112 protein-coding genes, 1 tRNA gene and 5 pseudogenes (2 of these 118 only partly in view) are annotated in these 115003 nt (G+C 63.4%); 83 read left to right on the top strand and 35 right to left on the bottom strand.

The genetic code is table 11. The features are described from left to right. Both M3G19_RS00575 and M3G19_RS00580 read left to right on the top strand, forming a co-directional pair. On the top strand, positions 1-570 hold the 3' portion of the coding sequence (locus M3G19_RS00575) for an ABC transporter permease (protein ID WP_259899841.1). Its footprint begins 510 nt before the window's first position; only the last 570 of its 1080 coding nucleotides appear in the window; the start codon falls outside the window, past its left edge; it ends in the stop codon at positions 568-570. A 3-nt stretch (positions 571-573) separates the two neighbouring features. Further along, on the top strand, positions 574-1332 hold the full coding sequence (locus M3G19_RS00580) for an ATP-binding cassette domain-containing protein (RefSeq protein WP_259899844.1): 759 nt from the start codon (positions 574-576) through the stop codon (positions 1330-1332). 5 nt (positions 1333-1337) lie between these two features. Here M3G19_RS00580 and M3G19_RS00585 read toward each other — a convergent pair whose 3' ends face one another. The 4 genes from M3G19_RS00585 to M3G19_RS00600 form a co-directional block, all read right to left on the bottom strand. After that, on the bottom strand, positions 1338-1760 hold the full coding sequence (locus M3G19_RS00585) for a hypothetical protein (RefSeq protein WP_259899845.1): 423 nt from the start codon (positions 1758-1760) through the stop codon (positions 1338-1340). Positions 1761-1846: 86 nt separating this feature from the next. Next, a complete protein-coding gene (locus M3G19_RS00590) occupies positions 1847-2317 on the bottom strand; it encodes a hypothetical protein (protein ID WP_259899848.1) in 471 nt (156 codons plus the stop codon). A 1-nt stretch (position 2318) separates the two neighbouring features. After that, positions 2319-2816: a YbjN domain-containing protein gene (locus M3G19_RS00595; protein ID WP_259899849.1), complete on the bottom strand. Its 498-nt coding sequence runs from the start codon at positions 2814-2816 to the stop codon at positions 2319-2321. Between the two features lie 37 nt (positions 2817-2853). Then, entirely contained in the window at positions 2854-4254 is a 1401-nt protein-coding gene (locus M3G19_RS00600; protein ID WP_259900220.1) for a TIGR01777 family oxidoreductase, read from the bottom strand. A gap of 130 nt (positions 4255-4384) precedes the next feature. On the opposite strand from M3G19_RS00600, the gene pyrR reads away from it, so the two are divergent. The 13 genes from pyrR (at position 4385) to metK (ending at position 19585) form a co-directional block, all read left to right on the top strand. Continuing rightward, complete coding sequence (gene pyrR / locus M3G19_RS00605) at positions 4385-4939, top strand: bifunctional pyr operon transcriptional regulator/uracil phosphoribosyltransferase PyrR (protein ID WP_259899856.1); 555 nt, start codon at positions 4385-4387, stop codon at positions 4937-4939. Then, positions 4936-5898, top strand: a complete 963-nt coding sequence (locus M3G19_RS00610) for an aspartate carbamoyltransferase catalytic subunit (RefSeq protein ID WP_259899857.1) — start codon at positions 4936-4938, stop codon at positions 5896-5898. The genes pyrR and M3G19_RS00610 overlap by 4 nt, the downstream gene beginning before the upstream one ends. Further along, positions 5876-7231: a dihydroorotase gene (locus tag M3G19_RS00615; protein ID WP_396121719.1), complete on the top strand. Its 1356-nt coding sequence runs from the start codon at positions 5876-5878 to the stop codon at positions 7229-7231. The genes M3G19_RS00610 and M3G19_RS00615 overlap by 23 nt, the downstream gene beginning before the upstream one ends. 78 nt (positions 7232-7309) lie before the next feature. Continuing rightward, a complete protein-coding gene (carA, locus tag M3G19_RS00620) occupies positions 7310-8530 on the top strand; it encodes a glutamine-hydrolyzing carbamoyl-phosphate synthase small subunit (protein ID WP_259899865.1) in 1221 nt (406 codons plus the stop codon). A 15-nt stretch (positions 8531-8545) separates the two neighbouring features. Continuing rightward, the gene (carB, locus tag M3G19_RS00625; RefSeq protein ID WP_259899868.1) at positions 8546-11908 is read left to right on the top strand and encodes a carbamoyl-phosphate synthase large subunit; all 3363 of its coding nucleotides are present in this window, start codon (positions 8546-8548) and stop codon (positions 11906-11908) included. 3 nt (positions 11909-11911) lie between these two features. Next, complete coding sequence (pyrF, locus tag M3G19_RS00630; RefSeq protein WP_259899869.1) at positions 11912-12790, top strand: orotidine-5'-phosphate decarboxylase; 879 nt, start codon at positions 11912-11914, stop codon at positions 12788-12790. Between the two features lie 223 nt (positions 12791-13013). Next, positions 13014-13334: an integration host factor, actinobacterial type gene (gene mihF / locus M3G19_RS00635; protein ID WP_210573428.1), complete on the top strand. Its 321-nt coding sequence runs from the start codon at positions 13014-13016 to the stop codon at positions 13332-13334. A gap of 3 nt (positions 13335-13337) precedes the next feature. After that, the gene (gene gmk / locus M3G19_RS00640) at positions 13338-13928 is read left to right on the top strand and encodes a guanylate kinase (RefSeq protein WP_210573426.1); all 591 of its coding nucleotides are present in this window, start codon (positions 13338-13340) and stop codon (positions 13926-13928) included. Positions 13929-13934: 6 nt separating this feature from the next. Continuing rightward, the gene (rpoZ, locus tag M3G19_RS00645) at positions 13935-14246 is read left to right on the top strand and encodes a DNA-directed RNA polymerase subunit omega (protein ID WP_076599411.1); all 312 of its coding nucleotides are present in this window, start codon (positions 13935-13937) and stop codon (positions 14244-14246) included. A 259-nt stretch (positions 14247-14505) separates the two neighbouring features. Further along, complete coding sequence (locus M3G19_RS00650) at positions 14506-15207, top strand: DUF3558 domain-containing protein (protein ID WP_259899872.1); 702 nt, start codon at positions 14506-14508, stop codon at positions 15205-15207. Between the two features lie 163 nt (positions 15208-15370). Further along, on the top strand, positions 15371-16993 hold the full coding sequence (locus tag M3G19_RS00655; protein WP_259899873.1) for a hypothetical protein: 1623 nt from the start codon (positions 15371-15373) through the stop codon (positions 16991-16993). A 24-nt stretch (positions 16994-17017) separates the two neighbouring features. Continuing rightward, positions 17018-18268: a bifunctional phosphopantothenoylcysteine decarboxylase/phosphopantothenate--cysteine ligase CoaBC gene (coaBC, locus tag M3G19_RS00660; protein ID WP_259899874.1), complete on the top strand. Its 1251-nt coding sequence runs from the start codon at positions 17018-17020 to the stop codon at positions 18266-18268. A gap of 102 nt (positions 18269-18370) precedes the next feature. Then, the gene (gene metK, locus M3G19_RS00665; RefSeq protein WP_259899876.1) at positions 18371-19585 is read left to right on the top strand and encodes a methionine adenosyltransferase; all 1215 of its coding nucleotides are present in this window, start codon (positions 18371-18373) and stop codon (positions 19583-19585) included. Here metK and M3G19_RS00670 read toward each other — a convergent pair. The 3 genes from M3G19_RS00670 to M3G19_RS00680 all read right to left on the bottom strand — a co-directional run bounded on the left by M3G19_RS00670 (position 19582) and on the right by M3G19_RS00680 (position 21979). After that, on the bottom strand, positions 19582-20550 hold the full coding sequence (locus tag M3G19_RS00670) for a hypothetical protein (RefSeq protein WP_259899877.1): 969 nt from the start codon (positions 20548-20550) through the stop codon (positions 19582-19584). The genes metK and M3G19_RS00670 overlap by 4 nt on opposite strands. Further along, positions 20551-20937, bottom strand: coding sequence for a hypothetical protein (locus M3G19_RS00675; RefSeq protein ID WP_259899878.1), 387 nt, complete (start codon positions 20935-20937; stop codon positions 20551-20553). It abuts the gene before it with no gap. A gap of 103 nt (positions 20938-21040) precedes the next feature. Next, positions 21041-21979 carry a polysaccharide deacetylase family protein gene (locus M3G19_RS00680; protein WP_259899880.1) on the bottom strand — a complete coding sequence of 313 codons (939 nt, stop codon included), beginning with the start codon at positions 21977-21979 and terminating at the stop codon, positions 21041-21043. 160 nt (positions 21980-22139) lie between these two features. Here M3G19_RS00680 and M3G19_RS00685 point away from each other — a divergent pair, with 160 nt between their 5' ends. The 18 genes from M3G19_RS00685 (at position 22140) to secG (ending at position 40665) form a co-directional block, all read left to right on the top strand. Continuing rightward, complete coding sequence (locus M3G19_RS00685) at positions 22140-24167, top strand: primosomal protein N' (RefSeq protein WP_259899881.1); 2028 nt, start codon at positions 22140-22142, stop codon at positions 24165-24167. Between the two features lie 29 nt (positions 24168-24196). Beyond that, a complete protein-coding gene (def, locus tag M3G19_RS00690) occupies positions 24197-24697 on the top strand; it encodes a peptide deformylase (protein ID WP_259899883.1) in 501 nt (166 codons plus the stop codon). Between the two features lie 26 nt (positions 24698-24723). Continuing rightward, on the top strand, positions 24724-25650 hold the full coding sequence (fmt, locus tag M3G19_RS00695; RefSeq protein ID WP_259899884.1) for a methionyl-tRNA formyltransferase: 927 nt from the start codon (positions 24724-24726) through the stop codon (positions 25648-25650). Beyond that, complete coding sequence (locus tag M3G19_RS00700; protein ID WP_396121720.1) at positions 25647-27146, top strand: RsmB/NOP family class I SAM-dependent RNA methyltransferase; 1500 nt, start codon at positions 25647-25649, stop codon at positions 27144-27146. The genes fmt and M3G19_RS00700 overlap by 4 nt, the downstream gene beginning before the upstream one ends. 9 nt (positions 27147-27155) lie before the next feature. Then, positions 27156-27818, top strand: coding sequence for a ribulose-phosphate 3-epimerase (gene rpe, locus M3G19_RS00705; protein WP_259899892.1), 663 nt, complete (start codon positions 27156-27158; stop codon positions 27816-27818). 1 nt (position 27819) lies between these two features. Continuing rightward, on the top strand, positions 27820-28863 hold the full coding sequence (gene ribD, locus M3G19_RS00710) for a bifunctional diaminohydroxyphosphoribosylaminopyrimidine deaminase/5-amino-6-(5-phosphoribosylamino)uracil reductase RibD (RefSeq protein ID WP_259899894.1): 1044 nt from the start codon (positions 27820-27822) through the stop codon (positions 28861-28863). Beyond that, complete coding sequence (locus M3G19_RS00715; RefSeq protein WP_259899896.1) at positions 28863-29456, top strand: riboflavin synthase; 594 nt, start codon at positions 28863-28865, stop codon at positions 29454-29456. The genes ribD and M3G19_RS00715 overlap by 1 nt, the downstream gene beginning before the upstream one ends. A gap of 5 nt (positions 29457-29461) precedes the next feature. Further along, positions 29462-30709 (top strand): bifunctional 3,4-dihydroxy-2-butanone-4-phosphate synthase/GTP cyclohydrolase II, encoded by a 1248-nt coding sequence (locus tag M3G19_RS00720; RefSeq protein WP_259899897.1) that lies wholly within the window; start codon positions 29462-29464, stop codon positions 30707-30709. Between the two features lie 55 nt (positions 30710-30764). Further along, positions 30765-31283, top strand: a complete 519-nt coding sequence (ribH, locus tag M3G19_RS00725) for a 6,7-dimethyl-8-ribityllumazine synthase (protein ID WP_259899898.1) — start codon at positions 30765-30767, stop codon at positions 31281-31283. A 119-nt stretch (positions 31284-31402) separates the two neighbouring features. Next, positions 31403-31957 (top strand): PH domain-containing protein, encoded by a 555-nt coding sequence (locus M3G19_RS00730; RefSeq protein WP_259899899.1) that lies wholly within the window; start codon positions 31403-31405, stop codon positions 31955-31957. An 11-nt stretch (positions 31958-31968) separates the two neighbouring features. Continuing rightward, positions 31969-34050, top strand: a complete 2082-nt coding sequence (gene uvrC, locus M3G19_RS00735) for an excinuclease ABC subunit UvrC (RefSeq protein WP_259899901.1) — start codon at positions 31969-31971, stop codon at positions 34048-34050. Between the two features lie 26 nt (positions 34051-34076). Further along, entirely contained in the window at positions 34077-34961 is an 885-nt protein-coding gene (rapZ, locus tag M3G19_RS00740) for an RNase adapter RapZ (protein WP_396121721.1), read from the top strand. A gap of 19 nt (positions 34962-34980) precedes the next feature. Beyond that, complete coding sequence (yvcK, locus tag M3G19_RS00745) at positions 34981-35979, top strand: uridine diphosphate-N-acetylglucosamine-binding protein YvcK (protein WP_259899905.1); 999 nt, start codon at positions 34981-34983, stop codon at positions 35977-35979. Between the two features lie 66 nt (positions 35980-36045). Beyond that, positions 36046-37017, top strand: a complete 972-nt coding sequence (gene whiA / locus M3G19_RS00750; protein WP_259899907.1) for a DNA-binding protein WhiA — start codon at positions 36046-36048, stop codon at positions 37015-37017. Between the two features lie 171 nt (positions 37018-37188). Next, positions 37189-38199: a type I glyceraldehyde-3-phosphate dehydrogenase gene (gene gap / locus M3G19_RS00755; RefSeq protein ID WP_259899909.1), complete on the top strand. Its 1011-nt coding sequence runs from the start codon at positions 37189-37191 to the stop codon at positions 38197-38199. A 94-nt stretch (positions 38200-38293) separates the two neighbouring features. Further along, positions 38294-39514 (top strand): phosphoglycerate kinase, encoded by a 1221-nt coding sequence (locus M3G19_RS00760; RefSeq protein ID WP_210573382.1) that lies wholly within the window; start codon positions 38294-38296, stop codon positions 39512-39514. 20 nt (positions 39515-39534) lie between these two features. Further along, positions 39535-40320, top strand: a complete 786-nt coding sequence (tpiA, locus tag M3G19_RS00765) for a triose-phosphate isomerase (protein ID WP_259899910.1) — start codon at positions 39535-39537, stop codon at positions 40318-40320. 108 nt (positions 40321-40428) lie between these two features. Then, positions 40429-40665 (top strand): preprotein translocase subunit SecG, encoded by a 237-nt coding sequence (gene secG / locus M3G19_RS00770; protein ID WP_076599434.1) that lies wholly within the window; start codon positions 40429-40431, stop codon positions 40663-40665. 12 nt (positions 40666-40677) lie between these two features. Here secG and M3G19_RS00775 read toward each other — a convergent pair whose 3' ends face one another. After that, positions 40678-41532: a tol-pal system YbgF family protein gene (locus M3G19_RS00775; RefSeq protein ID WP_259899914.1), complete on the bottom strand. Its 855-nt coding sequence runs from the start codon at positions 41530-41532 to the stop codon at positions 40678-40680. 309 nt (positions 41533-41841) lie between these two features. Between M3G19_RS00775 and M3G19_RS00780 the strand changes: the two genes are divergently transcribed. Then, positions 41842-42909 carry an HNH endonuclease signature motif containing protein gene (locus tag M3G19_RS00780; protein WP_259899917.1) on the top strand — a complete coding sequence of 356 codons (1068 nt, stop codon included), beginning with the start codon at positions 41842-41844 and terminating at the stop codon, positions 42907-42909. A 117-nt stretch (positions 42910-43026) separates the two neighbouring features. On the opposite strand, the gene pgl is transcribed toward M3G19_RS00780, so the two are convergent. From pgl to M3G19_RS00810, 6 genes are all read right to left on the bottom strand, one after another. Continuing rightward, positions 43027-43755, bottom strand: coding sequence for a 6-phosphogluconolactonase (gene pgl, locus M3G19_RS00785; RefSeq protein ID WP_259899920.1), 729 nt, complete (start codon positions 43753-43755; stop codon positions 43027-43029). Between the two features lie 37 nt (positions 43756-43792). Beyond that, positions 43793-44728, bottom strand: a complete 936-nt coding sequence (locus tag M3G19_RS00790; protein WP_259899922.1) for a glucose-6-phosphate dehydrogenase assembly protein OpcA — start codon at positions 44726-44728, stop codon at positions 43793-43795. A gap of 26 nt (positions 44729-44754) precedes the next feature. Continuing rightward, positions 44755-46296 (bottom strand): glucose-6-phosphate dehydrogenase, encoded by a 1542-nt coding sequence (gene zwf, locus M3G19_RS00795; protein WP_210573373.1) that lies wholly within the window; start codon positions 46294-46296, stop codon positions 44755-44757. A 118-nt stretch (positions 46297-46414) separates the two neighbouring features. After that, positions 46415-47491 carry a transaldolase gene (gene tal, locus M3G19_RS00800; protein ID WP_259899924.1) on the bottom strand — a complete coding sequence of 359 codons (1077 nt, stop codon included), beginning with the start codon at positions 47489-47491 and terminating at the stop codon, positions 46415-46417. 41 nt (positions 47492-47532) lie between these two features. After that, positions 47533-49665, bottom strand: coding sequence for a transketolase (gene tkt, locus M3G19_RS00805; RefSeq protein WP_259900222.1), 2133 nt, complete (start codon positions 49663-49665; stop codon positions 47533-47535). 136 nt (positions 49666-49801) lie between these two features. After that, the gene (locus M3G19_RS00810; RefSeq protein ID WP_259899925.1) at positions 49802-51010 is read right to left on the bottom strand and encodes a CapA family protein; all 1209 of its coding nucleotides are present in this window, start codon (positions 51008-51010) and stop codon (positions 49802-49804) included. 178 nt (positions 51011-51188) lie between these two features. Here M3G19_RS00810 and M3G19_RS00815 point away from each other — a divergent pair, with 178 nt between their 5' ends. After that, positions 51189-52124, top strand: a complete 936-nt coding sequence (locus M3G19_RS00815) for a heme o synthase (RefSeq protein WP_259900223.1) — start codon at positions 51189-51191, stop codon at positions 52122-52124. Between the two features lie 5 nt (positions 52125-52129). Here M3G19_RS00815 and M3G19_RS00820 read toward each other — a convergent pair whose 3' ends face one another. From M3G19_RS00820 to mptB, 5 genes are read right to left on the bottom strand one after another with little or no spacing between them, the layout of a single operon-like run. Then, entirely contained in the window at positions 52130-53095 is a 966-nt protein-coding gene (locus tag M3G19_RS00820; protein WP_259899926.1) for a quinone oxidoreductase, read from the bottom strand. Positions 53096-53140: 45 nt separating this feature from the next. Beyond that, positions 53141-54112: a heme A synthase gene (locus M3G19_RS00825; RefSeq protein ID WP_259899927.1), complete on the bottom strand. Its 972-nt coding sequence runs from the start codon at positions 54110-54112 to the stop codon at positions 53141-53143. Positions 54113-54155: 43 nt separating this feature from the next. Continuing rightward, positions 54156-54947: an ABC transporter permease gene (locus M3G19_RS00830; RefSeq protein ID WP_259899929.1), complete on the bottom strand. Its 792-nt coding sequence runs from the start codon at positions 54945-54947 to the stop codon at positions 54156-54158. A 4-nt stretch (positions 54948-54951) separates the two neighbouring features. After that, positions 54952-55926, bottom strand: a complete 975-nt coding sequence (locus M3G19_RS00835) for an ABC transporter ATP-binding protein (RefSeq protein ID WP_259899932.1) — start codon at positions 55924-55926, stop codon at positions 54952-54954. 5 nt (positions 55927-55931) lie between these two features. Further along, a complete protein-coding gene (gene mptB, locus M3G19_RS00840) occupies positions 55932-57638 on the bottom strand; it encodes a polyprenol phosphomannose-dependent alpha 1,6 mannosyltransferase MptB (protein ID WP_396121722.1) in 1707 nt (568 codons plus the stop codon). 219 nt (positions 57639-57857) lie between these two features. On the opposite strand from mptB, the gene M3G19_RS00845 reads away from it, so the two are divergent. The 9 genes from M3G19_RS00845 to M3G19_RS00885 all read left to right on the top strand — a co-directional run bounded on the left by M3G19_RS00845 (position 57858) and on the right by M3G19_RS00885 (position 66189). Continuing rightward, the gene (locus tag M3G19_RS00845; RefSeq protein ID WP_259899933.1) at positions 57858-58541 is read left to right on the top strand and encodes a metalloregulator ArsR/SmtB family transcription factor; all 684 of its coding nucleotides are present in this window, start codon (positions 57858-57860) and stop codon (positions 58539-58541) included. Then, entirely contained in the window at positions 58534-59979 is a 1446-nt protein-coding gene (gene sufB / locus M3G19_RS00850; protein WP_210573362.1) for a Fe-S cluster assembly protein SufB, read from the top strand. Before M3G19_RS00845 ends, sufB begins: the two co-directional genes overlap by 8 nt. Beyond that, the gene (gene sufD / locus M3G19_RS00855; protein WP_259899936.1) at positions 59980-61161 is read left to right on the top strand and encodes a Fe-S cluster assembly protein SufD; all 1182 of its coding nucleotides are present in this window, start codon (positions 59980-59982) and stop codon (positions 61159-61161) included. A gap of 49 nt (positions 61162-61210) precedes the next feature. Then, positions 61211-61966 (top strand): Fe-S cluster assembly ATPase SufC, encoded by a 756-nt coding sequence (gene sufC / locus M3G19_RS00860; RefSeq protein WP_259899937.1) that lies wholly within the window; start codon positions 61211-61213, stop codon positions 61964-61966. 81 nt (positions 61967-62047) lie between these two features. Continuing rightward, entirely contained in the window at positions 62048-63310 is a 1263-nt protein-coding gene (locus M3G19_RS00865; RefSeq protein WP_259899939.1) for a cysteine desulfurase, read from the top strand. Between the two features lie 64 nt (positions 63311-63374). Further along, positions 63375-63842, top strand: a complete 468-nt coding sequence (gene sufU, locus M3G19_RS00870) for a Fe-S cluster assembly sulfur transfer protein SufU (protein WP_259899940.1) — start codon at positions 63375-63377, stop codon at positions 63840-63842. A 7-nt stretch (positions 63843-63849) separates the two neighbouring features. Then, positions 63850-64254 (top strand): metal-sulfur cluster assembly factor, encoded by a 405-nt coding sequence (locus M3G19_RS00875; RefSeq protein ID WP_210573357.1) that lies wholly within the window; start codon positions 63850-63852, stop codon positions 64252-64254. A gap of 37 nt (positions 64255-64291) precedes the next feature. Further along, entirely contained in the window at positions 64292-65920 is a 1629-nt protein-coding gene (locus tag M3G19_RS00880; RefSeq protein WP_259899942.1) for an ABC-F family ATP-binding cassette domain-containing protein, read from the top strand. A 20-nt stretch (positions 65921-65940) separates the two neighbouring features. Further along, positions 65941-66189 carry a hypothetical protein gene (locus tag M3G19_RS00885; protein WP_259899943.1) on the top strand — a complete coding sequence of 83 codons (249 nt, stop codon included), beginning with the start codon at positions 65941-65943 and terminating at the stop codon, positions 66187-66189. Positions 66190-66210: 21 nt separating this feature from the next. Here the strand turns inward: M3G19_RS00885 and M3G19_RS00890 are convergent, their stop codons facing one another. Beyond that, a complete protein-coding gene (locus tag M3G19_RS00890; protein ID WP_259899944.1) occupies positions 66211-67581 on the bottom strand; it encodes a PFL family protein in 1371 nt (456 codons plus the stop codon). A 6-nt stretch (positions 67582-67587) separates the two neighbouring features. Further along, complete coding sequence (locus M3G19_RS00895) at positions 67588-67857, bottom strand: ACT domain-containing protein (RefSeq protein ID WP_210573352.1); 270 nt, start codon at positions 67855-67857, stop codon at positions 67588-67590. 65 nt (positions 67858-67922) lie between these two features. Here M3G19_RS00895 and M3G19_RS00900 point away from each other — a divergent pair, with 65 nt between their 5' ends. Continuing rightward, entirely contained in the window at positions 67923-68600 is a 678-nt protein-coding gene (locus M3G19_RS00900) for an SDR family oxidoreductase (RefSeq protein ID WP_259899945.1), read from the top strand. Here the strand turns inward: M3G19_RS00900 and M3G19_RS00905 are convergent. Further along, positions 68597-69322: a glutamine amidotransferase-related protein gene (locus M3G19_RS00905; protein WP_259899946.1), complete on the bottom strand. Its 726-nt coding sequence runs from the start codon at positions 69320-69322 to the stop codon at positions 68597-68599. The genes M3G19_RS00900 and M3G19_RS00905 overlap by 4 nt on opposite strands. 130 nt (positions 69323-69452) lie before the next feature. Continuing rightward, positions 69453-72233: an aconitate hydratase AcnA gene (acnA, locus tag M3G19_RS00910; protein WP_210573348.1), complete on the bottom strand. Its 2781-nt coding sequence runs from the start codon at positions 72231-72233 to the stop codon at positions 69453-69455. A 201-nt stretch (positions 72234-72434) separates the two neighbouring features. Here acnA and M3G19_RS00915 point away from each other — a divergent pair, with 201 nt between their 5' ends. From M3G19_RS00915 to M3G19_RS00925, 3 genes are all read left to right on the top strand, one after another. Then, positions 72435-72935 (top strand): DUF6676 family protein, encoded by a 501-nt coding sequence (locus M3G19_RS00915; RefSeq protein ID WP_259899948.1) that lies wholly within the window; start codon positions 72435-72437, stop codon positions 72933-72935. Positions 72936-73436: 501 nt separating this feature from the next. Continuing rightward, positions 73437-75296, top strand: coding sequence for a DIP1281 family NlpC/P60 protein (locus tag M3G19_RS00920; RefSeq protein WP_259899949.1), 1860 nt, complete (start codon positions 73437-73439; stop codon positions 75294-75296). Positions 75297-75331: 35 nt separating this feature from the next. Further along, positions 75332-76384, top strand: a complete 1053-nt coding sequence (locus tag M3G19_RS00925; RefSeq protein WP_259899956.1) for a ferrochelatase — start codon at positions 75332-75334, stop codon at positions 76382-76384. Positions 76385-76387: 3 nt separating this feature from the next. On the opposite strand, the gene M3G19_RS00930 is transcribed toward M3G19_RS00925, so the two are convergent. Then, a complete protein-coding gene (locus M3G19_RS00930; RefSeq protein ID WP_259899957.1) occupies positions 76388-77164 on the bottom strand; it encodes a hypothetical protein in 777 nt (258 codons plus the stop codon). Between the two features lie 35 nt (positions 77165-77199). On the opposite strand from M3G19_RS00930, the gene M3G19_RS00935 reads away from it, so the two are divergent. Genes M3G19_RS00935 through M3G19_RS00945 form a run of 3 tightly spaced genes read left to right on the top strand, consistent with a single transcriptional unit; the run spans position 77200 to position 79853 of the window. After that, the gene (locus M3G19_RS00935; protein ID WP_259899958.1) at positions 77200-78051 is read left to right on the top strand and encodes a DUF3097 domain-containing protein; all 852 of its coding nucleotides are present in this window, start codon (positions 77200-77202) and stop codon (positions 78049-78051) included. Positions 78052-78090: 39 nt separating this feature from the next. After that, the gene (locus tag M3G19_RS00940) at positions 78091-78516 is read left to right on the top strand and encodes an NfeD family protein (RefSeq protein ID WP_259899960.1); all 426 of its coding nucleotides are present in this window, start codon (positions 78091-78093) and stop codon (positions 78514-78516) included. 2 nt (positions 78517-78518) lie between these two features. Beyond that, positions 78519-79853 carry an SPFH domain-containing protein gene (locus tag M3G19_RS00945; protein ID WP_259899961.1) on the top strand — a complete coding sequence of 445 codons (1335 nt, stop codon included), beginning with the start codon at positions 78519-78521 and terminating at the stop codon, positions 79851-79853. Here M3G19_RS00945 and M3G19_RS00950 read toward each other — a convergent pair. Both M3G19_RS00950 and M3G19_RS00955 read right to left on the bottom strand, forming a co-directional pair. Then, positions 79828-80385 (bottom strand): MarR family transcriptional regulator, encoded by a 558-nt coding sequence (locus M3G19_RS00950; RefSeq protein WP_259899962.1) that lies wholly within the window; start codon positions 80383-80385, stop codon positions 79828-79830. The genes M3G19_RS00945 and M3G19_RS00950 overlap by 26 nt on opposite strands. Before the next feature lie 19 nt (positions 80386-80404). Further along, positions 80405-80998 carry a TVP38/TMEM64 family protein gene (locus M3G19_RS00955; protein ID WP_259900225.1) on the bottom strand — a complete coding sequence of 198 codons (594 nt, stop codon included), beginning with the start codon at positions 80996-80998 and terminating at the stop codon, positions 80405-80407. A gap of 110 nt (positions 80999-81108) precedes the next feature. Here M3G19_RS00955 and M3G19_RS00960 point away from each other — a divergent pair, with 110 nt between their 5' ends. From M3G19_RS00960 to M3G19_RS00970, 3 genes and pseudogenes are all read left to right on the top strand, one after another. Then, entirely contained in the window at positions 81109-81735 is a 627-nt protein-coding gene (locus tag M3G19_RS00960) for a hypothetical protein (RefSeq protein WP_259899963.1), read from the top strand. 219 nt (positions 81736-81954) lie between these two features. Beyond that, a pseudogene (locus M3G19_RS11920) lies at positions 81955-82125 on the top strand (helix-turn-helix domain-containing protein); the annotation flags it as partial. A 1-nt stretch (position 82126) separates the two neighbouring features. Beyond that, positions 82127-82324: pseudogene (locus tag M3G19_RS00970) on the top strand (IS481 family transposase); the annotation flags it as partial. Positions 82325-82353: 29 nt separating this feature from the next. Here the strand turns inward: M3G19_RS00970 and M3G19_RS00975 are convergent. Next, positions 82354-82439 (bottom strand) — tRNA-Leu (locus M3G19_RS00975). A gap of 106 nt (positions 82440-82545) precedes the next feature. On the opposite strand from M3G19_RS00975, the gene M3G19_RS00980 reads away from it, so the two are divergent. Further along, positions 82546-83076 (top strand): YbhB/YbcL family Raf kinase inhibitor-like protein, encoded by a 531-nt coding sequence (locus M3G19_RS00980; RefSeq protein WP_259899964.1) that lies wholly within the window; start codon positions 82546-82548, stop codon positions 83074-83076. Positions 83077-83080: 4 nt separating this feature from the next. Next, a complete protein-coding gene (locus M3G19_RS00985; protein WP_259899966.1) occupies positions 83081-83620 on the top strand; it encodes a hypothetical protein in 540 nt (179 codons plus the stop codon). On the opposite strand, the gene M3G19_RS00990 is transcribed toward M3G19_RS00985, so the two are convergent. Further along, on the bottom strand, positions 83617-84693 hold the full coding sequence (locus M3G19_RS00990; protein ID WP_259899967.1) for a quinone-dependent dihydroorotate dehydrogenase: 1077 nt from the start codon (positions 84691-84693) through the stop codon (positions 83617-83619). The genes M3G19_RS00985 and M3G19_RS00990 overlap by 4 nt on opposite strands. Before the next feature lie 20 nt (positions 84694-84713). Next, complete coding sequence (locus tag M3G19_RS00995; RefSeq protein WP_259899970.1) at positions 84714-85715, bottom strand: hypothetical protein; 1002 nt, start codon at positions 85713-85715, stop codon at positions 84714-84716. A 104-nt stretch (positions 85716-85819) separates the two neighbouring features. Here M3G19_RS00995 and M3G19_RS01000 point away from each other — a divergent pair, with 104 nt between their 5' ends. From M3G19_RS01000 to M3G19_RS01045, 10 genes are all read left to right on the top strand, one after another. Next, positions 85820-86644, top strand: a complete 825-nt coding sequence (locus tag M3G19_RS01000; protein ID WP_210573533.1) for an undecaprenyl-diphosphate phosphatase — start codon at positions 85820-85822, stop codon at positions 86642-86644. A gap of 193 nt (positions 86645-86837) precedes the next feature. Further along, positions 86838-87908, top strand: coding sequence for an HNH endonuclease signature motif containing protein (locus M3G19_RS01005; protein WP_259899971.1), 1071 nt, complete (start codon positions 86838-86840; stop codon positions 87906-87908). Positions 87909-88023: 115 nt separating this feature from the next. Then, complete coding sequence (mshC, locus tag M3G19_RS01010; RefSeq protein ID WP_259899972.1) at positions 88024-89247, top strand: cysteine--1-D-myo-inosityl 2-amino-2-deoxy-alpha-D-glucopyranoside ligase; 1224 nt, start codon at positions 88024-88026, stop codon at positions 89245-89247. A 21-nt stretch (positions 89248-89268) separates the two neighbouring features. Then, positions 89269-89649 carry a hypothetical protein gene (locus tag M3G19_RS01015; RefSeq protein WP_210573321.1) on the top strand — a complete coding sequence of 127 codons (381 nt, stop codon included), beginning with the start codon at positions 89269-89271 and terminating at the stop codon, positions 89647-89649. Continuing rightward, entirely contained in the window at positions 89642-90334 is a 693-nt protein-coding gene (locus tag M3G19_RS01020; protein WP_396121723.1) for an HAD family hydrolase, read from the top strand. The genes M3G19_RS01015 and M3G19_RS01020 overlap by 8 nt, the downstream gene beginning before the upstream one ends. Positions 90335-90482: 148 nt before the next feature. Further along, positions 90483-90746, top strand: a complete 264-nt coding sequence (locus M3G19_RS01025; RefSeq protein WP_259899973.1) for a phosphoribosyl-ATP diphosphatase — start codon at positions 90483-90485, stop codon at positions 90744-90746. Between the two features lie 32 nt (positions 90747-90778). Beyond that, positions 90779-91624, top strand: a complete 846-nt coding sequence (gene hisG, locus M3G19_RS01030; RefSeq protein ID WP_259899974.1) for an ATP phosphoribosyltransferase — start codon at positions 90779-90781, stop codon at positions 91622-91624. Between the two features lie 21 nt (positions 91625-91645). Then, complete coding sequence (gene aspA, locus M3G19_RS01035) at positions 91646-93064, top strand: aspartate ammonia-lyase (protein WP_210573316.1); 1419 nt, start codon at positions 91646-91648, stop codon at positions 93062-93064. Between the two features lie 201 nt (positions 93065-93265). Further along, positions 93266-94576 (top strand): anaerobic C4-dicarboxylate transporter, encoded by a 1311-nt coding sequence (locus M3G19_RS01040; protein WP_296148272.1) that lies wholly within the window; start codon positions 93266-93268, stop codon positions 94574-94576. Positions 94577-94613: 37 nt separating this feature from the next. Next, complete coding sequence (locus M3G19_RS01045; RefSeq protein WP_259899975.1) at positions 94614-96278, top strand: formate--tetrahydrofolate ligase; 1665 nt, start codon at positions 94614-94616, stop codon at positions 96276-96278. A gap of 2 nt (positions 96279-96280) precedes the next feature. Here the strand turns inward: M3G19_RS01045 and M3G19_RS01050 are convergent, their stop codons facing one another. Further along, a complete protein-coding gene (locus tag M3G19_RS01050; RefSeq protein ID WP_259899976.1) occupies positions 96281-97174 on the bottom strand; it encodes a RecB family exonuclease in 894 nt (297 codons plus the stop codon). 27 nt (positions 97175-97201) lie between these two features. Between M3G19_RS01050 and M3G19_RS01055 the strand changes: the two genes are divergently transcribed. From M3G19_RS01055 to M3G19_RS01070, 4 genes are all read left to right on the top strand, one after another. After that, positions 97202-98434, top strand: coding sequence for a M18 family aminopeptidase (locus M3G19_RS01055; protein ID WP_259899977.1), 1233 nt, complete (start codon positions 97202-97204; stop codon positions 98432-98434). 58 nt (positions 98435-98492) lie between these two features. Then, positions 98493-99326, top strand: coding sequence for a tRNA (adenine-N1)-methyltransferase (locus tag M3G19_RS01060; RefSeq protein WP_259899978.1), 834 nt, complete (start codon positions 98493-98495; stop codon positions 99324-99326). Positions 99327-99337: 11 nt separating this feature from the next. Next, positions 99338-100831: a proteasome ATPase gene (gene arc, locus M3G19_RS01065; protein WP_259899980.1), complete on the top strand. Its 1494-nt coding sequence runs from the start codon at positions 99338-99340 to the stop codon at positions 100829-100831. 165 nt (positions 100832-100996) lie between these two features. After that, a complete protein-coding gene (locus M3G19_RS01070) occupies positions 100997-101371 on the top strand; it encodes a hypothetical protein (RefSeq protein WP_259899982.1) in 375 nt (124 codons plus the stop codon). Here the strand turns inward: M3G19_RS01070 and M3G19_RS01075 are convergent. Further along, positions 101368-102762: a PLP-dependent aminotransferase family protein gene (locus tag M3G19_RS01075; protein WP_259899984.1), complete on the bottom strand. Its 1395-nt coding sequence runs from the start codon at positions 102760-102762 to the stop codon at positions 101368-101370. The genes M3G19_RS01070 and M3G19_RS01075 overlap by 4 nt on opposite strands. Before the next feature lie 63 nt (positions 102763-102825). Between M3G19_RS01075 and pdxS the strand changes: the two genes are divergently transcribed. The 4 genes and pseudogenes from pdxS to M3G19_RS01095 form a co-directional block, all read left to right on the top strand. Further along, positions 102826-103725: a pyridoxal 5'-phosphate synthase lyase subunit PdxS gene (gene pdxS / locus M3G19_RS01080; RefSeq protein WP_396121728.1), complete on the top strand. Its 900-nt coding sequence runs from the start codon at positions 102826-102828 to the stop codon at positions 103723-103725. A gap of 153 nt (positions 103726-103878) precedes the next feature. Next, complete coding sequence (locus M3G19_RS01085) at positions 103879-105138, top strand: TrkH family potassium uptake protein (protein WP_396121729.1); 1260 nt, start codon at positions 103879-103881, stop codon at positions 105136-105138. 34 nt (positions 105139-105172) lie between these two features. Continuing rightward, entirely contained in the window at positions 105173-105820 is a 648-nt protein-coding gene (locus tag M3G19_RS01090; RefSeq protein ID WP_259899987.1) for a TrkA family potassium uptake protein, read from the top strand. A gap of 23 nt (positions 105821-105843) precedes the next feature. Further along, positions 105844-106446, top strand: a pseudogene (locus M3G19_RS01095) (proteasome accessory factor PafA2 family protein); the annotation flags it as partial. A gap of 176 nt (positions 106447-106622) precedes the next feature. Here the strand turns inward: M3G19_RS01095 and M3G19_RS01100 are convergent. Both M3G19_RS01100 and M3G19_RS01105 read right to left on the bottom strand, forming a co-directional pair. Next, positions 106623-106748 (bottom strand): annotated as a pseudogene (locus M3G19_RS01100) (aminoacyl-tRNA hydrolase); the annotation flags it as partial. Positions 106749-106772: 24 nt separating this feature from the next. Continuing rightward, positions 106773-107165: a nuclear transport factor 2 family protein gene (locus tag M3G19_RS01105; RefSeq protein ID WP_259899989.1), complete on the bottom strand. Its 393-nt coding sequence runs from the start codon at positions 107163-107165 to the stop codon at positions 106773-106775. 106 nt (positions 107166-107271) lie between these two features. Between M3G19_RS01105 and M3G19_RS01110 the strand changes: the two genes are divergently transcribed. Together M3G19_RS01110 and M3G19_RS01120 are read left to right on the top strand one after the other, a co-directional pair. Then, positions 107272-107652, top strand: coding sequence for a winged helix-turn-helix transcriptional regulator (locus M3G19_RS01110; protein ID WP_396121724.1), 381 nt, complete (start codon positions 107272-107274; stop codon positions 107650-107652). Positions 107653-107918: 266 nt separating this feature from the next. Next, a pseudogene (locus tag M3G19_RS01120) lies at positions 107919-108467 on the top strand (pyridoxal 5'-phosphate synthase lyase subunit PdxS); the annotation flags it as partial. Between the two features lie 17 nt (positions 108468-108484). On the opposite strand, the gene M3G19_RS01125 reads toward M3G19_RS01120, so the two are convergent. Together M3G19_RS01125 and M3G19_RS01130 are read right to left on the bottom strand one after the other, a co-directional pair. Next, a complete protein-coding gene (locus tag M3G19_RS01125; RefSeq protein ID WP_259899991.1) occupies positions 108485-108832 on the bottom strand; it encodes a type II toxin-antitoxin system PemK/MazF family toxin in 348 nt (115 codons plus the stop codon). Next, positions 108822-109061 carry a ribbon-helix-helix domain-containing protein gene (locus M3G19_RS01130; RefSeq protein ID WP_259899993.1) on the bottom strand — a complete coding sequence of 80 codons (240 nt, stop codon included), beginning with the start codon at positions 109059-109061 and terminating at the stop codon, positions 108822-108824. The genes M3G19_RS01125 and M3G19_RS01130 overlap by 11 nt, the downstream gene beginning before the upstream one ends. 172 nt (positions 109062-109233) lie before the next feature. Between M3G19_RS01130 and dop the strand changes: the two genes are divergently transcribed. From dop to tatC, 7 genes are all read left to right on the top strand, one after another. Next, on the top strand, positions 109234-110745 hold the full coding sequence (gene dop, locus M3G19_RS01135; RefSeq protein WP_259899996.1) for a depupylase/deamidase Dop: 1512 nt from the start codon (positions 109234-109236) through the stop codon (positions 110743-110745). Between the two features lie 9 nt (positions 110746-110754). Further along, on the top strand, positions 110755-110946 hold the full coding sequence (locus tag M3G19_RS01140; RefSeq protein ID WP_259899999.1) for a ubiquitin-like protein Pup: 192 nt from the start codon (positions 110755-110757) through the stop codon (positions 110944-110946). Between the two features lie 23 nt (positions 110947-110969). Continuing rightward, positions 110970-112364 (top strand): Pup--protein ligase, encoded by a 1395-nt coding sequence (pafA, locus tag M3G19_RS01145; protein ID WP_259900230.1) that lies wholly within the window; start codon positions 110970-110972, stop codon positions 112362-112364. Further along, positions 112357-113304 carry a YafY family protein gene (locus M3G19_RS01150; protein WP_259900000.1) on the top strand — a complete coding sequence of 316 codons (948 nt, stop codon included), beginning with the start codon at positions 112357-112359 and terminating at the stop codon, positions 113302-113304. The genes pafA and M3G19_RS01150 overlap by 8 nt, the downstream gene beginning before the upstream one ends. Continuing rightward, positions 113297-114235: a YafY family protein gene (locus M3G19_RS01155; protein ID WP_259900001.1), complete on the top strand. Its 939-nt coding sequence runs from the start codon at positions 113297-113299 to the stop codon at positions 114233-114235. The genes M3G19_RS01150 and M3G19_RS01155 overlap by 8 nt, the downstream gene beginning before the upstream one ends. Positions 114236-114297: 62 nt before the next feature. Further along, a complete protein-coding gene (tatA, locus tag M3G19_RS01160) occupies positions 114298-114621 on the top strand; it encodes a Sec-independent protein translocase subunit TatA (protein ID WP_259900002.1) in 324 nt (107 codons plus the stop codon). A gap of 93 nt (positions 114622-114714) precedes the next feature. Further along, positions 114715-115003, top strand: the beginning of a protein-coding gene (gene tatC, locus M3G19_RS01165; RefSeq protein ID WP_259900004.1) for a twin-arginine translocase subunit TatC. 683 nt of this gene lie beyond the right edge of the window; 289 of the gene's 972 nt are visible here — the first part of the coding sequence; the start codon lies at positions 114715-114717; the stop codon falls past the right edge of the window.

Raw genomic sequence — 115003 nt, forward strand, 5'->3', positions numbered from 1 at the left:
GTCACCGGTCAGGTGGCTACCCCTACGATCGCCGACATGGAGGGCTTCCCGTCGGCGCGCACATTCTTCGCCGGCAGTTTTCACATCGGGGATGTGCGCATTAGCGTCACGGTCGTCTGGTGGTTGCTGTTTGTCGCCATTGCCTCGTTCATTCTCTTCCGCACGAAATTCGGCAACTGGATCACAGCGGTCGGCGGCGATGAGGAAGCCGCGCGCGCCGTGGGCGTCCCTGTGCGCCGCGTCAAGGTCGCACTATTTATGACCGTCGGTTTCGCTGCCTGGTTCGTGGGTATGCACACGCTGTTCGCGTTCGATTCCATCCAGGCCGGCCAGGGCGTGGGCAACGAGTTCCTGTACATTATCGCGGCCGTCATCGGCGGTTGCGCGATGAAGGGCGGCCGCGGCACCGCCATCGGCACGATGATCGGCGCGCTCATCTTCGGAATGACGAACCAGGGCATCGTCTACGCCGGGTGGAATCCCGATTGGTTCAAATTCTTCCTCGGCGCGATGCTGCTTTTCGCAGTGTTCACCAACACGTCGTTCGCCAACATCACGAAGCGGAGGTAGCCCATGGCCATCATCGAATTGCGGGACATCACCAAGTCCTACGGCAGCTTTGATGCCCTCCGCGGAGTCGACCTCGACATCGAAGAAGGCGAGGTCACGTGCGTGCTCGGCGACAACGGAGCCGGAAAATCCACGCTCATCAAGATTCTTGCGGGTTTGCATGAACAGACGAGCGGAGAATTGCTTATCGACGGCTCACCCGCCAACTTTTCTTCACCCCGCGACGCGATTGATGCCGGTATCGCCACGGTCTACCAGACCCTCGCAGTCGTAGACGAGCTGAGCGTGTGGCGCAATTTCTTCTTGGGCCAGGAGCTCACCGGTGCTTTCGGAACGCTGAAGCAAGCTGAGATGCAGCGTATCTGTTCTGAGCAGCTACATGAGATGGGGATTGATATTCCCGACGTCGACGTGGAGATCGGCAATCTCTCCGGCGGTCAGCGCCAGGTGGTGGCCATCGCGCGCGCTGTCTACTTCGGTGCGCGCGTGGTGGTGCTCGACGAGCCGACCGCAGCATTGGGCGTGAAGCAATCGGGAGTGGTGCTCAAATTCATCGCCTCGGCACGCGACCGTGGTGTCGCCGTCGTCTTTGTCACCCACAACCCGCACCATGCGTACATGGTGGGCGACCATTTCGCGATCTTGAAGCTCGGCCGCCAAGAACTCAACGCCTCACGCGACGAGGTGACACTGGACGAGCTCACACGGGAAATGTCGGGCGGTGCTGAGCTAGAAGCTCTGAACCACGAACTGCGGAAATAATTCGGTTAGCGGATATAGCCCGGGCTTCCCGAGGGCTCGGGCGGTTCGAAGCTTGAATCCCCGCCCGGCGCGGTGGGCGTCGCCGCTGTCGACGTGGCCGTGACAGAAGACGACGTGGTGGTGCTTGACGTTTCTCCGCTTTCGGAGACCATGATGGCGAAAAAGACCCCGCCGACGATGACCAAGATGCTGATGATGCCGAGAACGATCGGGAGAAGCGCAGTGAAAATCACAAGGAACCCGGCGAGGCAACCGGTTTTCGACCTGTCGTTCTGTGGCATGGAGTGGTACGGCGACGGTTGAGCGAAGGGCTGGCCTGGTTGCGGCCCCTGCTGCGGTCCGCCGTGCTGATAGCCGTGCGGACCAGACCCGTAGTGCGAATAGCCGCCCGACTGCTGCGGGTACTGATGGCCGTGTGGGTTCGTCATCGCGGTGCTCCGTTGCTGGGTGTCTCTCCGGTGGGTGTCCTTTTGTGCCCCTATTATTCACCACAGTGGGGTGGGAGCGTTGTGAGTTAATCCTGGCTGTTTTCCGCAGCCAGGCTTGCCTGCGCCTCAGCAATCTGCTCGTGGAGAGCGGACATAGCGTTGTGTGCGCTGACTACACCGTTGACAGCGGTCTGAACGGCGGAGCGCAGCTGCGCATCAGTCATGCCAGCTGCGACGGACTGCTCGGCCTCGGTGCGCACGACGATATGCTCGGCGTGGTTGCCCACGATCGCACGTGCGCCGATCAGCGTCGAGTTCACCTCGTTGGCGGCCAAGTAGTAGGACGCGTCGGGGGAGTCGGCTGCGGTATCGGTCTCCGAGTCAGCGCGGACAATGAACACCGAGTCGAGCAGAACCGCCATGAGTTCGAGCTCCTCATGCGTGCCGTGGGCGGCGCGGCCGCTGGCGTCGGCGGAAAGCCCGATGCCGGACTGGGAGGCGGCGTCGACGATGCGGTCGATCGTGACTTGGCTGGGGGTCGTGTTCTGGTCGGTCATATTAGTTCTCCTCCCACGTCACAGCAGTCGGGAAAGATTGCGCGAGGTAGTCAAATGCCTGCATCGTCGAGTGGATCGACGTGACAACGAAGGCGCCAAGCTGGTTCGGAGACAGACCCTTGCTCACATCGAGGGTGCGCACACCGGTGATGGCGAGGGTGTTCTCTTCGCTCTGGAAGAAGCGCAACGTTGGGGTGAAGTGCGTCTGGTTGTACTCGTTGGTGGCGTGCAGCAGGGAAGGGACATCCTCGGGTGCGAATTCGCCGCGCCAGACGGACTCGAATACGAGCGTGCCGTCGTCGATGGTGAAGACCATGGCGGCGTTGATGAAACCGGTGCGCACGACCGGCTCTTCCAAGCGGTATTCGAGTTCTTCACCCTCGAGGACGGTGGCGATATCGGCCAGCGTGACGTCACGGACAACGTCGGCGTCGACGGCGGCGGAGTTGTCGCCAACAGCGTCTGGGTCCGTGACGGGATTGTCGTTCGGTGTTGTCATGGCACCCTAGGCTACATCTCTCATTCGCCCGCTGCGCCTAGCGCTTGGTGCTTAAGAAGTCTTCTTTAGCGCCTAAGAAGTCTTCCTTGCCGAGCTCGTGACGCAATGCGTCGATGAGGTGCGGGTAGCGGAAGTGGTGGTCGAGGCTTTTTAGCTTTGCTGGCTCGACGCGCTGGTCGGCCAACGCTAGTTCGCGCGCACCCTCGTCGCCGAGCAGGAGCTTCGGGCCGAATTCGGGAATGCCGATGAGCTCCGGTCGGTGGAGCAACGACGTCAGGGTCTTCGACAATTCCGCATTGGTCACCGGGTTCGGCGCCGTCGCGTTGACGGGGCCGGCGAGGGAATCGTCGATAAGCGCGCGGAAATAGATGTCCGTGAGGTCGTCGAGCGCGACCCACGACATCCAGAAATCGCCGTTGCCGAAGCGCGCGCTCAGCGCCGTTTGCGCGGAGAGCTTCAGCAGGGGCAGCAGCCCGCCCGCGCCGGACAGCGCGAGCCCGGTGCGGATATTCACGGTGCGGACGCCTGCGTTCTTCGCGTAAATGGTGGCGCGTTCCCATTCGTCCACGACATCAGCTAAGAATCCGTCACCGCGCGAATCGGATTCGGTGTGGACGCGGTCGCCGGCGTCAGTGCCGTAAAAGCCGATCGCCGAGGCACTGATGAATGTCCGCACTCCCGATTCAGCGGCCAGCTGAGCGAGCCGGCGCGTGGGGCCAATGCGTGAGGAGTAGATCTCCGCCTTGTGCTCATCGGTGAACCTGCCCATGATCGACTCGCCGGCCAGGTGCACGACGGCATCGACGCCGTCGAAAAGCATCGCGTCCGGGTCCTCCATGTCCCAGTGGCGCTGTTCGTGCGCGCCGTTGTGTCGCGGTGTGCCACGTACGAGCTGAATGACTTTGTGACCCGCGGTGGTCAGCTGCGCGGTAAGCGCCGTGCCGACCAGCCCGCGGGAACCAGTCATGGCAACGGTGAGTGTGCGGGGCTGGTTCGCATGGTCGGTCGTGCCCAGCTGGTTCATGCGTTTGAGGAACGCGATGTCTTCGGCGAGTTGGTGCTGGCGGTAGGCGAATGCGGGGGCGAGCACCATTTCCGGTGCTGTTGCGTGCACGGTGTCGGTGATGCGGGTTGTTCCGCCTACTTCTTCAAAACGGTGCTCATGGCGCCACTTGGTCAGCTGTTTGATCGGAGTGTTGGCGGCCTCGTCGACGAATTGTTCATGGTCGACGAAGCCCTGCGGCTGGTGGCGGGCGACCCATTTCTGGCCGGCGGGCAGGGAGAACACTGTGGTGCCATCTTTCAGGGAATCGGCCCCAGAGACGACTGTCATCGGCAAAAACGGCGGGGTCAAGCGGTGCACGGCGCCGGGCATGGTGTGCCAACGCCAGACGTCGGCAAGCGGTGCATCGATGGTGTGTGTTGCGGCGAGTGACAAAGCTGGTGACCTGTTCATTCGAAAAATGCGGGCGGTGGAGTGCTACTCTTGCAAACGTCTACCAAGCATAGGCAGGCTCTACTAGAAACATCCTTTAAATTCCGCACAGAGAGGCGGGGAAGGAGGTTCGATGAGTGCCACAGAGTTGCTTGACGCTAGTGACGTCTCGCGCACGATTGCACGCATCGCGCACCAGATTATCGAGAGAACTGCACTCGATTCCGACGGTGCTCCACCACTGATCATGTTGGGCATTCCCTCCGGCGGAGTGCCCTTGGCCCAGCGCATCGCAGCAGCGATCGAGGAATTTTCAGGGGTGAGCGTTCCCGTCGGCAGCCTCGATGTGACGCTCTACCGCGATGACCTCCGCGGCCGCCCGCACCGCGCCTTGGCCCCGACCGATATCCCGGGCAACATCAACGGAGCGACGATCGTTCTCGTCGACGACGTGCTGTTTTCCGGGCGAACCATCCGCGCCGCGCTCGATTCGCTCAGCGATATCGGCCGCCCGGAAGCGATCCAGCTCGCGGTCTTAGTCGACCGCGGCCACCGTGCGCTTCCGATCCGCGCGGATTATGTGGGCAAGAATATTCCGACGGCGATCACGGAGGACGTCCGCGTGACGCTCACTCCGCTCGATGACGCCGATGCCGTCCTCCTGGTCAAAGAGGAGGTCGAAGAATGAGGCACCTCATCAGCATCGCGGATCTGAGCCGGGAGGAGATCGTCGGCTTGATGGACGAAGCCGACCGTTTCCGCGAGGCGCTCGACGGCCGCGAGATGAAGAAGCTGCCCACTCTGCGCGGCAGGACCGTCTTCACGCTGTTCTACGAGAACTCCACCCGCACGCGCTCCTCTTTCGAGACCGCGGGCAAGTGGATGAGCGCGGACGTGATCAACGTGTCGGCATCGAACTCATCCGTGAAGAAGGGCGAGTCGCTCAAGGACACAGCGAATACGCTGCGCTCCGTGGGCGCGGACGCGATCATCATGCGACACCCGTCCTCCGGCGCGCCGAACTTGCTGCGTGAGTGGGTGCCCGGCGCTTCCATCATCAACGCGGGCGACGGTTCGCACCAGCACCCAACGCAAGCGCTTCTCGACGCTGTGACGATGCGCCAGCACATCGGCGATGTTGCCGGAAAGAAGGTGCTCATCGTCGGCGATATCCTGCACTCCCGCGTGGCCCGCTCCAACGTGGATTTGCTCCACGCACTCGGTGCGGACGTCGTGCTCGTCGCTCCGCCGACACTGCTGCCGACTGGTGCCGAGCACTGGCCGTGCTCGGTCGAATACGACTTCGATGCGGCTTTGGCAGACGCGCGTAGTGAAAAATCCGCGCCGATAGCAGCAGTGATGATGCTGCGTGTGCAGGCCGAGCGCATGAACGGCGGGTTCTTCCCGTCGCACCGCGAGTACGCGACGCTCTACGGGCTGAGCAGGGACCGAGCGGACATGCTCGGCGACGACACGTTGATCATGCACCCGGGCCCGATGTTGCGCGGCATGGAAATCAACTTCGATGTCGCTGACCGCGATAACACCGTGGTGCTCGACCAGGTCACCAACGGTGTGTACACGCGCATGGCGGTCTTGTTTACCCTGCTGGCGAGCGGCGAAGATGCGCTGGAAGGAAAGGAGTAGGGAAGTGACGACACTCGCATTGAATAATGTCCGCCCCTACGGCGAAGACGAAACCAACATTCTCATCGACGTCGCCGACGGCGTGATCGACTCGATCGGCGAGAACCCCTTCGACGATGCCGACGAAGTCATGGATTGCGGCGGCAAGGTGTTGCTCCCCGGCCTCGTTGACATGCATGTCCACCTGCGCGAGCCCGGACGCGAAGACACCGAGACCATCGCCACCGGTTCCAATGCCGCGGCCAAGGGCGGGTTCACCGCAGTATTCACAATGGCGAATACCCAGCCGGTGATCGACCAGCCTTTCCTCGCCGACGCTGTGTGGGATAAAGGCCAGACCTACGGCAAGTGCGATGTCTACCCGGTCGGCTCCATCACCAAGGGGCTAAAAGGCGAATCGCTCACCGAGATCGGCCTGATGTCCCGCGGGCACGTCACAATGTTCTCCGACGACGGCAAGTGCGTGAACGATCCACAGCTGATGCGCCGCGCCATCGAGTACGCGAAGGCCTACGACGTGGTGCTGGCACAGCATGCTGAAGACCACCGCATGACCGACGGCTCCGTCGCCCACGAGGGCGAGAACGCCGCACGACTCGGCCTGCGCGGCTGGCCCCGTGTCGCCGAAGAATCCGTCGTGGCGCGCGACCTCATCATGACCCGTGATTATGGCGGGCGCTACCACCTCTGCCACGCATCCACCGAGGGCACCGTCTCCCTATTGCGCTGGGCGAAAGAGCAGGGCATCGACGTCTCCGCCGAAGTGACCCCGCATCATCTTCTGCTCACCGACGCGAAGCTGGAGAGCTACGACGGTGTCTACCGCGTCAACCCGCCGTTGCGTGAGGACCGCGACACGATCGCTCTGCGCGACGCGCTGCTCGACGGCACCATCGACGTCGTCGCCACCGACCACGCCCCGCACGGCTCCGAAGACAAGTGCGTGGAATTCGAAAACGCCAAGCCCGGCATGATCGGCCTGGAAACCTCACTCGCGATCATCGCCAAGGTCTTCGTCGAGTCCGGCTTGGCCGACTGGCGCTTCGTGGCCAAAGTCATGAGCGAGCGCCCAGCGGAGATTCTCCGTCTCGCGGACCAAGGCCGTCCGATCGAGGTGGGTGAGCCCGCCAACCTCACCCTTGTCGACCCAGACGCCGGGTGGACCGCGCTCGGCGACGAGATGGCGTCGAAGTCCCGCAACACCCCCTACGAGGGCGCGGAATTCGCGGCGCGCGTGGTGGGCACCTGGCTCCGCGGTGAACAGACCTTCCACCTCGCCGAGGCTGGAAGCGGAGCCGACAGCAACACCGACAAAAACACAGACACAGACTGACCAGCACGAGCGCCGCTCCCGCATGGGGGAGGGGCGCAGAAGCAGCGTGAATAGAGCGAAACGAAGAAGGAAACACACATGAGCACTGAACGCATCCCCGCCGTGCTGGTACTGGCCGACGGCACCACGTTCTCCGGCTTCGCCTTCGGCGCAGCCGGCGCCGACACCGAGCCTGTGTTCGGCGAGGCCGTTTTCACCACTGCCATGACCGGCTACCAGGAGACGATGACGGACCCGTCCTACCACCGCCAAATCGTGGTTGCTACGGCCCCGCAGATCGGGAACACCGGGTGGAACGACGAGGACAACGAGTCCCATGACAACCGCATCTGGGTTGCCGGACTGGTGATCCGCGACTTGTCCAAGCGGGTCAGCAACTGGCGCGCTGAGCGCAGTCTCGAGGACGAGATGAGCAGCCAGGGCATCGTGGGCATCCACGGTGTGGACACCCGCTCGCTCGTGCGCCACCTGCGCAACTACGGCTCCATCGCAGCCGGCATCTTCACAGGCGAGCAGGCGCGCGGCGACGTCGACAAGCTTGTTGTCCTCGTCAAGGAGCAGCCCGCGATGTCGGGCGCGGACCTCTCCGCGGACGTGTCCACCGACGAGCCCTACGTGATCGAGGCGAAGGGGGACAAGCGCTACACCGTCGTCGCTTACGACATGGGCATTAAAACGGCCACGCCGGGGCATTTCTCCCAACGGGGTATCGAGACAATCGTTGTCCCGGCCGGCACGCCGTACGCGGAGGTCAAGAAGCACAACCCCGACGGCGTGTTCATCTCTAACGGTCCCGGCGACCCGGCGACCGCCGACGACATGGTGGCGATCACCCGCGATATCATCGCCGACGGCACGCCGCTGTTCGGTATCTGCTTCGGCAACCAGATCTTGGGCCGCGCGCTCGGACTGGACACCTACAAGCTGAAGTTCGGCCACCGCGGTGTGAATGTCCCAGTGAAGAACCACACCAGCGGGAAAATCGACATCACCTCCCAGAACCACGGCTTCGCAGTGAAGGCACCGGAAGGCTTCACCTCCGAGAAGATCGCGGCAGGAACGACATTCGACACCGATTTCGGTCCGGCGGTGATCACGCACACCTGCCTCAACGACGGTGTCGTCGAGGGCGTGGCACTCGAGTCCGGCATGGCGTACTCCGTGCAGTACCACCCGGAATCCGCCGCCGGCCCGCACGACGCGAACCCGCTCTTCGACCAGTTTGTGGAGCTCATGGACGGCTACAAGGTGAAGAAGAACGGGACCGGCGCCCCAACCACGGCCACCGAGCAGAACTAACCAGGAAGGGAACTAATGAAACGCGACGACATCAACCACGTCCTGGTCATCGGCTCTGGTCCGATCGTGATCGGCCAGGCCTGCGAGTTCGACTACTCGGGCACCCAGGCGTGCCGTGTGCTCAAGGAGGAAGGCCTCCGCGTCACTTTGATCAACTCCAACCCGGCGACGATTATGACCGACCCGGAATTCGCCGACCACACCTACGTCGAGCCGATCCAGCCGGAATACATCGACCGCATTCTCGCCCGTGAGGCAGAACAGGGCCACAGGGTCGACGCCATTCTGGCCACCCTCGGCGGGCAGACCGCTCTGAACGCCGCGATCCAGCTCGACCGGCAAGGCATTCTGGCCAAGCACGGTGTCGAGCTCATCGGCGCGAATATCGACGCGATCGAGCGCGGCGAGGACCGCCAGAAATTCAAGGACATCGTGGCTAAGATCGGCGGCGATTCCGCGCGCTCTCGCGTGTGCTTCAACATGGACGAAGTGAAGGAGACCGTAGCAGAGCTCGGACTGCCTGTCGTGGTCCGACCGTCCTTCACCATGGGCGGCCTCGGCTCCGGCCTCGCCTTCACCATGGAGGATTTGGAGCGCATCGCCGGCGACGGCTTGGACGCTAGCCCGGAGGCGAACGTCCTCATCGAGGAGTCCATCCTCGGCTGGAAAGAATTCGAGCTCGAGCTCATGCGCGACGGCGACGACAACGTTGTCGTGATCGCCTCTATCGAGAACGTCGACGCTCTCGGCGTCCATACGGGCGACTCCGTCACGGTGGCCCCCGCGTTGACGCTGACTGACCGCGAGTTTCAAACCATGCGCGACCAGGGCATCGCGATTATCCGCGAGGTGGGCGTGGACACCGGCGGCTGCAATATCCAGTTTGCGGTGAACCCCGTCGACGGCCGCATTATCACTATCGAGATGAACCCGCGCGTGTCGCGCTCTTCTGCGCTCGCTTCTAAGGCCACCGGCTTCCCGATCGCAAAGATCGCCTCGAAACTCGCCATCGGATACACCCTCGACGAGATCACCAACGACATCACCGGCGTGACGCCGGCCGCGTTCGAGCCGACGCTCGACTACGTGATCGTGAAAATGCCGCGCTTCGCCTTCGAGAAATTCCCGGGTGCGGACGAGACCTTGGGCACCTCCATGAAGGCAGTGGGCGAGGCAATGGGCATCGGCCGCAACTACATTCAGGGCCTGAACAAGGTCATGCGTTCGATGGAGGACAAGCCGAGCGGTTTCTGGACGAAGCCGGACGCGTACTTCGCGGAGGGCCGCGAGAACGACCTCGCCGCCGTCCTCGACGACCTGAAGCGCCCGACGGATAAGCGCATGTACGACGTCGAGCTCGCGCTTCGTCTCGGCGGCACCATCGAGCAGGTCTACGAGGCCAGTGGCATCGATCCGTGGTTCCTCGCCGAGCTCGAGGCACTCATCGATTTTCGCGGGCAGCTTATCGACGCCCCTGTTCTCAATGCCGACCTGCTGCGCGAGGCCAAGGTGTACGGGCTTTCCGACGCCCAGATCGCCGCGCTCCGTCCGGAGCTCGCCGGCGAAGACGGTGTGCGCTCTCTGCGCTGGTCCCTGGGCATCCACCCAGTGTACAAGACGGTGGACACCTGCGCCGGCGAATTCGAGGCGCAGACGCCGTACCACTACTCGGCCTACGAGTACGATCCGAACGCTGAGTCCGAGGTGGGGGCCGTGGGCACCGCGCAGGGCGGGGCAGCCAAGGAAAAGGTCATCATCCTGGGCTCCGGCCCGAACCGCATCGGGCAGGGGATTGAGTTCGACTACTCCTGCGTTCACGCGGCGCTCGAGCTCTCCCGCGTGGGTTACGAAACGGTCATGGTCAACTGCAACCCGGAGACCGTCTCCACAGACTATGACACCGCCGACCGGCTGTACTTCGAGCCGTTGACGTTCGAGGATGTCATGGAGATCTACCGTGCCGAGGCGGCGACGGGCACCGTCGCCGGAGTCATCGTCCAGCTTGGTGGCCAGACTCCGCTGGGCCTGGCGCAAAAGCTTGCCGACGCAGGTGTTCCCGTCGTGGGCACCACCCCGCAGGCCATCGACATGGCGGAGGATCGTGGCGAATTCGGCAAGGTACTTGAAGAAGCTAAGCTGCCTGCCCCGGCCTACGGCACCGCGACCTCCTTCGATGGGGCCCGCGAGGTCGCCGACCGCATCGGCTACCCGGTCCTGGTCCGCCCCTCCTACGTGCTCGGCGGCCGTGGCATGGAAATCGTCTACGACGAGGAGAACCTTCGCGACTACATCGATCGCGCAACCGAGCTGACCCCGGACCACCCGGTGCTCGTCGATCGCTTCCTGGACAACGCGATCGAGATCGACGTCGACGTGCTGTCGGACGGCAAGGATGTCTACCTTGGCGGCGTGATGGAGCACATCGAGGAGGCTGGCATCCACTCCGGTGACTCTGCTTGTGCTCTGCCGCCGATGACTCTGGGACCGGACGACATCAATAAGGTGCGCCGCTCCGCCGAGGCTTTGGCTCATGGCATCGGGGTCAAAGGTCTGATGAATGTCCAGTTCGCGCTGAAAGACGACATCCTCTACGTCATCGAGGCCAATCCGCGCGCTTCCCGCACTGTGCCGTTCGTGTCCAAGGCGACCGGCGTGCACCTGGCCAAGGCTGCGTCCCGCATCATGATGGGCTCCACCATCGCGCAGTTGCAGTCCGAGGGGCTGCTGCCGACTGATTATGACGGTGGATCGTTACCGCTGGAGCACCCGATCGCGGTGAAGGAGGCGGTCCTCCCGTTCACTCGCTTCCGTCGGCCAGACGGTGCGGTGCTGGACACTATTCTCGGGCCCGAGATGAAGTCCACCGGCGAGGTCATGGGCCTGGCCCCGTCCTTTGGAGTCGCCTTTACGAAAGCGGAAGCAGCTGCGTTCGGCGAACTGCCGACTGAGGGCACTGTGTTCGTCTCCCTGGCCAACCGTGACAAGCGCACCCTGATCTTCCCGATCCAGCGCCTGTACACGATGGGCTTCAATGTGCTGGCGACGGAAGGTACTGCCCAGATGCTGCGTCGAAACGGCATTGAGTGCGAAGTCGCGTTGAAGGCTTCCGAGGTGCGCGACGGCGTTGAGGGCAAGTCCATCGTCGACCGAATCCTGGAAGGCGAAGTGGACTTGGTTCTGAACACGCCGGCTGGATCCGCGGGTGCCCGGCACGACGGCTACGACATCCGTGCGGCGGCCGTTGTCTCTAGCGTGCCGATGATGACGACGGTCCAGGGTGTCACCGCGGCAGTCCAAGGCATCGAGTCTTTGCGAGCCAACGAGATCACGGTGACCAGCCTGCAGGAACTCGAGCACGCAGCACCGGTGGAGCACTAAATAATGGGCCACGACGATAAGCAGAGCGCCCCGCGTAATTTCGGTAATCGCCTCGTCGAGGCAGGGGAGCGGTACGGCCGCTTGTGCGTCGGCATCGATCCCCATGAGGCACTCCTCGACGCTTGGGGGTTGAGCCCGAATGTCAACGGTCTGCGGGAGTTCTCCCTGCGCTGCGTGGAGGCCTTTGCCGGCCACGTCGCGCTGATCAAGCCGCAGGTCGCCTTCTACGAGCGCTTCGGTTCTGCAGGTTTCGCCGTCCTCGAGGAGACGCTGTCCCAATTGCGGGAGAGCGACTCCCTCGTCGTGGCCGACGCCAAGCGTGGTGATATCGGCTCCACGATGGAGGGCTACGCCTTGGCATGGCTCGACGACAATTCCCCACTGTGCTGTGATGCTGTAACGCTCACGCCGTACCTTGGGGTGGGATCGCTCGCGCCGGCCATTGAACTAGCTGGCCGGGAAGGACGCGGTGTGTTCGTCATGTCCGCCAACTCCAACCCGGAGGCAGAAGGCTTCCAGTCACAGACGCTCAGCGAAAGCGGTGTGTCCGTGGCGCAGCAGATGGTGGACGAATGCGCTGGATATAACGTCGATAAGCGTGCGCGAAACGGCGAGTCCGGCTCCGCGGACGGGCACGTGGCGCACGTCGGGCACGTCGGGGTTGTTGTGGGCGCGACGGTGAAGAACCCGCTGCGCCTCAACGCGCTCAATGCTCCGGTGCTCATGCCGGGTGTCGGTGCCCAGGGCGCGACGATGGAGGACGTTGCCCGGATTGCTGGCGACCAGGCTCACCTCGTCTTTCCGAATGTCTCCCGCTCAGTGTTGTCTTGTGGACCTGGTATCGCTGAGCTGCGCAAAGCTGCGAATTCGCTGGTAGTGTAGCGCTAAACCGACCCTCAAATTCGGTGGGATGAAAACTGCTGGTAGGTTATAGGCGTCGATGCGATGACGTGGCAAAACAAGACGTCACGCATCGTGTCTAGAACCGCTCAGTGGTACAGTTGTCCCACGTCGACGAGTTGCAACTGTGTAATTCTTTTGCGACAGTGTCGAATCGGTTCATAAGCTGGATCAGAACTTAACCCCTAACACATTGGAGGAACCAGTGGCCCTTCCCGAACTGACCCCGGAACAGCGCCAGGAAGCTCTCGCTAAGGCTGCGGAAGCACGCAAGCAGCGTGCTGAGCTGAAGGCATCCCTGAAGCGCGGCGACACGAACCTCAAGGAGGTTCTCGCAAAGGCTGAGTCTGATGAGATCATCGGCAAGACCAAGGTCTCGGCTCTCCTCGAGGCTCTGCCGAAGGTGGGCAAGGTCAAGGCACGTGAGATCATGGAGGAGCTCGAGATCGCTCAGACCCGTCGTCTGCGCGGCCTGGGTGACCGTCAGCGTCGCGCTCTGCTCGAGCGCTTCGGTTTCGGGGAATAATCGGTGACAAACGTGAATGGGAAGGGCCGGCTGGTTGTTTTGGCTGGCCCTTCCGCCGTTGGTAAGTCGACGGTGGTCGAGCGCCTCCGCAAGGAAGTGGAGGACCTGTACTTCTCCGTCTCTATGACCACGCGCGACCCGCGCCCGGGCGAAGTGGACGGCAAGGATTATTTCTTTGTGTCCCCGACGTCTTTCCAGGAGCGGATCGATGCGGGCGAGATGCTCGAGTGGGCTGACATTCACGGTGGCCTGCAGCGTTCCGGCACTCCCGCCGCACCCGTGCGGGAAGCCCTTGATGCCGGCCGTCCGGTCTTGGTCGAGGTCGACCTAGTCGGCGCCCGCAATATCAAGGAGATTATGCCGGAGGCCGTCACAGTCTTCCTCGCCCCGCCGTCCTGGGAGGTGCTCGTTGAGCGCCTCACTGGTCGCGCGACGGAAACCGAAGACGTGATCGCGCGTCGTCTCCAAACGGCACGTGCTGAGCTCGCCGCTCAGGACGAGTTCGATGATGTCATTGTCAACAACGATCTGGATGAGGCTGTGCAGGGGATCAGTGATATTCTCTTGTGCGTCCAGCGTCCAAACAACGAGTAGGTGTGAGTGAGCAACGTGACCAACGATCTTGCTAATTCGGCGGAGACCGCCGACGTCAACGAGCAGGTGTACGACACGCCTGAAGGCATCACGGCCCCGCCTATCGACGAGCTGCTGACCAAGGTGTCCTCCAAGTACGCCCTGGTGATCTTCGCGGCCAAGCGTGCCCGCCAGATCAACAGCTACTACCAGGAGCAGGACGAGGGCGTGTTCGAGTTCATCGGCCCCCTGGTCACTCCGCAGCCGGGCGAGAAGCCGCTGTCCATCGCCCTCCGCGAGATCGAGCACGGTCTCCTGGAGCACGAGGAAGGCCAGTAAGGCTTCCCCCCCCATTTTCACCCCCGCAAAAGCGGGCTACGCGACTAGTTTTTGGTCCGTAGCCCGCTTTTTCTTGTCTTCCGCCCCTCCTTTGTATCCCTCTGACCTGCGGTTTTGGTCGCGCCGATCCCGATGTCTACTGAAGTAGACATCGTTTCGTTTTATTTTTGCTTGACTCATGTAATCCTTGTGTCTGTCGGCCAGCACCACTACGAACACAGGCGACATCCACCGCACTGGGGGGACGGAGGAAATGGGAATGTCACGGCGCACGACGCATAGTTGGGGGACTACGTCTGCCCGCGCATTCCTTGCCGCTTGGGGGGCTGTGTTGGTAGCGGTGCTGGCCGGCTGCTCGTCGGGAGGATCCCTCACGGTGAATCCCGCACCCGCTCTCAACTCCGCTGTCGCCGAGACCCAGCACCCATCCGCTGAATCCGACGTCAGCTCATCCACCGCACCAAACCCAACCACCCCATCCGAAGACGACCCACCCGCCTTCCACTTCGAAAGCGGCGACGTTGTCCTCGGCGACTTCGTCTACGACGACGTCAAAGGCAACATCTTCAACCCCTGCGAAGAAATCTCCCCCGAGGAGTTTGCCCGCATCGGGTTTGAGACGGAGGGGGAGAGTAAGCGGTCGGAAACTAAGGACATCTACTCGTGCTTCTTGGATAAGCCTGGTGATACTAGCGGACTGAGCTATGTCGTGATCGGTGGATCAGCCAATCTCATGATGGCGGTCGATCAGGGCGCAATCGTCGAAACTGGCGTTTCAGACGTAGTCCCGAGTGTCTACTCTTACGGTCCGATCGGCGTCGAAGCCGATATCTGCTACGCCGCGGTTGATACAACCCGGGGTCAGTTCGCCGCAGCAGTTGGGGGTATCGAAAATGTCTACGACCATGACGAACTCTGTAATCGTTCCATCGAAATACTAGAAGCGCTTTACCAAATATAGGCAATTAATCGGGGGGAAAATGAGACTTGAGACAAGTGATGTACAAAGTGCTACTGCCAAACTCGTAGACGCTAGGGAGAAATTGTCGAATACTTTTTTCCCATTAACTAGCGTCGGCATCAGAAGCTTTTCTGCAGTATCTGGTCTGGACGAGTCAGGCTCGATGCACAGTACTATTCGATCCGATAACGAACCTGAAGCGACGAAAGGGCTGGCGCAGCATCTTGCCAATGCCGTCGACCTCCTCACCGCGCAGCTGACGGGCTATCAGATGGCGGACAACAGCTTCGCGGATGTGCTGGGGAATGTCGGGCAATCGGTGATGGGGAAGAGCCTGGAGGCGGTCATCGAGAATGTCAGTACGGAGCAACCTACGGTGAACAACTTCACCGCGACGAATCCGGTGGCGGGAAAGCCGTTCAGCTTGGACACGTTGAATACGGAGTTGATTGCTACTGACGTGGCGTCGATGTCGGGAATGTCGACGGACTGGGCGGATACGGCAGCAACGATCGGGGAGGCGCTGTCATACATTCCTGGTGCTATCGCCGACCTGCAGGGGTCGTCGGAGACCGAGTCCATCGCGAAAGCGATCGAGAATCTCGGGCAAATCGAGACTGCGGGCGGCGAATACATGGCTAATGCCAGCGCGCTATCCACGCACACCGCGAGTTTGGTCACAGTGACCGAGGCGAACGCACTCCAAGTCGCGGCGGCGCTCGCAGTAGCGCGCGCGATACCGAATGCGAGTCTGGCCAAGACATTCGAGGAAACTTTCCTGACTGCATTCTCACCGAAGCTCACCACCGAGCTCGTGCCAGTGACACCGCTGTTCACGCAGCTGTTGCCAGAGTTGGGTGCGCCGAATGGCAACGGAACTAATCAGTCGGGCACGCCCGGGTCGGGAACACCGACGTTTGAGGACACCCCGCTGCCGAAGATCGTGCAGCAGGCGCTGTCGAATGCCGGCTACCGGGATCTGGCCTACGCGTCGACACCGAGCCAAGTCGTCGAGCAGTTCGGTCGGCCGAACCCGGATATGCTCCAGTCCATCGCGGCGGGAGCGACACCGACGCAGGCAGCAACAGCGGCTGCACCATCAATGCCGCCGTCACTGACAGGTCTCACTGGTGGTGGTGCTGGCGGTGGTGTCGGAGCAGGTGGTGGTGCTGGTGCTGGTGCAGGCTTGCAGGGCATGGGCCAACTGGGCTCGCTGGGAGCCGGTGCAGGAACCGGACTTGCTGGTGGCGCTAGTGCTGGTGCTGCTGCAGGGATTGGCCCTGGTGGTTCGGGCGGTTTTGGCGGTCCGGCGATGGCACCGCTGGGCGGTGCGGGCCGAGGGGCAGCAGGTAGTGCAGGTGGGCTTGGTAGCGCACTTGGCGGCGCACGTGGTGGTGCGGGCCTATCCGGCGCTGGGGGCGGTGGTCGCCTGGGTGGTGTCGGTGGTGTTGGTGCTGGCGCTGGCACGGTTGCAGGACCGATGGGAGGATTCGGTGCTGGATCTGGTGCGGGCATGGGCACTGGCGCTATCGGCCAGGGCGGCAATGCGTTCGTCGGTGGGGGACAGGCAGGTAACGGTGCAGGCGCGCGTGGGGCGGTAGCCGGCGGGCCGGGCATGTATGGAGCTGGTCATCGCGGGGCAGGCGCGAAAAGCGGCAAGCGGGGAAAGGTGCAAGCCGTGACATCGGCGGTCGAGCGTGAAGGAAACCTGAAAGCACTGCTTGGTGAGGCACCTGAAGTGGTGCCCGGGGTCATCGGGGACTGGGTCCGGCAGCCCCGGACCTAACGGTGGTGGGTAAGCTCGGGGGCCATGAGCCCAGAGCCCAGTGAGAACACGAAAACACCCCGCAATGTCGTCGTCGGAGTCGCGGGCGGAATTGCCGCGTACAAGGCATGCCACCTCGTCCGAGAGTTCACCGAGGGCGGCGATAGCGTGCGCGTTGTGCCGACGCCGGCGGCGCTGAATTTCGTTGGGGCGGCGACGTTCGAGGCATTGTCAGGTCACCCGGTGGACACCGATGTGTTCTCACGCGTGGACGAAGTGCAGCACGTTCGCGTGGGCAAGGACGCGGACCTCATCGTCATCGCGCCGGCGACCGCGGACACCATCGCGCGGATCGCTGCGGGACGGGCGGACGATCTGTTGACGGCGACTGTGCTGGTGGCTACCTGTCCGGTCGTGCTGGCGCCGGCGATGCACACGGAGATGTGGGAGAACCCCGCCACGCAGGACAATGTGGCGACGCTGCGCCGTCGCGGCATCGTGGTGCTGGAACCAGCGCACGGACGTTTGACTGGGACGGACACTGGGCCGGGGAGGATGCTCGAAGCCGCGCAGATCGCCGAGATGGCACGCACCGTCCTCGAGACCGGTTCGTTCGGTCTTTCGCTGCAGGGCAAGAAGGTCGTCATCAGCGCCGGCGGCACGCAGGAGAATATCGACCCTGTGCGCTATATCGGCAACCGGTCGTCCGGGCGCCAGGGCTTCGCACTGGCCGACATCGCAGCCCACCGCGGGGCTGATGTCACGATCGTGGCTGGCGACACCGATGCACTGGACACACCGCCAGGAGCGGAAATCATCAAGGTGCGGTCGACGCGCGAAATGAAAGAAGCGGTGGACCAGGCAGCAGCGGACGCGGACATCGTCATCATGGCGGCGGCTGTGTCCGACTACCGGCCGGAGAATGAAGCGGACTCGAAACTGAAGAAGGGCGAGTCCGACGATGCACTGGCCACCCTGCACATGGTGGAAAACCCGGACATCCTCAAAGGCCTCGTCGAAAAGCGCGATGCGGGCGAGACCACGGCGACGATCGTGGGCTTTGCTGCTGAGACGGACAACCCGCTGGAATACGGCAAGGCGAAGCTGGAGCGCAAGGGCGCAGACCTGCTCATGGTCAACTCTGTCGCCGGTGGTGCGGTATTCGGTGAATTGCGCAACAGCGGTTGGCTGATCGGCAAGGGCGGGGACGTCGAGGAAATTCCGGACGGTCCGAAGCACGTGGTAGCTGCGCGGATCTGGGACGGAATCGAAGCGCTTTCTTTAAACAGACAGTGAGGTTGTCTTTTTTAGACAGCTTGGTCTATTGTTGTGTGGGTGCCGCGTACGACGCGTGTCACACAGAGAGACAGCCGTCTAAAACAAAGGACCGATTTCGCGATGACTGACCCCTTCTACCGCCTCTTCACCAGTGAATCCGTTACCGAAGGGCACCCCGATAAGATCTGCGACGCAATCTCCGACACCATCCTGGACGACATGCTCGCCCAGGACCCGTTGTCGCGCGTGGCCGTGGAAACGATGGTGACCACCGGACAGGTTCATGTCGTCGGCGAGGTGACCACGAAGGCGTACTCGAATATTGCCAAGCTCGTGCGCGATAAGCTCGTCGAGATCGGGTTCATCTCCTCCGAGGTCGGCTTCGACGGCCGTACCTGCGGCGTGAATATCTCCATCGGCGACCAGTCCGTTGAGATCTCTGACGGCGTCACTGATTCGCTCGAAGTGCGCTCGAACACTTCAACCGGGGAAGAGGACCAGTCCGGTGCCGGTGACCAGGGCCTGATGTTCGGTTACGCCACCGACGAGACCCCGGAATTCATGCCGCTGCCGATCTCTACCGCGCACCGACTCTCACGCCGCCTCACCCAGGTGCGCAAAGAGGGGGTTGTTCGGGGCCTGCGCCCGGACGGCAAGACGCAGGTGACCTTCGCTTATGACGGCGACACCCCCGTGTATCTCGACACCGTCGTCATCTCTACCCAGCACGACCCAGACTTCACCGGCGCTGAGCTAGAGGCCGCCCTGCGCGAGCACGTCCTCGAGTGGGTGCTTGAGGATGCCGGGCTGGCTCACTTCCTGACACCGGACACCAAGCTGCTGGTCAACCCGTCCGGTTCCTTCGTGCTGGGCGGCCCGATGGGCGATGCGGGCCTGACAGGACGCAAGATCATCGTGGACACGTACGGCGGCATGGCCCGCCACGGCGGCGGCGCCTTCTCCGGCAAGGACCCGTCAAAGGTGGACCGCTCCGCCGCGTACGCGATGCGCTGGGTGGCGAAGAATATTGTCGCAGCAGGCCTAGCTAAGCGCGTGGAGGTCCAAGTCGCTTACGCGATCGGTCGTGCGACCCCGGTCGGCCTGTATGTGGAGACCTTCGGCACCGCAGTTGAAGGCCAGACCAACGAGACGATCCAGCAGGCAGTGGAGAAGGTCTTCGACCTGCGCCCGAGCGCAATCATCCGTGAACTGGATCTGCTCCGCCCGATCTACTCGGATTCCGCCGCCTACGGCCACTTCGGCCGCACCGACGTGGACTTCCCGTGGGAGGCACTGGACAAGGTCGATGACCTGAAGTCGGCTGCCGGGCTCTAATCCTTCGGCCGGTAGGGGTTCGTCTCCTCGGCGGAATCCCCTTCGGTTCGTCCAGGATGCTCACGCGTGCTGGACGGACTCGTCTCCGCTGTGTCGGCGGAGGCGCTTTTTTCGCGCCATTGCTCTTTTTCTGCCTCCGACTTTCGGTAATTGCGCAGTGCGATGATTCCCACAACAATGCCGACGACGATGGGCACCCAGATTTTCGTGTACTCCATCATGAGCTGCACCCATTCGGGAAGCGGCGGCAGCGACGGCAGATTGGGGAGATCGATATTCGGTGTCGGCAGCGTGACCCGAGGAAGATCAGGCACAGGCAGGTCGACATGGGGCAGCGTGAATTCAGGCAGCTCCCAGTCCGGCATGAACTGTAATAGCCAGTCCAAAAATCTACCGATCAGGGGGCTCAAGACAAGCACGGCGATGGCCCAGCCGGATTTACCGAGTCCCTCGATGATGGGAATCGCTGTGCGCCGGACGGGGCTGGACTGCATCATCGCGCGGCGCCGTTCGCCGCGCGAACCAGCAGGCGGATCGAATTCGACGACCGTCGAGCCCTCACGGAATTCAATCTGCAGGATGTCCTTGAAGGTGTTCACCTGCAACCGCAAGTGCGGCTTGGAGCGGTCGGTGCCGAAATTGGCGAAGAGCTCGAGCTTGTCTTTCTTGCCCGGACCGCGCAACGGAATCCGGTTAGAGCCTTGCTCGATTCCGTCGTACTGGTGCTGCACCTGGCCGTCGACAAGCACCTGCATGCGCAGCGGCGGATTCTTTCGGAATTCGCCGAGACGCGTCCACGGTTTCGCGTCGGCGGGTGCGCGCTCGCCGGCGTCCGGGTCATCTTTGAATTTCTCCGGAGGTTCGCCCGGCCAATCGGGGTCGGCGGCGAGGAAATCTTTGTCGAAGCCAGAGCGCACCTCGATGCGCCCGTAATCGGGATGGTCGAGTACCCAGGTCTCTAGCACTTAGTCATCATCCCCTGCGGTTCCCGCCAAAAGCCCCGCAAGATAGTCGAAGGCGGCGGCGATGATTATCACGCCGATAAAGTAAATGACGGTTCCGTCGTTGAAGTACAGCAGCTTCGCCGCCATGAAACCCACACCCGCCAGGAACGGCAGCGACCATGTGGGGCGGAACGTCCAGCCGTCGATGAAGCCGAACAAAGCAGCGGTACCCAAGATCAGTCCCGCGGTTGGGGCGCCGGCGTTTTCTTCGCCGACAGCCGGAATCAGCACCAAAGGGCCGAGCAAGTACACCGCGAACATCACATACGGGGTGACCTTTTGCCAGCCTCGACGCTTGGGTTTTCCGTCATTTTGCTTATCGACGAACACCGCATCCGATTCACTCATGCCCCGAACTTATGCGATCGAAAATGTAGATTCAATGCGACTGGCCGTGTGATCGAGCACACGGCCAGAAAGAAGCAATGGGGTGGGTGAGGGGAGCGATTCGTTATTCGGCCCTGGTGTAGGTGCGACCCGGCTCCGGCTGGATCATCTCGTCCAAGGTGACTGGGCGGAGACCCTTCGCACGCAGGCCGTCAATGATGCAGGCGGCGGCATCCACGGTGCTGGGGTGGATATCGTGCATGAGAATGATCGAGCCTGCCTGGGCATTGTCCACGGCATTGCGGCAGGTGATGTCCGCATTGCGGTTCTGCCAGTCGGCAGTGTCCACGTCCCAGAGTGCCAGCGCCATGCCACGTTCACCGGCGATAGCGGCGACACGGTCGTTCGTCGCGCCGTAGGGCGGGCGCAGCCAGTGCGGCTTGGTTCCCAATGCCGATTCGATGGCACGGCTGGTCTCGTCGAGTTCGCGGCCGACTCGATCCTCGGGGATCGCGTTGAGCTGCGGGTGGTTGTACGAGTGATTGGCTACAAGGTGCCCCTCATCGCGCTCGCGGCGGAGAAGGTCAGGGAATGCGTCAGCATTAGTGCCGATCGTGAAGAATGTCGCCTTGACATCCTTGCTCTTCAGAATGTCGAGCAGACGCGGCGTGGTTTCCGGCGAAGGGCCGTCATCGTAGGTGATCGCCACGGTGTTCGTGCATGCAGGCGGGGTCTCCGGTGCTGGCTTCTTACGGCCATTGGTGTCGAAGCACATTGAGGGCTCCTTCGGCAGCGGCTGCGTGCGCGGATGCGGGGTCTGCTGAACCGGGCGGAGACCCTCCGGGATCGCCTTCTTCATGTCGGGCGGCAGAGCGTCGTATGCCTGGCGCATACCGTTTTCAACACCAGAGGAGATGTTGTGCGACACCTGCGAACTCAACGCGGCAGGATCCGGATCCAGTGAGGGACCCGGATTAGCCGATAGCGGCCCAGCGGTTGCGGGACCAGCCAGTAGGACGGTGGTGATCAGAGCCAACGAAGAAGCGATAACGGAGCGTTTCACAGCTTAAAGCGCACTTTCCAACGACGAACGACTGAAAACGACTTGATTATGCGTCTCGCGCACTTTTTTGGCAAGCATTTACACGCGATTTTCAGGGTAAAAGTCCAGGTAACAAATCGGTCACGATGATGTGGTCGCTGCGGCCGTTACACTTTGGTGCATGTCAGGAAGCTCCAACAGCACCCCCGCCGCGGCCAACCCGGTCGCGCACGTGCTGCCACTTTTGGGGTTGCCGCATCTGGACCGTGGCTTCGACTACCTGGTGACCGAAAGTCAGTCGGCTGATGCCCAACCGGGGGTGCGCGTGCGCATCCGTTTCGCGGGCAGGCTCGTCGACGCACTGGTGCTCGCGCGCACCGCTGAGTCGGACCACGACGGCAAGCTCCGTTTTATCGAGCGTGTGGTCTCGCCGGAGGTGGTCTATCCCCGTCAGATGCGCGAACTCGTAGATGCGTTGGCCGACCGTTATGCCGGGACCCGCTCCGACATCATCCGTTCCGCGATTCCTGCCCGCCACACCAAAGCCGAGTCGACGGACACCGCAACGCCATGGGAGGAGCTCGGCAGCGTGGAAGAACCAGACCTGTCGGGGTGGAGCGCTTATTCCCACGGCGAGTCGTTTGTCGATGCGGTGGTCGGCGGAACCGTCGCCCGGGCTGCGTGGCAGATCGCGCCTGGTGATGACTGGGCAGATGCTCTGTCCGCACTGGCCGCTAAGATCGCGGCCGACGGTGCTGGAGTGCTCATTGTCGTGCCGGACCAGACCGATGTGGACCGAATGCACGCGGCACTTCGGCAGGTTGTGGGGCCGCGCCAGATCACCACTCTCACTGCCTCGCTCGGCCCGCAGGCACGCTACAGCCGTTTCCTTTCAATCCTGCACGGCCAGGGGCGTCTGGTCGTCGGTACTCGTTCCGCTGCGTTCGCGCCGGTGGAGAATCTGCGGCTGGCAGTGGTCATGTTCGACGGTGACGATTCGCTCGTGGATCCCCGTGCCCCGTACACGCATGCTCGGGAAGTGCTCACAACACGGTCCGCGGTGGAGAAATGCTCGCTGATCATCGGCGGTCATGCTCGCACCGCCGAAACGCAGCTCTTAGTCGAGTCCGGTTGGGCGCACGATCTCATCGCCCCGCGCACGAGCCTGCGAACGCGCTCACCACACATTCACGCCGCTGGCGACAGCGATTTCGAGCTGGAGCGCGATCCCCGTGCTGGCGCTGCACGTCTTCCATCCGTCGCTTTCGAAGCGGCGCGGCGCGCGCTCAACGCTGAAAAGCCAGTGTTGTTCCAGGTGCCCCGGGCCGGGTACGTCCAGTCTTTGGCGTGCGGGAACTGCCGTGCCCCCGCACGGTGCCGCGCGTGCAACGGTCCACTCGGACTGCCGTCCGGCAACGAAGCCGCCGCACCGACGTGCCGGTGGTGCGGGCGAATGGACAGCGCTTATGTGTGCGCGAATTGTGGTTCGCACCGTTTGCGCGCCGTGGTCGTGGGAACGCAGCGCACGGCGGAAGAACTGGGACGTGCCTTCGCGCCCCAAAAAGTAATTGCGTCATGGGGCGAGCGCATTCACACAGAAGTGGAGGATAAACCGGCGATCGTCGTAGCCACTCCCGGCGCCGAGCCGCGAGTCGCCGACGGCGGTGCCTACGGCGCCGCGATTCTGTTGGACACTTGGGCGTTGCTCGGCCGGCCAGACCTTCGCGCCGCGGAGGAGACCATGGCGAAGTGGATGGCGGCGGCCACGCTGGTCGCTCCGCATGGCAAAGGCGGGGAAGTGGTCGTGGTCGCTGATGCAGCACTTCCCGTCGTCCAGCACCTGATTCGCTGGGATGCAGCAGGTCATGCGGCAGTGGAGCTCACCCAGCGGCGCGAGGTGCGCTTCCCGCCGGCTGTGCACATGGCAGCAGTGGATAGCCCGCGGGAATCGCTGAACGATTTTCTCGATCACATTGACCTACCCGCAGAAGTAGACATTCTCGGTCCCGTCGATCTTCCCGCCGGCGTGGACCTGCCCGGTGAATGGGATCGCCGTACCGCCGGGCAGGCTCAGCGCGTCCTCATCCGCACTCCTCTGTCCACGCGCACAGCGCTAGGCAAAGCGCTTCGCGCGGCAGCGGTGAACCGCGCGACCCGCAAGCAGGATCTGCCATTGCGGATCCAGGTGAACCCGATGCACATCGGCTAGCGCTCGTGCGCCACGTAGACTGGGCTGCCATGACCGTCCGTCCCATCAGGATCTTCGGTGATCCGGTTTTAAACACGCAGGCCGCCCCCGTCGAGCTTTTCGACGACGCGTTGCAGCGCCTCGTCCACGACATGCTCGAGACCATGGACGAGGCCGGCGGCGTCGGATTGGCCGCCAACCAGATCGGTTTGACCAAGCGGGTCTTTGTGTACGACTGCGACGGCATGCGTGGCGCATTGATCAACCCGGAATGGACACCGATCGACGACATGGTGCAGATCGGCCCGGAAGGCTGTTTGTCGATTCCTGATCTGCAGGCTGATGTGGCACGCCACGAGACGGTGGTGGCGACCGGCCGGGACGAATTCGGGCGCCCCGTGACGTTGCGCGCCAACGGTCTGCTCGCACGCTGCATCCAGCACGAGACTGACCACTTGGACGGCGTGCTCTTCTTGCGGCGGCTTGAACCCGAGGTGCGGAAAGAAGCAATGCAGATGATCCGCGGTATGGATTGGTTCACGGGCGAGTAGCGAGCGAGTAGGAGGAAATAAGACACATGCGTGTGGTTTTCGCGGGAACACCGGAGCCGGCGGTGGTGGCGTTGGAGAAGCTCATCGCCTCGGAGCATGAAGTGGTGGCGGTACTGACGCGCCCTGACGCTAAGAAGGGGCGCGGTCGCACGTTGCACCCGTCGCCGGTGAAGGCCCTGGCGCAGGAACACGGGATCGAGGTTCTCACCCCGGAGAAACTCAAAGGCAACGAGGAGATCAAAGCCGAACTTGAAGCCCTCGCGCCCGACGCGATTCCGGTCGTGGCATACGGCAACCTCATTCCGGAGGATTTCTTGGACATTCCCACGCACGGGTGGGTGAACCTGCACTTCTCGTTGCTTCCGCGTTGGCGCGGTGCCGCGCCGGTCCAAGCGGGCATCCTGCATGGCGACGAATACAGCGGGGCGACGACATTCCGCATCGATGCGGGCCTGGATACCGGCGATATCTTGCTGCAGGAGCCGGAGCGCATCGAGCCGAGTGACACGGCGGATGACCTGCTGACCCGGCTTGCTTATTCCGGTGGCGATCTACTCGTGCGCACGATGGACGATCTCGCTACCGGGCACGCGACTTTCACTCCGCAGGAGGGGGATGCGACGTATGCGCCGAAGATCAGCAAGGACGACGCCCGGATCGACTGGTCCGCTCCCGCCGTGGAGATCGACCGTGCGATCCGCGCATACACCCCGGGGCCCGGTGCGTGGACCACGCTGGACGGGGACCGTGTCAAGGTCGGGCCTATAAGCATCGATTCCACCGCCGAGAAACTGGCGCCGGGGCAGGTCGCTGTGAGCAAATCTGCGGTCCATGTCAGCACTGGCACCGAAGCTGTGGTGCTCGGCCAGATTCAGCCCCCGGGCAAGAAGATGATGGCCGCGGCCGACTGGGCTCGCGGTCTGCAGGACAATGAAGGGGTGGCATTCGAGTGAGCGGAGGTTTCCGGTCCCGCACCAAGCGCGCGAAAGAACAGGCTGCGCAAGAAGCAATTCACGGGGAGAAGAAACACTCGCCGAGGCGTGACGACGGCGCGCGTCGCCCCCGCCGAGCCCGCGATTCCCGCGATTCAGGCGAGCCCCGTGGCAGGAATGCCGGTGTCGGAAGTATCGGCGATCCGGCTCGCCAAGCCGCTTTCGACGCGGTGCTGCGGGTGGAAGTCGAGGATGCATTCGGCAATTTGGTCCTGCCTCAGATTCTCCGGGAGCGGAAGATCACCGGGCGCGACGCGGCATTCGCCACAGAGATCGCCTACGGCACGCTGCGCACGCTCGGTGTTCTCGACGCAGTGATCGCCAACTGCTCGTCCCGGCCGCTGGACGGTCTCGACCCGGCGGTGCTCACCGCTTTGCGCCTGGGCGCGTACCAATTGCTGTTCACGCGTGTCGACGACCACGCTGCGGTTGATACCTCAGTCCGTCTCGTTGCGGCCGCGGGTGCGGAAAAAGCGAAGGGCTTCGTCAATGGCATCTTGCGCACGGTGTCCCGCACGAGCGTCGAGAAGTGGATGGACAAGCTCACCCCGGACGGTGAGATCGCAGCCGTCGCGTTCCGCACGGCGCACCCGGAATGGATCGCGCAGTCTTTCGCCCGCGTCGTCGGGACTGACGAGCTGGAGGAAGCTCTCCAGGCCGACTCGCAGCGCCCGATCGTTCACCTTGTTGCCCGGCCGGGCGAGATGTCGGCAGAGGAGCTAGCGCTGGTCACAGGTGGGGAAGAGGGACGCTACAGCCCGTACGCCGTGTACCTCGACCAGGGCGGCGACCCAGGTTCGCTCGAGCCCGTCCGCGACAAGATGGCCGCTGTGCAGGATGAAGGCTCGCAGCTCATTGCCCGTGCTGTGGCCGAACTGCCTGTCGCCGACGATGGTGGACGCTGGCTCGACTTGTGCGCGGGGCCGGGCGGCAAGGCGGCGCTCATGGGCTCGCTGGCAGCTATCGACGGCGCGCGCGTTGACGCGATCGAAGTCAGCGCGACCCGCGCGGACCTGATCCGGAAATCCACCGAAGGAATGCCGGTGACGGTCCATGTCGCCGACGGCCGCGACCCGGGGCTCGAGCCGGGATATGACCGCGTGCTCGTCGACGCTCCGTGCTCCGGGTTGGGTGCGCTGCGCCGCCGCCCCGAGGCCCGGTGGCGCAAGAGCGAGGTGGACATCGCGGAGCTGACTAAGCTTCAGTCCGAGCTCCTAGCCTCCGCCGTGAGGCTGGCCAAGCCCGGTGGTGTCATCGTGTATTCCACGTGCTCGCCGGATGAAAGGGAGACGCGGGGGATCGTCGATAAGCAGCTTGCTGCAGGCGATACCGACGAGCTCGACGTGCGTGACGTGCTGCCGGAGATGGGCGATCTCGGCAAGCACTTGAGTGCCCAGATGTGGCCGCACCGCCACGGCACCGACGCGATGTTCCTCGCCGCCCTGAGAAAGCGATAGTCTGGGTTCATGATCTACATCGCCCCGTCGATCCTCGCCGCAGACTATGCCGATCTTGGTGCTGACGTGCGCAAAATTCCGTCCGCTGACCTGATCCACGTCGACATCATGGATGGCCACTTCGTGCCCAATCTCTCTTTCGGGCCCGACGTGACCAAAGCCGTCGACGGCGTGACTGACCAGTTCCTGGACATCCACATGATGATCGAGGAGCCGGAAATCTGGTTTGAGACCTATATCAAGGCTGGCGGCGACCGTCTCGTATTCCACATTGAGGCGGCCGATAACCATATCGCCGCGGCGAAACAGATCCATGACTTGGGAGTTCAGGCTGGATTCGCCATCAAGCCCGGCACCCCGATCGAGCCGTACCTCGACGACCTCGAGCATTTCGAGCAAGTCATGATCATGAGCGTCGAACCGGGCTTCGGCGGCCAGAAATTCATGCCTGAAGTGCTGAGCAAGGTCGCGGCCGCGCGCGAACGCATCGAAGAAGCTGGCTTATCGACGATTATCGGCATCGACGGCGGCATCGCCCAATCCACGATCGTCCTGGCTGCCGAAGCTGGTGTGGACGCCTTTGTCGCAGGCTCCGCGGTATTCGGCGCCGAAGACCCGGCCGAGGCGGTAGAGACCCTTCGCGCTCTCGCCACCGCGGCCTCCGAGCGTTAGCATGACCGCACGCTTTCACGCGGACATGTCTCCGGCTGTTCAAGCTGCGATGATCGCCGCAACGAATGCGGGCCAACGTGTCCGTGGAACGACGAGCCCGAATCCGCCTGTTGGCTGCGCGCTTTTCGACGACGCGGGCATCATCACCACCGGCGCTACCGAACCCGTCGGCGGCCGGCACGCTGAACGCGTCGCTCTCGATGCCGCTGTCGCAACCGCGCCCGAGCGTGTCCGCGGCGCATCGCTCGCCGTCACCCTCGAACCCTGCAACCACACCGGCCGGACAGGCCCATGCGCCGAAGCGATCATGAATGCAGGTGTCGCGCACGTCTATTTCGTTCACCGCGATCCACACCCGCTCGCGGCGGGAGGTGCAGAGCATCTCCGCGCCAGCGGAGTGCAGGTCACCGAAGTGAGCTACCCAGTCGACGGTCTCGAGCCGTGGCTCGACGCGACTGTGTACGACCGCGTGTCCGTCACCGCGAAATTCGCCGCCACTCTCGACGGTTTCACCGCTGCATCCGACGGCACGAGCCAGTGGATCACCTCCGACAACACCCGCCAGTACACGCATTTCGACCGGGCAATGCGCGACGCAATCGTCATCGGGACAGGCACCGCCATTGCCGACGACCCATCACTCACCGCCCGCGACCGCGACGGATCCCTCCTCGAGCACCAGCCGCGCAGGGTCGTTGTCGGCACACGGCCAGTGCCCGACGGAAACCTGACGCGCCTCGGCTTCGAGCAATACGCCACCCCACAGGAAGCCTTCGATGCCCTGTATGAATCCGGCGCCCGCGATGTCCTCGTTGAGGGCGGCCCGACGCTCATGCGCAGCGTGTTCGAGCTCGACGTCGTGGACCGCGTCCACGCCTACCTCGCGCCCATGCTGCTCGGCAGCGGACGGGGTCTGCTCGGCGGGCCACTCGCCGGCACGCTTGCCGACGCCCACCGCTTCGAGCTGTACGACGCCTTCTCCCTCGGAGACGACGCCGTCGTCGAATTGCGCCGCCCGCGACCACACGACAAGGAGAGCGACTAATGTTCACAGGCCTCGTGGAAGAAATCGGCACCGTAGAAACCCTTGAGCAGCTGGATAACGCTGTGCGCCTGACAGTGTCAGGCCCGACCGTCACTTCCGATGCGGCACCTGGTGACTCCATCGCCGTCGACGGCGTGTGCTTGACCGTCGTCGATCCAGTCAACGGAGCGTTTACCGCGGACGTGATGAAGGAAACGCTCGACCGCTCTCGGCTCGGCAGCTACGAGCCTGGTTCGCGCGTCAATCTCGAACGCGCTGTGTCCGTTGGCGCGCGCCTAGGCGGGCACATCGTCCAAGGCCACGTCGATGGAGTAGGCGAACTCATCTCCCGCGCGCCCTCCGAGCACTGGGACGTCCTGCGTTTCTCCTTGCCGTCGGCGCTTTGCCGCTACGTCGTTGAGAAGGGCTCCATCGCGATCAACGGCACCTCCTTGACTGTGTCAGCGGCGGGGGAGGACTATCTCGAAGTTTCCCTCATCCCGACAACGCTGCGGGACACCACTTTCGGAGAGCTCGTCGTGGGCGAGACCGTCAACTTCGAGGTCGACGTGGTGGCCAAATACGTTGAGAAAATGGTGGGGGTCTACCATTAGTCCTCATGACGGACACCCTGCGACTCGATTCAATTGAAGAAGCTGTTGCGGCGGTCGGCCGCGGTGAAGCGGTCGTTGTGGTGGACGACGAGGACCGCGAGAACGAGGGCGACCTGATCTTCGCGGCCGAGCACGCCACCCCGGATCTCGTCGCGTTCATGGTGCGCTATTCCTCTGGTTATATCTGCGTGGCCATGGAGGAAGAGGCAGCCACGCGCCTGGACCTGCCACCGATGGTCGCCGTGAACGAGGATGCGCGCAGCACCGCCTATGCCGTCACCGTTGACGCGGCTACCGGCACCACCGGAATTTCCGCCCGTTGCCGCGCGGAGACGATCCGCCGCCTTTCCGATCCAGCCCGCACCGCCGCTGATTTCACCCGTCCGGGCCATGTCGTGCCGTTGCGGGCCCGCCCCGGCGGGGTGCTCGTCCGTGACGGGCACACGGAGGCATCGGTGGACCTCGCGCGGCTCGCGGGGTGTCAGCCCGTCGGCGCGCTGTGCGAGATCGTCTCCGAAGACGACCCGACGGACATGGCCCGCGGTGACGAGCTTCGTCGCTTCGCCGACGAGCACGGCCTGAAGATGATTTCCATCGCCCAGCTCATCGCGTACCGCCGTCGCACGGAGCGCATTGTCGAGCGCGTTGTCTCGACGACGCTTCCCACCGAGTACGGGGACTTCACGGCGTACGCATACAAATCGCTTATCGACGCCTCCGAGCACATCGCCCTCGTCCACGGCGACGTTTCCGGCGGTGCAGACGTCCTCGTCCGCGTGCACTCAGAGTGTCTGACTGGCGACGTATTCGGTTCGCGGCGCTGCGATTGTGGTCCGCAGCTGCACGAGTCGATGAGGATCATCCAGGAGGCCGGCCGAGGCGTGATCGTCTATCTGCGCGGCCACGAAGGTCGCGGCATCGGACTGGCCGCGAAGCTACGGGCATACCGACTGCAGGAGGACGGCCTAGACACAGTCGACGCCAATCTTGAGCAAGGTCTTCCAGCTGACGCGCGCGAATATTCCGTCGCCGGTCACATTCTCGCTGACCTCGGCCTCGCCTCGATGGAGGTGTTGTCGAATAACCCCGCTAAGGTGGAGGCGTTGAGCGGTTACGGTCCGGTCGTTCTGGGCCGGACACGCGTGGAAATCGCGCCTTCGCACAGCAACATCAAGTACCTGCGGACCAAGCGAGACCGAATGGGACACGACCTCCCTGTAGTCAAAGAATGGGATAAGGCGCATGGCATCTAAGATGGGGTTGTACGACTCTTCGCCGAAGATGTTCGAAACTGATTAAGGAGCAACCATGATTTTCGGAGCGCCCGACACGTCACCGGATAAGATCGACGCGAAAGGCATGCGTGTTGCCGTCGTCGGAACCGAGTGGAACGCTGAGGTCGTGGATCACCTGATCCAACGCGCAGTGGAGCTGGCTGAAGCAGCTGGTGCTGAGGTCCATGTCTTCATGGTCTCCGGCGCAATGGAGCTCCCGCTCATGGCGCAGGCCGCGGCCAAGCGCTTCGACGCTGTGGTGGCTCTCGGCTGCGTCATCCGCGGCGAAACCCCGCACTTCGACTATGTCTGCCGTTCCGTCACCGACGGCCTCACCCGCGTCGCCCTGGACATGTCTGTCCCGGTCGGCAACGGTGTCCTCACTGTGGACACCTACGCGCAGGCGATGGACCGCACCGGCGGCCCGGACGCCCACGAGGACAAGGGTGCAGAGGCATTCGCCGCCGCTGTCGGCGCGGCCAAGGTCATGGAAGAAATCCAGCGCTTCCCGCTGATGAAGCTCACCCGCGGCGACGCTCACGACGCCTGGTAAAAAGACACCGCAGTAACAGGGCTGGCTTTCGCAGTCAGCGACACAGCGGCGGGGCACACGCGACCATGGCCCCGCCGCGCAGCACTTGCGCGAGAAAAGGAACGACAAAGGGGAGACACGTGGTCAACGAGGTAGCCAAGGCCGAAAACGGAGGCAACGAGCACATCCCTGACCGTGACCGCGATATTGCCCTTTTCAACGCACTCGACCCGCACGCGGTCACCTCGACCAAGCCGTGGGAAGTTGAAATCGTCTCGACATACCTGCGTCGCGTTGCTCTCGCCGCCGTCATCGTGATCATGGCTGCGCACATCTTCACGGGCGTGATGGTGGACGTGGAATTCACGGGAGCGGCGATCACGACCGTCGATAAGTTTGCTTTCCCGGCGATCGGGCTGATCCTGTCCGTGCTCGTGTGGCTGGCGCTCACCCGCCCGCGGGTCCGCGCGAACGAGGACGGGGTGGAGGTCCGCAATATCATCGGGACCCGCTTCTACCCGTGGGTCGTCGTCTACGGCCTGTCGTTCCCGCGCGGCTCACGCATGGCCCGCCTCGAACTCCCTGAATTTGAGTACGTCCCGCTGTGGGCCATTCAATCAGGCGATAAAGAGCGCGCTGTCGAGTCGGTGAAGGCATTCCGCCGTCTCGAGGCCCGCTACATGCCGGAAGACTAGGGGCAGCCGCTGTGGTCAACCCAGCTACCTACCGCCCCGCGCCCGGGACCATCCCCACTGAACCCGGCGTGTATAAATTCCGCGACGGCGCCGGACGCGTCGTCTACGTCGGCAAAGCGAAAAATCTCCGCGCCCGCCTGAACAACTACTTCCAGCCGCCGGAGCAGCTCCACCCGCGTACCCGCCAGATGGTGTTCACTGCCTCCAAAGTGGAGTGGACCGTCGTCGCTAGCGAAGTTGAAGCGCTCCAACTCGAATACACCTGGATCAAGCGGTACGACCCGTGGTTCAACGTCATGTACCGCGACGACAAGACGTACCCGATGCTCGCCGTCAGCGTGGGGGAGCGCTACCCGCGCGCGTTCTTCTACCGCGGACCGCGCCGCAAAGGCGTGCGCTATTTCGGGCCGTTCTCCCACGCCTGGGCCGTACGCGAAACGCTGGACCTGCTCACGCGAGTCTTCCCCGTCCGGACGTGCTCCAACGGCGTCTTCAACCGCCACGAGCAGCTCGGGCGGCCGTGCTTGCTCGGCTACATCGACAAGTGCTCCGCGCCCTGCGTGCAGCGTGTCGACGAGGCAGAGTACGACGAGATCGTCTCCGGCTTCATGGGATTCATGTCCGGCCGCACCGACGCTGTCGTCAAAGGCCTGACCAGCCAGATGATGGAGGCCAGCGAGAACCTCGAATTCGAGAAAGCGGCGCGGCTGCGCGACGATCTCGGTGCCGTCAACAAGGTCATGGAGCGCCAGACAGTCGTGCTCAGTATCGACACGGATGCCGACATCATCGCCTTCGACACTGACGAGCTCGAGGCCGCCGTGCAGATCTTCGCCGTGCGCGAAGGCCGGATCCGCTCGCAACGCGGGTGGGTCGTCGAGAAAACGGGAGATGAGCCGGGATCGCTCACACGGCTAGACGACGGCGAAGCTGATCCCGCCCTGCCCGCCCTCATGCAGAATTTCCTGGTGCAGCACTATTCCGACGCCGTCGAACGCATGGAGCAGGAAAAAGCCGAGGATGAACGGCTGGCTGCCAAGAAGGTCCGGCGCCGTGGCGTCGACCAGGAATCGCACGAGAAAATCCGCCCGCCGATGCCTGTCCCACGCGAAATTCTCGTTCAAGTGATGCCGGACGAACCGGAAGAGACCCGGGCGCTGTTGGAGCAGCTCCGCGGCGGCCCCGTCGAATTCCGCGTCCCGCAGCGCGGCGACAAAAAGGCACTCATGGAGACGGTTCAGCGTAACGCCAAGGAATCGCTGCGTCAGCACAAACTGAAGCGCGTCGGCGACCTCACCGCGCGATCGCAGGCACTACAGGACATTCAAGATGCCCTCGGCATGGATGACGCGCCCTTGCGCATCGAGTGCACCGATATCTCCCACATTCAGGGCACCGACGTCGTCGCCTCGCTCGTCGTCTTCGAAGACGGCCTGCCCAAGAAATCCGACTACCGCCGCTACCGCATCAAGGAAGCCGCGGGCGACGGCCGCAGCGATGACGTGGGCTCCATCGCCGAGGTGACTCGCCGGCGCTTCAAGCGCCACAACCAGGACAAGCTGGCCAACCCGGAGGACCCGGACCTCGACGAGACCAGCTTCACCGACGAGGAACTCGCCGACGCTTCCACGGAGACCACCGACAACAAGCGGTTCGCGTACCCGCCGCAGCTGTTCATCGTCGACGGCGGCAAGCCGCAAGTCACCGCCGCGCAGAAAGTCTTCGATGAGCTCGGCATTATCGACGTCACCCTCATCGGTCTCGCCAAGCGCCTCGAAGAGATCTGGGTGCCGGACGACGATGAACCCCTCATCCTGCCCCGCAATTCCGAAGGCATGTACCTGCTGCAGCAGATCCGCGACGAAGCGCACCGCTTCGCCATCACCTACCACCGGCAGCAACGCTCCAAACGCATGCGCGCTTCCGCCCTCGACGGGATCCCCGGTCTCGGTCCCGCTCGCCGCAGCGACCTAGTCAAACACTTCGGCAGCGTGAAAAAGCTTGAACAAGCCAGCGTCGACGACATCGCAGAAGTCAAGGGGATAGGTCCCAAGCTCGCGGAAACGGTGTACGAGCATCTGCGGAAAAGCTGACGTCGTCAAGCGTGCAATTGGATACGATGGGGCACATGACCACCCCAACTGAGCTGCGACCCGTCATCATCACGGGTCTTTCCGGTGGCGGGTTATCCACCGCCGCGAAAGTCTTCGAGGACAAGGGCTACTTCGTCTCCCAGAACCTCCCGCCGCAACTCATCCTCGAGCTCATGGACCTCGCGGCGCGCAAGGACTCGCCCGTGGACAAGCTCGCCGTCGTCACTGATGTTCGCGCCCGCATCTTCAAAGGCTCCCTGATGGAGATGATCAGTGTCGTGCGCGACCGTGGCTTCAACCCCTTCGTGCTCTACCTTGAAGCGCGTGATGATGTCCTCATCCGCCGCTTCGACAGCGTCCGGCGCACTCACCCTCTCCAGGGCGACAACCCCTTGAGCGTCGGCATCGCCCGCGAACGCGCCGAACTTGCCCGCGTGCGCGACACCGCCGACGTGATCATCGATTCCTCGAACCTGTCCATCCACGACCTGCGCCGCGCCATCGAAGCGTCCATCGGCGACCTCGACTCCGCCAAACAGCACGTCACCGTTCAATCCTTCGGCTTCAAGCACGGCTCGCCGCGCGACGCCGACCTCGTTTTCGATGTCCGCTTCCTGCCGAATCCCTACTGGATCGAAGAACTCCGCCACTTCCGCGGCGTCGATAAACCCGTCAGCGACTACGTGCTCTCGCGTCCTGGCGCCGGGGACTTCGTCGATGGTGTCGTCAAACTACTGACCTCTATGATGGACGGATACAAACACGAAGGAAAAGACTTCGTCACCGTCGGAATCGGCTGCACCGGCGGCCACCACCGATCCGTCGCGATTTCTGAGGAAGTCGGCCGCAGGCTCGCCCAGCAAGCTGGCCTCGACGTCTCAGTCATGCACCGCGACCTGCAGCGCCACTAGAAAGAACAGCAACCCGACCATGACCCAACTCCGCATCACCAGTCTCGGTGGCGGCCACGGCCTGCATCAGACCTTGATCGCCGCTAAACGCATGACCAACGCACAAGATGGCGACGGTTGCGACCCCGAGTCCTGCCGCGTCCATGCCGTTGTGACCGTCGCAGACGACGGCGGATCCTCCGGCCGTCTGCGCCGCGAACTCGCTGTCATCCCTCCCGGCGACCTGCGCATGGCCATGGCGGCGCTGACACCCGAAACTGACGACGGTGATCTCCGCCGCGACGCATTGCAGCACCGCTTTGGCGGAAACGGGGCCATGGCGGGGCACGCCGTTGGCAACCTCATCATCGCTGGCCTTACCGAAATGACGGGGAATATCCAGCAAGCACTCGATACCGTCGCGCGCTGGACGTCCGCTAAAGGACGTGTCCTGCCGGTCGCGCTCGAGCCGCTCGACATCGAAGCAGAAGTCGCAGGGCTTGACGACGACCCGCGTCTGATCCGTTCCGTCCGCGGCCAAGTCGCCGTCGCCACGACCCCTGGATCCGTCCGCCGCGTTCGCCTGCACCCGGATCATCCAGCCGCGAACCCGGAAGCGGTGGATGCAATCTTGAACGCCGACATCGTCACCATCGGTCCCGGGTCTTGGTTTTCCTCGGTGCTGCCGCACCTGCTCATCCCGGAGATCGTGGCGGCCTTGAACGAGACGAAGGCCACCGTCGTGGTGATCCTCAACCTCTCGCCTGAAGCGGGGGAGACCCCCGGTTTTTCCACCGAACGCCATATTCATGTTTTGAGCCAACATGCACCCGAGCTTCGTGTGGACATGTTCTTAGTCGATAACGGCACCGACCTGACTGCAGGGGAACGCAGCTATCTCACACGCACCGCCGACCAAGCTGGCGCGCGGATGGTGTTCGCGGATCTTCGCGAAATCGATGCAAAGGGTGAGCCCATGAACAGGCACGATCCGGACAAATTGGCAGCTGCCATCACGGCGGAACTCGACGGAAACTAGACTGTCGCACAGCTACCGGTTCATTCACGAAGCGTTGCTGGCACCAGGGAAAGGGAGAACTCTCACGTGGCGTTGACAGCGAAAGTCAAAGACGAATTGCTGGCGGTCACCCCGTCAGGGACGGACGCCCGCATCGCCGAGGCGACCGCGATGCTCCGCGTGGCAGGGGAGTTCACCCAGGGGCTGCACGGCATCGAGGTACGTGCCGATTTCGCCGAGCTCGCCGTGGCTGATCACCTCGCCACCACCATCCGCGACGTATGCGAGGTCGACGTGGCCGTCGACTCCGTTGCAGCTGGCAGCAATTCCCGCGAGACTCGCTACGAAGTCACCGTGACCGACGGCGCCCGCGATGTCATCCGCCGTTTCAAGCTCGTCACGGCCTCCGGGTACCCTGTCGTGGGGCTGCCCCGCACGATCATTTCCGGCACCACTGCCGAGGTCGAAGCTGCATGGCGCGGGGCATTCCTCGCGCGCGGTGCCCTCACCGAACCCGGCCGCACCTCCAATCTCGAAGTGATCTGCCCACGGCAGGAGACCGCCCTGGCGCTCGTCGGACTCGCACGTCGCCTGTCCGTGCCAGCCAAGACCAAAGAGACCCGCGGCACCGAGCGCGTCTTCGTGCGCGACGGCGACGCCATCGGCATCCTCCTGTCCCGCATGGGCGCACCCCGCACCCGCCTCGAATGGGACGAAAAACGCAAGATTCGCGATGAGCGCACCAGTGCCAGCCACCACGCCAATTTCGATGACGCGAACCAGCGCCGCTCCGCCCAAGCAGCCGCCGCAGCGGCCGCTCGCGTCGACCGCGCCATGAACATTCTCGGCGATGACGTGCCCGAGCACCTCGCCGATGCCGGCTACCTCCGCGTCAAGCACCGCCACGCCTCCCTCGAGGAACTCGGCCGGCTCGCCGACCCCCAGATGACCAAAGACGCCGTTGCCGGACGCATCCGCCGACTGCTCTCGCTCGCGGACAAACGCGCCGAAGAACTCGGCATCCCCGACACCCACGCTGCCGTCGACGAGGAAGCATAGTTCGCGCTCGGTGCCGTAACGGTGCTGGAAAGGTGGGGTACGCAGTCGTCGAAAAGCGACTGCAGGGGAGAGTCCAATTCTCTACACTGGGTTTCGGAGACCGCGAATTGACAAAGAAACATCGCACGGTCTAACAGAAGGAACCCAAACTCCCCGAAGGAGCACTCACACATGACCACTCGTATTGGCATCAATGGCTTCGGCCGCATCGGCCGCTCCGCGTTCCGCATCATCCTCAACGAGTACGCCGACGACCTCGAGGTCGTGAAGATCAACGATCTCACCGACAACGCCACCCTGGCTCACCTGACGAAGTACGACACCGCCTACGGCCAGATCGGCCGCGAGGTCACGTACGACGACGAGTCGATCACCGTTGACGGCAAGCGCATCGAAGTCACCGCCGAGAAGGATCCGGCAAACCTCGCATGGGGCGACGCCGACGTGGACATCGTGCTCGAGTGCACCGGCATCTTCACCAACGGCCAGAAGGCGAAGGCCCACATCGACGCCGGCGCCAAGAAGGTCATCATCTCCGCACCGGGCAAGGAGGTCGACGGCACCTACGTGTGGGGTGTGAACCACACCGACTACACCAACGACGCCACGATCATCTCCGCCGCGTCCTGCACCACGAACTCCCTGGCACCGGTGGCCAAGGTCCTCAACGACGCATTCGGCATCGAGCGCGGCCTGATGACCACGATTCACGCCTACACCGGTGACCAGCGCATCCAGGACGCGCCGCACAAGGATCTGCGCCGCGCCCGCGCCGCAGCACAGAATATCGTCCCGACGACGACCGGTGCCGCCAAGGCCGTCGCGCTCGTCCTGCCGGAGCTCGAGGGCAAGCTCGACGGCTTCGCGATGCGCGTGCCGACCATCACCGGTTCCGCGACCGACCTCACCGTCACCGTTGGCAAGGACGTCACTGTCGAGGAGGTCAACGAGGCAGTCAAGAACGCTGTGCAGGACACCGAGTTCGGTCGCGCGCTGGAGTACACCGAGGATCCGATCGTGTCCTCCGACATCATCGGTAACTCCCACGGCGCCATCTTCGATGCCGGCATGACCCGCGTCATCGACGGCAACCTGGTGAAGATCATCTCCTGGTACGACAACGAGTTCTCGTACACGTCCCAGTACATCCGCATGACCAAGCACGTCGCGGACAACCTCTAAACCACAACTTCCAAACGCGATGCCCGGGTAGAGTGCAATCTCGCACCCTGTCCGGGTTTTGCTCGTTTCACCCTGATTCCAAGGAGTAAAAATCATGGCTGTACGTTCCATCGACGAACTGCTCAAGGAGGGCGTCGACGGACGCCACGTGCTCGTCCGCTCTGACTTCAACGTCCCGCTCGACGACGACGGCAACATCACGGACGCCGGACGCATCGACGCGTCGCTGCGCACCATCAAGGCGCTTATCGACGGCGGCGCCAAGGTCATCCTCACCGCCCACCTCGGCCGCCCCAAAGGTGAAGTCAACCCGAAGTACTCCCTAAAGCCTGTGGCAGAGGCCCTGTCCGACAAGCTCGGTCAGTACGTCGCCCTGGCATCCGACGTCACCGGCGAGGATGCTCACGAGCGTGCCAACGGCCTGTCCGAGGGCGATGTCCTCCTCGTCGAGAATGTGCGTTTCGACGGCCGTGAGACCTCCAAGGACGAGTCCGAGCGCGGCACCTTCGCCGACGAGCTCGCTGCCCTGGCCGCAGACAACGGCGCCTTCGTCTCCGACGGCTTCGGCGTTGTCCACCGCGCACAGGCCTCCGTGTTTGACGTAGCGAAGCGTCTTCCCGCTTACGCCGGCTACCTCGTCCAGGACGAGGTGGAAAAGCTCGCCTCTGTCAAGGACAACCCGACCTCCCCGTACGTCGTCGTGCTCGGTGGCTCCAAGGTCTCCGACAAGCTCGGTGTCATCGAGGCGCTGGCCGAGAAGGCCGACAAGGTCATCATCGGCGGCGGCATGTGCTACACCTTCCTCACCGCGCAGGGCCACAACACCCAGGCCTCCCTGCTGCAGGAAGAGATGGTGGACACCTGTAAGGAACTCATCGAGAAGTACGGCGACAAGATCGTCCTGCCGGTCGACCTCGTGGTCGCCTCCGAATTCGACAACGATGCCGACCGCAAGGTCGTCGACCTCGACGGCACCCCTGAAGGCTGGATGTCGCTCGACATCGGCCCGGAGACCGCCAAGAAGTACGCAGAGATCATCGCCGACTCCAAGACCGTGTTCTGGAACGGCCCCATGGGCGTGTTCGAGAAGCCGAACTTCGCCGACGGCACCCGCGCCGTCGCCCAGGCCATGATCGACGCCACCGCGAACAACGGCTCCTTCACCGTCGTCGGCGGCGGCGACTCCGCAGCATCGGTGCGCACACTCGGCCTCGACGAGAACGGCTTCTCCCACATCTCCACCGGCGGCGGCGCGTCCCTCGAGCTCGTCGAAGGTAAGGAACTTCCGGGCGTCGCCGTCCTGGAACAGAACTAGAGCGAAAGGAGCCACTACTAATGGCACGCACACCACTGATCGCCGGCAACTGGAAGATGAACCACGACCACCTCGAGGCCATCTCCCAGGCGCAGCGCCTCGCATTCGCGCTGCCGGGCGACTACTACGAGGATGTCGACGTCGCGCTCACCGTCCCCTTCACCGATTTGCGGTCCCTGCAGACCCTCGTCCAGGGTGACAAGCTGAAGATCACCTACGGCGCCCAAGACGTCTCCGCCCACGAGTCCGGTGCCTACACCGGCGAGATCTCCGCGGCGATGCTGGCCAAGCTGGACTGCACGTGGGTCGTCGTCGGCCACTCCGAGCGCCGCGATTACCACAACGAGTCCAACGAACTCGTCGCCTCTAAAGCCAAGGCCGCACTCGACAACGGCATCAGCCCGATCGTCTGTGTCGGTGAGCCCTTGGAGGTGCGGGAGGCAGGGGAGCACGTGGGCTTCGTCGTCAAGCAAACGCGCGAATCTCTCGCTGGCCTGTCTACCGAGGAACTCTCCAAGACCGTGATCGCCTACGAGCCCGTGTGGGCCATCGGCTCCGGCAAGAGCGCGTCCGCCGAAGACGCCCAGGAGATCTGCGCCGCAATCCGCGGCCTCATCGCCGAGCTTTCCGACGACACCGTCGCCTCCTCCATCCGCATCCTCTACGGCGGTTCCGTGAAAGCCGACACCATTGCCGACATCATCGGCCAGCCCGATGTCGACGGTGGCCTCGTCGGCGGCGCATCCCTCGACGGCAACGACTTCGCCAAACTCGTCGCCGCCGCAGGCGACGCAGTCCGCGCCTAGAGGCCCTCACCCCAAAGCTTCCCCGGCACGTCGATGCTGGGGAAGCTTGCCCGTTCATGTAACATGTGAACGGTTAACCGCCCGTACCCGATATGGAGGCATCTTCACATGACCCTCGCACTGCAGATCATCCTCGTCATCGCATCCCTGCTGATGACTGTCTTCGTTCTGCTGCACAAGGGCAAAGGTGGCGGCCTGTCCTCCCTCTTCGGCGGCGGCGTCCAGGCGAACCTGTCCGGTTCCACCGTCGTGGAGAAGAACCTCGACCGCTACACCGTGGCCGTGGCGATCATCTGGATCGTCTGCATCATCGGCCTCAACCTGATCCAGGCATACGGCCTGTAAGAATCAGACCGCCTAAATCAGCCCCTGATCCTTCAAGAACTGGAGGTAACGCGGGGGCTCTTCTTCAAAAATCTCCGGGACCATCATGTATGCCGCGATGAGCCCGTTTGCGGCTGGTCGCTCGTAGCCGAGCTCGTACTCGCACTGACCCAGCCGCAGTTGGATATACGGGTTCTCGATTCCGCCGGGGGATTGCGTTGCCTCGAAGAACGCATCGCGGGCGGCCTGCCAGTCACCAAGTTCTATTAGGGCATCGCCCATTGTGCCGAAGAACCACATGGCCCCGTCCGCCAACCGGGGATTACCCAGAAGTGCCAAACCTTGGTGGCACAACTCGATGGCAGAACGGTAATCCTCGGCATCCATCAGATCATTGATGCGCTCGGCGAGTTCTTGCACCTCCGGTGAGTCGACTTCGGATTCCTGTGCGGGATTTTCTTCGGGACTGGTGATCTCACCCGTAGCGACAGCCACATAAGTCTTGTCCTTGCCGAACCCGGCCGTACCGAACTCTTCGTACAGATCGGAAAAGATCGCCCGTGCCCGCTCTTTGGAGCCAACGTGCCATTCGATCACACCCTCGTAGAACCGGCGTTCCTGGTCGTCTTCCGGGTACCACCGGGCGAAGCGGTGGAACCACCGAGCCATGTCGTTGTAGGCGCCCAGTCGCATCATCTGCGCCAATGCGGTGTTCAGAATGAGTTTGAGCTTCTCGGTGTCTTCCTCATCACCGGGGAACATGGCCCACATCTGGTTGTACAAAGCGACCAGCGTCGAAGCGTCGCCCTGCTCTACCGCTGCGTCGATGCGAGGATCCAGCTCTTGTTTGAAAATGCGTTTGAAGTTCTTCCAGGCTGCTTCATCCATTGGTGCTCCTACGGGTCGTTGTGCGCGGACTTGGTTATCCGGCCTTGCGCCCGAATGTAGACGAATATGTAGTTGTCCAGTTTTGAATTCGCTGGGCGTTCACTGATCTCGATGTCGACGACGGCCTTCTCCCGCTTTCGCTTGACGACGCCACTCTGTCTCCCACACCACCCCGCCCACGCCCTTTCACCGGCGTGCGGCGGGGTTTCGGCCATTTCTGTGCCCTGTGACCTGCCTGTTTAGGCGATGTCTACTGAAGTAGACATTGTTTGGTGGATCTCGGGTTGCGGGGCGTTTAACGTTTGTGTCATGAACCAATTCGCGGCGCATGTGGGCGCAGGCAATGCTATCGACTTGCTGGGGAGTTTCGATGCCCAGCAGCTTGTCGACGCCGGTGCTAACCCCACCCGCGTTGCCGATTGGAAAGGCGTCTACGAGGTCTACTACGGAAAGACTCGATTTTCCCGCCAGCAGGCTAATGCTGTTCGTGTTGCCCGCCAGACGGCGAAGTCACTGGATCAGTTGGTGCTCATCGAGCAGCGAGTCCGCAAGTTGGGCACGGAGAAAGAAAAGTGGAAGATCCGCCTGGCGTTGTTGTCTGTGCGCGGGAACTATGAGACGTTGAAGCGCCGCGCCAAAGACATCGTTCCTGAGGTGGATACACCTGCTCCTGAGTCGTCGGTGCGGTTCGGTAAGGAGCGGAAAGGTAAGCGCACTTTTAGTGCTACTGGTGATGCGAGTGATATCGCTGCTCTTGAGTACGCCCTGCGCCGAAACCTGGATGCTAATCGTCCTGAGGGTCCGCAGATGTACGAGGCGTTCCACGACCTACTGCACAACGATGGTGCTGTCGCTGATGCTGTCCCACGCCCGCTGGTCCAGATTCCGTTGCCGGATTACATCTCGATCCTCGGCGGCCAAGGCGATGACACCATCCTGGGGCTGTCTGATGGCACCACAATGACTGGTGCGGAGTACTTGATGCACCATCACTCCAAAGACCTTGAGGTGGCGTTGTTTCACCCGCAGGCAGGTCCGGTGAACCTGTATAACACGAAACGGTTCGCCAATAAGAAACAACGCGACCTCGCCCGGGCAACACTGACGACGTGTCCTGTGCCGGATTGCCGGCATGCTGCCGATAACTGCGAGGTCCACCACATCACCCCCTGGGCCCGCGGTGGGCCGACGAATATGAATAACCTGTCGGTGTTGTGCAGGTACCACAACCGCACCAACGACGATGACCCCGACAGGAACAACAGGGGTCGAATACAGATGCGCGATGGGACACCGACATGGATCTCACCGCGCGGAACACCAGTGGCGAACAAGACACACCAATACGGTGCCATGCACCTACTGTTCGGGAAATAGCGAAAAGGCCGCAGACACAGTCTGACCACGCTTATCGCGTGAGTCAGGCATGTCCACGGCCAGTTCGGCACGCCCGAAAACTTGCGCAGGGCCTGCGCCAGAGTGCTGGGAGAAGAGCTACTGCGCCGGGGTGAAAGCGTCCTCGGTGACGAAGAGCGTGGTATCCGCGAGGGCGGGAACGCGCGTGACGGGCCATTCGTCGGAGGGCTCGCCGTCCACGAGGTGGCTGATGGCTTCGGCCTTCTCGGAGCCGGAGACAAGGAGCCAGACCTGCTTCGCGCGGGCAACGGCGGGAAGCGTCAGGGTGATGCGCTCAGCGGGCGGCTTCGGGGAGTCGGTGACACCGACGACGAGCTTGTCTTCTTCGCTCAGCTGCGGCGAGGAGGGGAACAGCGAGTTGATGTGGCCGTCGGGGCCCATGCCCAGGAGGTGGAGGTCGAAGCCTCGGGGAGCGTGCTGGTGGATGGCGTTGGAGTAGTTCGCGGCTGCGTCGTCGAGCGGAAGGTTGCCGGGGCGATAGCCGTGAATATTGGACTCCGGGATATTGACGTGGTTGAGCAGGGCGTACCGTGCCTGTCCTTCGTTGGAGTCCGGGTCGTAGACGGGGACGTTGCGCTCGTCGCCGAAGAAGACGTGGATGCGGGACCAGTCGAGGTTCTTGGCGCGTACGAGGCGCGACAGGAGCTTGATGCCGGCGCCGCCGCCGGTGAAAACTACGCGTGCGATTCCGTCCCCGTGCACACCGCCGGTATCGGAGGTGATGATCTCGGTGACGGTGTCGACGAAGCGGGCAGAGGCTTCGTCGATAAGCACATCGAGATTGGGGACGTTCTCGACGGTAATCATTGCTATCGCTCCTTCAAAAACTGCTTGCCTTATGACTCTAGACAAAATTCACGTTCGACAGTGACCGCAGCGCCTGCGAGTACGCCCAGTCGGGGTCGAGGTGGCGGAGTTCCTCGGAGAGGCAGTCGGCGTCGCTGCGGGTACTCATCGCGACGAAAGAATCGGGCATCCCCGGCACGCGCACGCGGATGCTTTTATCGTCCTTGACGCTGACGGACACGGGCCCGGATGCGCGTTCGAGGGTGAGGCGGCGGATGGGAAAGAGCCGCGACGGTTCGCTCGCGGTTTGTTCGCTGCAGATGCGGGCGACAGGCGCGTCGAGGGCGGAGGAGAGCCAGGCAGCGGCGATGTCGACGCTCGGGTCGTCGGCGGGCCCGTCGATCTCGACGGCGGTGACAGGCTCATGCGGGTAGCGGTCCAAGGCGGAGGCAACGACGCCGCGCCAGTGCGTGATGCGGGACCACAGCATGTCGGAATCGCCAGGGCAGTAGCCGTTGGCGAGACGCAGCAGCGAGTTGCCGTCGACGTTCTCGCGGGCGTTGGTGATGCGGCGGTGCGCGAGTTGCCCGAGCGGATGCTCGGCGGGAAGCGCGGGAGCGGTCGACGGCCACCATGCGACGATCGGGGTGTCCGGAAGCAAAAGAGGCGTGACGACGGACGCGAGGTTGTTCGCCAACTCCCCGTGCAAATCCATGACGATGATTTCGGAGGCTCCTGCATCATCCGCGAGTATCGCTTGGGCGTCGAGAACGTTGTCGCCGTCGGGGTTGCCGGTGATGAGCATGAGCACACGCGAGGGGTGCTCATGGGAGGCGGTGCGGACGTGGTCGAGGATGGATTCGACGTCGTCGTGGATGTCTGCGACGACGATGAGAGTGAGCACACGGCCGGTAGCCAGCGAGTAGTTCTCCTGGGTGTCCAGCAGAAGCTTCGTGATCTCCCGGGTGGAGGTGTCGGACATGGTGATGATCATCTGTGACTCTTTTTTCGTCCTTAGGTCTACGGGCGGCGCCAGGTCCGTCCGTGGGCGGCCATCATTTCGTCTGCGGAGGTGGGGCCCCAGGTGCCGGCGGCGTATTCGTCGGGGCGGCCGTTTGCGGCCCAGTAGTCGAGGATGGGATCGAGGATTTCCCAGCTGCGTTCGACTTCGGCGGCGGTGGGGAAGAGGCCGGTTTCGTCGAGAAGCGCGTCGAGAATGAGGCGCTCGTACGCTTCCGGCGACTCCTCGGTGAAGGCTTCGGTGTAGGAGAAGTCCATGTTGACGTCTCGGACTTCCATGGTGGAGCCGGGGACCTTGGAGCCGAAGCGGAGCAGGATGCCTTCATCGGGCTGGACGCGGATGACGAGTGTGTTCGCGCCGAGCTGGCTGGTCAGGCCTGGGCCGAATGCTTCGTGCGGGGCCTTTTTGAACACCAGCGCGATCTCGGTGACGCGACGTCCGAGACGCTTGCCGGTGCGCAGGTAGAACGGCACGCCAGCCCAGCGGCGCGAGTTCACGCCGAGGGTGCACGCGGCGTAGGTCTCGGTGGTGGACTCGGGGTCGAAGCCGTCCTCTTCGCGCAGGCCGAGGACTTGCTCGGAGCCCTGCCACCCGGCGGTGTACTGGCCGCGGGCGGTGGTCTCTTCGAAGGGGCCGATGGGCTTGGTGGCGCGGAGAATCTTGAGTTTTTCGTAGCGCAGCTGCCGCGGGGAGAAAGACACTGGCTCATCCATGGCCACCAGTGCGAGGAGCTGGAGGAGATGGTTTTGGATGACGTCGCGGGCGGCGCCGATGCCGTCGTAGTAGCCGGCGCGGCCGCCGAGTCCGATGTCCTCGGCCATGGTGATCTGGACGTGGTCGACGAATTGGGCGTTCCAGAGCGGCTCGAACATCTGGTTGGCAAAACGCATGGCCAGGATGTTCTGGACGGTCTCTTTGCCGAGGTAGTGGTCGATGCGGAAGACGGCGCGTTCGGGGAACACGGAGTTGATGGTCTCGTTGAGTTCGCGCGCGGTGGCGAGGTTGTGGCCGAAGGGCTTCTCGATGATCACGCGGCGCCACTGTCCGTCGCGTGCTTTCGCCATGCCGGTGCGGTCGAGCTGGTCGATCACATTGGAGAAGTACTCCGGCGGCACGGACAAGTAGAAGGCCCAGTTGCCGGCGGTGCCGCGGGTCGCGTCCATGTGGTCGAGGAGCTCGGCCATGGAGTCGAAGGCAGCGTCGTCGTCAAAGGCGCCTTGGACGAAGTGCATGCCTTCGGCGAGGCGGTCCCAGACGTGCTCGTCGAAGTCGGTGCGGGCGCCTACTTCGACTTGTTCGCGGACGTAGTGTTCGAATTCTTCCTTCGACCAGGGGCGGCGGCCGAAGCCGACGAGGGTGAAGCCAGCGGGCAGGAGTCCGCGGTAGGCGAGGTCGTAGATGGCGGGCAGCAGTTTCCGCTTGGCCAAGTCACCGGTCACACCGAAGATGACCATGCCGGAGGGGCCGGCAATCCGAGGGAGGCGCCGGTCAGCATGCGAGCGGAGGGGGTTCTTCCATTCTTCGGGTGCCGGGTTCGACACAGGCGTTGGCCTTTCGTCTGGTGGGCTGGGGCTGGGTGTGCCGCACGTGATGCGTCGCGGCCACGATTCCAATTAAGAAGATTAAACCTTAAATGGGCTGCCGCGACGAAGGAATTGGCTATTTCAAATTCTCGAGCATGGAGTCGAGCAATTCCTGCCACGCATCGACGAACTTGTCGACGCCTTCGCGTTCGAGGACGGAGACGACGTCGTCAAGCTCAATGCCCACGGCGGCGAGCTGCTCGAAGACGGCGCGTGCCTCGTCGGCGGTGCCGGTGAGCGTGTCGCCGCGGACATTGTCGCCGTTGAGCGTGGCGTCGATGGTCGGCTCGGGCATGGTGTTGACGGTGTCGGGGCCCGCGAGCTCGACGACGTACATGTCGGCGGGGTAGTCGGGGTTCTTCACACCCGTGGATGCCCAGAGCGGGCGCTGTTTGTTGGCGCCATCCGGCAGGTCGTTGAGCGTATCGAGGAACAGCTGGTACGCTAGGCGCGCGTTCGCGATGCCGGCCTTGCCTTTGAGCGCGCGTGCTTCGTCGGTGCCGATCGCGTCGAGGCGGTTGTCCACCTCGGTGTCCATGCGGGAGACGAAGAAGGAAGCGACGGAGTGAATCCCGGAGACGTCGTGCCCGTTGGCGGCGGCCTGCTCAATGCCCGCGATGTAGGCGTCGATGACCTGCTTGTAGCGCTCGACGGAGAAGATGAGCGTGACGTTGACGGAAATCCCCTCGGCGAGCGCCTGCGTGATGGCCGGCAGGGAGGCGTCGGTGGCGGGGATCTTGATCATCACGTTCGGCCGGTCGACGAGCTCCCACAGTTCCTTCGCGTGGGCGACGGTGGCTGCTTCGTCGTCGGCGTGGCGCGGGTCGACCTCGATGGACACGCGGCCGTCCTGGCCGTCGGTGGCGTCGAAGACGTCGCGGAACAGGTCGCAGGCGTCCTGGACGTCTTTGACGCTCATGGCGTACACAGCTTCGTCGACGCCGACTTTGCCCTCTTTGAGCTCGGCGATCTGCGCGTCGTAGGCGGTGCCAGAGGACATGGCCTTGGCGAAGATCGCCGGGTTCGTGGTCACGCCGGCCAGGGACTTGGCGGCTTTGATTTCGGCGAGGTTGCCGCTCACGATGCGTTCGCGCGACAGGTCGTCGAGCCAGGTGGAGGTGCCGGCTTCGGCAAGGCGGTCAATTGCGGTCATGGGTAGCTCCTTTTCGCTTATCGACGTTTCCCTGTTTTCCCTTACACCCCGTCCCCTCGCACGGGACCGCGCTGCGGGTCAGCTGCCGAGTCGGCGGTGCGGGTGCGCACGGAGTCGAGGGATTCGCGGGCGGCGGCGACGACGGCGTCGGTGGTGAAGCCGAAGCGCTCGAAGAGTTCTGCGCCCGGTGCGGATGCGCCGAAGTGCTCGAGGGAGACGTTGCGGCCCTGGTCGCCGGTGAAGCGGAACCACGGCATGGCCACGCCCGCTTCGACGGAGACGCGGGCGAGGACGTCGCGCGGGATGATCTCGTCGATGTAGGAGCGGTCCTGCTGGAGGAACCAGTCCATCGACGGCATGGACACGACGCGGGTGGCGATGCCGTCCGCCTCGAGTTCCTTCGCCGCCGCGACAGCGAGCTGGACCTCGGAGCCGGAGCCCATGAGGATGACATCGGGCGTGCCGGTGGAGGCTTCGACGAGGATGTAGGCGCCGCGTGCGACACCGTCGATGGCCTTCTCCTTGGTGCCCTCGAGAACGGGGAGGTTCTGGCGGGACAGAGCGAGAGCCTTCGGCTGCGGATCGGCCTCGAGGGCGGCCTTCCAGGCGGCGGCGGTCTCGTTGGCGTCGGCCGGGCGGATCACCGCGAGGTCCGGGATGGCGCGCAGGGCGGTCAGCGTCTCGACGGGCTGGTGGGTCGGGCCGTCTTCGCCGAGGCCGATGGAATCGTGGGTGAAGACGTAGTAGCCGTCGATACCCGAGAGAGCCGCGACGCGGATGGAGGGGTAGAGGTACTCGGAGAAGATTAGGAAGGTGCCGCCGTAAACGCGGGTGTTGCCGTGCAGCGCGATGCCGTTCATGATCGCGCCCATGCCGTGCTCGCGGATACCGAAGTGCAGGTTGCGGCCATAGGGGTGCGCGGTGAACTTCTCGGTGGAGATCGACTCCGGGCCGAACGACGGCTCGCCCTTGATCAGGGTGTTATTCGAGCCGGCCAGGTCGGCGGAACCGCCCCACAGCTCAGGCAGGGTCTTTGCCAGGGCTTGGATGGATGCCTCGGAGGCCTTGCGCGTGGCGATGCCCTTCTCGTCCGGCTCCCACGTCGGCAGCTCGTCAGCCCAGCCTTCCGGCAGTTCGCGGGCGGTAAGGCGGTCCAAGAGGGCCTTGTTGTCGGGGTTGGCGGCAGCCCAGGCGTCGAAAAGCTCTTGCCATTGCTTGTGGGCCTCGGCTCCGCGCTCGGTGAGCTGGCGGGTGTGCGCAATGACGTTGTCCTCGACGGGGAAGGACGCATCTGCGTCGAAACCGAGGACTTCCTTGACCGCTGCGACCTCGTCGGCGCCGAGTGCTGCGCCGTGGACAGCACCGGTATTCATCATGTTCGGGGCGGGGTAGCCGATGACCGTCTTGACACGAATCATGGTCGGCTTCGCCGTCTCGGCCTTCGCCTTCTCGACAGCATCGAGGATCGCGGTGACGTCTTCGCCGGATTCGACGGTGAGCGTCTGCCAGCCGTACGCCTCGTAGCGGGCGAGAACGTCTTCGTTGAAGGCGATCTGGGTGTCGTCCTCAATGGAGATGCGGTTGTCGTCCCAGAAGGCGATGAGGTTGCCCAGCTGCTGCGTGCCCGCGAGGGAGCTGGCCTCGCTGGTCACGCCTTCCTGCAGGTCGCCGTCGCCGGCGATGACGTAAATGAAGTGGTCGAAGGGCGACTTGCCGGGAGCTGCCTTCGGGTCGAAGAGGCCGCGCTCGCGGCGCGACGCCATCGCCATGCCGACTGCCGACGCGAGACCCTGGCCGAGCGGACCCGTGGTGATCTCCACGCCGGCGGTGTGGTTGTACTCCGGGTGGCCCGGGGTCTTGGCGCCCCAGGTGCGCAGAGCCTTCAAGTCCTCAATCTCGAGGCCGAAGCCGCCGAGATAGAGCTGAATGTATTGCGTCAACGACGAGTGGCCGTTGGACAGCACGAAACGGTCGCGGCCGATCCAGTGGGGATCAGCCGGGTCGTGGCGCATGACACGCTGGTAGAGCGTGTACGCCAGCGGGGCAAGCGACATCGCGGTGCCCGGGTGGCCGGAACCGCAGTTCTCCACTGCATCTGCGGCGAGCACACGCACGGTGTCCACTGCGCGGGTGTCTTCTGCAGTCCAGTCCTCCGGGTAGCGGGCCACAGTCATGGCCTGCAGTTCGACGGGGAGCGACGCGGCGGGGTTGTTCTCGAAAGTCACAGTGTGTGTCCTCGCTTACCAGTGTGTTGGAGCTAACTAACTCTTTACACACTAGTGGTATTCAGCGGGCGGGGACCGAGGCGGGTCAGTCGAGGTAGTCGACGACCTCGACGTCGGTGTACGTGTTCATCAGCGCGGTGATGTCGGCGCGGGCGCTGACGGGGTCGACCCAGCCGAGGGAGGCGGCATCGGCAAGCGGAATGACCTTGTACTCGGTGGTTTGCGGCTTGCCGACGGTGTAGGTGGGCATGAAGCGGATCTTGTCCAGCGTGAGCGTGCCGTCGGTGCGGCGGGTGATGGTGTATTCGCCGATGCCGCCGTACTTGGTCTGCTCGTCGTACTGGCCGTGGAGGAAGTTGCCGTGCGAGAACCAGACACCCAGCCCCGGCTCGCTCTCCGGGTAGCGCTGGAACGGCTCAAGCACGTGGGGGTGGCCAGCGAGGACGAAATCGGCGCCAGCGTTGCGGGCAGTATCAGCCGCGTCGATCTGCGATTGGACGGGCAGCGATTCGTATTCTTCGCCGGCGTGGAGGTTGACGATGAGGATGTCGACGTCGTCACGCAGCTGTTCGATATCGCGCTTCATCAGCTCCGGATCGATGAGGTTCACCGCGTGTTCCTCCCCGGCGGGCACGGGGATTCCGTTCGTGCCGTACGTGTAGCCGAGGAAGCCGACTTTCAGCCCGTTGCGCTCGATCACGCGCGGCGTCGCACGGTCCTGCGGGGAGTCGAAGCTGCCCATGTACAGCATTTCGCGTTCGCGCAGATTGCTTGTCGACGCCTTGACTCCCTCCGTTCCCCGATCCATCGAGTGATTGGTCGCGTTGTTGACGATGTCCACGCCCACCCCTTTGAGCGCGTCCACGATTTCCGGCGGGGAGTTGAAAGCTGGGTAGCCCGACAGTTCGAATTCGGGGCCGGCGACAGGGACCTCCATATTCGCGGTGGTGATGTCCGCGTTCTCCATGTGCTTTTTCACCGTTTCGAACATCGGCGCGAAATCGTAGTCCTGGCCGCTACCTTGAGCTTTTGCCGCCGCGTCGAAATAGACCTCGCTGTGAATGAGGATGTCACCGACGGAGCGGAACGTCACCGATGCTTCTTCCAGCTCCGGTTCGGCTTTGTCTTCTGATGACGGGTCGGGTGCGTCGGTATCGCCGGAAGACTGCGCCGGGGAAGCCTCGGTCGCGGAGCTCGCATTGGGGGCATCAACGCCGTCGCCGATCGTGCAGCCCACGAGTAGAACACCGGAGCAAAGCACAGCGGCGAGGGTCGTTGCGATACGGGGTTTCATAAGTAGTTATCTAACAACATATGTGGGTGAAAAGCGCGGTAATTTCATGCCGGTGCGGGCGGAGACTAGGATGCCAAGGGCGTAGGAAAGCGGGGGACGTCGATAAGCGCGGGAACTTGTGCGCGCCTTGTTACGACTAGTCCCCTAGTCCAAAAACCGCGTCGAATGAGGAGTTGTGTTGGAGACCATCAAAGCGTACTTCGCGCTGACTAAGCCGCGAGTCATCGAGCTTTTGCTGGTCGCCGCTATCCCCGCGATGCTGCAGGCCGACCGCGGCGAAGTGCACGTTTGGCTCATCCTGGCCACGCTGTTCGGCGGCTGGATGGGCGCCGCGGCCGCGAACACGTTCAACATGGTCGTCGACTACGACATCGACCAGAAAATGGGCCGCACCCGCGCCCGCCCACTCGTGCGCCACACGGTGACCAAAGAACGCGCCCGCATCTTCGCGGTCGTGCTGCTCGTGGCGTCCGTTCTGTGGCTCGGGCTGGTGTGTGGCTCGTGGCTCGCCGCGTTCTTCATCCTGTTGACGAACTGGTTCTACATCTTCGTCTACACGAAATGGCTCAAGCGCCGCACCTGGCAGAACGTCATTTGGGGCGGGGCGGCCGGCTGCATGCCGGTGCTCGTCGGCTGGGCTGTCATCCGCGGCCATGTCACCGACGGCAGCGCTGACCACTGGTGGCAGGCCATTGTCCTGTTCATGATCATCTTCTTCTGGACTCCGCCGCACACCTGGGCGCTCGCCATGAAATACCGGGACGACTACGAGCGCGCGGAAGTTCCCATGCTGCCCGTCGTGGCGACCCCGGTGGAGACGACCCGCCAGATCGTCATCTACTCGTGGCTCACCGTGATCACGTCGCTGCTGCTCGTGCCGGCTGCGTCGTGGGTGTACTTCGCTATTGCGCTGCTGTCGGGTGGTGTGTTCTTGGTCATGGCGACGCGCTTGCACTCCGGTGTGAAGGCCGGCGGCGACGTCAAGCCGCTGAAGCTGTTCATTCTGTCGAATAACTACCTTGCGGCGTTGTTCCTCGGCTTGTCCGTTGACGCGGTCTTCGGGCTGCAGACGCTGGGCGATCTGGTCGGCGGCGGACTCGGCTCGATCGGTTAAGCAGGTTAGTCGGCGACCTTCAGGACGATTGAACCCGTCGTCCTGCGCCCCTGCAGATCCTTGTGGGCCTGGGCGGCATCCGCGAGAGCATAAGGCTCCTGAACGCGGAGGGTGAGTGCACCGTCGTCGACGGCACGCACGATGGCTTGGGCACGCATGCGGAATTCGTCGTCGGTGGCGGTGTATGCGCCGATCGACGGTCGCGTCAGGAAGATCGACCCGTGCGTGTTGAGCACCTGCGGGTCAATCGGGTCCACCGGGCCTGAGGCTGCGCCGAAGAGGCATACGAGACCGCGGGGGCGGACGGCTTCGAGGGATTCGGTGAAGGTGTCTTTGCCGACGCCGTCGTACACCACATCCACGCCGCGGCCGCCGTTGCGGCGACGCACCATTTCCGCGAGATCGTCGCTGTAGCGGAAGACTTCGGTGGCGCCGGTGTCGTAGGCGAGCTTTTCTTTCTCGTCGGTGGAGACGACGGAATAGACCGCGGCACCCTGCGCCGCGGCGAGCTGCGTCAACAGGAGGCCCACACCGCCCGCGCCCGCGGTGATGAGCAACGAGTCGCCCTGCTGGGTGTCGCGCACACCGTAGAGCAGGTAGTGGGCGGTGATGCCCTGGAGGAGCATCGTCGCGGCGACGTGCGGATCGATAGTGTCGGGCACGGCAACGAGGCGACCGCGGTCGACGCAGACATATTCGGCGTAGGAGCCGGTGGCGGAATCCCACGCCACGACGGTACCGGGCGCGATGGTGCCAGAGGGGTCCTCGACGACCTCGCCGCAGCCCTCCAGCCCCGGTGTGAACGGCAGCACGGAGTGATAGATGCCTTCGCGGTAGTAGGTGTCGATGTAGTTGACACCCGCGTAGGCGACCTTGACCAGAACTTGGTCGGGGTTGGGGGAGGGGGCGGGGACGTCGGCAAGTTTGAGGACGTCAGGTCCGCCGTGTTCGGTAATCTGGATAGCTTTCATACGTATCCAGGTTACGCGTGGTCAGGTGAGCTGCGTAGGCCTTTTCTATGACGAGCTGGTGTTGTACTGCTGCGGCTCCAGCAGCGGCATGCGTCGGTTGCCGTGGGCGAAGAGGAACGCGGTGAAGGCGACGACGACGCCGGACATGAGGATATGAAGCGGAACGGTCCAGCGCGGCACGCCGAGGTAGAACTGGCCGACGCCGATGGCCCACTGCACGGCGATCATCGCGATGAGAACGAGGGACGACTTGAAGGCGTCTTTCGGAGCGTTGTCGCGCCGCAGGATGTACACCGCGATGAGGGTGAACGCGAGGTAGACGTACATGGCGGCGGCGTGAACGTAGGCGAGCGTGCGGGTGGGCAGCTCGAGGCGGCCTTCCATGCCTGCGGCGGCATCGCCCGAGTGAGGGCCGGAGCCGGTGACCATCGTGCCGGTGACCAGCACGACGCACAGGGCGACGGCCGCGGCGACAACCAACCAACGCGCGGTCGAAGAGTAGCGGCGCTCGGGCACGATGTCGTCGGGTTCGGCGATGCGCATGTACAGCACGGCGGCGACGAAGACGAGGATCATCGACGGCAGGAAGTGGATAGCCACGGACCACCAGCGCAGGTCGAGCAGCACGGAAATGCCGCCGATGACGGCCTGCACCAGAACGCCGACGCCGGAGACGACGGACAGAGCAATGATTTCTCCGCGGCGGTTGGCCCGCAGTATGCCGATGAACAGCACGATCGTCGCGGCAGCCACGACGAAGGTGAGGGTTCTGTTGCCGAATTCGATGAGCTGGTGCACCCACGGGTTCGCTCCCGGGACTGGGAAGAGGGAACCCTCGTGGCACAACGGCCAGGTATCGCAGCCGAGGCCGGAACCGGTGACACGCACGAGTGAGCCGGTGAAAGTGATGCCGGCTTGTGCGAGGAGCACGATGAGGGCGAAGATGCGCTGCGTCTTCACCGTGGGGACGCTTTTGAGACGCTCCCAAATGCTGGAGGTCGTGGCGGTGGTACTCACGGTCGGAGTGTGCCTTTCACGTGGTCGAGTTAATGGTGTCTGACTATCCGTCGAATCTGAACCAGCGAATGGTTCCCGCGACGGCGAAGATGGCCCACCCGATCAGGGCTAGCCAGGCCCAGGGGTGGATGGTGGCGGATAGGGCGCCGTCCATGGCGTCGGCAAGCGCGACGGAGGGTACAAGGTCCCATATGCCGGGTGTGCCGAGTTTCTCGGCGTAGACGACCCAGCCAAGCACCGCCAGCAAGACCAGCCAGATGAAGTTCGCGCTGGCGAGCACGACTTCGGACGATTGGGTGCCGCCAAGGAGCAAGCCCAGCGCAGTGAAGGCGGTGACACCGGCGAGCAAGGTAAAGAAACCGAGCACAGCGCCGCCGGGGGAGATGCGCCAGCCAAGCGCAAGAGCGATGCCGCTGAGGACGACGATCTGTACAAGGACGGTGGCGAGCACGCCGAGCACCTTGCCCGCGATGATCGTCCAGGCCGGGACGCCGGAGGCACCGGTGCGCTTCAACGCGCCGTATCGACGATCGAATGCCAGTGAGATCGCCTGCCCCGTGAACCCGGCCGACGCGGCGGCGATGGAGAAGACCATGGTGACGATCTGGTCCACGCTCGTCTGGTCGCCGAGCACCGGAACGACGGTCGCGCCGATGAGAATGGCCGCCGGGATGAGCAGGTTCACGAGGATCTGTTCGCCGTGGCGCAGCAGCAGGATCGCTTCGATGCGGCCCTGCGACGCGATCATGCGGGCGGCACTCGCGCGCTGCGGGGCGGGAGTGAAGGTCCCGGGGTCGAACCGTCCGGGGGCGAGAGTTTCAGAAGTGTCAGTCATAGAATCAGGCTCGTAGCTCACGTCCGGTCAGATCAAGGAAGACGTCCTCGAGGGTGCGGTGGTGCACGCCGAGTTCCTTGATCAGGACATTTTGCCGGGCAGCTTCGGAGGCGACTGCAGAGATGATCTGCGGATCGCCGGCGGAGTGGAGGCGGTAGGTGTGGGGGGAGTCGTCGATAAGCGATGCTTCTGTGGAGATCGCCTTAAGGTCGAGCGGACCGTCGGTGCGGATGCGCAGGGCGGGGTGGTCGCCGGCGTCGATGAGTTCCTGCGGAGTGCCGGTGGCGACGAGTCGGCCGCGGTCGATGATGACCACATAGTCCGCTAGTCGTTCCGCTTCGTCCATCAGGTGCGTGGTCAAGATGACCGTGACTCCGTCCCGGCGCAGCGAACCGATCAGTTCCCACACAGCGCGGCGCGATTGCGCATCCATGCCGGCGGTGGGCTCGTCGAGGAAGACAAGCTCCGGGCGCCCGATGAGCGCCAACGCGAGCGATAAGCGCTGTTGTTGGCCACCGGAAAGCCGCCGGTAGGTCGTCGTTGCGACCTCGTTCAAGCCGAGCGTGTCCATGAGCCAACCCGGATCGAGCGGATCCGCGTTGTACGACGCGGTGAGCTCGAGCATTTCCTTCACGCGGATGCCCGAATACGACCCGCCGCCCTGGAGCATGATGCCGATGCGTTCGCGCACTTTCTCGCCGTCGCGCTGCGGATCGAGGCCCAGCACTGAAATCGAGCCGCTGGTGGGGGACGTGAAGCCCTCACACATTTCAATCGTGGTGGTCTTGCCGGCGCCGTTCGGGCCGAGCAAAGCCAGCACTTCACCGCGGTGGGCAGTGAAACTGATGTTGTCGACGGCTGTGACGGACCCGAAGGTCTTGACCACGTTGCGGACCTCGAGCGCAGCATCGCGCGCCTCGCCCGCGGCATGGCGGGTCGGCGCGGAGCCGGTTCCGCTTGAAGCTCGTGCAGATTTCATCGGGTTTAGTGTAGAACTTTTTGTCCACGGACCCTTAACCACGCCCACGCGCCGGCGCCAATGACGGCGGCGGCGAGAAGCGCGTTGACGTAGATCGTCGCCACGGCATCGGGCGGCAACGCGAGGCCACGGGGAAGCACGACGAAGCTGAAAAGTGCGGAGTAGGCGGCGGTACCTGCGCGGAAGAAGGTGCGGTTGGCCCAGCCGGCGAGCGGCATGATGCCCCACAGCGGGTACCACGGATGCACGACGGGGAAGAGGAGCACCAAAACGAGAGTGGCCACGCCGAGCCCCCCAACGGGGTGAACCGTGCCCCTGTAGGTGGCCCACAGCATGCGGACGATGAATCCGACGGCGATGAGAAGGCCGGCGGTGCGGGTGATGACGAGTGTGGCTTCAGAGTGGTCGCCAAGCCCGAGCAGTTGGCCGATGAACGCGGAGATCACGCCGATATCAGTGGTCATGGACAGCCAGCTGCGGATCGTGGCGGCGCCACCTTGCCCGGTGACCCAGCCGAGGCCGATGCGGGTGACCACGGTCGCGAGAGCAATAGAAGCGACCATGATTGCAGACTGGACAAGCACCGCCCCGGCAATGCCGCGCGCGCCGCCCCAGCGCCGGGCGAGCGCCATCCCGACGAAACCGAGCGCCAAAAAGCCGGTCACTTTCACCATGCCGGCGCAGCTGATCAGCACGCCGGAGCCGATCAGCAACGCCCATCCAGACCAGCCTGGGCCGCCGATCTTGTCGACACCGCGGAGTCCGAGTTCAAGACCGACCAGGAGGATTCCCATCATGATCGCCTCGTTGTGGATGCCACCGATCAAGTGCAGGATCACCAGCGGGTTCAGCACGCCGAGCCACACCGCGGCAGCAGGGTTGACGTCGCAGCGCCGCGCGAGAGCAACGATCGCCCACGCGGCCGCAGCTACGCCGAGCAGCGATAACAGGCGGTGACAGATGACGCCCCAGAAGATCGACGACCCAGTGATCTGCGCGATCACCGACGAAATGCCGAGCGCCACCGGGCCGTACGGCGACGGCGATTCAGCCCAGATGAACGGCACGCTGCGCGCGAGCGGGTGTTCCTGCCCCAGTAGTTCCACGGGTCCTGCGGAATACGGGTCCATGCCGTCCGCGACGATCGCGCCCTGCGCCAGGTACGAGTAAATGTCCTGCGTGAACAAAGGCGCCGTGAAGATCAGCGGCAGCACCCACGCGCCGAACGTGCGGAGGAGGACAGCGACGCTCACGCGCGGTGCGCCGCCGCCCGCGCCGACAAACGGGCCCATCAGCAGCCACGCGAGAACGAGAAAGGCAACGCCCACAAGCACCACGCTTGACGACGCCAACATCATCCTCCCCATCAACGCCCCCAATGGGAGCGAAGTGAAAGAGGTGGCTGACCCGTCCACCACCGGCAAAGCGCCGCCGCCGAGTCCGCCGAGACCGATGAGGATGGTGCCCACCAGCCCGACCACACGGAGCAACTCGAAGCGGTTGCGCTCCCAAATGGAGGGGGTGGGTGAGGGGGAGGGGGTGTCAGGGTGCCCGTCGTGAAGCTCCGCGGAGCGTGAACCAGGGCGACCGAAACGCGGTAGCTCACGCGTGATGAACCAGACCGGCGAATGCTTGCGGCGCCCGAAAGCTCGGCGGGTGGGACCACCCGGGCTTGCTTTCGTCGCTTCGTTGGAGCGGGGCACCGAATTCACACACGCAGTGTACTAAACGGCCCAGACGACACTGTCAGTGCAGCGCCCGTCACAGGGCCTATGAGCGTGCAACACCGGTCACACAACACACCTTGAAGTAGGCCGGAATTTAGAGCACACTAGTGTTGTCTAAAGGTTGAGAGGAAGAAAGGAGCGGACCGCGAAACCATGACGGGTGCAGGAACACGCGCGCAACGGTCGACTGAAGGTCAGACCCGCATGCGCATCATGAACTGCATGCTGCGGTCCGGTCCTTCCACGGCTGCGCACCTCGCGGAGCAAGTGGGTCTCTCGCCTGCCGGTGTACGCCGGCACATAGACAAGTTGCTCGATTCCGAGCTGGTGGAAGCGTGTGAAGCCCCGGCGCAATCGCCGGCGGGCAAACCAACGCGCGGCCGGCCCGCCCAGCATTATCGTCTCACGGACAGCGGTCGAGACCGCTTCGGCAACGGCTACGACGAGCTCGCGCTCGCCGCCTTGGCCGAAGTGGAGGAACTCGGCGGCCGCGAAGCCGTGAAGAAGCTCGCGCGTAAGCGGGCGGAGCGGATGTTGGGGGTGGCAGGCAGCGTCGATAAGCGAAAAGCCCACGATGCGGAAGGTGTGGCGCACGCCGCAACCGAGGTCGCGGACGCATTCGCAGCCCACGGCTACGCCGCTGAAACGAACCACGTAGGCTCGGGTCTGCAACTGTGTCAGCACCACTGTCCGGTACACGCCGTCGCGGCCGAATACCCGGAAATCTGTGAGGCTGAGCACGAGTTAATTGCGGAACTGGTAGGTTCCACCGTCGCACCGTTGGCCCTGATCGCAAACGGTGACGGGGTGTGCACCGCGCACATCAGTCTCGCAAGGAGCACCAAGCTGGAGGACAAACAATGCGAAAGGAGCGGAGACGATGACTAGTACGACTCCCGCACCCGGCCTGGAAAAGCCGATGAATGACGACGAGATCATTGAGTCCATGGGGCCGTACAACTACGGCTGGCACGACTCCGACGAAGCAGGTTCCGCCGCTCGCCGTGGTCTCGACGAAGATGTCGTGCGCGAGATCTCTGCGGCCAAGAATGAGCCGGAGTGGATGCTCGAGCAGCGCCTGAAGGCACTGGACATCTACGACAAAAAGCCCCTGCCGAACTGGGGTCCGGACCTGTCCGGCATCGACTTCGACCAGATCAAGTACTTCGTCCGCTCCACTGAGAAGCAGGCGACGAGCTGGGAAGACCTGCCGGAAGACATCAAGAACACCTACGACAAGCTGGGCATTCCGGAAGCTGAGAAGCAGCGCCTCGTCGCTGGTGTCGCCGCACAGTACGAGTCCGAGGTCGTCTACCACAAGATCCGCGAGGACCTTGAGGAGCAGGGCGTCATCTTCGTCGACACCGACACCGGTTTGCGCGAGTACCCGGAGCTGTTCAAGGAGTACTTCGGTTCCGTCGTTCCGGCTGGCGACAACAAGTTCTCCGCTCTGAACGCGGCTGTTTGGTCCGGCGGTTCCTTCATCTACGTGCCGAAGGGCGTCCACGTGGAGATCCCGCTGCAGGCCTACTTCCGCATCAACACCGAGAACATGGGCCAGTTCGAGCGCACCCTCATCGTCGTCGACGAGGACGCTTACGTCCACTACGTCGAGGGTTGCACCGCGCCGATCTACCAGTCCGACTCGCTGCACGCAGCAGTCGTGGAGATCATCGTGAAGAAGAACGCGCGCTGCCGTTACACCACGATCCAGAACTGGTCCAACAACGTGTACAACCTGGTCACCCAGCGTGCCCGCGCCGAGGAAGGCGCCACGATGGAGTGGGTCGACGGCAATATCGGCTCCAAGGTGAACATGAAGTACCCGGCTGTCTGGATGACGGGCCCGAACGCCCGCGGCGAGGTTCTCTCCGCCCAGTTCTGTGGCGAAGGTCAGACCCAGGACACCGGTGCGAAGGTCGTCCACATGGCGCCGAACACCTCCTCCAACATCGTGTCCAAGTCGGTCTCCCGCAACGGCGGCCGCGCCGCTTACCGCGGCCTGGTGCAGATCAACGCCAACGCGAAGAACTCCACCTCCAATATCGAGTGTGACGCACTCCTGGTGGACAATATTTCCCGCACGGACACCTACCCGTACAACGACATCCGCAACGACCACGTGACCCTGGGCCACGAGGCGAAGGTGTCGAAGGTGAGCGAGGAGCAGCTGTTCTACCTCATGTCCCGCGGCATCTCCGAAGAAGACGCGATGGCGATGATCGTCCGCGGCTTCATCGAGCCGATCGCGAAGGAGCTCCCGATGGAGTACGCGCTCGAGCTCAACCGCCTCATTGAACTGCAGATGGAAGGATCGGTGGGTTAATTGACCGAGACCGTAGCTAAGAAGGAGCGCGTGGGTAACGCGACCTTCCACGACAATAAGGGCGACCTGTTCGCCTCCTACGACGTCAACGACTTCGAGGTCCCGCAGGGCCGCGACGAGGTCTGGCGCTTCGTGTCCCTGCGCCGTCTGCGTGGGCTGCACAACGGCAAATTCGCTCCGCAAACGGAGGCGAAAGTGGAAGTCCAGTCGTCTTCCGAGGTCACGGTTGAAGAGGTTTCGCGTGACGACGAACGCCTGAAGGCCGTCACCGCCCCCACCGACCGCATCGCCGCGCAGGCATGGTCCTCCATGCCGCACGTGACCGTGGTGTCGATCCCGGCGAATGCCGATCTGGCTGAGCCCGTGGTCATCACCACCACCGGTGCAGGGCTGGACAACACCACCTTCGCCGGCGTCCACGTCGAGGCAGGGGAGAACGCCCGCGCCACCGTCATCGTCCAGTACGAAGGCTCCGGCACCCACGCTGACAACGTCAATTTCGTGATCGGCGATAACGCTCACGTCAACGTCATCGTCGACGAGGAGTGGGAAAATGACGCCGTCCACGTCGGTGCCCAGAGCATCGTGGTGGGCCGCGACGCTGTGCTGCGCCACACCGTCGCCACCTTCGGCGGCGAAGTCGTCCGCAACACCCCGCGCGTGAAGTACGCCGGTTCCGGCGGCGATGTCGAGCTGACCGGTGTGTACTACGCCGACGACGGCCAGTACATCGAGAACCGCCTGCTGGTGGACCACAACCACCCGTACTGCCGCTCCAACGTGCTCTACAAGGGTGCGCTCCAGGGCGACAAGGACTCCAAGCTTCCCGACGCGCGTACCTGCTGGGTCGGCGACGTGCTGATCCGCTCCAACGCCTCCGGCACGGAGACCTACGAAGCCAACCGCAATATCGTGCTCACCGATGGTGCCCGCGCAGACGCGATCCCGAACCTCGAGATCGAGACCGGCGACATCCCGGGTGCTGGCCACGCCGCCACCGTCGGCCGCTTCGACGAGGAGCAGCTGTTCTACCTCAAGTCCCGCGGCATTCCCGACGGCGAGGCACGCCGCCTCATCGTCCGCGGCTTCTTCAACGAGGTGCTCAACCGCATCCCGGTCGAGTCCGTGCGCGACGAGCTGATCAATCGTGTCTCCGGCGAGCTCGAGCAGGTCAACCTGTAAGGCCACGGCCAAGGCAACACCCTTTTAAAACGAAAGAGAAAAGAGTTCTATGTCTACCCTGGAAATCAAGAACCTCCACGCCTCGGTCCTCCCGCTCGAGGAAGGCCAGGATCCCACCCCGATCCTCAAGGGCGTCAACCTGACCATCAACTCCGGCGAGACCCACGCCATCATGGGCCCGAACGGCTCCGGCAAGTCCACGCTGGCCTACACCCTGTCCGGTCACCCCTCCTACGAGGTGACCGAGGGCGAGGTCCTGCTCGACGGCGAGAACATTCTCGAGATGGAAGTCGACGAGCGCGCGCGTGCCGGCCTCTTTTTGGCCATGCAGTACCCGGTCGAGGTCCCGGGCGTGTCCTCGTCCAACTTCATGCGCTCCGCTGTCACCGCCGTCCGCGGCGAGGCACCGAAGCTGCGTGAGTGGGTCCAGGAGCTGAACCAGGCCCGCGACGACCTGAAGATCGACCCGTCGTTCAGCGAGCGCGCGGTCAACGAGGGCTTCTCCGGCGGCGAGAAGAAGCGCCACGAGGTCATGCAGCTGTCCCTGATGAAGCCGAAGTTCGCTGTCATGGACGAGACCGACTCCGGCCTCGACGTCGACGCGCTGCGCATCGTCTCCGAGGGCATCAACCGCTACCAGGACGAGACCGAGGGCGGCATCCTCATGATCACCCACTACCAGCGCATCCTGAACTACGTGAAGCCGGATCACGTGCACATCTTCGCTGATGGCGTGATCAAGCACTCCGGTGGCTTCGAGCTGGCTGAGAAGCTCGAGGCTGAGGGCTACGACGCATTCGTCTAAACCCTTCCGAAACGGCCGGCCTCACCAATACGCCGGCCGTTTTTCTTCCCCCCAATCCACCAACGAGACAGAACCGAGCTCATGACCCAGTACGTGAACACCGACGGAACATTGAACCTTGATGCGATCCGCGCGGAGTTTCCGATCCTTTCCCGCACCGTGCGCGAGGACACGCCTTTGGTGTACCTCGACTCCGGTGCGACATCGCAGCGACCGGAGCGCGTGTGGCGCGCGGAGGAAGAATTCGTGCTGAACACCTTCGCGCCCGTCCACCGTGGCGCATACCAGCTCGCGGAGGAAGCGACCGACGCCTACGAATCCGCGCGCGAGTCGATCGCCCGTTTCGTGGGCGCCGAGGGGCATGAGATCGCGTTCACTAAAAACGCCACCGAGGCGCTCAATCTCGTCGCCTACACGCTTGGCGACGACCGCGCCGGCGACCTCCAGGTCCGCGAAGGCGACACCATCGTGATCACGGAGCTGGAGCACCACGCGAACCTCGTTCCGTGGCAGGAGCTCGCCCGCCGCACCGGTGCGACGCTGAAGTGGTACGCCATGACCGACGATGGTCGCATCGACCTCGACTCGCTGGAGCTCGACGAGACAGTCAAGGTCGTCGCCTTCACGCAGCAGTCGAACGTCACGGGTGCGATCGCAGACGTCCCAGAGATGGTCCGTCGCGCGAAGGCCGTCGGCGCGCTCACCGTCCTCGACGCGTGCCAGTCCGTGCCGCACCAGCCGGTCGACTTCCACGCGCTCGACGTCGATTTCGCGGCGTTCTCCGGCCACAAGATGTGCGGACCGTCCGGCGTCGGCGTCGTGTACGGCAAGGGCTCGCTTCTCGACGCGCTCCCGCCTTTCCTCACCGGTGGTTCCATGATCGAAGTGGTGAAGATGGAAGGCTCTACCTTCGCCCCCGCACCGCAGCGTTTCGAGGCAGGCACCCAGATGACCAGCCAGGTCGTCGGACTCGGTGCGGCCGTGGAGTTCCTGGGCGAGATCGGCATGGACAAGATCGCCGCGCACGAGCACAAGCTGACCGCCTACGCGCTCGAGCGTATGCAGGAGATCGACGGCCTGCGCATCATCGGCCCTGAGATTGCGGAGTCCCGCGGCGGCGCGATCTCGTTCGTCGTTGACGGCATTCACCCGCACGACCTCGGCCAAGTGCTGGACTCCAAGGGCGTGTGCATCCGCGTCGGTCACCACTGCGCATGGCCCGCACACCGCGGCCTCGACGCGCAGTCCACCGCCCGCGCGAGCTTCTACCTGTACAACACCACAGAAGAAATCGACGCGCTTATCGACGGCATCCGCGCCGCCCAGGAATTCTTCGGCGCCTAATCCCGTTGCACGTGTAAGACACCAGAACTGTTAGACGGCAGAAAGCCAAGGTAGAAAGAAGAGTATGAACCTAGAGTCCATGTACCAAGAGGTCATCCTCGACCACTACAAGAACCCGCAGAACGCGGGCCTGCGTGACCCGTACGAGGCCGAGGTGCACCACGTCAACCCGTCCTGCGGTGATGAGCTCACCCTCCGGGTGCACTTGTCCGAGGACGGCAACACTGTCGAGGACATCTCGTATGAGGCGGAGGGGTGCTCGATCTCGCAGGCGTCGACAAGCGTGCTCACCGAGGAAGTGATCGGCCTGCCGGTTGCTGAGGCGATGAAGAAGCTCGACGCTTTTGAAGAGATGATCACCTCCAAGGGTGAGAAGGAGGGCGACGCTGGCCTGATCGGCGACGGAATCGCCTTCTCCGGCGTGGCCAAATTCCCCGCCCGCGTCAAGTGCGCGCTGCTCGGTTGGAAGGCCTTCCAGGCCGCCACCTGCGACGCGATTACCGAGCTTGAAAACAATCAGAACAAGGAGTGACCGGATAATGACCACCCCGAATGAAGCAGACACCTCCAGCTCGAGTTTCGACGGTCCGGGCGAGCGCCCCGAGCAGACCGAAGAGCAGATCCAGCTCGCCGCTGACGTCGCTGAATACCTCCACGACGTGATTGACCCGGAGCTCGGCATCAACGTCGTCGATCTCGGCCTCGTCTACGACATCTGGATCGAGGAGGAAGCCGACAAGAAACGCGCCGTGATCAACATGACGCTGACCTCTCCGGCATGCCCTCTGACCGACGTCATCGAGGAGCAGGCCGAGCAGGCCGCAGTCGGCTCCGGCGCCGTCGACGCGATCACCCTGAACTGGGTCTGGATGCCGCCGTGGGGCCCGCACATGATCACCGAGGAAGGCCGCGAGCAGCTGCGCGCCCTCGGCTTCGCGGTCTAAGTATCCCGTTTTGACGGCAGCGGTACACTGACCGCTTGTGATTGTCACCAACGACCTTGAAGTCCGCGTCGGCGCGCGTACCCTGCTCAACGCGCCCGGCCAGCACCTACGCGTGCAGCCCGGCGACCGCATCGGGCTTGTCGGCCGCAACGGTGCCGGCAAGACGACCACGATGCGCATCCTGTCGGGGGAGACCGAGCCGTACGGCGGGTCGGTGACACGCTCCGGTGAGATCGGCTACCTGCCGCAGGATTCCCGCGAGGGAAATATTGAGCAGACTGCGCGCGACCGTGTGCTCTCGGCCCGCGGGCTCGACCAGCTCCGCTCCTCTATGGAACGCCAGCAGGAGATCATGGAGGTCGAAGACGGGGCCAAGCGCGACGCCGCGATCTCGAAATACTCCCGTCTCGAGGAGCGCTTCCAAGCTCTCGGTGGCTACGAGGCAGATGCCGAAGCAGCCCAGATTTGTGACAACCTGGGTCTGCCGGACCGCATCCTCGACCAGCAGCTCAAAACGCTCTCCGGCGGCCAGCGTCGTCGCGTTGAGCTCGCGCAAATTCTCTTCGCCGCCAACGATGGTGCGGGTAAGTCCACGACGACGTTGCTTCTCGACGAGCCCACCAACCACCTCGACGCTGATTCCATCACGTGGCTGCGCGATTTCTTGTCCAAGCACGAGGGCGGGCTCATCATGATTTCCCACGACGTCGAGTTGCTGGACCAGGTGTGCAATAAGGTCTGGTTCCTCGACGCTGTCCGTGGCGAAGCCGACGTGTACAACATGGGTTTTTCCAAGTACAAGGATGCTCGCGCCGAAGACGAGGCGCGCCGCCGCCGCGAGCGCGCCAACGCGGAGAAGAAGGCCTCCGCCTTGCAGAAGCAGGCCGCCAAACTCGGTGCCAAGGCCACCAAGGCAGCGGCTGCCAAGCAGATGCTCGCCCGCGCCGACCGCATGATGAACGAGCTGGACGAGGTCCGGGTGGCGGACAAGGTGGCGTCGATTAGCTTCCCGGAGCCCGCGCCGTGCGGTAAGACCCCGCTATTCGGCAAAGGTCTGACCAAGATGTACGGCTCACTCGAGGTCTTTGCCGGCGTGGATCTCGCGATCGACAAGGGTTCGCGCGTGGTCGTGTTGGGCACCAACGGCGCAGGCAAGACGACCCTGCTGAAGCTTCTTGCCGGGGTGGAGCGCACCGACGGTGAGGGTGGCCTCGTCAGCGGCCACGGCCTCAAGATCGGCTATTTCGCGCAGGAGCACGACACGATTGACGGCGACAAAACCGTGTGGGAGAACACGATCGAGGCGTGCCCTGACGCCGGCCAGCAGGACTTGCGCGGCCTGCTCGGCGCGTTCATGTTCTCCGGCGACAAGCTGGAACAACCCGCCGGAACACTCTCCGGTGGTGAGAAGACACGACTCGCTCTGGCCACGCTCGTCTCCTCCCGAGCCAACGTGCTGCTTCTCGACGAGCCCACCAACAACCTCGACCCCCAATCCCGCGAGCAGGTCCTCGATGCCTTGAAGACCTACACCGGTGCCGTCGTCCTCGTCACCCACGACCCTGGGGCGGTCCGTGCCCTTGAACCGGAGCGCGTGATCATCATGCCGGAGGGCGATGAGGACATCTGGAGCGACGAGTACATGGAGATCGTCGCGCTCGCCTAAATAAGAATAAGATGAGGGACATGAACCCGATTGATTCAGTACTTGAAGCCTGGAAGTCCCTCAGCAAGGAAGAGAAGACCATAGCCGGTGTGTTCGGCGCGATCGATACTGTCGCGAAGGGCATCGCGTTGTGGGATCTCGCGCGCACCGACACGAAGAACCTGCGCGGCCCGAAGTGGTTCTGGACCACCTTCATCGGCGCGGTGAACACGCTCGGCTGGGCGAGCTACTTCACCGTCGGCAAGAAGCGTGACGGCAAGAAGAACTAGTCAGGTTCTCCCCGCGCCGCGCTAATTGCGGAAGCCGTGGACCGGCGCGGGAATGAATCCGCCGCGCTCGATGAATGGCGCGTTGTACACTTCGCTAACCGGAATGACCGGGGCGTATCCGAGAAGACCACCGAAGTTCACCTCATCGCCGGGCTTTGTGCCCGGCACAGGAATGAGGCGGGCGGCGGTGGTCTTGTGGTTCATCACACCGATAGCGGCTTCGTCGGCGATCATGCCCGCGATGGACGCGGCAGAGGTGTCGCCGGGGATGGCCACCATGTCGAAGCCGACGGAGCAGATCGATGTCATCGCCTCGAGCTTGTCCAGTGAAATGGCGCCGGAACGGACGGCATCGATCATGCCCTGGTCCTCGGAGACCGGGATGAAGGAGCCGGAGAGACCGCCGACGCGGGAGCAGGCCATCATGCCGCCTTTCTTGACGGCGTCGTTAAGCAATGCGAGCGCGGCTGTCGTGCCGTGCGTGCCCACTTGGCCAAGGCCCATGTGCTCGAGGATGTGGGCAACGGAATCGCCGACCTCCGCGGTGGGGGCGAGGGAGAGATCGACGATGCCGAAAGGCACGCCGAGCCGTTCCGCAGCGAGGTTGCCGACGAGCTGACCGGCGCGCGTGATCTTGAATGTGGCCTTCTTGATTTCTTCGGCGACTTCGTTGAGGCTCTTCCCGGCAAGGGGTGTGATGGCGCGGTCCACCACGCCCGGGCCCGAGACACCCACCGACACGACAGTGTCGGGTTCCTCGATGCCGTGGAATGCTCCTGCCATGAACGGGTTGTCGCCGACGGCGTTGGCGAAGACAACAAGCTTGGCGCATGCGATAGAGGACTCGTCGGCCGTGCGGGCAGCCGCATCCTTGATCACCTCGCCCATCGTCTTCACCGCATCCATGTTGATGCCTGCGCGCGACGACGCGACGTTGACGGAACCGCAGACGAAGCTCGTCTCGGACAGTGCTTCCGGAATCGAGTGGATGAGGCGCGAATCAGCCTCGGTCGCGCCCTTTTCCACGAGGGCGGAGTAGCCGCCGATGAAGTTCACGCCCAGCTCGGTCGCAGCGCGGTCGAGGGCGCGGGCAATGTCGGCGGGATTTCCGTCCACACCAGCAGCGACGAGTGAGATCGGGGAGACGGAGACGCGCTTATTCACGATCGGGATACCGAGTTCGTGCTCGATTCCCTCGCAGACTTCCACGAGACGGGCGGCGCGCGTGGTCACGCGGTCGTAGACGGCCTCCGCGGTTGCCTCCATCGTGGCCCGCGTGCATCCGATGAGCGAGATGCCCATGGTGACGGTGCGGATGTCGAGGCGGTAGTCCTCGATCATCGAGATGACGTCGACGATGCTGGCGGCTTTGAAATTGAGTTGGTTCGCCATCGCCGCTTAGACCTCGTTCATGGCGGTGAACAACGCTTCGGACTGGACGCGGATATCCACGCCGAGGGTCTTACCGAGCTCGGCCATCGTGTCCTGGAGGCCCGCGAGATCGAAGTCGTCGGTCGGCAGCTCCGCACGCAGAATCATGGTGAAGAAGTCGTCCATGATGGTCTGGGAGACGTCGACGATGTTGAGCTGATGATCGGCAACGGCCTGCGAGACGCCGGCGATAATGCCGACGCGGTCCGGCCCGGTGGTGGTGATGATGGCGTACATGCGTCCTATCCTACGGCGCGCTTGGGTGATGACAGCGTTCGGGATTCAGGGCTACGGTGGGCGATATGAGCACTGAAGAAAACACGCAAGAAGCAAGCAAGTTCGTCCTCGTCCTCGGCGCGGGCGGCAACGTGTCCAAGCACACGGTTCCGCTGCTTACCGAATCGGGGCACAAGGTCGTAGCGCTCGTGCGCAATCCGGACCACGCGCAGGCGCTTATCGACGCCGGCGCAGCCGTGATCATCCAAGACCTCACCGCCTTGGACGAAGAGGGGTGGGCGCGCCTGATAACTCCCTTCGACACCGTCGTGTGGTCCGCCGGAGCCGGCGGCGGCAGCGCAGAACGCACATACGCAGTGGACCGCGACGCAGCCCTGAAGGCCGTGGACGCCCTCGAGGAACTCGGCGAGTTCGCGCCGCACTTCATCATGGTCTCCTACGCAGGTGCCTCCGAGGCGACCACGGAGGACGACGGCGGATCGTGGTACGCGTATGTGGAGTCGAAGAAGGCCGTCGACAAGCGTCTGCTCGCTTCGGAGCTGCCGTACACGATCCTGGGCCCGACGCGTCTGACAGATGAACCGGCGAAGGGGCTCAGTGTACTCACCGAGCTGCGCAACGCGGAGTCGACGACGTCGCGTGAGCTCGTCGCGCAGGTGATCGTGGAGGCTGTCGATCGCGGTGGCCTCGAGCCGAACCCGTTCGATTTCGAGGACGGCGACACGCCCGCCAGCGAGGCTTAGTTCAGGCCGCAGTGCGCGGTGAAACGACGCAATAACTCGTTCGAGTACGTGGTGTCCACGCCGGGAAGTGAGGCGACGATCGTGTCGTATTCCTCGGCGGGGAAGTACCCGTAGTCGTAGAAGAAATCCATGCGGGCTTTCATCGCCCCATGGTCCATCTCCGCGTGGAATTGGGTGGCCCACACATGGTCGCCGTAGCGGACAATCTGTACAGGACACGTCGGGCCGCTGGCGAGCAATTCGAGCTCAGCCGAAAGCGATTCGGCGTTTTCAGTGTGCCCAGTCAGCGCCGTGAATTCCGCGGGCAGCCCGGCAGTCAGCGGATCCTGCGCAGCAGCGGGCAGAAGCTTCACAACGGTCGGCCCCGCCGCCTCAGGGTGCGTGTGCGCAACGGAGCCACCCAGGTGGTGCGTGAGCCAGCTCAGACCGAAACAGACAAAGAAGACGGGGAGTGGTCCGGCGACGACCTCTCCGAGAATCTCGTCGATGTGGCGCTGCCACGGGGACCACTCCGCGTTGGTGATATTCAGTGAGCTGCCGCCGACGATGATGCCGCTGAAGCCTTCGAGGCTGCCGAGCGGGGTGTGCACGTCCGGGATCATGCGGCGCTCAAGCTGCTCAGGCATGAGACCCGTCGCGCCTAGGACGTCGTTGTATTCGGCCATCGACACATCAGTGCCGATCGCGCCGTCGCGCAGGGAAAGGAAGAGCAGACGAGACATGACGGCAATTCTATACCGCTTGGTCTAGTAGGGGTGAAACTGGGGGCGAGCGGCGGTGTCGTCGATAAGCGAAAATGCGCAAAGCAAAAGGCCGGACCCCGCGCGGGATCCGGCCTTTAGTGGCTAGAACTTAGTTCTTGACCATCTGGCGCAGCACGTATTGGAGAATGCCGCCGTGGCGGTAGTACTCAGCCTCACCAGGGGTGTCCACGCGGACCTTGGCGTCGAACTCGACGGTCTCGCCACCTTCCTTGGTAGCCGTGACGTGAACGGTCTCCGGAATGGTGTCGCCTTCATTGAAGGCGGTGATGCCGGAGATGTCGAAGGTCTCGGTGCCGTCCAAGCCCAGGGACTCGTGGGACTCACCCTCCGGGAACTGCAGCGGCAGAACACCCATACCGATCAGGTTCGAGCGGTGGATGCGCTCGAAGGACTCGGTGATGACGGCGCGGACGCCGAGCAGGTTGGTGCCCTTTGCAGCCCAGTCGCGGGAGGAACCGGTGCCGTACTCCTTGCCGGCCAGGACGACCAGCGGGATGTTCTTCTCGGCGTAGTTCTGCGCAGCGTCGTAGATGTACGCCTGCGGGTTGCCTTCCTGGGTGAAGTCCAGGGTGTAGCCGCCAGCATCGGTGACGAGCTGGTTGCGGAGACGGATGTTGGCGAAGGTACCGCGGACCATGACCTCGTGGTTACCGCGACGGGAACCGAAGGAGTTGTAGTCGTGGCGGGCGACGCCGTTGTCGTCCAGGTAGTTCGCCGCCGGGGTGCCCGGCTTGATGGAGGAAGCGGGGGAGATGTGGTCGGTGGTGACCGAGTCGCCCAGCTTCGCCAGAACGCGAGCACCGGAGATGTCCTCGACTGCCTCCGGCTCATCCGGCATGCCGTCGAAGTACGGAGCCTTGCGGATGTAGGTGGAGTCCTCGTTCCAAGAGAAGGTCTTGCCCTCCGGAACGTCGAGAGCCTGCCACTGCTGGTCGCCCTTGAAGACGTCCGCGTAGTCCTTCTCGTACATCTCGCGGGAGATCGTGTCGGCGATGACGCCCTCGATCTCCTCCGGGGACGGCCAGACGTCCTTCAGGAAGACGTCGTTGCCCTCAGCGTCCTGGCCGAGCGGCTGGGACTCGAAGTCGAAGTCCATGGTGCCGGCGATCGCGTAGGCGATGACGAGCAGCGGGGACGCGAGGTAGTTCATCTTCACGTCCGGGGAGATGCGGCCCTCGAAGTTACGGTTACCGGACAGCACAGCGGTGGCAGTCAGGTCGTACTCGTTGATGGCGTCGGAGATCTCGTTCGGCAGCGGGCCGGAGTTACCAATGCAGGATGCGCAGCCGAAGCCGGAGAGGTAGAAGCCGACAGCCTCGAGGTCCTTCCACAGGTCCGCGCGGTTGTAGTAACCGTCGACGACCTGGGAGCCCGGAGCCATAATCGTCTTGACCCACGGCTTCGCCTTCAGGCCCTTCTCCGCAGCCTTGCGTGCCAGCAGGGCAGCGCCGACCATGACGGACGGGTTGGAGGTGTTGGTGCAGGAGGTGATTGCGGCGATGGCGACCATGCCGTGGTCGAGGGTGTACTCGCCGCCCTGCGGGGACTCGACGATGACCGGCTTGGAAGCGCGGCCTTCAGCGCCCTCGGCAGCGGACTCACCGTTTGCCGGCCAGGACACGTTGTAGTCGACAGCCTCGACCTTCTCGGCGCGGACCGGCTCTGCGGCGCCCTCGCCGGCGGTGTTGTAGTCCGGCAGCTGCTTGCGGAAGGTGTTCTTGGACTCCTCCAGCAGGATGCGGTCCTGCGGGCGCTTCGGGCCTGCGATGGACGGCTTGACGGTGGACAGGTCGAGCTCGAGGTACTCGGAGTACTCGGCTTCCTCCGCGCCCTGCTCGAGCCACATGCCCTGAGCCTTGGCGTATGCCTCGACGCGGTCGATGGTCTCCTGGTCGCGGCCGGTGAGGTGCAGGTAGTTGATGGTCTCCTCGTCGATCGGGAAGATCGCACAGGTGGAGCCGAACTCCGGCGACATGTTGCCGATGGTGGCGCGGTTAGCCAGCGGGATCTCCTTGACGCCATCGCCGTAGAACTCGACGAACTTCTGGACCACGCCGTGCTCGCGGAGCATCTCGGTGACGGTCAGAACGACGTCGGTAGCGGTCACGCCAACCGGGATCTCACCGGTGAGCTTGAAGCCGACGACGCGCGGGATCAGCATGGAGACCGGCTGGCCGAGCATTGCAGCCTCGGCCTCAATGCCGCCGACACCCCAGCCCAGGATGCCCAGGCCGTTTTCCATGGTGGTGTGGGAGTCGGTGCCGATGCAGGTATCCGGGTACGCAACGCCCTCGTTGTCGAAGACGACGCGGGACAGGTACTCGATGTTGACCTGGTGGACAATGCCGGTTCCCGGCGGGACGACGCGGAAGTTAGAGAAGTTCTCCGCACCCCAGCGCAGGAACTGGTAGCGCTCCTCGTTGCGCTCGTACTCGATCTCGACGTTCTTGTCGAGGGCGTTCTCGGAGCCGAAGGCCTCGATGATGACGGAGTGGTCGATGACCATCTCAGCCGGGTTCAGCGGGTTGACCTGGTCCGGGTTGCCGCCGAGAGAAGAAACGGCCTCACGCATGGTGGCAAGGTCGACAACACAGGGCACGCCGGTGAAGTCCTGCATGAGGACGCGGGCCGGGGTGAACTGGATTTCCACAGACGGCTCAGCCGAAGGATCCCAGTTAGCGATAGCCTTAATGTGCTCCTCGGTAACGTTCTTGCCGTCTTCGGTGCGCAAGAGGTTCTCGCCGAGCACCTTCAGGGAGTAGGGCAGTTTCTCCATGCCTTCGACGGCATCGAGGGCGTAATAGTCGTAGGACTTACCGCCGACCTCGAGCGTCTTCTTCGCGTTGAAGGAGTTCTTGCTTTCAGACACGTGAGCTCCGTTTCTCGTTGTAACAACTGAAAATCTAGGTGTGTGACCCATCAGGGTCCCTACAGGTCAATGTTAGGACACACACGTTGGTTCGGGGGTATTTGGTCGCACACAATTATTATTGTCAGACTTTCAGCTACCCCGGCCGGTCTCGGCGCGCCCACCTCGCACGAATCCGGCGGCCGGATACGCTCTTTTGACATGGACCCCAGCGCGCCCAATTTCGACAGCTTGAGAGCACAGCTTATCGACGACGCCGTTGCCTTCGACACCGACAATCCCGCCAACCTTGCGCTCGAGGCAGACCTGCTGGGAGCTGTCGCGGATGTGAACGCGGGGGAGGCGGGTCCGGCAGGACCAGTAGGCATCGTAGTGCTCGGGCAAGCGGGCCAGCCTGCAGGCGCTCTGCGGGACCTCGCCCAGGACCTCAAAGACGCGACCGCGACGGAAGCGGGATTCGACACCGTGATTGTCCGCTCTCCGGCGGCGACCGCCGCGGTGAGCGACAGCCTTACCCGTGCGCAAGTAGAGAAGGGCCAATATGCCCTGATCTCTGAACCGAATCATGCCGCCGGTGTCCGCGCTTTTGCCGCGGAGGCGGATGCCTTCACTATTCCGTGGGCGTTGGTCACTGCAATCCTTCTCGTGCTAGTCGCCGTCGCGGCCGGAGTCTCCTTCTTTTTCGCCAAAAGCAACGACTAATCCGTCAAGGCTCAGCAGATGACCTAAAGGTCTAGAAAATGGCAGCTTCGGCGTGTCTGCCGGGCATTGTGACCGCAATGTGATAGTTCCCGGGGCCAATGTGTCGCATGTCACAGTAACGCGCCTCATCTCTAAAACCCCAGCGTGGGCAAATCTCACAGTCATGTTATTCGCCTTGACGCGTGTGAAATTTGGTAAAGGGTGTGCAACAGACTTGTTATGTGGCCTATGGTTTCCATGTCAGCTCGTGGGCTGATAGCTGCAACATCAGAGCGCAGACGTAACTCTCGAGAGATTCGGGCATGTGGGGAAGCACGCCAAGGATCACGGGTCACGTCAGTGCGGAGGTAGCGGTGAATCAGCCCACGGGTTTTCATCCGTGATCGTTCAATCGTCCGCACGCCAGCCTTGACACCCTGGCCCATTCACGGTCCGTCTCCCGGGCATACCTATGCCTTGGTGCGGTCTGCTGATGAAGTGTGCGGTGAGAGGAATACCTCCGTGGATTTCACCGTCCGTTCCGCGCGCGGCACTGCGCGGCCCCGCCTGTCCAGTAAATTTCGTGTCCGCACCCTCGTGCCGGCTGCCGCCTGCGTGGCTACGTTGTCTATGGCGACGACGCACGTGGAAGCTGTCGCGCAAGAATCGCCCCTGACGGCGATTGTCTCGGAGATTTCTCGCCACGAGGTAGATATCGACCGCATTAACCGTGGGATCGGTAAGCTCCGCGAAGCCGTCAACCAGGCTCTCGTCGACCTGCACGATGCCCAGTCGCATGCTGAGCAGGCCCGTCAGGGTGCCACCGAAGCGCGCAAACGTCTCGACGACACCCAGGCCGAGGTCGAGCGCGCCCAGGATGAGCTCGACCAGATCTCCCGCTCCTCGTACCGCTCCAGCGGCGCGGGTGGGGCGAGCGTCCATGCAGACGCCGACGCCCGAAAGGATTCCCTCGACCGCAAGACCTATCTCCGCAAGGAGTCCGAGGATAAGCAACGCGCACTCGAGGATCTGCAGCGTGCGCGCACCGAGGCCGCCAACGACGAGTCGACGCTACGTCAAGCCAGTAGGCTTGCCGACGACCGCGCTGCCGCTGCCGAGGAGGCCGAGGAGAAGGCACGAACGACCCTCGACGACTCGCTGAGTTCTCTGGATACATTCCTCGCAGAGCGCGACACCGTCTCCACCGAGCTTGAGGAAGCTAAGTCCGACCTCGCCGAGCAGCGCCCCGAAGCTGCAGCAGCCATGGGCATTGGCGTCGACGGCGCAGAAGGTGCCGCCGCCGGTACTGAGGGCGTCGCTCCGGATGCAGCCCCCACTCCGGAGACTGAAACCCCGGACGCGCCCGAGCAGCCGACCACCGAGTCGGAGACCGACACCCCAGAGACCGCGGCCGAAGAGTCTGCCGACACTCAGACCGAGTCGGAATCCGCCACCGAACCGGAAACCGCCACGGAAGCTGAGTCTGAGCCCGAGGGCGAAACCGAGGCAGAGGCTGAGGCAGAAGCAGAGGTAGCGACCGAGGCCGAGCCCGATGCCGAATCCTCTGACGCGGAGGCACCGGCAGAGTCGGCAAACACTGAAGATGAGCCGGCAGACGCCGGAACTGCGGATGCGGGATCGTCCGATGCCTTGAGCTCCGCAGGGTCGTCAGCGCCGTCCCTGGAAGAGTTCGCCAACCCGGATACGGTCCAGGCTGCACTCGACGCTTTTGCGAAGGCGGTCGGTGAGACCCAGGCGGATCACACTAGCTTCGAAGACCCGTACGCCGACAGCGAGGATGGAGAGTCGGGTGCGTCGGGGATCGCGGCGCCGTCGTCAAGCGAAAGTGCGGATGCGTCCGTGGCCGAAACCGACGAGGAAGAAGGCACGAATGTCGCAGACGTCCTTCCGGATGTCGACGACGCGGAGGAAGTCTCCAACAAGCTGCGCGGCGACGAAGCGGCTTCCGACGGCAGCCGCGAGCAGCAGATCGAAGCGGTCATCGCGCGTGCTGAATCGCAGATCGGCACCCCGTACGTGTGGGGCGGCGGCGATGCGAACGGCGCGACGATGGGCCTTGACGGCCAGGGCTACAACGGCCAGGCCGGCTACGACTGCTCGGGTCTCGTCCTCTACGCCTTCTCCGGTGCAGGTATCTCGCTGCCGCACTACACGGGCTACCAGTATCAGCGCGGCACCCAGATCCCAGTCGATGAAGCTGAGCGCGGTGACCTGCTGTTCTGGGGCAACGGCGGCAACCAGCACGTCGCGATCTACCTTGGCGACGGCATGATGCTTGAAGCACCGCAGACCGGAATGAACGTGCAAAAGACGGCAGTCCGCCGCAGCGGAATGGCACCGATGGCTGTCCGCCTGATCTAATACCGGGCGTAGGGCCGCTGAACTAGAATGGCCCTATGTCTGAAAGCAACTTCGATGCACTCCTCGTCTTGTCCTTCGGTGGCCCCGAGGGAGAAGACGAGGTCATTCCATTTCTGGAGAATGTCACCCGCGGTCGCGGTATTCCGCGCGAACGCCTCGCTGAGGTCGGCGAACACTACTTCAATTTCGGTGGTGTGAGCCCGATCAACGGCCAGAACCGCGAGATCATCGCCAATGTCGAGGCGGAGATCGCCGAGCGCGGCGAGACCCTGCCGGTCTACTTCGGCAACCGCAACTGGCACCCATACGCGGCTGATGCGGCCGACCAGATTGCGGCCGACGGCCACAAAAATGTCGCTGTTTTCGCCACCTCCGCGTGGGGCGGGTACTCGGCGTGCCGCCAGTACGACGAGGACATTGTGAAGCTGCGCGAGGCGCACCCGGAGCTCGAATTCACGAAGCTCTGGCAGTTCTACGGCCACCCGACTTTTGTGAAGCTCATGGCGGATCATGTCCGCACGGCGTGGGAGGCAGCGGACCAGAAGACCACCCGCGTTTTGTTCGCCGCGCACTCGGTACCGAATGCGGCCGACGACGCATCTGGCGGCCCGACCGACCAGAATCTGTACTCCCGTCAGGTCGCGGAGGCCGCGCGCCTGATCGCGCTTGAGGCTGGCGTCCCCGATTACGAGGTCGTCTGGCAGTCCCGCTCCGGCGACCCGCGCACCCCGTGGCTTGAGCCGGATGTCGTGGATCGCACCGAGGAGATCGACGACGCGAATGAGGGCGTCAAGCACATCATCTGCGTCCCGGTCGGTTTCATCACTGACCACATGGAGGTCATCTGGGACCTCGACACCGAGCTCAAGGAAGCGTGTGAAGAGCGCGGCATCACGCTGACCCGCACGCCGACGGTGGGCTTGGAGCGGACCTTCGCGAAGCTCGTCCTCGATCTCGTCGACCACACGGCTGCAGGCACAGAGCCAGAAAGCTTATCGACGATCACCGTCCAGGGCTGCACCCTCAACGGCGCCCCGTGCAAGGAAGGCTGCTGCGCGCCCCGGCGCCCGAAGCCGGTCGCGTCTTAAGCTTCAGCGCTGGTACTCCAGCACCGCATCGGCCACCCCAGCCATGCGTGCGGTACGGATGTGCCGCCAGAGGCTGAAGAGCTGGGGATCGAAGCTGTGGTCGTTCAACCTGTCGACCACAGTCTCAATGACCGCCGCCACCGCGTCCGCCCGCGCGAAGAGTTTCGCGGCACGCGGTGGCGTACGCATGGGCAAACCGGGCGTGTCGTAGAAATCTGAGAGCGTCCCGACCGTCAGGCGCGGGTCGGGCAACTGCTCGCGCGTGCCGCCCGCGGCCTCAATCAGTAGCGAGGCCTCATTAGTTGCGCGCGATAGCAGCGCATCGGCTTCGCCGGGGGAGAGCCATGCCGGTTCCGGAAGGGGGCCATCTTCTTCGAACCACCGCCACGAGACCCCGGCACTTTCACCGCGAACCCCCAGCTCGGAAGAGCTGTCAGGCACCACAACATGGGACACGCCACCGTTGCCGCGGAGCACGATCGCGCTGCCGCCGCTGAGTTCGGTGGCGGCCAATGCGGCCGCTGAACCCGCGGGCAGTTCCGGAGGTTGGCCGGGGCCAGACAGAATGAGGCGGACGGCGGGGCCGGGGGAGGTGAGGTCGGTGGAGGCGCGGACGTCGTGAAGCAAATGCGCGAGCGGTTCGCCCTGGTAGCTGTTCCGGCCGTGCAGTTCCGTCATGGCGCCGACGAGCGCGTCGGAGGGCTCGTGCCCGTAGAGCCATGCCGCGAGCCAGACGGCGGTGTTCTGCAGGGGAGAATAGACTTCGGCGCGCGTACTCACGGTGGCGAAGTATACGGGATACACTCTGGCCCACTATGAGCGGATTCAACAGCCACGCAGACCCGTACGGCGGCGATATTTTCGCCGGTCACGCCCGCAAGCGCCCGAAGGTGTACCCGCAGGTGGAGGCAACCGGCGATGTTGTGGCGGAGGTGTTCGGCGACGACTTCGTGGGGCTCGTCGTCGGCGTGGAGCGCACCTATGACGGTGAGTTCGTCCGGCTCGAGGATCGCTACGGCACACAAAGGCTGTTCAAGATGCTGCCTGGCGCGTTCCTGGTGGAGGGGGAGAGGGTGACCTTGACGCGGCCCGTCGTCAAGCGGGAGCCGCAACGCTCGAATTCGGGGTCCCGGCGCGTGGAGAACGTCCAGGCGAAAGTGGCGATGCCGTCGCGGATCTGGGTCGAAGGCGTGCACGACGCCGCGATCGTGGAGAAGGTGTGGGGGCACGATCTGCGCGTCGAGGGCGTCGTCGTCGAGTTCCTGGAAGGCTTGGACAATTTGCCGGAGCGGCTCGCGGAGTTCCAGCCGGGGCCCGGACGCCGCATCGGGGTGCTCGCTGACCACCTCATTGCTGGGTCGAAAGAGTCGCGGCTCGTGGCGGATGTCGGCCCGCACGTGCTGGTCACCGGCCACCCGTACGTGGATATCTGGGCGGCGGTCAAGCCCGAGCGCCTGGGTTTGCGCGCCTGGCCGGACGTGCCGAAGGGCGAGGACTGGAAGACGGGCATTTGCCGCCGCGTCGGCTGGTCGGATCCGCGCGAGGGGTGGAATCGGGTGTACGGCGCGGTCGAGACGTTCCGCGACCTCGACCACACGCTCATTGGCGCGGTCGAGCGGCTCGTTGACTTCGTGACAACGCCGGAGTTGCCAAAAGAAAGCTTTTGAGTGACTTATCGACGCCCGAAAATGCGTTAACCTGACCGTGTGGGAACAGTTATTTGGCTCATTGGCACGCTCGTGCTCGCCGGCCTCGAATTAGCGGCTGGCGAGTTCACATTTCTCATGCTCGCCGGGGGTGCGCTGGCGACAGCCGGCGCAAGCCTGTTCGGCATTCCGCTGTGGGCGGAGATCGTCATCTTCGGACTCGCGTCCGGTGCCCTCATCCTGTTCCTTCGCCCATGGCTGCACCGCCGCTTCAAAAAACCGGCAGCCTTGGACACGTCCCCGAAGGCTCTCGTCGGCGCCAAGGCAGAGGTGCTCGAGGAGATCAACCGGTATGGCGGCCAGGTCCGCCTCGACGGGTCAATTTGGTCGGCCCGCGCTATCGACCCCGCTTTCACCATCCCCGCCGGTGAGCACGTCACCGTCGCTGATATTGACGGCCCGACCGCCGTCGTCTGGAAGGAGTGATCATGACACCAACGCTTGTTCTGCTACTCGTCTTATTCATTTTCATTGTCATCGTCGTTTTCCGCGCCATCGCGCTGATCCCGCAGGGTGAGGCCGCGGTCATCGAACGACTCGGCCGCTACACCCGCACCGTTTCGGGTGGCATCACGTTGCTGGTGCCGTTCATCGACCGGGTGCGCGAGCGCGTGGACACCCGTGAGCGCGTCGTGTCCTTCCCTCCGCAGGCTGTCATCACCCAGGACAACCTGACCGTGGCTATTGACACGGTGGTGACCTTCCAGATCAACGATCCCGCCCGCGCCATCTACGGCGTGGACAACTACATCGTCGGTGTGGAGCAGATCTCCACCGCGACGCTGCGCGATGTCGTCGGTGGCATGACCCTCGAGGAAACCCTGACCTCCCGTGAGACCATCAACCGCCGCCTGCGCGGCGAGCTCGACGCCGCCACCGCCAAGTGGGGCCTGCGTATTAGCCGAGTGGAGCTCAAGGCGATTGATCCACCGCCGTCCATCCAGCAGTCCATGGAGATGCAGATGAAGGCGGACCGCGAGAAGCGCGCCATGATTCTCACCGCTGAGGGCCGCCGAGAGTCCGACATCAAGACCGCCGAGGGTGAGAAGCAGTCGCGCATCCTGTCCGCTGAGGGTGAGAAGCACGCAGCCATCCTCGCCGCGGAAGCTGAGCGTCAGGCGACCATTCTTCGCGCTGAAGGTGAGCGCGCCGCGAAATTCCTCGAAGCACAGGGTGAAGCACGCGCGATCCAGAAGGTCAACGCCGCCATCAAGTCCTCCGGCGTCACGCCGGAGCTGCTCGCATTCCAGTACATGGAGAAGCTGCCGAAGATCGCCGAGGGCAACGGTTCCACCATGTGGATGATCCCGTCGCAGTTCGGCGATTCGCTGGAGGAATTTGCCAAGGCCTTCGCCAAGAAGGACGACGACGGCGTCTTCCGCTACGAGCCCGGTCAGATCGACCCGGAGGCGAAGGAGATCGCCTCTCAGGAAGACACGGACGCGTGGTTCGAGACGGCCACCGACCCGGAGATCGCGAAGGCTGTCGCCGAGGCGCGCGCCGTGGCGAACAAGCCGGTCGGGTCCAGCCTCGACGACGCGACGGGAGCCAGCGCATCCAAGGGCTCCACGTCTACGTCGATTTCAACCAGCGTGAAGGCCGGCGCCGAGTCCGACGAGTCCCCGTCGCGCCCTGAACTCGACATGCCGCAGCCGACGCAGCAGCCTGCGCAATACGAGCCGCCGCAGTACGAGCCGCAGCAGTTCCCGATGCAGCAGGCTCAGCCCCCGCAGATGCCTAACCAGTATCCCCAGCAGCCCTAGACATCAAATTGACGGCGAGCTGCCAGCCCGCCTGCTCGGCTTGCCACCCGGCAGCCTGCAGGCGCTGGCTCATCGCCTGTTTAGAGATGCCGAGCTCAGCTGCCGCCTCATTCTGATTCAACCCGGAACGCACCAGCGAGGTCGCCTCACGGCCCTCGACGGTGCGTTTCGCCAGCACATGACCGAGCAACGCGAACGCAGACGCAATGTCCGCAGCGTCCGTTCCGGGCTCAGGCTTATCGACGACCACTCCTACCGACCCCGCCTTATTTCCCGCCCCATCTGATGCGGCGTAGACGGCGGGGCCTTTTTCTGTGATGCCGATACCGATGGCCCAATTCCCGTCGGACAAGAGCGCCATGACGAGCATGCAGGCGGCTTCAGCATCGTCGACGTGGGCGCGGATGTCCTCGACACCGACGACATCGAAACGGCCCACTCCGTCGAGGGTCGAGAGAGCTTCGGCGGAGCGTTTGACGAGTTCGGCGCGCCGCGCATCGCGGCCACGGTAGCGGGCATGGACAGCAATCATGGGGGACAGTCTAAACCCTTTACCCTTGGTCCACGGTGGAGGCTTGACGGGTGGGCGTGGTGGCGTCGAAAAGCAATCCTGCGATGCCGATCACCGCGAGCACTGCCATGATGGCCACGAAAATCGGATCAGGATCGTCGGTGAGCGTCTGCCCGAACATGGTGACCAGGATTGTGCCCGGCGCCGACCCCACGAGTGTGGCCACAGCGAACGGCAGTACCGGAACACGTGTGAGCGCCGCCGCGTAGTTCATGATCGAGAAGGGAATGCCCGCGATCATCCGCAGACTCGTGACGGCCAGCCAGCCGCGTTCTTCGAGCCTCTGGTTGATCCGCTGCACCGCCGGGTGCGTCAACCGCGGCTCCACCCAGTCACGCAGTAAGAAGCGCACCAGCAGCAGCGAGATCACCGCCGAGACCGTCGTCGCAGTCAGGGCCAGCGCGATGCCTTTCACCGCGCCGAACAGCACTCCCGCCGACACAGTGAGGAGCGTGCGGGGAATCGGGAACTGAGTGATCACCACATACGCCAGCCAGAACACCACGGGGAACCATGCGCCGGTCTGTTCGGACCAGGAGCGGAGTTGGGCAAGGGAGGGGACGTCGATAAGCATCCATGCCGCGATGAAAAGCACGACCGCAACGAGCACGACAACCTGGCGATGTTTCACCTCACAATCTTCACCCGCGAGTACCCTGGGGCCAAACCGGAAGAGGTACGAATTTGATCCACAACGACCCGACCGCCTTACCGATATTCCTGTTCATCGTGAGTCTCGCCGCCTCTGCGGTAGCTACCACCGGCGGTGATTCCGCCACGGCAGTGGCCGCATTGTGCGCCCTCGCCGCTGTAGCGGGAGTGTTGGCATGTGTGCTGACCGCCCGCACCCGCGCTGCCCGCGGAATCGCTGCATCGTTGATCCTCCTGCTCGGCATCGCGGCAGCTGTGGCGTTCAGTTCGTGGAGGCCTGCCGGCGCGGACATGTTCTTCTTTGCCACGATGTTTCCCGAGTTCGCGACGGCTGCGCCCATGTTCACCGCGTGCTGCGCGTGCGTGCTCGCCGCCGGTATGGAAACACGAAAAGTCTTCCTGGCGCTGTGCGCCGCCATCACTGTTATGGTTCTGCCGCGCTTCGTGGTTCTGCTTTTCGGCGGTCTCAGTCTCCTCGCTGGCTCTGAATGGTTGGCCTTCGTCGCAAGCGCCTGGTTCGCGCCGGCCGTGAGCGTCGCTGTGACTGCGGCGATCTTCAGCCTCTTCGCCTACGCCGCGAAGAATTACGAGCTCGTTCCCGGCGGCGGCGGAGGAGGAGTGTCAGGCGGAAGTATCTCTCCTGACTGGGGCACCTTCTAACAGCGAAAACACCCGCTTCCGTTACCGAAAGGGGTGTCCTAGTGGTGCCCGAGGGGGTGTCTGGTTCGGTGACATCGTTCCGCATGTCTCATGAGATCGTTCCGGTTTGTCCTGCGGGGATGTCTCACCACATCGTTCCGGTGGGCACATCTGCCGCCGGGATTGCCCCGGGAACGAGAAAAACCATGTCTCGAGACATCGTTCCGCCATGCTTAATCGATGACGAAAGCAGACAAACCAGCACCGAAAATCATCATCGAAACCATGGAAATCACCGGCATGAGCCAAGCCGAAGCCGCAGAGCATTTCGGCGTGACCACCCGCTGGATCCGAACCCTGCAACAACGCCACCGAGAAGGCGGATACGAGGCACTCGAACCACGCTCCAAAGGCCTATATCGGCCGTAGATGGGGCGGCGAACCCATCACAATGATCTGCGTCGACAACCACGTCGACATCAAACTCATCACCACCGGGGCACAAATCGCCGCCTACACACTCACCGACGAAAAGATCTACTACAACCAAAAAGACAACGAACTCAACCCCAACCCGGGCAACAAAAATAAAAGAAGTCCCGAGACATAACCGGAACTATGTCTCGAGACAACACATCGTGCCCGAGGGGGGACTTGAACCCCCACGTCCGTTAATAGGACACTAGCACCTCAAGCTAGCGCGTCTGCCATTCCGCCACCCGGGCTTTGGGTGTTTCAGCCTTGCGGCTGGGCACTCGTAGAACTATAGGTCGTGGCCCACGCGTCCAGCAAATCGCCACGTCAACGGCAAGACCCCGGTACAAAGGAGACATGACTGTTTCGTATGTTTCCGATCGTTTCCCCGGCCCAGACCCGTATGCACCGCTTGTCGACGTCCCGTCGTTTCCCGTCACCTCCACCGACCTGGTTGACGGAGAGAAGCTTCCCGACGCCCAGACCGGCGACGACGGAGTCTCCCCGCAGCTGTCCTGGTCCGACCTGCCGGAGGGAACCAAGTCCATCGCAGTGACGTGTTTCGACCCCGATGCGCCGACCGCATCAGGCTTCTGGCACTGGGCCGCGTTCAATATTCCCGTCGACGTCACCGAGCTGCCCACAGACGCCGGCTCCAAGGAGGGCCTCGGTGTCGGTGCCGTCGTCCTCACCGGCGATTCCGGGGTGCAGGGCTACTACGGTTCTAACCCGCCGCAGGGCCACGGCCCGCACCGTTACCTTTTTGCCGTGCACGCTGTGGACACGGAGCTGCCGGCTGATGGTGTCGCCAACCCGACTCAGCTCGGCTTCAACCTGAACTTCCACTCGCTTGGCCGCGCTATCGTCTGGGGCTGGGATGAGAACTAAGGGGATGCGCGGGACGCTATTTTCGCTGGCGTGCGCGTCCGCCATGACGCTCACCGGGTGTGCTCAGCTTTTCGGACCATCCGGTGACGACGAAGTAGAAGTACAGGACCCCATCACCATCGAGGAAGCCAAGGAAGAGTCGGTGCGCATCCAAAACGAGCTGGCTGCACTGATTCCCGAGGAGGACAAATCGCCAGACAAGCTACCACTGCCCGGGGAGGTTATCGGCAAGCCGATGCGGTGCGGGGACGAGGAAGGTTTGTTCAACTATCCGGGAGGCTCGGCGGTTCGCATCAACGAAGGTGTCGACGGCCAGGCGCTGGTGGATAAACTCACTGCGCATCTGCGCGGCCTCGGGTGGGACGAGAAAGATATCCCCACCAACGACCGGCCCGAACGCACGATGCAGACGAGCCCTGAGGGCTATCAGGCCATTATTTCCGTGCTCGATAGATCGGATGACCTGCCGATCATCACCATTGACGTGTGGAGTCCATGCGCGACGTTGCCCGAAGGAGTAAACGAATACGCTTACAAGATTTAATGTTTCCAGGTGAGGCCCGATCCGACGGCCGCCCCGATATTTTCCAATCCGTGCGCTTCTACCTGTTCAGCTAGACCGCGGTGAATTCGGCGGATCCACCCCAGCCCGCCGTAGATGAACGGGGTGTAGCCCTGCAGCAGGCTCGCGCCGGCGGCGATGCGCTCCCAGGCCTGCTCCGGGGTTGAAATGCCGCCCACACTGATGAGTACCAGTCGGTCGCCGACTCGCGAGCGGAGACGCTTGAGCACCTCCAAGGAGCGGTCATTGAGCGGTGCACCCGAGATACCGCCGGCACCCATCTCCTCGACACGCGTGGCGTCTGTGATAAGCCCTTCGCGGCTGATCGTCGTGTTCGTGGCGACGATGCCAGCCAAGCCGAGCTCGAGGGCGAGATCCGCGACAGCGTCGATGTCTTCGTCACTCAAGTCCGGCGCGATCTTCACCAGAACTGGTGTGTCCGTCGCCTCCTGGACGGCAGTGAGAATCGGGCGGAGTTCTTCGATCGCCTGCAGATCTCGCAAGCCGGGAGTGTTAGGGGAGGAGACATTGACCACGACGTAGTCCGCCAGCGGGCCGAGCAGGCTCGCGCCGGTGCGGTAATCGCGGACGGCATCGTCGGAGGTTTTGTTCTTGCCGATGTTGATGCCCACCACATCGCCCGACTTCTTCCGCTCCAGGTTCCTTGCCACCTTCAGTGCGCCGTCGTTGTTGAAGCCCATGCGGTTCAAAATCGCCTTGTCCTCCGGCAGGCGGAACAGGCGCGGTGCCGGATTGCCCGGCTGGGGGCGGGGAGTGACAGTGCCCAGCTCCGCGTAGCCGAAGCCCACCGCACCCCACGCATCGACCGCAGTGGCATTCTTATCGAAGCCCGCCGCCAACCCCAGCGGCGCCGGGAACCTCACCCCGAACAGCTCCTGCTCCAGGCGCTTATCGCGGACCCGCACTACCTTCTCCATCGTGCGGTTCGCCGGTGCCACCTCATTCAGCGTGCTGAGCGCACCACTGATGATCCCGTGGATCCGCTCCGGCGGGAGAAGAAACATGACCTTGAGAAGTGCGTCGTACGCGCCCATGAAAAGAACTCCTACTTGTCTCAGTCTTTGTCGGATTCTGGAGGAACGATCTGCAGGCCGTCGCCGGAGGCAGAGGCGAGGAGGAGGGTGCCGTCGTCAAGCGAAATCATGTGCTGCGCATCCGCGACTGTGCCCACCTTCCGCTGCTCGCGCGGCACGCCCTTTGAGATGTCGAAAGCAGTAGCCGTGTTCTTCTCCGTCGACGTGATCCACGCGAGCTGCTGTGCTGAATCCCACGCTACCGCCCAGGGGTGCGGATCCGTCGGCACCGTCTGATGCAGCCGCACGACCTCATCAGTGGTGTAGACCAACAGCTGCCCGCCCGTTGCATCCGAGGCGAGCACGAGCCCGTCATCGCCGAATTTCGCTTGGCCCACGCCGAGCCCGACGCGCAATGTGCCGCCCTGGCGGCTCTTGTTCAGCTGGACATCCTGAATCGTCGTGTCGAAGCGGTTCAAGCGCACGACTTTGTCCGCGCCTGCCAGCACGAAATCCGACGTTTTCGCCACCGGCATTCTGTCCACCCGGTTGCCGTCGGAATCGAAAACCCACACTTCGGCGGTCTGGTCGGAACCGGCGACGACGCGTCCGTCGGAAAGCGGTGCAGCAACCGTGACCTGCTCCGAGGGTGTGAATGAACGCTCCTCCGCGCCCTCGAAAACGCGGACCGTTCCGCCGCACACCGTCACGAACGCACCCTCGTTCGCCGTGACATCCCCGCACGTGTCGTCGACCTGGTGCGTGGCGCCGCCGCCAGCCTTGATCTCTTCGAGCGTGCCGAGACGCAACTGCCCGTCCGCGCGCACGCCGATCGTGCCGTTCGTGATCTCCAGGTCCTCCACCGCCGGGAAATCGACCTTCTCTCCCTCCACGTCGCCTGCCGGCGGTGACTGGGCCGGCTCCGCGTTACCCATCTCTGGGGCCTCTTGCGGCACTCCCGGCGGCTGCGAGCACCCCGCGAGCAGAAGCGCAGAAGCAGCGGACGAAGCGACGAATATTGTCAGCGAACGGCGATTTTTCACGAACCTAAGTTTATCAACCGCACCCCGCACCACCGCGTCGTGCTTCTTTCTCCAGCCCCTCCGGCGGTAGGGTGTCGTCCGTGATTGAAGCAACCACCGAAACCATGTCCTGGATGCAGGTCATCGTCTTGTCCATCGTGCAGGGCCTGACCGAATTCCTGCCGGTGTCCTCCTCCGGCCACCTGCGAATCGTCTCCGAACTGTTCTGGGGCCAGGACGCCGGCGCGAGCTTCACCGCCGTCATTCAGCTCGGCACGGAGCTGGCGGTGCTCGTCTTCTTCGCCAAAGAGATCTGGCAGATCCTTTCCGGCTGGTTCGCCGGGCTGTTCAACCCGTCGAAACGCGGTTTCGACTACCGCATGGGATGGATGGTCATCGTCGGCACCATTCCCGTCGGGCTTGCCGGCGTCCTGCTCAAGGACTTGATCCGCGAGAACTTCCGCAACCTCTGGATCACCGCGACAGTGCTGATTTTGTTCTCCTTCGTGTTCATCTTCGCAGAACGCGTCGGCTCCAAGACTCGCGGCTACGACGAGCTGACGATGAAAGACGCCATCGTTATGGGGTTGTGGCAGTGCCTCGCGCTCATTCCCGGCGTGTCCCGTTCCGGCGGCACGATCTCGGGCGGTCTCTTCCGCGGCCTCGACCGCGAGGTGGCTACGCGTTTCAGCTTCCTGCTCGCCATTCCGGCGGTGCTCGCGTCCGGGCTCTTCTCGCTTCCCGACGCCTTCGCCCCCCAAGCCGGCCAATCCGCCACCGGCATCCAACTGCTCGTCGGTGCCGTCATCGGTTTCGTGCTCGGCTATATCTCCATCGCGTGGCTGCTGAAGTTCGTCTCCAACCATTCGTTCGCGTGGTTCGCCGCTTACCGCATTCCGTTGGGCATCATTGTCCTCATTCTCCTCGCGACAGGTGTCATGAACGCTTAAAAGCATTTCGCTTGACGACGCCACACTGTCTCCCACACCACCACGTTTTCCCTTGTAGACAGGTGTTTTGGTTTGTGTGGTGAGTGTTCTTTTTAGGTGTTCGTTCGTGTGTTCTTGTGGATAGTTTTGAGTTATCCACAGGTTTTTGTGTTGCCTGTTTCGCGTTTGTGTTGGTCGGTTTAGCGTGTGGGGCATGAACGATTTCGAGGCGTTTATCGCCGCTGCTGCGCGACCAATGGATATCCTGGCTGGTTTCAACCGCCAGGCCGTTGTCGATGCCGGCATGAAATCGACTCTGGCCGCTGACGGCGAGAAAGCCCGCGAGGTGTACTTCGGGCCCACGAAGTTCTCCCGCAAGCAAGCCCACGCGGTGCGCATCGCCCGTGAAACCGGAAAGTCGTTGGACCAGATCCTGTTCATCGAACAGCAAGTCCGCAAGTTGGGTACCGAGAAAGAAAAGTGGAAGATCCGCCTGGCGTTGTTGTCGGTGCGCGGGAATTACGAGACGTTGAAGCGCCGCGCCAAAGACATCGTCCCTGAGGTGGATACACCAGCACCGGAGTCGTCGGTCCGGTTCGGTAAGGAACGGAAAGGTAAACGCACCTTCAGCGCTACTGGTGATGCCCGGGATATCGCCGCTCTTGAGTACGCGCTGCGCCAAAAACTCGATGCTAATCGTCCTGAGGGTCCGCAGATGTACGAGGCATTCCACGACCTGCTCCACAACGATGGTGCTGTCGCTGATGCTGTGCCACGCCCATTGGTCCAGATCCCGCTTCCGGATTACATCAAGGTCCTCGGCGGCCAAGGCGACGACACCATCCTGGGGTTGTCTGATGGCACGACGATGACTGGTGCGGAGTACCTGACTCGGTTCCACGGGTCCGACTTGGAAGTCGCACTCTTCCACCCGCAGGCAGGTCCGGTGAACCTGTACAACACGAAGCGGTTCGCTAATAAGAAACAACGCGACCTTGCCCGGGCAACGCTGACCACCTGTCCGGTGCCGGATTGCCGGCATGCTGCCGATAACTGCGAGGTCCACCACATCGAACCGTGGGCCCGGGGTGGGCCGACGAACATGAACAATCTGTCGGTGTTGTGCAGGTACCACAACCGCACCAACGACGATGACCCCGATAGACACAACAGGGGTCGAATACAGGTGCGCGATGGGACACCGACATGGGTTTCACCGCGCGGAACACCAGTACCGAACAGAACACACCAATACGGTGCGATGCACCTGCTGTTCGGAACATAGCCGAGGGGCCACCACACCCCACGGCCACTTCCGCACGCCCAAAGATAGGTAGTGTTCAGCAGGCGTCGGCAGGACGGGCGTCATGGCCAGGCTTTGGGGTTGTAGGGTGGGCTGCATGCATTCTTGGCCTAATCCTGCGGTCCCATCGGTGGCTGGCACACCCGTGCCGCTCGCGCTGTACGACACAGCGGATGGGGAAGTTAAGCGCGTCGAGACGGGCGACGGCGAAGTCGGCATGTACGTGTGCGGCATTACGCCTTACGATTCGACGCACCTCGGGCACGCGGCGACGTACCTGACGTTCGACCTCGTGTATCGCCAGCTGCTGGCGAACGGCCACGAGGTCCGCTACGTGCAAAACATCACGGACGTCGACGACCCGCTGTTCGAGCGGGCGGAACGGGACGGCGTGGATTGGCGTGAGCTCGGCACGAGCCAGATCGACCTGTTCCGCAGCGACATGGAGATCCTCTCGGTCATCCCGCCGCGCGACTACATCGGCGCGATGGAAGCAGTCGACGAGGTCGTCGAGATGGTCCAGGTACTGCTGGACAAGGGCATCGCATATTCGCTTATCGACGACACCTCCGGCGCCACCGACATCTACGCCCCCATCACAGCTACCCCGCAGTTCGGGTATGAATCCAACCTTGACCGGGCGACGATGGAGACATTCTTCGCCGAACGCGGCGGCGACCCAGATCGACAGGGCAAACGCGACCCCCTCGATGCGCTACTGTGGCGCGGCCACCGGGACGGGGAACCGGCGTGGGACGCGCCGTTCGGTGCAGGTCGGCCGGGCTGGCACATCGAGTGTTCGGCGATCGCGACGAACCGTCTCGGCACGACGTTTTCGATTCAGGGCGGCGGCAGCGACCTTGCGTTTCCGCACCACGAATTCTCAGCGGCGCACGCCGAAGCCACGTACGGTGTCGACCGCATGGCTGGCCACTACGTCCACACGGGCATGATCGCTCTCGACGGCGTGAAAATGTCGAAATCGCTCGGCAACCTCGTCTTCGTTCACAAGCTCTCCGAAGCCGGGCACGACCCAGCGGCGATCCGCCTCGCGGTATTCGCTGGTCACTACCGTGAGGACCGGGATTTCTCCTACGGCATTCTCGATGAGGCGGAGGCGCGTTTGGCCAGGTGGCGTGAGGTGCTCGACGGGGAAGTGGGGGAGGAAGAGGCGAGGGGAGTCGTCGATAAGCTGCGCGCAGCGCTTGCCGACGACCTCGACACCGTCACCGCCCTGAAAACCGTCGACGACGCCCCCGGCGACCACGACGGAATCATCGCCGACGCGCTCGATGGGTTGCTTGGCGTGCAGCTCCGCTGAACTTGGGGAATGATGGCGGACATGACCATTCGCGATCAGTTCCAATCCGACGTCGATGAGTTCATCGATGACCTGACCACCTTCGCCACCGGCTCCTATTTGAAAGAAGAAGACAAAGAGCTGTGGGAGGAGCCGTTCGACCCGGCAGTCCTGCCCGATCTGAAGAAGCTGATCGAGGGCTACCTCGACGCCCTTGAGCTGATCGGAGACGACCCGGACTCCGACAAGCTTTTGTCCGTGGTCGATCCGTTCTTCAACAGCCTGCACGACTTCAACGCCAAGCACGCCGATGCTGTGCTCGAGCCCGAGGAAAAGACTGAGCTGCAGGAGCTTTCGTACCGCGCCGCTGCCGCGACGGGTGCGGACGACGAAGCACTCAACTCCCTTCCTGAGCTTGACTAGCCGTGGCCCGCGTGCCGTCTTCTGGGACATGGACGGCACGATGGTGGACACCGAGCCGCTGTGGGGCATTGCGACGTACGAGCTTTCCGAACGCCTCGGTCGCCGCTTGAGCACCGAAAAGCGCGAAGAAACCGTCGGCGGAAGCTTCCCGAACACGCTGCGCGTGTGTGCGGAATGGGCTGGTTTGTCCGTCGCCCAGTTGGATTACGACCACCACCGCTCCTGGATGTTCGGGCGCATGTCAGAACTATTCGCTGGCCAGCTGGTTCCTAATCCCGGCGTCCGCGAGCTGTTGTCGTCGCTTCACGCTTCCGGCATGCCGATGCTCGTGACCACCAACACTGAACGCGAACTTGCCGACCGGTGCATCGACGCTGTCGGGCGCGCCCTGTTCAACGGTTCGATCACCGGCGACGAGGTACCCAATCCGAAGCCAGCGCCCGACATGTACCTCAAAGCCGCAGAGACCGTCGGTGCCGACCCTGCCGACTGCCTTGTCTTCGAGGACTCGTGGGCCGGAATGTCCGCCGCAGCCGCTGCCGGGTGCGTTGTCCTGGGACTCGCTGCGCCCGACGCTGTCCCGGACGGGGTGCAGCCCTTCGATCCTGCGCGTTTCGTCGGCGCCAAGGCCGGAGACGTCGCGGAATGGTTCGAACACGCCCGCCTTGCCCGCGGATCGGTGTAGGCCAAGCAATCGGCTCGCCGGCGAGCCACCTCACCGGCGCGCGCGGAGCCGACCACCGACGAATTTCGCAGCACCCAACCGAAGCGACCTGCGAGAGGACGAATGAAACACGGCCGGCACACCCAGCAGATGGGTTAGAGTGATCTGCGTGAAGAATTTCGATGATCTTTTTGCGGAACTGTCCACTAAGGCAGATGAGCGGCCGGAAGGTTCGGGCACGGTGGAGGCGCTGAATAAGGGGCCGCATTTCATCGGCAAGAAGATCATCGAGGAAGCTGGCGAGGTGTGGATCGCTGCGGAGTACCAGTCGGATGAGGAGCTGGCAGAAGAGATGAGCCAGCTCATGTACTGGACGCAGGTCATGATGGTTCAGCGGGGTCTGACTCCCGACGACATTTACAAGTACCTCTAGAACGCCCACGATTTTTAGGAGATCCACGCACCATGATCAAGATCGCTGTTCCTAACAAGGGTTCGTTGTCGGAAGCTGCCACCGGGATTCTCAAGGAGGCCGGGTATAAGGGGCGCGGGCAGAGCAAGGCGCTGAATATCGTCGACGAGGCGAATAACGTCGAGTTCTTCTTCCTGCGGCCGAAGGACATCGCGATCTATGTTGCGGCGGGGCACTTGGATCTCGGCATCACGGGGCGGGATCTCGCGCTCGATTCGCGGGCGGCTGTCGAGGAGGTGCTCGAGCTCGGTTTCGGCGGCTCGACGTTTCGTTTCGCGGCGCCAGCAGGAGAGACGTGGACAATCGAGGACCTCGAGGGCAAACGCTTAGCGACGAGCTACCCCCACCTCGCCGCCGATTACCTTTCCGCGCGCGGCATCAATACGGAGGTGATCCGCCTGGACGGCGCGGTGGAGATCTCCATCAAGCTCGGTGTGGCAGATGCGATCGCTGATGTGGTTTCAACTGGTGCAACACTCCGCCAGCAAGGTTTGAAGCCGTTCGGGGAGGCGATTGTGGAGAGTGAGGCGGTCGTCGTCAAGCAAAAAGCCCGTGAGCTTACTGCCGACGACGAGGTGGTGCTCTCGCGCATCCGCGGAATTCTCACGGCGCACAATTTCGTGATGCTCGATTACAACGTGTCGCGCGACAATCTGGACGAAACTGTGGCGATCACCCCGGGGCTGACCGGCGCGACGGTCTCTCCGCTGCAGCGCGACAACTGGGTCGCCGTCCGTGCGATGGTGCCGCGGAAGGAAGCGAACCAACTGATGGACAGTCTCGCCGCCGCTGGCGCTGAGGCAATCCTTGCTACGGAGTTGCAAATCGCGCGAATCTAATTCTTCTCTACACTGGAGCCTATGGGTTACAGAACAGAAGAAGACCTGCTCGGCACCGTTGAGGTTCCGGAGGATAAGTACTACGGCGTGCACACGATGCGCGCGATCGATAACTTCCAGATCTCGTCCGCAAAGATCCAGGACTACCCGGATTTCGTGCGCGGCATGGTCATGGTGAAGAAGGCTGCTGCGATGGCGAACCGCCGTCTGCACACCCTGCCGAAGGACAAGGCTGACGCGATCATCGCCGCATGCGACAAGATCCTCGACGAGGGCGCCTGCATGGACCAGTTCCCGACCGACGCTTACCAGGGCGGCGCGGGCACGTCGGTGAACATGAACACCAACGAGGTCGTGGCCAACCTTGCACTGGAGATCATCGGCAAGGAGAAGGGCAGCTACGACGTCATCAACCCGAACGATGATGTCAATATGTCGCAGTCCACTAACGACGCGTACCCGACCGGGTTCCGCCTGGGCCTGTACCACTCGATGCAGACGCTCATCGCTGAACTCGACGAGCTGCAAAAGGCGTTCCGCGCGAAGGGCGACGAATTCGGCGACATCCTCAAGATGGGTCGCACCCAGCTGCAGGATGCTGTCCCGATGACGCTGGGCCAGGAGTTCACGGCGTTCGGCGCCAACCTCGCTGAGGAGCAGGACAAGCTTCAGCAGGCAGCGGCGGATCTGCTCGAGGTGAACCTCGGCGCTACCGCGATCGGCACTGGCGTGAACACCCCGGGCGGCTACCGCGACCAGGTAATCGCGGCGCTGCGCGAGGTCACGGGCCTGCCGATTTCGACCTCCCCGGACCTGATCGAGGCGACCTCCGACACCGGTAGCTACGTCATGGCGCACTCGGCGCTCAAGCGCGCAGCGATGAAGCTGTCCAAGACGTGTAACGACCTGCGTCTGCTGTCGTCCGGCCCGCGCGCCGGCCTGAACGAGATCAACCTTCCGGAACGCCAGGCTGGCTCGTCGATCATGCCGGCAAAGGTGAACCCGGTGATCCCGGAGGTCGTCAACCAGGTGTGCTTCAAGGTCTTCGGCAACGACGTCACGGTCTCCATGGCTGCCGAGTCCGGCCAGCTGCAGCTCAACGTCATGGAGCCGGTCATCGCACGCAGCCTGTTCGGTTCGATCGAGCTGCTGCACAACGCGGCGAAGACGCTCCGCGAGAAGTGCGTCGTGGGCATCACCGCCAATGAAGACGTGTGCCAAGGCTACGTGGACAATTCCATCGGCATCATCACCTACCTCAACCCGTTCATCGGCCACCACAACGGCGATTTGATCGGCAAGGAAGCAGCAGCGACGGGCAAGGGCGTCCGCGAGCTCGTGCTCGAAAAAGAGCTTCTCGACGAAGAAACCCTCGACCAGATCCTCTCCAAGGAAAACCTGATGCACCCGGAATTCCGCGGAAAGCTCTACCTCGATTAATCGGGTAACCGCCTTTTCTGGCATAGGTGTCCGCTCTTAATCTGTTAATCCGGACACAATCGGGCACAAAACCGCCCCGCCTGCTTGGCTGGGCGGTTCTTTGCGTTTGATACTGGACGACAGATGCGGCTGCCACCACGAGTTCGTCACGCTCATTTCACTTGTTCCGGCAGCCGGGAGCGTGACTGAAAGGCTCACATCATGTTGTTGGTTCTCCAACTCATCATTCTTTTCGGCGCGATCGTGCTCGGCGCGCGTTATGGCTCAATCGCGATCGGTTTCGCGGGTGGCCTCGGTGTCCTTCTGCTCGGTCTGACAGGGATGTCGGTGACGGCGGAAGACATTCCGTTCGACGTCATCGGCATCATCATGTGCGTGATTGCCGCTATTTCGGCGATGCAGCTCGCCGGCGGAATGGACTACCTCGTGTACTTGGCGGAGAAATTCCTCCGCAGGGACCCGAAGCGCATCACGCTGTACGCGCCGATCGTCACCTGGATGATGACGGTTTTCGCCGGAACCGGCCACACGGCGTTCTCGACGCTGCCGGTGATCGTCGAGGTGGCCAAGGAAGGCAAAGTCCGGCCCTCGCGTCCGCTGTCGGTGGCCGTCATCGCCTCCCAGATGGCTATCGTGGCGTCGCCGATCTCCGCGGCTGTGGTCTTCCTGGCGAGCATCCTCGAGCCCCTCGGCGTCGGCTACCTTCAGCTCCTCGGGGTCATGATTCCGGCGACATTCCTCGCGATCTTCCCGACCGCCTGGATCGCCAACCGCATGGGCAAAGACCTCGCCGACGATCCTGTGTACCAAAAGCGCATGGCAGATGGGCTGGTGCGCCCGCCGGCATCCGAGGGAGGGTATGCGCCGACGAGGGCGGCGAAGACGTCGGTAAGCATCTTTTTGCTCTCGATCGTCGTGGTGATGATCTACGCGACGCTGATCTCGGAGCAGGTCGGCCTGATTGCTGATCCCACGATCCCGCGCAACGAGGCGATCATGGCGATCATGCTGGCGGCCGCCACGATCATCGTGATCGTGACGAAGATCCCGTCGGCGGAGATCCTCGGCACGCAGGTGTTCCGTTCGGGCATGTCTGCGTGCGTGTGCGTGCTCGGTGTCGCCTGGCTGGGCACGACGTTCATCAACCACTACATCGAGGACATCCAGAATATTTCGGGCACTGTGCTTGAGTCGCAGCCGTGGCTGCTGGCGGTGGTGCTGTTCTTCGCGGCGTCGCTGCTGTACTCGCAGGCCGCGACGGCAAAGGCGCTCATGCCGGCGGCTCTCGCGATCGGCGTCAGCCCGCTCACTGCGGTAGCCGCGTTCCCGGCAGTGTCCGCGCTGTTCGTGCTGCCGACATACCCCACGCTGCTCGCCGCAGTCGAGATGGACGACACGGGCTCGACGCGCATCGGCAAGTATGTTTTCGATCACCCCTTCATCGTCCCGGGTGTCATCTGCATCGCCTTGTCGGTCCTGCTCGCGTACGGCTTCGGTGCGGTGCTGATCTAGCGGAATTCCGAGTGCGGTCTGGCCTAGGCTGGAAGGCATGACGCAACCGAAAACTGACGTTGAAATCGCCCAGGCGCACACGCTCGAACCGATCGCGGATATCGCGGCGAAGGCGGGTGTTCCCGACGACGCGCTGATCCCGTACGGCCGCTCAATGGCCAAGATCGACGTGACCACGTTGGACGGCGCGCCGGAGGGCAAGCTCGTGCTCGTCACGGGTGTCTCGCCGACGCCGGCGGGGGAAGGCAAGTCGACGGTCCTCATCGGGCTCACCGACGCGCTGACGAAGATGGGCCGCAACGCGGCCGTGGCGCTGCGCGAGCCGTCGCTCGGCCCGGTCATGGGCATCAAGGGCGGCGCCGCAGGAGGCGGATACGCGCAGGTCGTGCCCATGGAGAATATCAACCTCCACTTCACGGGCGACTTCCACGCGATTACGAGCGCGAACAATACGCTCGCGGCGATCGTCGACAACCACATTCAGCACGGCAACGAATTGCGTATCGACGCCCGCCGCGTCACCTGGCAGCGCTGCCTCGACGTCAACGACCGCAGCTTGCGCAACGTGGTGACCGGGCTGGGCGGCCCCGGCAGCGGATCGCCTGCTGAGACCGGTTTCACCATCACCGCCGCCAGCGAGATCATGGCTATTCTCGGTCTGGCGACTGACTTGGCTGACCTGAAGGAGCGTCTCGCGCGCATCACCGTCGGTCTCAGCTACGACAAGGAGCCGGTCACTGCGGGCGACCTCAACGCCGAGGGCGCTATGGCGGCGCTGCTCAAGGATGCGATCAACCCGAACCTCGTGCAGACACTCGGCGGCACCCCGGCGTTCATTCACGGCGGTCCGTTCGCGAATATCGCGCACGGGTGCAACACGCTCGTCGCCACGCAAACAGCGCGCAAATGCGCCGACATCGTGCTCACTGAGGCCGGTTTCGGCTCGGACCTGGGCGCGGAAAAATTCTTCGACATCAAGGCGCGCTACGGCGAACTCGACGTCGCAGGCGCCGTCATCGTCGCCACGATCCGCTCCTTCAAGTACAACGGCGGCGTACCGAAGCAACAGCTTAACGACGAAAACCTCGACGCCCTCCGCTCCGGCATCGTCAACTTGGAACGCCACGTGGAAAATGTCCGCAAATTCGGTGTCGAGCCGGTCGTGGCGCTGAATCTGTTCACCTCCGACACCGACGCCGAGCGCGAATTCATGCGTTCGTGGGCTGCTGAATTCGGCGTCGCATTGGAGGAAGCCGATGTATGGGCGAAAGGCGGCGACGGCGCGACCGCTCTCGCGCAAACCCTCGTGGACTCCCTCGACTCCGGTGGTTCAAAGCCGCTGTACGACCCGGCTGCGGGCACCGAGGCGTCTATCGAGACGATCGCCCGCGAGATCTACCGCGCCGAGGACATCCAGTACTCCGCAGCAGCCCAGCGCGACCTGCAGATGCTCAAGGACAACGGCTGGGACACCCTGCCGGTGTGCATCTCGAAGACGCAGTACTCCTTCTCCGATGACCCGACCGCACTTGGCGCACCGGAGGGCCATACCCTGCACGTGCAGCGCCTCCTGCCGCGCACGGGAGCTGGCTTTGTCGTGGTGCTTACCGGCGACGTCATGACCATGCCGGGCCTTCCCAAGGTGCCCGCCGCCAACAACATCGACGTCGACACAGACGGTACGATCAGCGGCCTGTTCTAGCGCTAGTCAGTCGGGTGCACGCCCGCGGGCGGCTCCTCGACGCCGCTGGTAGCGCCTGCATCCCCGCCGGTGGGCTCGGCTGCACTGCCGGAAACGTCGGCGGTGGATCCAGGCCACCCCGGGTACGGCGGCGGTGTGCCGTCGAAGGCGGGGCACAGCTTCTGGAAGGCGCACCAGTTGCAGAGCTTGGAGGTCTTCGGGCGGAAGTTGCCGCTGCGACCGTCGGCCTCGATTTTGCTCCAGAGGTCGCCTAAGTCGCGCTCGAAGTACTCGAGTTCCTCGCGGGACGGGGCGAGGAACATCGAGTCCATCACCTTCAAGTACATCAGGCGTAGCTGGTGCGGGATGGTGCCGAATAAACGCCAGTACACAAGCGCGTAGAACCGCATCTGGAACTGCGCTTCAGCGGAGTAGCGGGGCAGGGGTTTCTTGCCGGTCTTGTAGTCGACGACACGGATTTCCCCGGTGGGCGCGATGTCGACGCGGTCGATGAAGCCGCGCACAGGCACGCCGTTGGGCAGGACGGTGTCGACGTACATTTCCTGCTCGTGCGAGTCGAAACCCAAGGGGTTTTCCATGTGGAAATAGCCGCGGAGGAGATCACGGGCGTCCACAAACAGTTTGTGTTCGTCGGGGATGGGGTCGGTGACGGAGGGGTCGTCGTCGATAAGCTGCGCCCACGCTGGCTTGATCTGCTTGACCGCGGCGGGGAAGGTGCGCTTCTCGCGCGGCCATGCGTGCATTGTCTCGAGGACGGCGTGGACGAGCGTGCCTTTGACCTGCGCCTCTGTTTTCGGTTCGGGGATGCGGTCGATCGCGCGCAGGCGGTATTTCAGCGGGCATTGCTGGTAGTCGTTGGCGCGGGAGGGGGACAGGGCGAGCGGTCGTGGAGTCATATCGGACTACATCCTAGAGTAGGAAGCATGCAGATCAGCGATTTCGCAGAGTTCCTGGCGGCGAGCCCGAGCGCGTTCCACGGGGCGGAAAATGTGCGCGACGCCCTTGTCGCGGCGGGCTTTAGCGAGGACGCGGGTACTGAGCCTGGCGGCCATGTGCTCGTGCAGGGTGGTGCTGTCATCGCGTGGTGGATCCCGGAAAACCCGCGCCCGCGTATGCGCATCATCGGCTCGCACACGGATTCGCCGGGGCTCATGCTCAAGCCCGACCCGGACGTGGTGCGCGAAGGGTTCCGCCAGCTCGCGGTCGAGGTCTACGGCGGGCCGATCCTCAGCTCGTGGTTCGACCGCGAGTTGCGGTTCGCAGGGCGAGTAGCGCTTATCGACGGCTCCACCCACACCGTTGCCACCCCTCCCATCGCCCGCGTCCCTAATCTGGCGATTCATCTTTACCGTGGCGACATGCCGGAGATCGACCGACAGGTGCACATGCAGCCCGTCATGGGGGTGGACCGGCCGGTGCGCGAAATTCTCGCGGAGCAGCTCCGGGCCGACGGTGTGACTGGGGCCGATGGAGCTGAGGTACAAGGGACCGACATCGTTGCGCACGAACTCGTTTCTGCTGACACGCAGCGTCCCGAGGTACTCGGGGATACTCTCGCCGCCGGGCGCATGGACAATCTGAGTAGTGTGCACGCGTCTCTGCAGGCAATGCTGGCGGCGAAAGACGACGCGGAAGACGTGCTGGTGCTCGCTGCGTTCAACCACGAAGAGGTCGGGTCGGCATCCACAACGGGAGCTGGCGGTCCGCTTCTCGAGCGTGTCTGCGGTAAGATCGCGGACTCCCTCGGTGCTGATCCGCTCGAGATCTTTGCGAATTCCTTGCTCGTGTCTGCGGACGCCGCGCACGCTGTTCACCCAAATTACCCGGGAAAGCACGACCCGACGCACCGTCCGCTGATGAATCGGGGCCCAGTTCTGAAGATCAACGCTAGCCAGCGCTACGCCTCCGATGCCGCGACAGAAGCAGCGTGGATCCGTGCTTGCCGGGCTGCCGACGTGCCAGTGCAGACCTTTGTCGGGCACAACGCCGTACCGTGCGGCTCGACTATCGGGCCGATCTCTGCGACGCGACTCGGAATCCCGACTGTCGACGTCGGTGTTCCTCTGCTGTCGATGCACTCAGCACGCGAACTCGTCGGAATCCAGGACCAACTATGGCTCACCGACGCGCTTACGGCATACTTTGCTGGCGCGTAAACCTGTGTAGACCCGCTCCACCACACACCACCGTTCCAAAGCTCATAGAAGGAGAGCGATGTACTCCGGACCGTTCCAACCCGGCGATAAAGTCCAGCTGACGGATGCGAAGCGACGGCACTTCACAATTGAGCTCACACCAGGGGGGCAGTTCCACTCGCATAAAGGGATCGTCAACCACGACGACATCATCGGTGCGGATGAGGGAACGGTGGTCAAGTCGACTTTGGGTGCAGATTTCCTCTGTTTCCGTCATCTGCTCGTGGACCACGTCCTTTCGATGCCGCGCGGCGCTGCTGTGATCTACCCGAAGGACGCCGGGCAGGTGCTCGTGGAGGGTGATATCTTCATGGGTGCGCGCGTCCTCGAAGCGGGAGCTGGTTCGGGCGCGTTGACGATGTCGCTGCTGCGCGCGGTCGGTCCGACGGGGCACGTGTTCTCTTATGAGATCCGCGATGACCACCTGGCGTTCGCCCGCGACAACGTCGCCGATTATTTCGGCGGTGCACCTGAATGGTGGACTCCGAAGCTGGGGGATTTCGGGGAGATCACCGCAGAAGAGCTCGGTGGGCCAGTGGACCGCGTCATTCTCGACATGGTGGAGCCGTGGCAGTTCATCGACACGGTCAAAGACGTGCTCATCCCCGGAGGTGTGTTCATGACGTACGTGACGACGGTGCCTCAACTGATGAATATCGTCGAGACGATTCGCGAGGCGAAATGCTTCACTGAGCCGCGTTCGTGGGAGACGCTGCTGCGCGAGTGGAAAGTTGAGGGGCTGGCCACGCGCCCGGAGCACCGCATGAACGCGCACACCGCATTCTTGGTCTGGACGCGCAGGCTTGCCGACGGGGTGACCCCGCCGCGGCCGCAGCGCCGGGCTCGTCGATAAGCTCGGAAGGCATGACCCACCCCGATCCGGCCGAGCTGAAGGCCCAGAACCGCGCACTGTCCGCCCGTAATAAGCAACTTGCCGAGCTGCTGAAGTCGTCGCGGGACAAGCTGAAGGATCTCAATGCTCAGGTGGAGGCACTGGGCGACCCAGCGTCGACGTACGGCATCTACCTTGGCCCGGCGCGTCGCGGCACGGAGGCGGAGGTGTTCACTTCCGGCCGCCGCATGCGTCTTCATGTGTCGCCGTCGGTGGAGCCGGGAACGCTGACTCCGGGAGGGCTAGTCCGCCTCGGCGAGGGCTCGGTGGTCGTGGAGGCGTGCGGGTACTCCACGACGGGACAGCTGGCGACGTTATCGGAGCGGATCGGGCACGATCGCGCGATCGTCGCGGACATGCAGGGCGCCGAGCAGGTCGTTCACCTGACGCAGAAGCTGCAAGAGAAAGCCCGCGCGGGCGACACGCTTCTGATCGATGCCAAGGCAGGATATGCCTTCGAGCGGATTCCGAAGACGGAGGTCAACCAACTCTCCCTCGAGGAAATCCCGGATGTCACCTACGACGATATTGGCGGTCTGCGCACCCAGATCGAGACGATCCGCGATTCGGTGGAGCTGCCGTTCACACATCCGGATTTGTACAAGACCTACGACTTGAAGCCCCCGAAAGGCGTGCTGTTGTACGGTCCGCCGGGCTGCGGCAAGACGTTGATCGCGAAGGCGGTGGCCAATTCGCTGTCGTCGCGGATCGGGGACGGAGGTGCGGCGCACTTCCTTAACGTCAAAGGCCCGGAGCTGCTCAATAAATACGTCGGCGAGACGGAGCGCCGGATCCGCCTCATCTTCGAGCGCGCCCGCGAGCTTGCAGGGGAGGGGCGCCCGGTGATCATCTTCTTCGACGAGATGGAGTCGATTTTCCGCACGCGTGGCTCGGGTGTCTCCTCCGACATGGAGACGACGGTGGTGCCGCAGTTGCTCACCGAGATCGACGGCGTCGAGGACATCGCGAATGTCATCGTGATCGGCGCGACGAATCGCGAAGAGCTCATCGACCCAGCGATTCTGCGCCCCGGGCGCCTGGACATCAAAATCCGCATCGACCGCCCAGATCGCGCGGAGGCAAAAGAAATCTTCGCCCGTTACCTCACCGACAGCGTCCCAAGTGAGGACAGCACGGAGATGCTTATCGACGCTGCCGTCGATAAGCTCTTTGCCCCCCGCCCCTTCGTGAAACTCACGCTGGTGGATGGCTCGGAAGAGACCCTGCATTATGCGGATTTCGTGTCGGGCGCGATGATCGCGAATATTGTCGACCGCGCGAAGAAGCTCGCGATCAAAGACGAGATCGATGGGCGTGGCCGCGGCGTGACAGTGGAGCACCTCCGCGCGGCTGTGCGCGCCGAGCAGGATGAAAGCGAAGACATGCCGAATGTCTCAAATCCGGACGAATGGGCCCGAATTACTGGCCGAACAGGAAAGCGTGTTGTCGCAGCTGAAGTGCTGTAGCCAGTGAATTGCCAGAACGTTCCTACGGAAATCAACGATATATTCGTAGACAACACTGTTTCTTCTCCCTAACATTGCGTGGCAAGTCGACGGCATTACGGAGCCGCGACGCTGAAATTGCACATGAACCCCGGAAAGCGCCCGGGATACTAGAAGGAGATAGCAATGAAGCTTACTAAGATCAGCACTGGTATTGCCGCAGGTCTGCTGACCGCATCCCTCGCTGTCGCGCCGCAGGCGTTCGCTGCGGAGGGTGACCCAGCGGAGGCCCCCGCTCCAGATTCCAAGTCCAGCCTGTCCGACCTGTCCTCCGATGGCGTCAAGGACGGCGAGGGCAGCAGCACCGGCAAGGACGGCGAGGGCAGCAGCACCGGCAAGGACGGCGAGGGCAGCAGCACCGGCAAGGACGGCGAGGGTTCCTCCCTCGACGACAAGCAGAAGAAGATCATCGGCGGTGTCTTCGGCGGCCTGGCTGGCCTGGCACTGCTCGCCGGCATCTTCAACTTCCTGCAGTCCCAGGGTGGCAAGCTCCCGTTCTAAGTCGAACTGCCGCTTCGCATCACCTCCAGCACTGTGCGGAAGTCAGATTCGCTGAGGTGAGCGAAGCTCACGACAAGGCCGTCATCGCGTCCTGACCACAGGGCGTCGAGGCGGCCACTTTCTATGCCTTGGTCCGCCAGTTGGCGTGCAAAGGTATCGCGAGCGGAGGGGCTCGGAAAGGTGACGGCGAGGTCGACGCCGTTAGATTCAGCCATCTCGGTGACCGTGGCGCCGTGCCGCGTGAGCTGCGGGATGATCTCAGCAGCGACAATCTCCCGGCGTTTAGCGAGGCGATTGTGCACTGCTTTCGTGTTGCGGCGCACATGCCCGTTGCGCAGCAAGTGGGCGATGGCCAGCTGCGTGACTGCGGCGACGGGCATGCCCATGACCGCGCGGGTGCGGCGAACGTCCTCCGCCAGGGGCGACGTCGAAGCCACGTAGCCGGCAGCGACAGACCTAGTAAGCAGGGTTGAAAATGTGCCCAACGTGACCACATGCGCGCTAGTCTGCAGGGCTGCGAGCGGCGGGACGGGGGAGGTGCGGTAGCGCAGTTCGGCGTTGAAATCGTCTTCGATGATGACCGTGTCAGTTTCGGCGGCCCAGTCGAGGAGGGCGCGCCGTCGCGTAGCGGGCATCGATGCGCCAAGCGGGTACTGGTAGGACGGGGTGACCAGCAGTACGTCGAGGTCGTTCGGCAGTGCATCGACATTCACGCCGGCGTCGTCGACAGGGCATGGCACTGATGTGTGCCCCGTTAGTGGAATGACGTTGCGTAGCCCCGGGTGGCCGGGATCTTCCACGCCGACGCGCAAGCGGTTCCCGCCCGCCACTGCAGTAAGCACGAGGACGAGGCCTTCGCGGGTTCCGCCCGTTACCACGACATCACGCTTATCGACGTTCAACCCCCGCCCCATTCGCAGATGTTCCGCGATCGCTTGGCGCAGCTGTTGTTGACCTGTCGGTTCCGTCACGACGGCGGGGTCCGCGGCTGCTTCGCGCCACGCCTGCCGCCACGCCGCAGGGCGGATGGCTCCGGCATGCCCGGAGGAGGGTTTTAGAGAGATCACCGACGTGGAGCTGCGTGGCGGGCGGGGAATCGGTTTGGTGTGCGGCGTCGGGGCTGGCTGCGCGGAGCGCGAATCAGTATTAGGCAACGACGGGTTCACTCGCGTCGGCGCTCCCTGCGTGGCGGTGAGGTAGCCCTCGCTAATGAGCTGGTCATAGGCCGTGACGATGGTGCCACGGGACACGCCTGCTTGGCGGGCGAGCACGCGGGTCGATGGAACCTCGTCGCCGGGGCGGAGTGCACCAGAGGAGATGGCGGACCGGATTGAGGCTGCCACTTGGGTGGTGAGGGGGATGGGGAGGGAGCGGGTGACGTCGATAAGCAATGCAACTGGTCCAATAAAATAGCGAACTGCTGGCTCTTGGAATCTACCAGTCGGCGGGCGATGCTGGGGCGCATGACGTTTACAACTGATATGTCCAAGACTGAATTGACTGATTCGTTCCGCGGCGGGGTGATCATGGATGTGGTGACGCCGGAGCAGGCGACAATCGCAGCCGATGCTGGCGCCGTCGCTGTGATGGCGCTCGAGCGTGTTCCCGCTGATATCCGTGCGCAGGGCGGTGTCGCGCGCATGTCCGATCCGGACTTGATCGAGGGGATCTTGTCCGCGGTGGATGTGCCTGTGATGGCAAAGGCGCGCATCGGACACACGGTTGAGGCGCAGGTTCTGCAGCACCTGGGTGTCCACTATGTGGATGAGTCAGAGGTCCTGAGCCCGGCAGACTACGTCAACCACATCGACAAGAAGGCGTTCGATGTGCCATTCGTGTGCGGTGCGACGAATCTGGGAGAGGCTTTGCGCCGCATTAACGAAGGGGCGGCGATGATCCGCTCCAAGGGTGAGGCCGGCACGGGCGATGTGTCGGAGGCGACGAAACACCTTCGCACGATCACCGCCGAGATCGCCGGCCTGCAGGCGAAGTGGAACGGCAACCGCGACGAGCTGTACGTCGCCGCCAAGGAACTTCAAGCGCCGTACGAATTGGTCGCGTGGGTCGCAGAGCACGGCCGTCTTCCGGTGCCGCTGTTCGTCGCCGGCGGAGTGGCCACTCCGGCGGATGCCGCGCTGATGATGCAGCTGGGAGCGGACGGCGTGTTCGTCGGCTCCGGCATCTTCAAGTCTGGCAAGCCAGCTGAGCGCGCGGCCGCCGTCGTGAAGGCGACGAAGAACTACGGCGATATCGCGGTAGTCGCGGAGGCTTCGCGCGGCCTGGGTGAAGCCATGGTCGGCATTAACGTCGCTGATCTCCCGGCGCCGCACCGTCTCGCAGAGCGCGGCTGGTAAATCCCACGGTGTGCGTGGAAAAGCGGGGAACGGCGATGATGCTGTGTATTGTTGGCACCCGTGAATCAAGCGCCCCTTAACGGGCTTTTAAGCCCAGCACGGCTCACCGTCGCTGGTTTCCTCCTGCTCATCCTCCTCGGAACCGGAGTTCTCATGCTTCCGGTTTCGGCCGTCGGCGACGAGTGGACACCGTTCCTTGATGCATTCTTTACGGCCACATCCGCTGTCTCGCTGACAGGCTTGATCGTCGAAGACACCGGGACCTACTGGAAGCCTTTCGGCCAAGCCGTTATTTTGCTGCTCATCCAGTTGGGCGGTTTGGGCATCATGTCGCTGGCCTCCCTGTCCGGCATGGTGGTCACCGGAAAGGTGAGTCTTCGTGCCAGGCGCACAGGAGCCGCGGAAGGCCGACCCATGGCCGCCGGCGGGGTGCGCCGGACACTCATCTTCACGCTGCTGTTCACGTTGTCCGCCGAGGCCATGATCGCGGTGGTGCTGACCCTGCGGTTCTTTTTCGGGTATCACCACTCTTTTGGCCGAGCTGTGTGGGAAGGTGTTTTTCATGCGATTTCGGCGTTCAACAACGCCGGATTCAGCACGGAGAATGAAAACATGGTGCCGTTCGTGGCGGACGCGTGGATTCTGTTGCCCATTGCGGCTGCCCTGATCGGCGGCGGCATTGGCTACCCGGTGTGGGCTGAAGTGGCCTCGCGGGTACGGCACCGCACGTCGCGGGCTCGGACAATGTCGTTGACGGCGCGAATGACGTTCGTGGCTACCGCTGTGCTGCTCGCTGGAGGCATGGTGTTCGTCGCCCTAGCGGAATGGAACGGTCTGCTCGGGGACATGCCGGTGTGGCAGAAGCTTCTCAACGCGTTCTTCTTGGGTGCGTCGCCGCGTACCGCCGGCTTCAACTCAGTTGATTATGGCGATGCACATCCGATCACCCTCATGGGGACAGATCTGCTGATGTTCATCGGCGGAGGTTCAGCTGGCACAGCAGGCGGCATCAAGGTGACAACGGCTGCGGTGCTTGTCGCGGCGATGGCGTCGGAGTTCAAAGGTCGCGAGGAGACCACCGCGGGCAAACGGACGCTACCAGAAGCCGTCGGGAGGCAAGCGTTGGCGTTGGCTTTTGCGGGCACCGCTGTCGTCACGGCGGGAGTGGGGGCGCTGCGGGTTTTCGACCCTCAGTTCACGGGCGACGAGATTGCATTCGAAGTCTTCTCTGCATTCGGCACAGCGGGGCTTTCAACAGGAATTACGGCGTCGTTGTCAGCACCGTCGCAGGTGGTTCTGTGTCTTCTCATGTACTTAGGGCGCATTGGTTCCGTTACTCTCATAGCTGCATTGGCATCGAATACGATCAACCGCCGGTTCAGTTACCCCGAAGAAAGGCCTTTCATTGGTTAAATCATTCCGCGGATCTAAGCCGAAATGGTCCCACATGAACATCACGCCGGTCATGGTGATCGGACTCGGCCGGTTCGGAGTCTCTCTAGCTTCGGAGCTCACGGCCAACGGTGTGGAGGTCCTCGGTATCGATCTCGATCCCAAGCTGGTGAAAGAGCATGCTTCCCGACTCACGGACGCCGTTGTCGCGGATGCGACGGATCCGGAAGCATTGGAGCAGCTAGGCTTGGCGGACATCAAGCATGTCGTCTTGGCTGTGGGCACGAATTTGGAGTCGTCTATCCTCACGGCATCGAACTTGATTGAGGCGGGTGTGCCGGATGTGTGGGCGAAGGCGGATTCGGAATCGCACGGACGCATCTTGAAGCAGCTGGGTGTGCACCATGTTGTGCACCCGGAGCGTGACACAGGCAGGCGCGTTGCGCACTTGCTCGGCGGGCAGTTCCGGGAGTTCGCGGAGATCGCCCCGGGGTATTCGGTGACGAGCATGAGTGCTCCTCAGGCATTGGTCGGCGTGCCGGTTGATCTCGACGCACTGTGGCGCGAGGAAGGCGCGCAAGTCATTGCGGTGCGCGGCATCGACGGTGATTTTCATCCGTTGAAACCAGGCACGGTGCTGGAGCCGTCGGACGTCATCATCGCCGGCGGGAGTCCTGCAGCCTTGGAGCATTTGACCCGCTAGGCTTGCGTCCCATGACGCGTTTCATGGGCACGGAGACGGAATACGGGATCACCACGCCGGACGATCTGGCGTTGAGCCCGATCGTGAGCTCGACGCATGCGGTGGTGGCGTATGCGGCGATGAATACGGCGGCCCGCGCTCGCTGGGATTACCAGGCCGAGCACCCTCTCAAAGACAGTCGCGGTTTCGATTTGAAGCGCTACCAGACGGTCCCGGTCGTCGCGCCGAACGCGATCGGGGTGGCGAATGTGGTCACGTCCAACGGGGCGCGGTTCTATGTGGACCACGCGCACCCGGAATACTCCTCGCCGGAGGTCGCGGACGCGTACAGCGCGATGGTGTACGACGCGGCGGGGGACCTCATCTTGCGCCAGGCGGCGGAGCGTGTGGCGCAGCTGTATAACGAGGGCGTCAGCGTGCTCGAGGGCCACGACCCGTGCCCGCCGCTGAAGTTCTATAAGAACAACGTCGACGGAAAGGGTGCCTCGTACGGATCGCACGAGAACTACCAGTACTCGCGGGATACTCCGTTTGAGCAGATCGCGGCGGGGCTCATCCCGTTCTTCGTCACCCGGCAGATCTTCGCAGGCGCCGGGCGCGTCGGCATCGGAGAGGAAGGGGAAGAGGACGGCTTCCAAATCTCGCAGCGCGCGGACTATTTCTTCCAGGAGGTTTCGCTGGAGACAACGCTGAACCGCGGCCGATCATCAATACCCGCGACGAGCCGCACGGCGATTCCAGCCGGTTCCGCCGCATGCACGTCATTGTGGGCGATTCGAATATGGCGAAGGCACGCATCGGACACACCGTCGAAGCGCAGATTCTGCAGCACCTCGGTGTCCACCACCACGCCGGCGTTGTGGCGGGTGGATGCGTATTGCGGGCCGGGGTTGCACAGGCCGACGATCAAGACGGGGGAGTCGCTCACGCCAGCCAGTGTAGACACCGACGCTTAGTTGCCCCAGAACCGGTCTTCCGCGTCCGGGTCGGAAGAGAACAGGTACACCTCGGCGATCCTGCCGTCGCGGACAATGAACAGGTCAATGCCGGGTTGATCGAGCGACTCGTTGCCCTTGGTGCCGCTAAAGGAAAGTGGCACGGTGACGTGGTCCTCGTTGACCATCGGGGGGCCAGTTGGTGCCACGATGAAGGTGCCACTGGTGTTTTCGACCATTTGGCCAAGGATGGAGGCGACGGCATCGGGGCCGGTGTGCGTGCCGGAAAACTTGTTCGCGCCGGGTTGGTGCCAGATGACATCGTCGGCGAGCAGGGCGAGCGCTTCGGGGACGCGCCCTTCGGCGAGGTTGGAGAAGTAGGTGTTCACGGTATCGAGGGCAGAGGACATGATGGCTCCTTGGAGAGTCAGGAAATGTGATAGTTACTAAAAGTAACTAATGGAGGATGATACTGCCCGGGGATTGAATGTCAAGGACCGGCGATACACTGAGCCCGTGTCTGAGAAACAAGCCTGTGAGCAGCTCTGGGACGTCATGCTCGCCACTTGCCCTTCGCGTTCCGCGTTGGCGACCATTGCGAACAAGTGGACAGTGCTCGTGGTCAACAGTTTGCAAGACGGGCCCCAGCGGTTTGGCGATTTGCGGGGCGAGGTTGGTGGCATCAGCGCCAAAATGCTCACTGAGCAACTGCGCGCTCTAGAGCGCGAAGGCATTGTTGCGCGACAGTCCTACGCCGAATCACCGCCGCGCGTCGAGTACGAGCTCACCGAGCTCGGCCGTGGTTTGATTGGACCGATGGTTGCGCTGCGCACGTGGGTGGAGGCAAACTTCGCCGATATTCAGCAGCACCGGCAAACCTTCGACGCGCAGGACTGATCCTTCGCGCCGCCGTGGCACTGTGCTCCAAGAACGGCAAACGGCCGGGGGCTACGGTTGCACACCGTTCCCGCCGGCCGTCGTGAAGCGAAACGCGCTTACTCGGACGCGCCCTCGTCGCCCTCGCCGCCGTCGGCGACCTCGACGTTGTCCGGGTTCGCCTCGTCGGAGTCGGCACCAGCCTCGGCGCCGCCTTCCTCTGCCTCGGCTGCGGCCTCCTCGAGCTCCTCGTCAACCTGCTCGAAGGTGACGTTGACCAGAAGGGTATTGACAAGCGTTCGTTCGACGTGCCGTTCGTGTGTGGCGCGACCAACCTGGGGGAGGCGTTGCGACGCGTCAACGAGGGGGCGGCGATGATCCGCTCCAAGGGTGAGGCTGGCACGGGCGATGTGTCCGAGGCGACGAAGCACCTGCGCACGATCACCGCTGAGATCGCTGGGTTGCAGGCGCTGTGGAACGGTAACCGCGACGAGCTGTATGTTGCGGCGAAGGAGCTGCAGGCTCCGTACGAACTGGTCGCGTGGGTCGAGGAACATGGCCGACTTCCGGTGCCGCTGTTCGCCGCAGGTGGCGTGGCCACTCCGGCAGATGCGGCGTTGATGATGCAGCTCGGCGCGGACGGCGTTTTCGTGGGCTCCGGCATCTTCAAGTCCCGCAAGCCCGCCGAGCGCGCGGCCGCCGTCGTAGCCGCCACGAAGAACTACGACGATATCGCTGCGGTCACTGAGGCCTCGCGCGGCCTAGGCGAAGCCATGGTTGGCATCAATGTCGCGGACCTGCCGGCGCCGCACCGTCTCGCAGAGCGCGGCTGGTAGCGGATCGGCGCTCCAGATCAGAGCCTCATTTCGAGGTTGAACGCGAAAGCGAGTGCGGATGCGAGCTGTTTCTCCTGGGCGAATGATAGGTAGCCGATGTGCTGAAGAACGTCATCTTTGGGGACGGTCATCACGTTGTCGGTGTTGGCAACGCTGACGTGGTCGAGCCCATTAGCTTCGTCAAGAACGACCTCGGTGGCCAATTCCCGAATCGTCGATGTGACGGGCAGGACGGTGACAGTGGACAAGCGGCCCACTGCCAATTGGCGCGTGAGGATCACTGCTGGGCGGACTTTATCCAGTCTGACCATCCTGATCTCGCGGCGCTCGTAGGCATTTGGCTTATTGCCCGCGTCAATCGTCAAAGCGAACACGTCCCTTCACTGCGTTGACGATGAAGTCGATTTCGGGGTCGGGATGTGCAGCAATGGTCTCAAGATCCCGCAGGGTGATGAGGCGGCGGAGTTCGCGCTCCACTGCTCCGTCGACAAGCTCGGCCCGACTCTTCGCCAGTCCGGACTTGACTGCTTCGTCCATCGCGTTCACAAGCGGCTCAGAGATACGGAGGGAGATTTGCCTGGTCGTTGAACTCATATACCGGAATGTATCCCAAAATGGGATGCAATGGAACCCACATGTGCTGATGGGAGGAATGGGGGTGTGAGTGCCGCAAAGCCTGAAGCCTCGGTTCCGTCGGCAACAGCGTATGAGGGGACCAACGATCCGGCAGAACCGTGGAGAATATGACCCGCTAGGCTCGAAGACCATGACGCGTTTCATGGGCACGGAGACGGAATACGGGATCACCACGCCGGACGATCTGGCGTTGAGCCCGATCGTGAGCTCGACGCACGCGGTGGTGGCGTATGCGGCGATGAATACGGCGGCCCGCGCTCGCTGGGATTACCAGGCCGAGCACCCGCTCAAAGACAGCCGCGGTTTCGATTTGAAGCGCTACCACACGGTCCCGGTGGTCGCGCCGAACGCGATCGGGGTGGCGAATGTGGTCACGTCCAACGGGGCGCGGTTCTATGTGGACCACGCGCACCCGGAATACTCCTCGCCGGAGGTCGCGGACGCGTACAACGCGATGGTGTACGACGCGGCGGGGGACCTCATCCTGCGCCAGGCAGCGGAGCGTGTCGCGCAGCTTTATAACGAGGGCGTCAGCGTGCTCGAGGGCCACGACCCGTGCCCGCCGCTGAAGCTCTACAAGAACAACGTCGATGGCAAGGGAGCTTCGTACGGTTCGCACGAGAACTACCAGTACTCGAGGTACACGCCGTTCGAGACGATCGCGGCGGGGCTCATCCCGTTCTTCGTCACCCGGCAGATTTTCGCGGGTGCCGGGCGCGTGGGCATCGGTGAGGAAGGCGAGCAGGACGGTTTCCAGATCTCGCAGCGTGCAGACTATTTCTTCCAGGAGGTTTCGCTGGAGACGACGCTGAACCGCGGCATCATCAACACGCGCGACGAGCCACATGCGGATGCGACGCAGTTCGGCCGACTGCATGTCATCATCGGCGATGCCAACATGTCGCACTACGCGAATTTCCTGAAAATCGGCACCACGAAGCTCGTCCTCGACGCGATCGAAAATGGCGTTGATTTCAGCGACCTGCGCTTGAAAAACCCGGTCGCCGAGCTCAAGGCCACATCGCGCGATCTCACGCTTGGCCACGAGCTTTCGCTTAGCGACGGCCGCTGCCTCACCCCCATCGCCCTCCAGCGCGAGTATCTGCGCAGGGTAAGCGGTGGGGAAGGGGAGCAGGGGAGCGTCGATAAGCGTGTGCTCGAGCTGTGGGACGAGGTGCTCAGCGACCTTGAGCGCGACCCGTTGTCGACGGCGGACAGGTTGGATTGGACCGCGAAATATGCGCTGATCAAGGGCTATGTTGACCGCGGTGTGCCGTGGAGCGACGCCAAGTTGAAGGCGGTGGATCTGCAGTACGCGGATATTGATCCGGCGAAGTCGCTGTACCACGCGCTCGTGCGTGCCGGACGGATGCGCACGCTGGCGACCGAGGAGGAGATCGCGCACGCCGCGGCGCACCCGCCGGAGAATTCGCGGGCGTATTTCCGGGGACGCGTCGCAGCCGAATTCGGCGAGGACGTGATCGCCTCTAGTTGGCAGTCGATCCAATTCGAGACTGCGCAGGGCCCGCGGACCGTGGCGTTGAATGCAGTGGACGAATTCACGCGTGAGGAAGTCGGGGAGCTGCTCGACCGTGCGGATAGCGTGGACGACCTCGTCGCTGCGCTCGTGGACGGAAAGTAGGGTAGAGGTATGGCACAGGATCAGATCAATATTTCCGGCGGCGGCGATAACGGCGAAAGCGAACCGGGCGGCGCGCAGAACGCTGGCCAGGTCAACGTGAACACGACCGGCACCGACGACCTGCTCGACGAGATCGACGCGCTGCTGGACACGAACGCCGAGGAATTCGTCCGCTCCTACGTCCAGAAGGGCGGCCAGTAGTGGCGGTGTACCCGCGCCGCATCATGGGTATCGAGACCGAATTCGGTCTCACTGCCACCCGCGACGGCGCAGCGGTCCTGCGGCCGGAAGAGATCGCGCGGTACCTGTTCCGCCCGGTCGTGGCGCAGTACAAGAGCACGAATATCTTCACGGACAATGCCGCGCGGCTCTATCTCGACGTCGGTGCGCACCCGGAGTACGCGACGGCCGAGTGCGACTCGCTGACGCAGCTGCTCAACCACGACAAGGCCGGCGAGCTGCTCTTCAACGAGCTCGCCGTGCAGGCACAAGAGGCGCTCGCTGCCGAAGGTATCGGCGGGGATGTCTATTTGTTCAAGAACAATGTCGACTCCGCCGGCAATTCCTACGGCACACACGAGAACTACTTGATCAGCCGCGAGCTGTCGCTCAAGCACTTCGGTAAGCGCCTTCTGCCTTTTTTGATCACCCGCCAGCTCTTGTGCGGCGCGGGCATGATCACCAAAGACGGACAGTTCGCGCTGTCGCAGCGAGCGGACCAGGTCTGGGAGGGTGTGTCGTCGGCGACAACGAGGACGCGGCCGATCATCAATACCCGCGACGAGCCGCACGGCGACTCCAGCCGGTTCCGCCGCATGCACGTCATTGTGGGCGATTCGAATATGGCGGAGCCGACATTCGCTTTGAAGGTGGGGTCGGCGCAACTGGTCATCGAGATGCTTGAAGCGGACTGGGAGATGCCCGCTTTCGATGTCGCTGACCCGATCGCGCACATCAAGGAGATCGCCCTCGACCCGACCGGCCAGACTCCGCTCGAACTCAAGGACGGTTCCACCGTCACGGCATTGGGGGTCCAGCGCGCCGTGCACACCGCGGCCGGGAAATGGCTTGAGCAACGCCCCGATGAGGGAACACCCAACCACGAACTCGCCCGGGTAGTCGAGCTGTGGGGCAGGGTGCTCGACTGCGTCGAAAGCCAGGATTTCCAACCTGTGGCCGGCGAGATCGACTGGGTGATCAAACGCGACCTGTTGGAGCGCTACCGCGCGCGCCTCGGCGGGGACTGGAGTCACCCGAAGCTCGCACAGATCGACTTGGCCTACCACGACATCAATCGCGACCGCGGACTGTTCTACCTGCTCCAGCGCAAGGGCATGGTGAAGCGGTGGACCACCGACGAGGCGATCGCGCAGGCCGCCACTAGTGCGCCGCAGACAACGCGCGCCGCCATGCGCGCAGAATTCCTGGCGAAAGCGCGGGAGCTCGGCGCCCGCTACACGGTGGACTGGGTGCACCTCAAAGTCGACCGCCCGGAGCCGCAGACCGTGGACCTGCAGGATCCATTCGCCACGTCCGACGCGCGCGTCAACGATCTGCTTAGCTATATGGAGACTAACCGCGAGCATTTGAACGACGCGCAGGGAGGGATCCGTGGCTGAGACGCCGGGACATGCAGATGTGATCGAGAGGCTGACCAACCTCACCTTCGCTTTGCTCGGCTCCGCCAAACCGCGCGAATACGAATGGGTGCGCACCCACGTCGATGGTTATAAGGATCGCACCGATATCGCGCTGACGCGAATGCTCGCCCGCGATGTGCGCTCACTGCGCCGCGCCGGCGTTCCCGCCCGCATGGAAAACGGCCTTATCTGGGTGGACAAGGATGTCTACGAGCTCCCGCCGATCACATTCACCGACGAGGAGGCGTTCGTGCTCGGCCTCGCTGGCGACCTCGGTACGGCAGGAAGCTTGGGCGCCTTCGCGCGTTCCGGGTGGACGAAGATCGCCGCAGGAGGCGCAACCCGCACATTCGATGCCCCGCCGATCGCCGCGCTGGACAACGATATTTCGCGGCTCGACGCCGATACCGTCACCGCAGTCACCGCGTGTGTCCGTTCAAATACGCGCATGCGGTTCACCTACCGTCCATCGCCGACCGCGGAGCCCCAGACACGCACGATGGACCCGTGGGGGATCGTCGCCCTGAACAACCGCGCCTATGTCGTTGGATTCGACGTGGAGCGCGGTGCCGAGCGGAGTTTCCGCGCTGTGCGCGTGACCGATATCCGCAAGGTCCAAGCCAGCGACTTCCACCACCCGGACCGCCCGTTGCAGCAGGTCGTCGAAGATTCGTTGCGCGGCCCAGTCGTGGACGCGATCATTAGCGTCGAGGATGGCACCGCGCACGAGCTGGTCAACGCGGGCACATTGCTTGACGACGGCACCGTAGCGCTTCACAACGTCGAACGCGACTGGCTCGTGCGCACGGCAGCGAGCTTTGCACCCGATGCAGTGGTGCTGGAACCAGAAGATGTTCGCGCTGATGTCGTGTCGCTCTTGCGCGCAGCAGCAGGAGGAGGGGAGAGTGCTCATGGCTGAGGCGAGAAAAGACAGCCCGGAGAAGCTGGCGGCGCTGGTGCGGGCGCTGAATCTGATTCCGTACCTGCACAAGCACCCGCAGGCCACGCCGATGGAGATTGCCCGCGACCTCGGTCATTCGCCGGCTGAGGTGATGGATGACCTGCGCCGTCTGCAGATGTCCGGTGTGGGCAGCGGTCCCGGTGAGCTGATCGATCTCGCCGCCGAGTGGACCGGTGTGACCGTGATCGACGACCAGGGCCTGAACACCCCGCTGCGGCTCACGCCGACCGAGGCGAATGCTCTGCTTCTCACCCTCGAATCGTTGGAGACCATGCCGGGGCTGGTGGATCAGCGCGCGGTGAATTCGGCGGCGCAAAAATTGCGCGACGTGATGCGCTCTCAAGGCGTGCCCGATGCGGAGCAGCCGCAGACATCCGGACCGGAAGCGATCGTGTCGCAGGCACTATCGCAGCGCCGCATGCTGGAGCTCACGTACTACTCCGCGACCTCGGACACGCTGCGCACACGCACCGTATCGCCTATGGGTCTGTTCCACCGCGACGGCAACACCTACCTCTCCGCGTTCGAATACGGCGACCCGAAGACGTTCCGGTTGGACCGCATCCATGACGCGACGCTTCTCGACGCCCCGTCGACCCCCGCACCCAAGGTCACCTACGACGCCGATGACCCCTTCGGTTTCCGCCAGGCGAACGTAGCAGAGCTGCAGATTGCCACCGAGGCCACGTGGCTGGCGGACTACTGGCAGATTGAGCTCGGCAGCGAGGAAGAAGACGGCTGGGTCGCTGCGACAATGCCGTATGGCAGCGACGACTGGCTGATCCGGTTCTGCCTGAGCCAAGCCGACCGTGTGCGAGTGGTTTCACCCCCGCATATCGCAGAAGCGCTCGCCGCTGCCGGATCTGCGGGTCTCGAGCGTTATGCTTAAGGCTTAATAGACGCGCCCTCGCGCTCGCCCGAGCAGATTTAAAATCTCCGAAAGGAACTCCAATGAGTGTTGGCCCATGGGAAATTCTCCTCGTCGTCTTCGTTGTCCTGCTTCTCTTCGGCGCTACGAAGCTGCCTGAGCTCGCCCGCTCGGTGGGCCGTTCCGCCCGCATCTTCAAGTCCGAGGTCAATGAGATGCAGAACGACGGTAAGCAGCAGGGCACAGGTGCAGCGACTGCGACGGCCGATGCACCGCAGAACCAGCAGCCGCGCGAGATCACCCAGAACCCGTCTAACCAGGCCCAGCAGAGTGTCGAGCAGGGATTCTGGAACCAGCCGCAGAACCAGCAGCAGCCGAACCAGCCGGGCACGACCCCGAACGCCTAAGCGCGCCCCGTGGGACAACAGGTTTCAACCACACGCTCGAAACGGGCGCGGAAGGGCCCCAAACTGCGGGGGAAACGTGATCCGCAGGGCATCATGTCGCTCACGGAGCACCTCCAGGAGCTGCGCCGCCGCGTGGTCGTCTCGCTGCTGGCGGTCCTAGCAGGCACCATCCTCGGCTTCATCTGGTACCAGTGGGCGCCTGGTCCAGTCATGCCGCTCGGCGAGATCATTCGGCGACCCTATTGTTCACTGCCGCCTGAACTGCGCGCTGATCTGACCTCCGACGGTTCGTGCCGTCTCATCGCAACGACACCGTTCGAGATGTTCATGTTGCGCATGAAGGTCGGCTTCTTGGCGGGGCTGGTCTTTGCTTCGCCTGTGT

The organism is Corynebacterium sp. p3-SID1194 (assembly GCF_025144155.1).
GTDB lineage: Bacteria > Actinomycetota > Actinomycetes > Mycobacteriales > Mycobacteriaceae > Corynebacterium.

Coding starts and splice junctions, on each gene's coding strand:
- tpiA (WP_259899910.1), top strand. CDS start 39,535: ATGGCACGCACACCACTGATCGCCGGCAACTGGAAGATGAACCACGAC.
- M3G19_RS00760 (WP_210573382.1), top strand. CDS start 38,294: ATGGCTGTACGTTCCATCGACGAACTGCTCAAGGAGGGCGTCGACGGA.
- M3G19_RS00895 (WP_210573352.1), bottom strand. CDS start 67,857: ATGTACGCCATCATCACCACCACCGGGCCGGACCGCGTCGGCATTATC.
- M3G19_RS00585 (WP_259899845.1), bottom strand. CDS start 1,760: ATGACGAACCCACACGGCCATCAGTACCCGCAGCAGTCGGGCGGCTAT.
- rapZ (WP_396121721.1), top strand. CDS start 34,077: ATGGGGCACATGACCACCCCAACTGAGCTGCGACCCGTCATCATCACG.
- M3G19_RS00925 (WP_259899956.1), top strand. CDS start 75,332: ATGTCTGAAAGCAACTTCGATGCACTCCTCGTCTTGTCCTTCGGTGGC.
- M3G19_RS01085 (WP_396121729.1), top strand. CDS start 103,879: ATGCTTCCGGTTTCGGCCGTCGGCGACGAGTGGACACCGTTCCTTGAT.
- M3G19_RS01045 (WP_259899975.1), top strand. CDS start 94,614: ATGACGCAACCGAAAACTGACGTTGAAATCGCCCAGGCGCACACGCTC.
- fmt (WP_259899884.1), top strand. CDS start 24,724: ATGCGTGTGGTTTTCGCGGGAACACCGGAGCCGGCGGTGGTGGCGTTG.
- M3G19_RS01140 (WP_259899999.1), top strand. CDS start 110,755: ATGGCACAGGATCAGATCAATATTTCCGGCGGCGGCGATAACGGCGAA.
- M3G19_RS00980 (WP_259899964.1), top strand. CDS start 82,546: ATGACTGTTTCGTATGTTTCCGATCGTTTCCCCGGCCCAGACCCGTAT.
- sufB (WP_210573362.1), top strand. CDS start 58,534: ATGACTAGTACGACTCCCGCACCCGGCCTGGAAAAGCCGATGAATGAC.
- M3G19_RS00715 (WP_259899896.1), top strand. CDS start 28,863: ATGTTCACAGGCCTCGTGGAAGAAATCGGCACCGTAGAAACCCTTGAG.
- pyrR (WP_259899856.1), top strand. CDS start 4,385: ATGAGTGCCACAGAGTTGCTTGACGCTAGTGACGTCTCGCGCACGATT.
- M3G19_RS00915 (WP_259899948.1), top strand. CDS start 72,435: ATGGACCCCAGCGCGCCCAATTTCGACAGCTTGAGAGCACAGCTTATC.
- M3G19_RS01040 (WP_296148272.1), top strand. CDS start 93,266: ATGTTGTTGGTTCTCCAACTCATCATTCTTTTCGGCGCGATCGTGCTC.
- M3G19_RS00780 (WP_259899917.1), top strand. CDS start 41,842: ATGAACCAATTCGCGGCGCATGTGGGCGCAGGCAATGCTATCGACTTG.
- pyrF (WP_259899869.1), top strand. CDS start 11,912: ATGGGCCACGACGATAAGCAGAGCGCCCCGCGTAATTTCGGTAATCGC.
- secG (WP_076599434.1), top strand. CDS start 40,429: ATGACCCTCGCACTGCAGATCATCCTCGTCATCGCATCCCTGCTGATG.
- M3G19_RS00865 (WP_259899939.1), top strand. CDS start 62,048: ATGACCCAGTACGTGAACACCGACGGAACATTGAACCTTGATGCGATC.
- M3G19_RS00905 (WP_259899946.1), bottom strand. CDS start 69,322: ATGTCTCGTCTGCTCTTCCTTTCCCTGCGCGACGGCGCGATCGGCACT.
- M3G19_RS01015 (WP_210573321.1), top strand. CDS start 89,269: ATGACCATTCGCGATCAGTTCCAATCCGACGTCGATGAGTTCATCGAT.
- M3G19_RS00885 (WP_259899943.1), top strand. CDS start 65,941: ATGAACCCGATTGATTCAGTACTTGAAGCCTGGAAGTCCCTCAGCAAG.
- M3G19_RS01090 (WP_259899987.1), top strand. CDS start 105,173: ATGAACATCACGCCGGTCATGGTGATCGGACTCGGCCGGTTCGGAGTC.
- tatA (WP_259900002.1), top strand. CDS start 114,298: ATGAGTGTTGGCCCATGGGAAATTCTCCTCGTCGTCTTCGTTGTCCTG.
- metK (WP_259899876.1), top strand. CDS start 18,371: ATGACTGACCCCTTCTACCGCCTCTTCACCAGTGAATCCGTTACCGAA.
- M3G19_RS00830 (WP_259899929.1), bottom strand. CDS start 54,947: ATGACTGACACTTCTGAAACTCTCGCCCCCGGACGGTTCGACCCCGGG.
- M3G19_RS01155 (WP_259900001.1), top strand. CDS start 113,297: ATGGCTGAGGCGAGAAAAGACAGCCCGGAGAAGCTGGCGGCGCTGGTG.
- M3G19_RS00615 (WP_396121719.1), top strand. CDS start 5,876: ATGCGCTGGAAGGAAAGGAGTAGGGAAGTGACGACACTCGCATTGAAT.
- M3G19_RS01105 (WP_259899989.1), bottom strand. CDS start 107,165: ATGTCCTCTGCCCTCGATACCGTGAACACCTACTTCTCCAACCTCGCC.
- M3G19_RS00720 (WP_259899897.1), top strand. CDS start 29,462: ATGACGGACACCCTGCGACTCGATTCAATTGAAGAAGCTGTTGCGGCG.
- mshC (WP_259899972.1), top strand. CDS start 88,024: ATGCATTCTTGGCCTAATCCTGCGGTCCCATCGGTGGCTGGCACACCC.
- M3G19_RS01055 (WP_259899977.1), top strand. CDS start 97,202: ATGCAGATCAGCGATTTCGCAGAGTTCCTGGCGGCGAGCCCGAGCGCG.
- M3G19_RS00875 (WP_210573357.1), top strand. CDS start 63,850: ATGACCACCCCGAATGAAGCAGACACCTCCAGCTCGAGTTTCGACGGT.
- tal (WP_259899924.1), bottom strand. CDS start 47,491: ATGACCGCAATTGACCGCCTTGCCGAAGCCGGCACCTCCACCTGGCTC.
- M3G19_RS01070 (WP_259899982.1), top strand. CDS start 100,997: ATGAAGCTTACTAAGATCAGCACTGGTATTGCCGCAGGTCTGCTGACC.
- M3G19_RS00945 (WP_259899961.1), top strand. CDS start 78,519: ATGACACCAACGCTTGTTCTGCTACTCGTCTTATTCATTTTCATTGTC.
- carA (WP_259899865.1), top strand. CDS start 7,310: ATGAGCACTGAACGCATCCCCGCCGTGCTGGTACTGGCCGACGGCACC.
- M3G19_RS01130 (WP_259899993.1), bottom strand. CDS start 109,061: ATGAGTTCAACGACCAGGCAAATCTCCCTCCGTATCTCTGAGCCGCTT.
- M3G19_RS00950 (WP_259899962.1), bottom strand. CDS start 80,385: ATGATTGCTGTCCATGCCCGCTACCGTGGCCGCGATGCGCGGCGCGCC.
- coaBC (WP_259899874.1), top strand. CDS start 17,018: ATGAGCCCAGAGCCCAGTGAGAACACGAAAACACCCCGCAATGTCGTC.
- M3G19_RS00590 (WP_259899848.1), bottom strand. CDS start 2,317: ATGACCGACCAGAACACGACCCCCAGCCAAGTCACGATCGACCGCATC.
- hisG (WP_259899974.1), top strand. CDS start 90,779: ATGATCAAGATCGCTGTTCCTAACAAGGGTTCGTTGTCGGAAGCTGCC.
- sufU (WP_259899940.1), top strand. CDS start 63,375: ATGAACCTAGAGTCCATGTACCAAGAGGTCATCCTCGACCACTACAAG.
- M3G19_RS00900 (WP_259899945.1), top strand. CDS start 67,923: ATGAGCACTGAAGAAAACACGCAAGAAGCAAGCAAGTTCGTCCTCGTC.
- carB (WP_259899868.1), top strand. CDS start 8,546: ATGAAACGCGACGACATCAACCACGTCCTGGTCATCGGCTCTGGTCCG.
- M3G19_RS00790 (WP_259899922.1), bottom strand. CDS start 44,728: ATGATCATCACCATGTCCGACACCTCCACCCGGGAGATCACGAAGCTT.
- M3G19_RS00890 (WP_259899944.1), bottom strand. CDS start 67,581: ATGGCGAACCAACTCAATTTCAAAGCCGCCAGCATCGTCGACGTCATC.
- def (WP_259899883.1), top strand. CDS start 24,197: ATGACCGTCCGTCCCATCAGGATCTTCGGTGATCCGGTTTTAAACACG.
- yvcK (WP_259899905.1), top strand. CDS start 34,981: ATGACCCAACTCCGCATCACCAGTCTCGGTGGCGGCCACGGCCTGCAT.
- gap (WP_259899909.1), top strand. CDS start 37,189: ATGACCACTCGTATTGGCATCAATGGCTTCGGCCGCATCGGCCGCTCC.
- M3G19_RS00675 (WP_259899878.1), bottom strand. CDS start 20,937: ATGAGTGAATCGGATGCGGTGTTCGTCGATAAGCAAAATGACGGAAAA.
- M3G19_RS00655 (WP_259899873.1), top strand. CDS start 15,371: ATGCACAGTACTATTCGATCCGATAACGAACCTGAAGCGACGAAAGGG.
- sufC (WP_259899937.1), top strand. CDS start 61,211: ATGTCTACCCTGGAAATCAAGAACCTCCACGCCTCGGTCCTCCCGCTC.
- M3G19_RS00820 (WP_259899926.1), bottom strand. CDS start 53,095: ATGAAAGCTATCCAGATTACCGAACACGGCGGACCTGACGTCCTCAAA.
- M3G19_RS00685 (WP_259899881.1), top strand. CDS start 22,140: ATGTCAGGAAGCTCCAACAGCACCCCCGCCGCGGCCAACCCGGTCGCG.
- pafA (WP_259900230.1), top strand. CDS start 110,970: ATGGGTATCGAGACCGAATTCGGTCTCACTGCCACCCGCGACGGCGCA.
- M3G19_RS01050 (WP_259899976.1), bottom strand. CDS start 97,174: ATGACTCCACGACCGCTCGCCCTGTCCCCCTCCCGCGCCAACGACTAC.
- M3G19_RS01060 (WP_259899978.1), top strand. CDS start 98,493: ATGTACTCCGGACCGTTCCAACCCGGCGATAAAGTCCAGCTGACGGAT.
- dop (WP_259899996.1), top strand. CDS start 109,234: ATGACGCGTTTCATGGGCACGGAGACGGAATACGGGATCACCACGCCG.
- arc (WP_259899980.1), top strand. CDS start 99,338: ATGACCCACCCCGATCCGGCCGAGCTGAAGGCCCAGAACCGCGCACTG.
- M3G19_RS00990 (WP_259899967.1), bottom strand. CDS start 84,693: ATGGGCGCGTACGACGCACTTCTCAAGGTCATGTTTCTTCTCCCGCCG.
- M3G19_RS00650 (WP_259899872.1), top strand. CDS start 14,506: ATGTCACGGCGCACGACGCATAGTTGGGGGACTACGTCTGCCCGCGCA.
- M3G19_RS00845 (WP_259899933.1), top strand. CDS start 57,858: ATGCGCATCATGAACTGCATGCTGCGGTCCGGTCCTTCCACGGCTGCG.
- M3G19_RS00580 (WP_259899844.1), top strand. CDS start 574: ATGGCCATCATCGAATTGCGGGACATCACCAAGTCCTACGGCAGCTTT.
- M3G19_RS00775 (WP_259899914.1), bottom strand. CDS start 41,532: ATGGATGAAGCAGCCTGGAAGAACTTCAAACGCATTTTCAAACAAGAG.
- pgl (WP_259899920.1), bottom strand. CDS start 43,755: ATGATTACCGTCGAGAACGTCCCCAATCTCGATGTGCTTATCGACGAA.
- M3G19_RS00955 (WP_259900225.1), bottom strand. CDS start 80,998: ATGCTTATCGACGTCCCCTCCCTTGCCCAACTCCGCTCCTGGTCCGAA.
- ribD (WP_259899894.1), top strand. CDS start 27,820: ATGACCGCACGCTTTCACGCGGACATGTCTCCGGCTGTTCAAGCTGCG.
- M3G19_RS00835 (WP_259899932.1), bottom strand. CDS start 55,926: ATGAAATCTGCACGAGCTTCAAGCGGAACCGGCTCCGCGCCGACCCGC.
- M3G19_RS00985 (WP_259899966.1), top strand. CDS start 83,081: ATGCGCGGGACGCTATTTTCGCTGGCGTGCGCGTCCGCCATGACGCTC.
- M3G19_RS00935 (WP_259899958.1), top strand. CDS start 77,200: ATGAGCGGATTCAACAGCCACGCAGACCCGTACGGCGGCGATATTTTC.
- rpe (WP_259899892.1), top strand. CDS start 27,156: ATGATCTACATCGCCCCGTCGATCCTCGCCGCAGACTATGCCGATCTT.
- M3G19_RS01005 (WP_259899971.1), top strand. CDS start 86,838: ATGAACGATTTCGAGGCGTTTATCGCCGCTGCTGCGCGACCAATGGAT.
- aspA (WP_210573316.1), top strand. CDS start 91,646: ATGGGTTACAGAACAGAAGAAGACCTGCTCGGCACCGTTGAGGTTCCG.
- tkt (WP_259900222.1), bottom strand. CDS start 49,665: ATGACTGTGGCCCGCTACCCGGAGGACTGGACTGCAGAAGACACCCGC.
- M3G19_RS00810 (WP_259899925.1), bottom strand. CDS start 51,010: ATGAAACCCCGTATCGCAACGACCCTCGCCGCTGTGCTTTGCTCCGGT.
- M3G19_RS00610 (WP_259899857.1), top strand. CDS start 4,936: ATGAGGCACCTCATCAGCATCGCGGATCTGAGCCGGGAGGAGATCGTC.
- ribH (WP_259899898.1), top strand. CDS start 30,765: ATGATTTTCGGAGCGCCCGACACGTCACCGGATAAGATCGACGCGAAA.
- M3G19_RS00595 (WP_259899849.1), bottom strand. CDS start 2,816: ATGACAACACCGAACGACAATCCCGTCACGGACCCAGACGCTGTTGGC.
- M3G19_RS01000 (WP_210573533.1), top strand. CDS start 85,820: ATGTCCTGGATGCAGGTCATCGTCTTGTCCATCGTGCAGGGCCTGACC.